Raw genomic sequence first — 111,088 nt, 5'->3', positions numbered from 1 at the left:
GACGTACACGCAGGTGAGCCGCTCGCCGATGGCCTTCTGCACGATCGCCGCGGCGACCGCGGAGTCGACGCCGCCGGAGAGCCCGCAGATGGCGCGGCCGTCCGGGCCGATCTGCTCCCGGATCCGCTCGATCTGCTCGTCGGCGATGTTGCCGATGGTCCAGGACTGGCGGCAGCCGGCGATGTCCCAGAGGAAGTGCTCGAGGACCCGCTGGCCGTGCTCGGAGTGCAGCACCTCCGGGTGCCACTGGACGCCGGCGAGGCGCCGCTCGACGTCCTCGAAGGCGGCGACCGGGGTGACCTGGGTGGAGGCGAGCACCTCGAAGCCGGCGGGGGCGGCGGTCACCGAGTCGCCGTGCGACATCCACACCTGGTGGGCGGTGGGGACGCCACCGAGCAGCGTGCCGGCGTGACCGACCTGCACCCGGGTCCGTCCGTACTCGCGGGCGCCGGTGGCCGACACGGTCCCACCCAGGCCCTTCGCCATCAGCTGGAACCCGTAGCACATTCCGAACACCGGGGTGCCCGTGGTGAAGATGGCGTCGTCGATCCCGGGGGCGCCGTCGGCGTAGACCGACGAGGGGCCGCCGGAGAGGATGATGGCGGACGGCTTCTTGGCCATCATCTCGGCGACCGGCATGGAGTGCGGGACGATCTCGGAGTAGACCCGCGCCTCGCGCACCCGCCGAGCGATCAGCTGGGCGTACTGGGCGCCGAAGTCGACCACCAGGACGAGGTCGTGGTCGTGCTCTGCCTGTTCCTCCGCCGTCATGGGCGAATCGTATCCAGGCCGGCTCCGCGCCCCTGAACCGCGGCGGCCGCGGGGGCGCGGCGGCCGGCCCCCGGCACACCGGCCGGAAAACGCACCAGAGCCCGGCCGGGGAGGGAGAGTGGCCGGGCCCTGATCGTCCACACGGCTGCTGAGCAGCGCCTGGACAGAGCCCGGACTTCGGGAGGGAGCGTGAAGGTCCGGACTCGTTAGCGATCAACGAGCCCGGACAACCCGGGTTACGCCGACGTGTCACAAGATCGGCAAGAGTTTCCGGGGCCCGCTCAACCGACAGCGGCACTCAACCGACGGCGACCCTCAACTGACGCCGACGATCGGCAGACGCAGGGCGGCCGGTGCGTGGGCCGGCACCACCGGGGCCCGCGGCGCGACCGGTTGCAGCCGCCGGTAGTCCTCCCCGAGGGCCGGGCGCGGGTCCGGCTCGCCCCGGTTCGGCCAGTACGCCATCGCCCGCTCCGCCTGCGCGGTGATCGTCAGCGACGGGTTCACCCCGAGGTTGGCCGAGATCGTCGAACCGTCGACCACGTGGAGTCCGTCGTACCCGTAGAGCCGGTGGTAGGGGTCGACCACGCCGGTCTCGGCGCTGTCCCCGATCGTGCACCCGCCGATGAAGTGGGCGGTCAGCGGCATGTCAAACGGCTCCCCGATGGTGCCGCCGGGGGTACCCCGCATGATCTCGGCCATCTTCCGGACGGCCTTGTTGGCGATCGGGATCCAGGTCGGGTTCGGCTCGCCGTGCCCCTGCTCGGAGGTCAGCGCCCAGCCGAAGGGCGTCCGGCGCGGCCGGGTGGTGATGGAGTTGTCGACGGTCTGCATGACCAGCGCGATCACCACCCGCTCCGACCAGTGCCGCAGGTCGTAGAGGTCGCGCACGTTGCGCCGCTGGCGCCACAGCTCCCCAGCCAGGTGCGCCAGCGCGGCCGGTCCCCACCGCCGTCGGTGAGCACGGTCTGCAGCAGCGACATCGCGTTCGACCCCTTGCCGTAGCGCACCGGCTCGATGTGGGTCACCTCGTCGGGGTGCCAGGAGGAGGTGATCGCCACGCCCTCGGTGTAGTCGACGCCGGAGTCCGCCGGTGCGATCGAGCCGAGCAGCGACTCGGAGTTGGTACGGGTCAGCACGCCGAGCCGGTCGGAGACGCCGGGCAGGTCACCGGTCGCCTTCAGCTTGTGCAGCAGCTTCTGCGTGCCCAGCGCCGCCGCCGAGAAGACCACCTGCTCGGCGGTGAAGGTCCGGCTCGCGCTCCCCCGCGACAGCTTCGCCTTGGTCCACCGTGCGTCGACCCGGTAGCCCCCTCCGGCCAACGGCCGCACCCGGGTCACCGTGGTCAACGGGTGCACCACGGCACCGTTGCGCTCGGCGAGGTAGAGGTAGTTCTTGACCAGCGTGTTCTTCGCGTTGTGCCGGCAGCCGGTCATGCACTCGCCGCAGTTGGTGCAGGTCGTACGACGCGGGCCGGCGCCGCCGAAGTAGGGGTCGTCGACCTCGGTGCCCTCGGACTGCTCGGGTCCGCCGAAGAAGACGCCGACCGGCGTGGGGTGGAACGTGTCGCCGACGCCCATCTCCTCGGCGGTGCGGCGCATCACCTCGTCGGCCGGGGTCGTGCCGGGGTACTCGTTGACGCCCAGCATCCGCTCGGCCTGGTCGTAGAACGGCGCGAGCTCGCTGCGCCAGTCGGTGATGTGGGACCAGGACGGATCGGTGTAGAAGGCGTCGAGCGGCTCGTAGAGGGTGTTGGCGTAGACCAGCGACCCACCACCGACGCCCGCGCCGGCCAGGATCAGGCAGTCCCGCACCGCGTCGATCCGCTGGATGCCGTAGCAGCCGGCGGCCGGCGCAAACAGGTAGCGCTTGAGGTCCCAGGAGGTGTCCGCGAAGTCCGCGTCGTCGAACCGGGCGCCGGCCTCCAGCACGCCCACCCGGTAGCCCTTCTCGGTCAGCCGCAGGGCGGTGACCGAGCCCCCGAAGCCGGAGCCGACGACGAGGACGTCGTAGTCGAAGTCGCGGCGCCGCTCGCCCGGCTCCCCCTGATCGGGCTGGTCGGGCTGCTCGGCCGCGCTCATGCGCGGCCCAGCTTCTTCATCAGGCGCAGGTTGAGCGTCATCACCTTCGCGTAGGTCTCCTCCGACATGCCGAGCATCGGGGAGAACCGCAGCAGCCGCTGGGTGGCCACCGACTGGGGCTCGGTGTAGCGCAGGATGCCCTCGCTGCCCTGGCGGCGCCCCATCCCCGACTCCCGCATGCCGCCCATCGGCGCCTCGATGCTGGCGAAGGTCGCCGCGAAGGCCTCGTTGATGTTGACCGTGCCGCACTTGATCTGGCGCGCCATCCGCCGGGCCCGGTCGCCGTCCTGGCTGTAGATCGAGGCGTTCAGCCCGTAGTCGCCGTCGTTGGCGCGCGCGACGGCGTCGGCCTCGTCGTGGAAGCGGTAGACCGACACCACCGGCCCGAAGGTCTCGTTGCCGAAGCAGATCATCTCGGGGCTGACGCCCTCCAGGATGGTCGGCTCGAAGAAGTACGGCGCGAGGTCGGGCCGCGCCCGGCCGCCGGTCCGGACCACGGCGCCCTTGGCGACGGCGTCCTCGACGTGGGCGGTGACGGTCTCCAGCTGACCCTCGGAGATCAGCGTGCCCATGTCGGACTCCCAGGAGAGCGTCGCGCCGAGCGTCAGCGCCTGGGTGCGCGCCACGAACCGCTCCATGAACCGGTCGTAGACCTGGTCGGCCACGAACATCCGCTCGGTCGAGACGCAGAGCTGTCCGGCGTTGGAGAAGCTGGCGCGCACGGCGCCCTCGGCGGCGCGCTCCACGTCGGCGTCGCGCAGCACCAGGATCGGGTTCTTGCCGCCCAGCTCCAGCGAGCAGCCGATCAGCCGCTCGGCGCACTGACCGGCGATCACCTTGCCGGTCGCCGTGGACCCGGTGAAGCAGATGTAGTCGGCACGCTCGATGATCGGTGGGCCGAGCTCGCGGCCGGGACCGGCGACCACCTGCCAGAGGTCCTTGGGGAAGCCGGCCTCCTCGAGCAACCGGGCGCCGAGCAGCGCCGAGAGCATCGTCTGGGCGTCCGGCTTGGCGACCACCGCGTTGCCGGCCAGCAGGGCGGGCAACCCGTCGCACAGCGCCATCGTGAACGGGTAGTTCCAGGGCGAGATGATGCCGACCACGCCCTTGGGGACCCGGTTGACCTCGACCCGGGTCAGGCCCGGCACCACCCCGGAGAGGCGCCGGGTCTCCAGGTGCTGGCGGGCGGTGCGGGCGTAGTAGCGGGCGGTGAGCGCGATGTGCAGCGGCTCGTCGAAGGCGTGCTTGCGCGCCTTGCCGGACTCGAGCTGGATCAGGTCGAGGATCTCGTCCTGCCGGTCCAGCACGATGTCGTGCAGCCGCAGCAGGGCCGCGGAACGGTCCTCCAGCGAGGTGCGGGCCCAGGCCGCCTGGGCGGCCCGGGCCCGGCGATAGGCCTCGGCCACGTCCTCGGCGCTGGACTGCGGGATGTGCGCGAGCGGCGACCCGTCGATCGGCGAGTGCACGGCAGCGGTGCGCCCGGTCGTCGAGAGCACCCGCCCGGTCAGCCGGTCCACCTGATCGGGCTCGAGGGCGTACGACGCCCGCGGGTCGTGCTCGGGGTCGTGGGGACCGTCGACGAGCGGGCCGGGGGCGGGGTTGGACGAACTCATGCCCACGAGCCTAGTGAGCCGGATCACCAGACGCTACCGATGGGTAACGGATGTGCGGTTTTACACACTGCCGCTCGATGTCAATCGCGCGCCACACCCGCCGGCCCACCTCACATCGCGGGAGCCGAGAGGTAGACGGACTTCAGCTCGGTGTACTGCGCCAGACCCTCGGGGCCGAACTCCCGCCCGAGGCCCGAGGCCTTGAAGCCGCCGAACGGCGCCGCGAAGTCCATCGTGTAGGTGTTCACGCCGTAGGTGCCGGCCCGGACCCGCCGAGCCACGTCGACACCGGCGTCGGAGTCCGCGGTCCACACCGTGCCCGCGAGCCCGTAGTCGGAGTCGTTCGCGATCCGGATCGCGTCGTCGACGTCGGTGTAGGGGATCACCGAGACGACCGGCCCGAAGATCTCCTCCTGGGCGATCCGCATCCGGTTGTCGACGCCCGCGAAGACCGTCGGACGCACGTACCACCCGCTCCCGAGGCCGTCGGGGCGGCCGGTGCCGCCGGTGAGCAGCGTGGCTCCCTCGGACCGGCCGATCTCGATGTAGCCGTTGACCCGCTCCTGCTGGCGACGGGCCACCATCGGCCCGATCTCCGAGGCCGGGTCGGCGGGGTCGCCGACCCGCATCGCGCCGATCCCCTCGGCCAGTGCGGCGGCAACCTCGTCGTGCCGGTCCCGGCTGACCAGGACGCGGGTCTGCGCGACGCACGCCTGACCGGAGTTCATCACCGCGAGGAACTTCATCCCCTCCACGACGGAGCCGAGGTCGGCGTCGTCGAGCACGATCGCCGCCGACTTGCCGCCCAGCTCGAGCGAGACCCGCTTGAGCTGCTCGCCGCAGATCGCGCCGATCCTGCGGCCCGCCGCCGTCGAGCCGGTGAACGCCACCTTGTCGACCCCGGGGTGACGGACCAGGTGCTCGCCGACCTCACGGCCACCGGCGACGATGCTCACCACACCCTCCGGCACGCCGGCCTCGGTGATCATCTCGGCGAGCAGGTAGCAGTCCAGCGGGCTCTCCGGAGCGGGCTTGACCACGACCGTGCAGCCGGCCAGCAGCGCCGGCACCACCTTCGAGATCACGGTGAACTGCGGGACGTTCCACGGCGGGATCGCGGCGACCACCCCGACCGGCTCGTGGCGGACCAGCACGTCCCCGCCCAGCGCTCCCGGCCGGGTCGCCTCCCAGGGGAACTCCCGGGCGATGCCGAGGAACGACTCGATCTGCATCCACGGCGCCGGCGCCTGGGCGAGGCTGGAGAACGAGATCGGCGACCCCATCTCGGTGGTGATCACCGAGGCCATCTCCTCCAACCGGGCCGCGTAGAGGCCGGAGAGGTTCTGCACGATCGCGATCCGTTCGGCCGGGCTCATCCGGGGCCACGGACCCTCGTCGAACGCGGTGCGCGCGGCCGCCACCGCCGCATCGATGTCGGCCACCGAACCCTCCGGCACCCGCGCGACGACCTCCTCGCTGTGCGGGGAGACCACCTCCAGCACGGCGTCGGTGGCGGGCTTGGTCCAGGCGCCGCCGATGAAGAGGGCGTCGCGGTCCAGCGTGGTCATGTGTCTCCTCGAAGGGATCAGGGGGCGAGGGTGAACCAGTCGGCGAAGCCGCTGGGGTCGTGACGACCGAGGGCACCGTGCTCGAAGAGCCCGTGTCCCTCGGCGGTGGCGGACGTCGTACCGAGTCCGGGGCCGGAGGCGACGGCGTGGCCGACGTGGTCGATCACGCCGAACATCACCCGGCCGGCGACGGCCGGGTCGGCCAGGTCGTAGGTGCGTCGCTCGGTGAACTCCGGCCCCTTCCACATGCCGTGCGTCCAGTCCGAGTCACCGCCGTAGCCGCCGCCGACGTGGATCGGTACGGCGAGCTTGGAGGTCACCTCGAGGACCAGCTCCTCGCCGGACGGGGTGGTGCACACGATGGTGGCGCCGGTCGGCACCCGGGTCCCCGAGGCGTAGCGGATCTCCACCCGCGGCCAGCCGAGCTGCTCGACCCGGCCGTCGGCCCAGGTGCGGGTGCAGTCGTTGAGGGTGCGGTAGCCGTCGGGGGTCTCCTGGATGATCAGCACCACGCAGAACTCCTCGAACCGCATCGGCACGTAGAGCCACCACATCCCTCGAACGCCGGGTCCGAGGGCTTGCCGGCGGGCGCGGCCTCGCCGACCGGGCGGACCCCCAGGAGCGGTCCCGGGTGCCGAGCCACACGTCGGGGGTGACCGCGATGTCGGAGCCGTCCACGCTGATCACGCCCTCCCAGGTGCCGACCTGGGCGAAGCGCTGCGCGTCGAGTGTCGTACCGGAGCCCTGACGCATCACGTGCGGCAGCTCCTGGACGACGTCGAACGAGCCCTCCCAGGTCAGGTCGAGCCCGATCCCCTCGGTCTCCTCCATCACCAGGCGCAGCCGGCGCAGCGGCTCGAGCACCTCGATCCGGTAGGCACCGACCTGCTGCGCCATCCGGTCGCCACCACGCGGGTCGGCAGCGTCGCTGAGGTGCACCGCGGTCTGCTCGCTGCGGCCGTCCAGCTCCCGCCGCAGCAGCACGAAGGCGTCCTTGGTGCCGAGGTTCGGGTAGAAGCCGAGACCGGTGATCAGGAACAGGTCGCCGGTGCGGTCGTGGCAGTTGAGGTAGCAGCGGTCGTAGAAGTTCCGGTCGCTGCTGCCGGCCCAGGCGACCGGCCGCGGCAGCTGGTGGATCGGGAACTCGTCCAGCGGCCCGAGGCCGACGTACTCCCCGTGCAGGCCGTGGTCGTTGTGTGCGGACGTCATGCGCCCACCTCCTCGAGCAGCCGCTCGAAGAGCGGGCGATGGTGGAACACTGCCTCCGGGTCGTCCGGACACTCGATCTCGCCGAAGTGGATCTGGCGGGCGCTGGTGCGCAGGAAGACGCAGCCCCAGCTGACCGCGGCGTGCACCTGGTACCAGGTCAGGTCGCCGGGCTCCACGCCGCTGAGCTCGGCGTAGGTGGCCGCCACGTCCTCGGCGGTCAGGAAGTCGGGCATGCCCGGCAGGTCCAGCATCGCCGCGATCTCCTGGAAGACGCGGTGCGCGAACACCATCCACGCCAGGTCCAGCTCGCGCGGCCCGAGGGTGGCCATCTCCCAGTCGAGCACCGCCACCGGGGTGAAGTCGCGATACATGATGTTGCCGATTCGGGAGTCACCCCAGACCAGCACCGCCTCCTCGGTCGGCGGGAGGTTCGCCTCGAGCCAGGCCAGGCCCCGCTCGATCAGCGGCGAGCGCGGCGAACCCTCCGGGGCGTTCGACGCGAAGTCGTACCAGGCGCGGGTCCTGGCCAGGTTGCGTGCCAGTGCGGTCCGACCGGGGTGGCCGGTGACGGCCGGGTCGAGGAAGCCGAACGTCGTGGTCGGGTCCGGGATCCGGTGCAGCCGGGCGAGCACCTCGACACTGCCCCGCAGGAGCCGCTGCTGCTCGGCCGGGTCGGCGTCGTAGAGCCAGTTGTCCCCGAACGTGTAGGGCAGCACGTCCGGCGGCACCGCCCCGTCCAGCCGCTCCATCAGGAAGAACGGCGTGCCCAGCACCTCCCCGGTCGGCTCGTTCAGACCCACCGGCGGCACCGGCACCCCGGCCAGCTGTCCGGAGAGCCGCATCGCGTCGTACTGGTCGGTGAGCCGGTACTCCGGGAACACCGGCAGGTCCTCGGCGGCGGGCGCCACGCGGGCGACGTACTCCCGGGTGCGGCGCTGGCCGCTCTCGCCGCTGGTGATGGCGAGCAGCACGGTCTCGCTGGACATGCCGTTGGTCTGCACGCCGTCGTGGACCACCACCTCGGGATCGGCCCCCGGCGGCAGCACGCTCGCCAGCCAGGTGGTGAGCGCTCGCTGCATGCCGACGGGGTCCCGGCTCGACCGCTGGAGTGTCATGTCGGCCGGTGGCGGTGACTGGGTCACGTTCCCTCCTAGGTCCCGTGTGACGTGGGTCTCAGCATGGGTGGAACGTGTTCTAGGTGTCAACGAGTGGAGGGGTTTGATTTGACGCGTGTCAGCGGCGCGGGTGCGGGTTTCACCGGCTGACCGGGGAAACCCGCACGACACGCCGTGAAGCACCGGCGTGTCGTGCGGGTTTCGGCCGACAAGTTCACCGCCCTCGCGCCAGATCGCCCCAGATCGGCCCCGACACCGTGCACAGCGGCCCCGAACGCCCGGCCATCCACAGGGCGCCGCGGGCCCCGGTTCGCCGCTCGCCCCTCGGTGAGGCCAACTGCATGACACTCTTCTCGACCATCGACCTGCGCCACGACCACCTCCTGATGACCCACGAGCTCATCGCCTCCGGCTACGACGACCGCGCCATCCGTCGCCTCGTTGACCGTCGCGTGCTACGCCGCATCGGCCACGGCGCCTACCTGCCGACCGACCACTGGGACGGCCTATCCGAACCCGGCCGCCGGCGCGCTCAGGCCCTCGCGGCCCTACGCCGGGCGAAGCAGCACGTCGTACTCGCCGGACCGAGCGCCGCCGACCAGTACGACGTCCCGGTGTGGGACATGGGCTCGAAGGTGCACCTTGCGCGGGTCGATCGGCGGGCGGGGCGCAGCTCCGAGGCGATGACGCAGCATCGCCCGGCGTTCGTCGCCGAGGACATCACTGTCCGCAACGGCATCCCGCTGACGAGCGGCACGCGGACGGCACTCGACATGATCGCCCTCGCCGACGTACCTCACGCGCTGGTCACGGTGAACGGCCTGCTCCATGCCGGCGAGACCACGATGGAGGACCTCGAGCGGCGGGTTCGGGGCATGCGGCACGATCCGCACACCCTGGCGACGCCCGTGGTGCTGGCGCTCGCCGACAGGCGTTGCGAGTCCGCCGGGGAGTCGCTGGCGCTGCACCTGTGCTGGACCGGCCACCTGCCGAGGCCCGAGCTGCAGTACGAGGTGCGCGACCGGCACGGCCGGATCGTCGCGCGGCTGGACTTCGCCTGGCCCGAGCTCGGCCTGTTCATGGAGTTCGACGGCCGCGCCAAGTACGAACGTCACCGGCGCGACGGGGAGTCGGTGGCTGACGCCGTACTGCGGGAGAAGGCGCGCGAGGACCTGGTGCGCGAGCTCACCGGATGGCGCTGCATCCGGATCGTCTGGGCCGACCTGTTCCGGCCGACGGCGACGGTCGGCCGCATCCACCGGGCGATGGCAGCGGGACGGCGAGCCGCCTGAGTGGGGAACCTGTCAGCCGAAACCCGCACGACACGCCGATGGCGCACGGCGTGTCGTGCGGGTTTCACCGGCTGACCGGGGAAACCCGCACCTTCAGGCCGTGACGACCTCGACCCGCTGGAACTCCTTGAGCTCGGTGTAGCCCGTGGTGGCCATCGAGCGCCGCAGCGCACCGACCAGGTTCATCGTGCCGTCGGCGACCCGCGAGGGTCCGAAGAGGATCTCCTCGATGGTGCCGACCTGGTCGAACTGGACCCGCTTGCCGCGGGGCAGGTCGGCGTGGTGCGCTTCGGCGCCCCAGTGGAAGCCGTGGCCGGGGGCGTCGGTGGCGCGGGCGAAGGGCGAGCCGACCATCACGGCGTCGGCGCCGCAGGCGATCGCCTTGGCCACGTCGCCCGACGTGCCGATCGAGCCGTCGGCGATGACGTGGACGTAGCGGCCACCGGACTCGTCGAGGTAGTCGCGGCGTGCGGCGGCCACGTCGGCGACCGCGGACGCCATCGGCACCGCCACGCCGAGCACGGTGCGGGTGGTGTGCGCGGCGCCGCCGCCGAACCCGACCAGCACCCCGGCCGCGCCGGTTCGCATCAGGTGCAGCGCCGCAGTGTGGGTGGCGCAGCCGCCGACGATCACCGGCACGTCGAGCTCGTAGATGAACTCCTTGAGGTTCAGCGGCTCGGACTGGCTGGAGACGTGCTCTGCGGAGACGGTGGTGCCGCGGATGACGAACATGTCGACGCCGGCGTCCACGACCGCCTTCGCGAACTCCTTGGTCCGCTGCGGGGACAGCGATCCGGCCACGGTCACCCCGGCCTCACGGATCTGGCGGACCCGTTCGGTGATCAGCTCGGCCCGGATCGGCGCGGTGTAGATCTCCTGCAGTCGCCGGGTACCGGCGACGCCATCCAGTCCGGCGACCTCGGCCAGCAGCGGCTCCGGGTCCTCGTAGCGGGTCCAGAGGCCCTCGAGGTTCAGTACGCCGAGCCCGCCGTACCGGCCGATCGCGATCGCCGTGTCGGGCGACATCACCGAGTCCATCGGCGCCGCCACGATCGGCAGCGAGAAACGGTAGGCGTCGATCTGCCAGTCGGTGCTGACTTCCTCCGGGTCGCGGGTGCGCCGCGAGGGGACGATCGCGATGTCGTCGAAGGAGTACGCCCGGCGGGCGCGCTTGGCACGGCCGATCTCGAAGTCCGTCACCGGGCCATTCTCCCACCCGTCGCGGACCGGTGTCGAAAGGGCTCGCGCAGGGTCAGCGACCGGCGTAGTTCGGGGCTTCGACCGTCATCTCGATGTCGTGCGGGTGGCTCTCCTTCAGCGACGCCGAGGTGATCCGGACGAACCTGCCCTTGGCCTGCAGCTCGGGGACGGTCCGGGCGCCGACGTAGAACATCGACTGCGAGAGGCCGCCGATGAGCTGGTGCGCGACACCGGCCAGCGGCCCCTTGTAGGCGACCTGGCCCTCGATGCCCTCGGGCACGATCTTGTCGTCGCTGGCCACCTCGGCCTGGAAGTAGCGGTCCTTGGAGTAGGACTTCTTGCCCCGGCTGGACATCGCGCCCATCGAGCCCATCCCCCGGTAGGACTTGTACTGCTTGCCGTGGTGGAAGACGACCTCGCCGGGCGACTCCTCGCAGCCGGCCAACATCGACCCGATCATCACCGACTCCGCGCCGGCGACGATCGCCTTGGCGATGTCGCCCGACTGCTGCAGTCCGCCGTCGGCGATCACCGGCACGCCCGCGGGACCGGCGGCCAGCGAGGCCTCGTAGACGGCCGTCACCTGCGGTACGCCGCAACCGGTGACGACCCGGGTGGTGCAGATCGACCCGGGGCCGAAGCCGACCTTGACGGCGTCGGCGCCGGCGTCCACGAACGCCTGGGCGCCCTCCCGGGTGGCGACGTTGCCGCCGATCACCTGGACGTGGCGCGTGGCCGGGTCGGTCTTGAGCCGGCGGACCATGTCCAGCAGCAGCGTGACGTGGCCGTGAGCGGTGTCCGCCACCAGTACGTCGACCCCGGCGTCGATCAGCGTGGTCGCCCGGTCCCAGGCGTCGCCGAAGTAGCCGATCGCGGCCCCGACGAGCAGCCGCCCGCTGCCGTCCTTGGAGGCGTGCGGGAACTGCTCGGACTTCACGAAGTCCTTCACCGTGATCAGCCCGCCGAGACGCCCGTCGGCGTCGACCAGCGGCAGCCGCTCGCGCTTGTGCTTGCGCAGCAGCGTGGTCGCCTCGTCCCGGCTGATCCCGACCTGCCCGGTGATCAGCGGCATCGGCGTCATCACCTCGTCGACCTTCGTGGTCGACCACTCCGCGACCGGGGTGAAGCGGAGGTCGCGGTTGGTGCAGATGCCGAGCAGCCGGTTGTCGTCGTCGACGACGGGCAGGCCGGAGACGCGGTACTCACCGCAGATCCGGTCCAGCTCCTCCAGGGTGGCGTCCGGACCGATGGTGATCGGGTTGGAGATGATCCCGGTCTGGGTCCGCTTGACCAGGTCGACCTGGTAGGCCTGCTCCTCGGTGGAGAGGTTGCGGTGCAGGATGCCGATGCCGCCCTGGCGGGCCATCGCGATCGCCATCCGCGACTCGGTGACGGTGTCCATCGCCGCGCTGACCAGTGGCGCGCGCAGCGAGATCTCCCGGGTCAGCCGGGAGGTCGTGTCGATGTCGTCCGGCACCAGGTCGGAATGACCCGGCAGCAGCAGGACGTCGTCGTAGGTAAGACCGAGCGATGCGAACTTCTCCGGGACCTCCACCCCTCCAGTCTAGGGCCGCGCTTGACGAGTCCGACACGCTGGTGGGGTGAGCACTCCACCAGCCGCCACTCCTCCGCTCGACCGCCCCGGACCAGGCCTCCCCGGACGCCGCTGCACCGCGCTCCGCTGCACCGCGCTCCGCTCCGCCGCGCACCAGCACGGTGACCTCCGATGAGCTCGGACCTCTCACCGCACGTCCTGGTCCTCTTCGGGGCCACCGGCGACCTGGCCGCCCGCAAGCTGTTCCCCGGTCTGTACCGGCTGGCCGCAGCAGGCCGGCTCCCCGACCACTTCGCGGTGATCGGCACCGGCCGCCACTCCCCCGGCTCCGACGAGGAGTTCCGGGCCCAGGTCCGCGAGGGGTTGGACGAGTTCGTCGGGGACCTCGACGACGACGTCGCCACCGCGCTGCTGGACCAGGTCTCCTTCGTCACCTCCTCCGCCGAGGACGGAGCGGAGCTGGGTGAGGCGGTGCGCGACGCCGAGGACCGGCTGCTGGAGCGCGGCTCCTGCCTGCTCGGCGACGTACGACGCCTGCTCTACCTCTCGGTCCCGCCGGGCGCAGTGGAGGGGATGGTCGGGATGCTGGAGCGCGAGGACCTGGTCGCCCGGTCCCGGCTGGTGGCGGAGAAGCCGTTCGGTACGGACCTGGCCACCGCCCGCGAGCTGAACGCGACCGTGGCCAGCGTCTTCCCCGACGCCCAGGTCTTCCGGATCGACCACTTCCTCGGCAAGGAGGGCGTGCAGAACATCCTGGCGCTCCGGTTCGCCAACGGTCTCTTCGAGCCGGCCTGGAACCGGCACACCATCTCCTCGGTCCAGATCGACGTGCCCGAGACCCTCACCGTCGAGGGCCGCGGCAGCTTCTACGAGTCCACCGGCTGCCTGCGCGACATGGTCACCACCCACCTGTGCCAGCTGCTCGGCTTCGTCGCACTGGAGGACCCGCACGCCTACCGCGAGTCCGCGCTGCGCGCCGCCAAGGCCGCGGTGTTCAGCGCGGTCCGCCCCCTCGACCCCGGCCGCGTCGTCTTCGGCCAGTACGACGGCTACCGCGACGAGCCCGACGTGGCAGAGGACTCCACCGTGGAGACGTTCGCCGCGATCGAGATGTGGATCGACAACGACCGCTGGCGCGGCGTGCCGTTCTACCTGCGCACCGGCAAGGCGCTGGCCGAGGGCCGCCGCACCATCACGGTGCGGTTCCACGACCCGCGGCACCGCTGGCTCAAGCCGGAGGACGGCGGCCAGCCGGCCCCCAACGAGCTGGTCATCGAGCTCGCCGACCAGCCCCGGATCGAGATCGACATCCGGGCCAAGCGGCCCGGGCCGGACATGGCGCTGGTCGAGGGTGTCTTCCGGCTCGACCTGGTCGGCGACGTACCCGATGCGGACCCGTTGGAGGCCTACGAGCGGCTGCTGCTGGAGGTGATGCGCGGCGACCGCACCCTGTTCATCTCCGCCGACGAGGTGGAGCGGCTGTGGGAGATCTGCCAGCCGGTCCTGGACCGGCGACCGCCCGCGCTCTCCTACCCGGCCGGCTCGTGGGGGCCGCAGGAGGCCGTCGACCTGCCCTCGGACGGTTGGCATCTCGGTGACCACGTGGGCGGGCACGCCGGCGCCCACCCGGCGGGCCGCTGACCCGGCCGGGCCGCGTCGCCGGCGGTCAGACGCGCAGGTCGGTCACCGCGATCCGGACGGTGAGGGTCTCCCCGGCCATCCGGATCCGGCCGCGCATCCCGGCCGCGAGCACCATCGGGAGCACGGCCTGGGTGTCCGAGGGGGCCGAGAGGACGATCTCCTCGGCGCCGCGCGACCGGGCCAGCCGGGCGACGTCGGCGAGCAACCGGGTGCCGATGCCGCGGCGGTGCCAGGACGGGTCGACCCACAGGTCCACCGGCCACGGCTCCTCGCCCTCACGCACCTCGATGCTGGCCTGGCCCGCGACACGTCCGCCGACCAGGGCGGAGATCCGCGAGTCGGCCCGGACGTACTCGGGCTCCGCCTCACCGGGACGCCCGGCCTGCGCCGGGGTCGGGGCCCTGTGCGCGGCGAGCACCTCGGCGACCAGCTCGGCCAGCGCGGCCGCCCGCTCCCGCTCGACCGGGGTGAACGCCGGGTCACGGCGGATCTGGATGGTGGTGGTCGACCCCAGCACCATCTCGAGCACGTCCTCGTCACCGTCCGAGGGCGCCACGTCGGCGTCGAAGAGGTGTGCGGCCACGTCGGGGAAGCTGGCCGGGTTGGCGAGGACCTCGCGAACCGCCTGCACGTAGCGCGTGGGCTGGTCCTCCAGAGCCGCGGGCCCGGAGCGGATCACGGAGACCGCGTCTCCGCCGGCGCTGCCGAACAGCTCCTCGATCCGGTCGGCCTCCCAGTCCTCGGGCGTGTCGATCACGAACTCGTCGGTGACGTGGTCGGTGTCGGGGAAGATCCGCACCCGCTTGATGTCGACGCCGGCGTCTCCGCACGCGGCGGCCAGCCCGGCGAGGGTGCCCGGGCGGTCCGGCAGGTCGGCACGCACTCTCCACAGCATGTCCTCACTATGCCGGACAGGCGTGACGTCCCGCGATCCCCCAGGTAACAGCCGGTCGCCCCGCGGCGACGGCACGCGACGGCGGAACGTCCGGGTCGGCGCGAGCAAGTTGATCTGCCGATCGTGGAACCGAACCGCACCTCGCCTGCGACAGTGAGAGTGTGTCGGATCACACCTCGCCGGACCTCGCGGACTCGGAGCTGCTCCATGCAGCGGCCGACGGCGACCTGGGTGCGATGCGCGAGCTCTACGAGCGGCACGCCCCGTGGCTCACCGCGCGGCTGATACGACGCTGCAACGACCGGGAGGTGGTCCTCGACGTCGTCCAGGACACCTTCGTGGCGATGTGGCGCGATGCCGCGCGATGGCGCGGGGAGGGCGATCTGGCGGCGTGGTTGTGGGGGATCGCGTTCCGGCGCATGGTGTCCCGGCTGCGTCGCCGCAAGGACGTGGTGCTGGTGCCGGACTGGTCCAGCGCGCCCGCGACCCTGCCGGCGGCGGAGGACGTCGTCCTGCTCGGCGTCGAGTACGGCGACCTGGGCGAGGCGTTGCGGAGGCTCTCGCCGGAGTTCCGGGCCGTGGTCCAGGCGTGCGTGCTGGACGGGCTGACCACCCGGGAGGCCAGCCGCCTCCTCGGCGTCCGGCAGAACACCCTCAAGACCCGCCTGCACCGGGCCAAGGCCCAGATGCGCGCGTCGTTGGCTGATCTGCGACTGGAGGAGCTGGGATGACCACGACCACCGGTTGGCACGCGTCTCCGGGACTGCTGTCGGCCTACGTCGACGGCGCCCTGGACGCCGTGCTGTCGGCCTCGCTCGAGCGTCACGTCGACCACTGCCCCGAGTGCCGTGCGGCGGCCGGGGTTCTCGTCGACCGGACGCTGCTCGACACCGCGTGGGACCAGGTGCGGTCGACGGCGGAACGACCCCGGCTGCGGCTGCCGGCACGACTGGTCCGAGCACTCGGGCTCTCCGAGCCGACCGCGATCCTGCTCGGCGCCGCGGCCTCCCTGCGAGCGTCGTGGATGTCGAGCGCCGTGGTCGCCCTCGCCTTCGCCACCCTCGCCACGCTCACCACCGACAGCACGACGCTCTGGCCGTTCCTGCTGGTCGCGCCCCTGATCCCGGTCCTGGGGGTCGCCGGCTGCTACCCCGCCACCGAGGAGTCCTTCGACGCACTCGCCGTCAGCACTCCCTACGGACGCACCCGTCTGATCCTGGTGCGGACCGTCGCGGTCCTGGTGAGCGTCCTCCCGGTCACGGTGCTGCTCGGCACGCTGCTGCCCGGGCCGCTGTGGGTCGCCGCTGCGTGGATGGGCCCCGCGCTCGCACTCGTACCGGTGATGATGGCGCTGGCCAGCTTCACCGGCCCGCGCATGGCGGTGGCGGTGGTGGCATTGGCGTGGTCCGCCGTGGTCCTCACCCCGGTCCGCTCCTTGGACGCCACCTGGCCGGTGGAGCTGCAGCAGCAGCTCGGCTACCTCGCGCTGGCCGCGGTCGCCCTCCTCGTCCTCGGTCTGCGCTCCCGCAGCACCGGCCAGATCGGAGCAGCACTGTGACCATCGAACTCGACGGGGTCGGCAAGACCTTCGGCCGGACCGACGCTCTCGCCGAGGTCTCGCTGCGGATCGGAGCGGGGGTGACCGGCCTGTTGGGACCCAACGGCGCCGGCAAGACGACGCTCCTGCGGATCGCGGCCACCAGCATCGCCAGCGACCGGGGACGGGTCGAGCTGGTCGGCCGCGATCCGTACGCCAGTCATGCCGACCTGATCGCGGTGCGACGCGAGCTGGGCTACCTCCCGCAGGAGCTCGGCTACCCCAGCGACATGACCGCCTTCGGCTTCGTCGAGTACGTCGCGGTCCTCAAGGAGTGGAACGACCGGCGCGCCCGGCACCGGGAGGTCCGCCGGGTGCTCGAGCTGACCGGCCTGGCCGACTTGGCCGGCAAGCGGGTCGCCCGGCTCTCCGGAGGTCAGCGACGAAGGGTGGGCTTGGCCCAGGCGCTGCTCGGCCGGCCGCGGCTGCTGCTCCTGGACGAGCCGACGACCGGCCTCGACCCGACCCAGCGGGCCCAGCTGCGTCGTACCCTCTCGGTGCTGGGCAGTGAGGCGACGGTGGTGCTGTCCACCCACCAGACCGAGGACGTGGCCGCCCTCTGCGAGCGGGTGATCGTGCTCGCCGACGGACGGGTTCGCTTCGACGGCTCGGTCACCGACCTGGTCGGCACTGCCGCGGGGCGCGTCTGGCTGACCGACCGCGAGGTCCCGGACGCGGTCGTCTCCTGGCGGACCGGGACCGGCCGCCACCGCGTCGTCGGGGACCTCGGCCCGACCTGGCGGAGGCCGCTGAGCCGACGCTGGAGGACGCCTACCTGCTCATGCTCGGGCCCGGGGCCTCGGCCCAGGCCGTCTGACCGTTCCCTCACCACCTGGAGACAACCGTGGCCACCACCCTGCCCGCGACCGGACGTGGCACCCTCCGCGACATGGTCGCGATCGAGGCCAAGCGCTTCGCCCGACACCCGCTCTTCATCGTCGGTGTGCTGATCGCCTACGGCCTCACACTCGCGATCCACCTGACCAACGACAAGGACTTCACCGACGCCCTGATGGCGTTCACCATCATCCCCGCGTTCTTCATCGGGTTGCCCAGCCTGGTGGTGGCCGCCCGGCTGACCCGCTCGACCGAGGTGGCCGTCGAGGCGATGGTGACCGCTCCGCAGGGCGAGGCTCGCCGTACGCTCGCCGTCATCGGCAGCTGCTCGGTGCCGTTCGCCGCCGGGATGCTGTGGATCGCCGAGGTGTTCGCCATCCTCGCGGTGAGGCCGGCGCACCCCGACGAGCTCTGGTTCGGCACGATGCGCGACATCGACGTGTGGAGCATCATGCTCGCCGGCGCACCTGTGGCCTGCCTCGGCGCCGCGTTGCTCGGCGTGCTGTCCGGTCGCTGGCTGCGCTTCCCCGGCGCGCCGACCGTCACCGTCGTCGCCGTCGTCGCCGTCGTCTACCTGCTCGGCGGCGCACTGCAGTACGGCGAGCACAACGAGTTCCGACTCTTCGCGCCGTGGGCGATGTTCCACACCGGGACGATGACCGAGGACGCCTATCAGGGCATCCCGCACTATGCGCAGGCGATCATGGCCGGCAACCCGGTCTGGTACCTGCTCTACCTGGTCACCCTCTGCGGCCTGGCCGCCGGCGGCGCCGTGTGGCACGACCGTGCGGCACGCACCGCCCGCCTGCGGTGGTCGCTGCTGGGGCTCCTCGGTCTGGCCGCAGTGTTCGTCACCCTGGCGATCATGACCGGGGTGGACCACCTGATGATCTCCGAACCACTGCCCTACCCGTCCTCGGAGTGAGCGGTGGCGGCCTGGTATCTGCTCCGGGCGGTCCACTGGCGCGCCGTGATCGCCCTGCTCGCGATGGGTGGACTGGTGGCCGCGATGGTGCACAGGTGGGCGGAGACCGCCACGCTCGGTCTCCCGCTGGTCGCTCTGCTTGCGGCAGCCTCCGCTGGCCTCCTGGTGGACGAACCGGCGGCCGCGGTGGTCGACGTGACACCGCGCGGCGGACGCTGGGCGGGTTCGGCCCGGGTGCTGGCGGCCGGGCTACCGCTCGGAGCCGGCTTGATCCTGGTGAGCGCCGTCTCGGTCGACACCGTCGGAGATGCCGACGCCACGAAGGACTGGCTCGTCGTCCTCGGGGCCCTCGGGGCCACGGTGCTGGCGAGCGGACTCGCGCTGCGGCGCCGTGTGCCACAGCCGGGAGGCGCAGTGGCCTCCGCGGTGGTGCTGTCCGGGATCGCGCCGACGGTGGTGACCATGTTCATCGACGCCCGGTCACCGCTCCCCCCGCCGGCGCTCTCCGAGGACCTCGTCATCTTCTGGAGCACGCTCGCCGGCGTCGGCCTGCTCGCCATCCTGCTGCTGCTCGGACCCCTCGAACGCGGCCGCCGGGCCCGGTCGTCGGCGGGCCCGGGCGGCCGGAGCGTCAGCCCTTCCGGGAGGGCGACGTCGCGGCAGGGCCGTTCGCGGCAGCGGTCCGGGTCGCGCTGACGGCGTCGCCCTGACGAGGTGTCGCGGTGACGAGGTGTCGCGGTGAACCCTCCGGCACGCTCCACCGAGCGACGCTGACCTCCGGTGCGATCGGGCGAACCTGTCGGCCGAAACCCGCACGACACGCCGGTGCGCCTCGGCGTGTCGTGCGGGTTTCACCGGCCAGCCGGTGAAACCCGCACCCCCGAACGCACCGCGGCCCCGCTCCAACCGGAGCGGGGCCGCAGTGGTGATGCGAGTGAGGAAAGACCTCAGTGGCCGTGACCGTGACCGTGACCGGCCGCGGCGGACTCGTCCTCCTCCTCGGGCTTGTCCACCACGAGGGTCTCGGTGGTGAGCAGCATCGCCGCGATGGAGGTGGCGTTGACCAGCGCGGAGCGGGTCACCTTGACCGGGTCCAGGACGCCCTGGGCGACCAGGTCGCCGTACTCCTCGGTGGCGGCGTTGTAGCCGTTGCCGACGCCGAGCTCGCGGACCTTGGTGGTCACCACGTAGCCGTTGACGCCGCCGTTCTCGGCGATCCAGCGCAGCGGCTCGTCCGCGGACTTGCGCACGATCCGGACGCCGACGGCCTCGTCGCCGGAGAGGTCGAGGTCGTTGTCCAGCGCGGAGACCGCGTGGATCAGCGCGGAACCACCGCCGGGCACGATGCCCTCCTCGATCGCGGCGCGGGTCGCGGAGACAGCGTCCTCGATGCGGTGCTTCTTCTCCTTCAGCTCCACCTCGGTGGCGGCGCCGACCTTGATCACGCACACGCCGCCGGCCAGCTTCGCGAGGCGCTCCTGGAGCTTCTCGCGGTCCCAGTCGGAGTCGGTGGACTCGATCTCGGCCTTGATCTGGTTGACCCGGCCCTCGACCTGCGCGGAGTCACCGGCGCCGTCGACGATGGTGGTGTTGTCCTTGGTGATCACCACGCGCCGGGCCTGGCCCAGCACCTCGAGACCGACCTGGTCGAGCTTGAGACCGACCTCGGGGGCCACGACCTGGCCACCGGTGAGGACCGCGATGTCCTGCATCATCGCCTTGCGGCGGTCACCGAAGGCGGGGCTCTTCACCGCGACGGCGTTGAAGGTGCCGCGGATCTTGTTGACCACCAGGGTGGAGAGCGCCTCGCCCTCGACGTCCTCGGCGAGGATGAAGAGCGGCTTGCCGGCGGCGATGACCTTCTCCAGCAGCGGCAGCAGCTCCTGGATCGAGGAGATCTTCCCCTGGTGCAGCAGGATGTAGGGGTCGTCGAGGACGGCCTCCATGCGCTCCTGGTCGGTCACGAAGTAGGCCGAGAGGTAGCCCTTGTCGAACTGCATGCCCTCGGTGAACTCGAGCTCGGTGCCCAGGGTGTTGGACTCCTCGACCGTGATCACGCCGTCCTTGCCGACCTTGTCGAAGGACTCGGCGAGCAGGTCGCCGATGTGGCTGTCGCGGCTCGAGATCGTCGCCACCGAGGCCATGTCCTCGCGGGACTCGACCTCACGGGCGGACTTGAGGAGCGCCTCGGAGACCGCGGCCGCGGCCGCGTCCATGCCGCGCTTGATGCCCATCGGGTTGGCGCCGGCGGCGACCGCGCGCAGTCCCTCGTGCACCATCGCCTGGGCGAGGACGGTCGCGGTCGTCGTACCGTCGCCGGCGACGTCGTTGGTCTTGGTCGCGACCTCCTTGGTGAGCTGGGCACCGAGGTTCTCGAACGGGTCGTCCAGCTCGACGTCGCGGGCGACGGTGACACCGTCGTTGGTGATCGTGGGGGCGCCCCACTTCTTGTCGAGGACGACGTAGCGGCCCTTGGGGCCGAGCGTCACCTTGACCGCGTTCGCGAGCGCGTCGACACCGCGCTCCAGCGAGCGCCGTGCGTCCTCGTCGAACTCCAGGATCTTCGGCATTACTACTCCTTCGAAGGAAGCGAAACGGGTCGTGTGCCCGAGACACCGCTAACGCGACGACTCAGACACACGACCCGGAACGGAAATCAGGAAATGACCGCGAGCACGTCACGCGCGCTCAGGATGAGGTACTCCTGGCCCGAGTACTTGACCTCGGTGCCGCCGTACTTGCTGTAGATGACCTTGTCGCCCACGGCGACGTCGACGGGGATGCGCTCGTCGCCGTCCTCGTTCCAGCGGCCGGCGCCGACAGCGAGGACCTCGCCCTCCTGCGGCTTCTCCTTGGCGGTGTCCGGGATGACCAGGCCGGAGGCCGTGGTCTGCTCGGCGTCGAGGGGCTTGACGACGATGCGGTCCTCGAGGGGCTTGATGTTGATCGACACGGGATCGACCTCTTTCTCTGCTGAGAACTTGTCTGACTTGTTCTGGAGAGCAGGGCCGCCCTCCCACGTTGGGGCTTGGGATGGGGTACGCCGTCGCGGGGGTCGCACTCCGTCACAAGCACTGGCACACTCGGTCCGAGAGTGCCAAGACGAAACTAGCACTCACCGTCAACGAGTGCCAGAGAGGGGCCGCTTCTCCGGCGGCTGGCAGGATGACCGCGTGGACCTCGAGGCGTTCGAATGGCTGCTCACCGACGACGGCCAGCGGGTCATCGACCAGGCGCGGACAGCCCTCCTCGCCGGCGAGGCCGAGCTGCGGGTGAGCACGCTGCTGCGCCGGACCACCACACCCGAGCGCGCCGCCGCGGCCCTCACCCAGGTGTCGCTCCGTGCGGCTGCGACCGCCAAGTTCGGGGAGCTCGCCGAACGGATGTACTTCACCCCGGACGCTCTCGAGCAGGCCACCCGGTCGGCGGTGGCCGAGCACCGTGCGGCGCGGTTCGCCGCCTTCGGAGCGAGGACCGTGATCGACCTCGGCTGCGGCATCGGCGGCGACCTGATCGCCGCCGCCCGGGCCGGCCTGATCTGCGCCGGGGTGGACCAGGACCCCGTCCGAGTGGCCGTGGCCCGCGCCAACCTGGCCGCGCTCGACCTGCCCGGCGCCGTCCAGGTCGCCGACGCCACCGAGGTGGACCACACTCCCTTCGACCTCGCCTTCGCCGACCCGGCCCGCCGCAGCGGGGCCGGACGCACGTTCCGGGCCGAGGACTGGACCCCGCCGTGGAGCTGGGTGGAGGGCCTGCTGCAGCGCGACGCCTGCGTGAAGGTGGCGCCCGGCATCCCCCACGACCTGGTGCCCGACGGCGTCGAGGCCGAGTGGGTCAGCGACCACGGCGAGGTGAAGGAGGCGGCGCTGTGGTCCGGACGCACCGCGACCGTCCGGCGTCGCGCCACCCTCATCGGCGCGGGCGGGCTGGCCTCGATCACCGACGAGGACGACCCGGGGCCGGCCGAGGTCGGCGCCGGTCCGGTCGACAGCTATCTCTACGAGCCGGACGGTGCGGTGATCCGGGCCGGGCTGGTCACTGCGGTCGCCGTCGGGGTGCTCGGGCGGCTGGTCGACCCGAAGATCGCCTACGTGACCTCGGCCGCCGCCTTCCACACCCCCTTCGCCCGCGGCTACCGGGTGCTCGAGGAGCTGCCCTACCGGGAGAAGCAGCTCAAGGCGGCGCTGCGCGAGCGCGGGATCGGCTCGCTGACCATCAAGAAGCGCGGCGTCGACGTCGTCCCCGAGCAGCTCCGCCAGCGCCTCGCGCTGCGCGGTGACACCCCGGCCACCCTGGTGCTGACCCGGGTGGCCGGGGCGGGTACGGCGTTGCTGGTCGAGCCGATCTGAGCAGCCGACCGGGCTCAGCTCAGCCCAGGTGCCCGCGCACCGACGCGTGGCCGGCGAGCAGGTTGCGGGCGATGGTGCGGCGCTGGATCTCGTCGGTGCCCTCGTAGATCCGCAGCAGCCGCAGCTCGCGGTACCAGCGCTCCAGCGGGAGCTCGCGGGTGTACCCCATCCCGCCGTGCACTTGGAGCATCCGGTCCACGATCTCGTTGGCCCGGACGCCACCGAACAGCTTGGCCATCGACTGCAGCTGGCGCGAGTCGTTGCCCGCGTCGACCTGCCAGGCGGCACCGAGCACCAGCCAGCGCAACGCCTCGATGTCGGTGGCGGAGTCGGCGATCATCCACTGGATCGCCTGACGCTCGGCGATCGGCTTGCCGAAGGTGACCCGGTTGCGGGCGTGGTCCATGGCCATCTCGACCAGTCGCTCGCAGGCACCGAGCGCGCGGGCGGGCAGCAGGTAGCGGCCCTTCCCGATCCAGCGCATCGCCATCGCGAAGCCCTTGCCCTCCTCGCCGAGGATGGCGCTGTGCGGCACCCGCACGTCCTCGAAGACCAGGGAGGCCGGCCCCCACTCACCCATCGTGTCGATGTACTCCGAGCGCCAGCCCTGGTCGCGGTCGACCAGGAAGCAGGTGACCGACTCGCCGGTCTGGCCGGCCTTGTGCTTCTCGGGGTCGGTGACCGCGAAGACCATGGTGAAGTCGGCCTCGTTGCCGCGGGTGATGAAGGTCTTCTCTCCGTTGATCACCCACTCGTCGCCGTCCCGGACCGCACTGGTGCGGATCGCGCGGGCGTCCGAGCCGGCGCCGGGCTCGGTGATCGCGAAGCAGGAGCGACGGTCCCCCTCGATGGTCGGCACCAGGTAGCGCTCGCGCTGCTCGTCGTTGGCGTCGAAGAGGATGTTGTCGGCCTCGCCGGCGAACCGGAACGGGATGAACGACCGTCCCAGCTCCACCTCGATCAGGGCGGTCATCACGGCGCCGAGCCCCATGCCGCCGTACTCCTCGGGCGTCTGGACGCCGAAGAAGCCGGCCGCCCGGGCCTTGTCCTGGAGGGCGCGCATCTCCGCCTCGGTGACCCCGGGCTCGTGGCGCCGTTCCCGGGCCAGCGCCTCGGGCTCCAGCGGCAGGATCTCCTTGGTGACGAACGAGCGCACCCACTGGCGGATCTCTCGCTCTTCCTGGTTCAGCTGCAGGTCCATGCGTGTGTTCTTCTCCTCGGTGGGCGTGCGGGGCACGCCGCGGACGGTGGTGCGGGGGTCGGTCAGGACTGGACGGCCGGGGTGAACCGGGCCCGGAGCTCGCGCTTGAGCACCTTGTGCGAGGGCCCGAGCGGGAGCTCGTCGACCACCTCGACCAGGCGGGGGTACTTGTGCCGCCCCAGGCGCTCCTGGGCCCAGGCGCGCAGCTCGTCGGCCTCGACCACCGCACCCGGGCTCGGTACGACGACGGCACAGACCTCCTCGCCGTGGACCGGGTCCGGCACGCCGATCACAGCCACCTGCGCGACGGCCGGGTGGCGGGCGAGCGCCTCCTCGACCTCGCGGGGTAGACGTTGTAGCCGCCGCGGATCACCAGGTCCTTCAGCCGGTCCACGATGCTGACGAAGCCCTCGGGGTCCTTGACGCCGATGTCACCGGTGCGGAACCAGCCGTCGACCAGCACCGCGGCCGAGGCGGTCGGGTCGTCGAGGTAGCCGGCGAAGACGTTGTGGCCACGGACCACGACCTCCCCGCTCTCCCCCGGCCCGAGCAGCACGATCCGGTCCTGGACGTCGGCCTCGGCGATCTCGACCTCGACGCCCCACAGGGGGTGTCCGACGGTGCCGGGGCGGGCGCCGTAGACACGCTGGTTGACGGTGGCCGACGGCGAGGTCTCCGAGAGCCCGTAGCCCTCGAAGATCCGGGTGGCGAAGACGCTCTCGAAGCGCTCCAGCACCGCCACCGGCAGCGAGGCGCCACCGGAGACGCAGTCGCGCAACGCCGGGAGCGCTGGCGCCTGGGCGGCGGCCTCGAGCAGGTGGATGTACATGGTCGGCACGCCGAAGAAGATGGTGGCCCGCTCGGCGACCATGATCTCCAGCGCCCGGACCGGGTCGAAGCGCGGCTGCAGCACGAGCGTGGCGCCGACCCGGAAGGTGGTGTTCATCGACACCGACTGCCCGAAGGTGTGGAACAGGGGCAGGCAGCCCATCACCACGTCGTCACCGAGCAGCGGGTTGGCGTCGACGGCGTTGACGGTCGCGTTGAGGACCAGGTTGAGGTGGGTGAGCACGGCGCCCTTGGGCCGCCCGGTGGTGCCGCTGGTGTAGAAGATCACCGCCGGGTCCTCCGGCCTCCGGGTGACGTACGACGCCAGCGGCTCGGCGCCCGCCCCGAATCCCGCGACGTCGTGGGTCTCGATCCCCACCGCCGCCGCGGCCGGCTCGGCCACCGCGGCGGTGGCCTGGTGGTGCAGCAGCAGCTCGGCCCCGGAGTGGCGCAGCAGGTAGTCGGCCTCCTCGGCGTTGAGCAGGGTCGGGATCGGCACCACCACCCCGCCCGCCGCGATGATGCCGTAGTAGGCGCGGACGAAGTCGGTCACGTTCGGCGCGAGCAGGGCCACCCGGCTGCCGGGCCGCACCCCGCGCCGGGTCAGCGCGGTGGCGAAGCTCCGGGCCTCTCTCCAGAGGTCGGCGTAGCCGGTGCGGGTCTCGCCCTCCACCACGGCGGTGTGGTCGGGGCGGCGGCGGGCCGGCTCGGCGAGGACCGAGGCCAGGGACAGCGTGCTCATGGTTCTCCTTCGCTGGAGGTTGCGGGACGGTGCGGGATGTCCGTGCGGGCCGGGAGGGCCCGCACGGACGTCGGTGGCCGGGCCGGCCCGGGCGCAGGCCCGGGCCGGACGGCTCAGTCGACGGCGTCGACCTCGGGGATGCCGCTCTCCGGCGGCGCGTCACCGGCGGCGGAGTCGTCCTCCTCGATCGCGGCGTCGCCCAGGTCGGTGACCAGGACCGGGGTCAGCGGCTCGCCGGCTCCGCCCTTGAGCTCGACCACCTGCAGGCCGGAGAGGCCGAGGTGACTGTCGGCGGAGTAGCGGAACGGACCGAAGCCGGGTCCCTCGAACTCGGCGCCAGCCTCTTCGAGGGCCTCGACGATGCCGTCGCGGGTGAGGTCCTCGCCCGCGGCCTGGAGTGCCTGGACGAAGGTGTACGCCTCGGCCATGCCGTAGATCCGGTAGTTGGTCAGCTCGCCGTCCTTGCCGTGCTCGTCCCAGACCTTCTGCCACAGCTGGGTCCACGGGTCGTCCGGAGCGTCCGCGCCGGGCATGTACTCGGTGGTGATCACCCCGTCGAGCAGTCCGGCACCGCCGTCGACGGCGCCCTCGGAGAAGTTGGCGAGCAGCGAGCCGACCAGGTTCGGGTCGGAGCCGACGTTGCTGTAGATCCACTGCGGGGCGAAGCCGGTCTTCAGCGCGACCAGCTGCGACAGCGCGGTGTAGGAGGGCACGTTGAAGCCGACCACGAGGTCGACGCCGGCGGCCTGGAGCTTGGCGATCTGCGGCGCGACGTCGGTGTTGCCCGGCGTGTAGGAGACGGTCTCGACGATCTGGTCGTCGATGAACTGGCGCACCCCGCTCTCGCCGTCGGCACCGAGGTCGTCGTCCTGCAGGAAGAGACCGACCTTCGCCTTGGGCAGGTTCTCGGCGATGTACTGGCCGATCACCTTGCCCTCGATCACGTAGTCGGGCTGCCACCCGAAGGTGTAGGGATACTCCTCGGGCGTCTCGCCCCACTGGCGCGAACCGGAGGAGACGAACAGGTCGGGCACCTGCTCGTCGTTGAGGAAGTCGATCACGGCCCCGTGCGTCGGTGTGCCCAGGCCGCCGACCATGCCGAAGATCTCGTCCTGCAGCACCAGCTCGTTGGTCACGCTGCTGGTGTTGGTCGGGTTGTAGGCGTCGTCCTTGACCACGAACTCGATCTGACGACCGTTGACCCCGCCGTTGGCGTTGACGTAGTCGAAGTAGGCCTGGTGGCCGGTCGGGATCTCGCTGTAGCCGGGGGCCGCGACACCGGTGAGTGGGAAGTGGCCGCCGATCTTGATCGTGTCGTCGGTGACGCCGACCGCGTTGCGGGCCTCGTCGGCGGAGTCCTCGCGGTCCTCGCCGGCTCCGCACGCGGAGAGCGCGGCGCAGGCGGCGAGGACGGTGGCGGCGACGGCCGCCGTCGGACGGCGGCGGAGCTTGTCGGGAAGGGTTGACCTCATCAGTGTGCGCCTCTCGGTGTCGGTTGGGTTGAGGTGGACGAAGACGGTTCGGGACTGGTCTCGGTGGCCTCTGACGGCGTCGCCCTCTCCCCTGCCGCCGCGGCGGCGCGACGGCCCGCCCGCTGCAGCCGCCACCGCTGCAGCGACCCGACCAGTCCGGCCGGGGCGAGCAGCACGACGAGCACCATCACCACGCCGTAGACCAGCGGGGCGAGCTGTGCGGACTGGACGTCGTCGAGTCCGAGGTCTCCACCGAGCTGGGTGACGACCTGGGGCAGGAAGGTGAGCAGGGCGGCGCCGATCAGGGCGCCGGAGAGGCTGCCGAGGCCACCGAGCACGATGGCGGCGACGAGGGTCAGCGAGAGCGTGATCGTGAAGCCGCTGGGGGCGGTGATCCGCACCGCGAGCGCCATCACCGCGCCGCCGAGCCCGGCGCAGGCCGCGCTGACCACGAAGGCGAGCACCCGGTTGCGGGCGAGGTCGATGCCGGCCAGCTGGGCGGCGATCTCGTCGTCGCGCACCGCCCGCCACAGCCGCCCGGTGCGGCTGCGGGACAGGTTGGCCAGCACCAGCAGCACCAGGACCAGCACCAGCCAGGCCACGTAGGTGACGTAGCGGCCGCGGGAGGGGTCGGTGCCGGTGAGGAAGAAGACCTGGTCGGCGAACCAGGCCGGCACCTCCGGCACCGCGACCGAGAGCCCCTGCTCCCCTCCGAGCGTGCCGCCGAAGTAGATCGCGAGCCCGGGGACGGCGACGGCCAGCGCGAGGGTGGCACCGGCCAGGTAGGGACCGTGCAGGCGGGCCGCGGCGACGCCGACCAGCGCACCGACCAGGACGGTGACCGCGGTGGCGAGGAGCAGCACCACCGGCAGCGGCACCGCCGCATCGGCGTCCGGCAGCAGCAGCGCGGCGGTGTAGGCGCCGATCGCCATGAAGGCGCCGTGGCCCAGCGAGAGCTGTCCGTTGAGCCCGGTGAGCACGGTCAGGCCGGCCGCGGCGATGCCGAGGTAGGCCATCGACGCCAGCTGGGTGGCCCGGAACTCGCCGACCAGCCCGATCACGGCGAACGCCGCGACCAGCCCGACCAGCGCGATCAGCAGCCGGCCGGTGGCGCCGGCGGGGCTCAGGTACCGCTTCAACGTCGCCATCAGACCCTCCGCTCCGCGATGCCGCCGAAGATGCCGCCGGGGCGCACCAGCAGCACGCCCATCAGCACCACCAGGGCCGCCAGTGCCACCAGCTCCGAGCCGAGGTAGCCGCTGACGAAGCTGAGGCTCAGGCCGAGCAGCAGGCCTCCGAGCACCGCCCCGGCCGGGCTGTCCAGGCCGCCGAGCACGGCGGCCACGAACCCGTAGACGACCACGGGGTCCATGTAGGAGGGGTGGACCAGGCCGCCGCCGGCGATGAGCAGGCCGGCCAGGGAGCCGAGGACGGCCGCGAGCGCCCAGCCGAGGCTGAGCATCCGGCCGACCCGCACTCCGAGCAGCCGGGAGACCTCCGGGTTGAAGGCGGAGGCCCGCATCCGCAGTCCGACGTCGGTGAACCGGAAGAGCAGCACCAGGGCGCCGAGAGCGACCAGGACCGCGACGATGGTGAACACGCCGAAGCCGGTCAGCGCGATGGTCACGTCACCGACCTCGAACCCGCGTACCCCGAACGGAGCCGGGAAGGAGCGGAACCGCGACCCGAAGACCAGTGCGGCCAGCGAGTGGAAGACGATGAAGAGTCCGAGGGTCAGGATCACCGGGTTGATCGGGTTGCTCGCGTCGACCCGGCGGATCACCAGCCACTCCACCAGGGCGCCGAGCGCGAAGCCGGCCAGCAGCGCGGCGGCGAACCCGATCCAGTAGGAGTAGCCGGCGTCGATCAGGACCAGCGCCACGTAGGCGGTGATCATCGCCATCGGCGCCTGGGCGAAGTTCACGATCCGGGTGGATCGCCAGATCATCACCAGCGCCAGCGCGAACGCGGCGTAGACGAACCCGAGCGTCAGTCCGCTCAAGGTGGTGGTCAACAGCTGTTGCACGGGGTGTGTCCTCCAGTCGGATGAGCGCGTCGTCTCAGGCGCCGAGGTAGGCGTGTCGGAGCCGGTCGTCGCCGGCGAGGGTGGCGGCCGGCTCGTCGACGACGACGCGGCCCAGGCCGAGGACCAGCGCGCGGTCGGCGATCGACAGCGCGCTGCGGGCGTTCTGCTCGGCGAGCAGCACGGTGAGGCCGTCCTGGTCGACGAGGTCGCGGATCAGCGCGAAGATCTGCGCCACCACGCGCGGTGCGAGGCCGAGGGAGGGCTCGTCGAGGAGCAGGATGGACGGCTCGGCGAGCAGCGCCCGGCCGACCACCAGCATCTGTCGCTCGCCACCGGAGAGGGTGTGCGCGGTCTGACCGGCCCGCTCCCCCAGCACCGGGAAGAGGTCGTAGACCCGCGCCAGGTCGAACCGGCGGTCCGCGCCGCGCCGGGCGGCCCGAGCGCCCAGCGCACCGAGGTGCAGGTTCTCCGCGACGGTGAGCTCGGCGATCACGCCGCGTCCCTCGGGACGTGGGCCAGCCCCACCCGGGTCATCTCCTCGGCGGGGGTGCGCAGCAGGTCGATGTCGTCGAGGCGCGCGGTCCCGGCGGTGGGGGCGACCAGGCCGGAGAGGGTGCGCAGCAGCGTCGTCTTCCCCGCGCCGTTCGCGCCGAGCACGGCGGTGATCCCGCCGGGCACCTCGAAGCCGACGCCGTCCAGGGCGCGGACCGGGCCGTAGCTGACGCCGAGTCCGTGCACGGTCAGGCTGGTCATCGGCCCGCCTCCCCCGTCGTACCGTGCCGGTCGTGGTCGACCTCGACGCCGAGGTAGGCGGCGAGCACCGCCGGGTCGTCGCGCACCTCGTCGGGCCGACCGCGGGCGATCACCCGGCCGAAGTCCAGGACCACCAGGGAGTCGCAGACACTCATCACCAGGTCCATGTGGTGCTCGACGAGCATCACCGACATCCGGCCGCGCAGGCCGGCGATCAGCTCGCCGAGGTCGGCCATCTCGGCCTCGGAGAGCCCGCTGGCCGGCTCGTCCAGCATCAAGAGGTCCGGTTCGGCGACCAGGGCCCGGGCCAGCGCCACCCGCTTGCGCAGGCCATAGGGCATCGAGCCCGGGTAGCGGGCGGCGTGCTCGGCGATGCCGAGCTCGGAGAGCGCATCCATCGCCCGCTCGCGCAGGGCACGCTCGTCCCGGCCGCTGCGGGGCAGCGCCAGGAGGTCGGCCCAGAAGCCGCTGGAGGCCCACCGGTCGGCCCCGGCGACGACGTTGTCCAGCACGTTCATGTGGTCGAACAGGCCCAGGCCCTGCAGCGTGCGGGCGATCCCGAGCGAGGCGAGGCGGTGCGGCCGCAGCCGGCCGACGTCCTGGCCCCGCCAGCTGATCGCGCCGGCGTCGGGACGGATGAAGCCGCAGGCGACGTTGAAGAGCGTGGTCTTGCCGGCGCCGTTGGGGCCGATCACGCCGAGGACCTGTCCGGGCTCGACGTCGAGGTCGACGTCGGCGAGCGCGGTCAGACCGCCGAAGGTCACGGTGACGCCGTGCATCCCGAACAGCGGGGTGCTCGTCGCAGTGGTGGACACGGGATCTCCTGGTGGGCTGGCGCAGCGGGGCGCGTGCAGTGGAGGTGGACGGGAGGCGCAGCGGATCGGCGGATCGGCGGATCGGGGACCGCCGGCCGATCGGCCGGCGACGCTGCTTCCAGCGGGGACGACCTCCGGGTCCGGGTGAGAACCGTTCGGCGGTCGTGATGTGGCGTCCCTCACTCTGGACGATCTGCACAAACCAGGGGTATGGACGAACTGCCCAAAGTGAGTGGTGCGAACCGCCGCGAACCGCGGGAGCCCTCTTGGCGGCACTGTGCATTCGGTGCAACGCTGTGGCGCATGTCACGCACCGGGATCGTGGGGCCCCGCCCCGCTCCCCTGCCCGCACCGGCCACCGTCGACGCCGAGCTGGAGGCCCGGTTGCAGCGCGCCTGGGCGACGCTGATCCCCCGCGCCGACGAGATCGCGGACTCGATCACCGCGATGCTCGAGCACAACGACCCGGTCTGGTTCGAGCGGGCCGATCCGGCGCTCAAGGCCGACGTCGTGCACAACACCCGCGAGCACGTACGACGCGGCCTGCGCACCCTGGCCGACCAGGACGACCCCGAGCACCGGCCGGCCGACGTGTGGCGGGAGACCGGGCGGCGGCGGGCCCGGCAGGGCATCTCGATGGAGCTGGTCCTCAACGCCTACACGCTGGGCACCCGGGTGATGTGGGAGGCGCTGCTCGACCTGGACCGGGACGAGCTGGGCCTGGACGACCACGTGCTGCTGATCGCGGGCCAACGTCTCTGGCACGCCCTGGACGTGCAGAACGCCGTGCTCATCGACTCCCACCGCCGGGAGAGCGCGCGACTGGCGCGCCGGGACCTGCAGCGGCAGCAGGGCCTGCTGGACCGTCTGGTGGACGGTCACGCCCAGCCGGAGCTCATCGACGAGGCAGCCGCCGCGCTGGGCATCGCACCCGGCGAGCCGGTGGCCTGCGTGGTGGCGCCGTTCGACTCCCTGGAGGAGCCGCTGCGCTCGCCGGAGGACCGGCTGGAGCGGGCCGGCCGGGTCTCGTTCTGGCACGTGCGAGGCGGCGCACAGTTCGCACTCGTGCCGATGGAGGGCTGCACCGGCGAGGAGCTCGCCGCGCTGCTGGCCCCGGCGGCCGCGGGCCGCGTCGCGATCGCGCTCGCCGCCGACGGCGTCGCCGGGTTCGCCGGCGTCTACCAGCTGGCCGCCCGCACCGCGCAGACGCTGCCGCGGGCCGGGTGGAGGTGGTGCAGGTGACCGAGCGACTGCCCGAGCTGCTGCTCAGCGCCAGCCCCGAGGTCAGCACGCTGCTGGTCGAGGAGACGGTGGCACCGCTCCTGGGCCTGGGACGGCACCAGTCCGAGGTGCTGCTCGCCACGCTCGCCACGCTGGTCCGCTGCAACGGATCACCGACCAAGGCCGCCGAGGAGCTCTACTGCCACCGCAACACGGTGCTGTACCGGCTCAAGCAGATCGAGGGGCTGACCGGGCGCGACCTCCGTGACCCGCGGGACCGGCTGCTGCTCGCGCTCGGCCTGCTCGCCATCGGGCACACCGAGGGCGGCCGGTAGCGCGAGCCACCGGCCGCCCTGACTGACCCGGGGAGGGAGGGAGGGTGGGTCAGCCCGCGGTCGGGCCCGGCAGTCGGGCCAGGTCCGCCACGATCACATGGTGCTGCTCGGGCGAGCCGAGAGCGATCTGGTCCGACTTGGCGCGCTTCAGCGCCAGGTGGGCCGGGTGCTCCCAGGTCATCGCGATGCCGGCGTGCAGCTGCACGGTCTCCTCGGCCGCGTGCACCGCGACCCGGCTGCAGTACGACGCAGCGACCGCCGACGCCAGCCGTGCCTCGTCCGGACCGGCGTCCGGGCCGGCGCCCTCGGCCGCCGTCGCGGCCGCCCAGGTCGCCGCCGCCGTGGCCTGCTCGGCCTCCACGTAGAGGTCGGCGAGCCGGTGCTTGAGCGCCTGGAACCCGCCGACCACCCGGCCGAACTGCCGCCGCTCCTTCAGGTAGGCCACGGTGGTGGTGACGCACCAGCGGATGATCCCGGCCTGCTCGGAGGCCAGCAGGGCGGCGCCCAGCGTCAGCGCGTCGGTGAGTGCCGCGTCCGCATCGGCGACCACCACCGGGGCCGCGGCGAGGGCCTCGGCGCTCACCCGGACGTCGGCGAGCTGTCGCGTCATGTCCAGCGACGGCACCCCGGTCACCTCGGCCGCGGCCACCGGGACCGCCCGCACCTCGGTGCCGCCGGCCGCGGCGACCGGCACCAGCAGCACGTCGGCCTCGACGGCGCCGGCGACGCTGCGCACCGCTCCGCCGTCGCTGCCCAGCAGCGGCACGTCGCCGGGCCCGGTGGACCACGGCACCACCAGGGTCGCCACCTGCTCACCCGCGGCCAGCGCGGTGAGGACCTCGGCGGCCGCGTCGGTGGCGGTCGGCGAGGCGAGGAGCCCGGTGGCGAGCACGCTGCTGGTCAGGAACGGCACCGGGGCCACGGCCGCGCCGAGCTCCTCGAGCACCACGGCGGCGTCGCGCGCGGTGGCGCCGTGGCCGCCGTGCTCCTCGGGCACCAGCAGGCCGGCGAGGCCGAGGTCGACCGCGAGGGCACGCCACAGCGGCGCCACCACCGAGCGGTCGCCGTCGTAGCAGGCGATCACCGCGGTGGGGTCGCACTGGGCCGCGAGCACCGAGCGGACCGCGGCCCGCAGGTCCTCACCGTCCTGGGTGGGCAGCAGGTCGACGTCGGCGGGAGTGGCCAGGACGTTCGTGCTCATCGCGGGATCTCCTTCCACGGCACGTCCTTGTCCACCCGGTGCTCACCGGGGAGGCCGAGGACGCGTTCGGCGATGACGTTGCGCAGGATCTCCGAGGTGCCGCCCTCGATGGAGTTCCCCTTCGCGCGCAGGTAGCGGTAACCGGCGTCGCGGCCGGTGAAGTCGACCCGGTCGGGTCGGACCATGGTCCAGTCGGAGTAGCGCAGGCCGTCCTCGGCGAGCAGCTCGAGCTCCAAGCCGGAGAGCCGTTGGGCGAGACCGGCGAAGACCAGCTTCATCGCCGACCCCTCCGGACCGGGTTGTCCCTGGGCGAGCTTCTGGCGCAGGCGCACGCCGGTGACCCGGGCCACCTCGGCGTCGACCCACGACTCGACCAGCTGCTGGTGCACGCCCGTGGTGCGCAGCTCGGGCCGCTCGCGCCAGGTCCGGGCGACCTTCCCGATCATCCCGGCCTCCCGCGGCGCTGCCGCGCCACCGATCGCCACCCGCTCGTTGTCCAGGGTGGCGGCGGCCACCAGCCACCCCTGCCCGACCTCGCCGAGCCGCTGGCTGTCGGGGATCCGCACGTCGTTGAGGAAGACCTCGTTGAACTCGGCCTCGCCGGTGATCTGGCGCAGCGGACGCACCTCGACCCCGGGGTCGGTCATGTCGCAGAGGAAGTAGGTCAGCCCCCGGTGCTTCGGCGCGTCCGGGTCGGTGCGGGCGACCAGGATCGCGAGCTGGGCGTTGTGCGCCCCCGAGGTCCACACCTTCTGCCCGTTGACCACCCACCCGTCGCCGTCCGGCACGGCCCGGGTGGCCAGCCCGGCCAGGTCCGATCCGGCGCCGGGCTCGGAGAAGAGCTGGCACCAGATCTCCTCGCCGGTCCACAGCGGTCGCAGGAAGCGCTTCTTCTGCTCCTCGGTGCCGAACCGCAGGATGGTCGGGGCGGCCATGCCCAGGCCGATCCCGTTGCGCTCGGGGTGGTTGCCGGGGGCGCCGGCCTCCGCCAGCAGCGCGTCGACGGGGCCCTGGTCGCCGCGGGCGAGCCCGAGTCCGCCGAGGCCCTCGGGGAACCACACCCAGGCCAGCCCGGCGTCGTACCGGGCGCGGAGGAAGTCGAGACGGTCGGTGGTGGCGGGGTCGTGCTCGGCGAGCAGCCGCTCGACCCGCTCACGGAGATCGGCGGCGGTCATCGGGCCGCCCCTGCCTGCTCGCGGAGACCGGCCTGCCGGCGCAGCTCGTGGCGGGCCAGCGCCTGCTTGTGGACCTCGTCGGGGCCGTCGGCGAACCGCAGGGTGCGGATCCCGGCGATGGCCGGCGCCAGTGGGAAGTCCTGGGAGAGGCCGCCGGCGCCGTGCGTCTGGATCGCCTTGTCCAGGATCCACTCCACGGTCGCCGGGGTGGCGATCTTGATCGCCTGGATCTCGGTGTGGGCGCCCTTGTTGCCCTTGGTGTCCATCAGCCAGGCCGCCTTGAGGCAGAGCAGCCGCAGTTGCTCGATCTTCACCCGCGACTCGGCGATCCAGTCGCGGACCACTCCCTGGTCGGAGAGCTTGCGGCCGAACGCGACCCGCTCGTCGGCGCGGGCGCACATCAGCTCCACGGCCCGCTCGGCCAGCCCGAGGGCGCGCATGCAGTGGTGGATCCGGCCCGGTCCGAGGCGGGCCTGGGCGATCGCGAAGCCCTGCCCCTCCTCGCCGATCAGGTTGGCCGCCGGGACCCGTACGTCGTGGAAGACCAGCTCGGCGTGACCGCCGTGGTCGTGGTCGTCGTACCCGTAGACCTCCATGCCGCGGACGATCTCCAGGCCGGGGGTGTCCCGGGGGACGAGGATCATCGACTGCTGGCGGTGCCGGTCGGCGTCGGGATCGGTCTTGCCCATCACGATCAGGATCTCGGCGTCGGGGTTCATCGCGCCGGTGATCCACCACTTCCGCCCGCTGACCACGTACTCGTCACCGTCCCGGGTGATCCGGGTGGAGATGTTGGTGGCGTCGGAGGAGGCGACGTCGGGCTCGGTCATCGCGAAGGCCGAGCGGATCTCGGCGCGCAGCAGCGGGTGCAGCCAGCGCTCCTTCTGCTCCGGGGTGCCGAACATGGAGAGCACCTCCATGTTGCCGGTGTCCGGGGCCGAGCAGTTCATCGCCGGCGGCGCGAGCTTGGACCGGCCGCTGAGCTCGGCGATCGGTGCGTACTGCAGGTTGGTCAGGCCGGCGCCCTCCACGCCCGCGTGCTCGCCCGGCAGGAAGAGGTTCCACAGCCCCTGCTCGCGGGCGGTGGTGCGCAGGTCGGCGAGCACCGGCACGCGTGACCACGCCCACCGGTCTCCGGAGTCGGCGAGCTGGGCGTCGAACACCGCCTCGGCGGGGAGCACGTGCTCCTCCATGAAGGCGCGCATCCGGCCCTGCATTTCCTCGGTGCGTGAGTCGTGGGCGAAGTCCATCGGGTCCTCTCCTCGGTGAGTGGCGATCGGTGAAGTCGGGTGGGCGGGTGAACGGGTGATGTGTCGGGTGGGGGTCGGTCGGGCCGGTCGCGCCGGTCACGCCCGCCGGGCGGAGAGCGCGTCGAGCCCGGCCAGCAGGAGCGGCTCGACGACCTCACCCACCCGGTCGAACCCGGCACCGACCGTCTGTCCGTGAAGGTAGCGGTAGTGGATGCCTTCGAGGATGGCAGCGAGCTTGTACGACGCCAGCCCGAGGTGGAAGCCGAGCCCGGCCAGGTCGCGGCCGGTGGCCGTGGCGTAGCGCTCCAGGATCTCCTCCTCGCCCGGGAAGCCGGGCGCCGACGCCGCGTCGGCCACCAGCCCGGGGGCCAGCGTCGCGAGGCGGTTGTAGAGCACCAGCAGGGCGACGTCGGTGAGGGTGTCCCCCAGGGTCGCCATCTCCCAGTCCAGGACCGCCGCGACCTCGTCGCGGGCGTCGACCAGCAGGTTGTCCAGCCGGTAGTCGCCGTGCACGATGCCGGCCGACCCCAGGGCCGCCGCCGCGTCGGCTCCCGCTGCGAGCCGGTCGGCCAGCTCCCGGGCCGCCGGGAGGTCCCGGGTCCGGGAGGACTCCATCTGCTGACGCCAGCGGCGCACCTGGCGGGGCAGGAACCCCTCGACCCGTCCGAAGTCGTCGAGGCCGACCGAGGCCGGGTCCACCCGGTGCAGGTCGGCGAGGACGTCGACCATGCGGTCGGCGATGGCCCGGGTCCGCCCGGCGCCGAGCGCGCCGAGCTCGGCGGCGGTCCGGTAGGGCGTGCCCTCCACGTCGGCCATCACGTAGAACGTCGCGCCCAGCACCGAGGTGTCCTCGCACAGGGCGTAGGTCGCCGGCACCGGCACCGGGGTCGGCGCGAGCGCGCTCATCACCCGGTGTTCGCGCCCCATGTCGTGCGCCGTGGCCAGCACGTGGCCCAGCGGCGGGCGGCGCACCACCCAGGTGCGGGAGCCGTCGCCGACCCGGTAGGTCAGGTTCGACTTGCCGCCGGCGATCAGCGAGGCCCGCAGCCCTCCGGCCAGCGCGGTGGCGGGCTCGCCGCCGAGGTGGTCGCGCCACCAACGGGTCAGGACGGCGGGCGCCAGTCCGGGCGTGCTGTTCACGGGACCAGCACGCTCAGGACCTCGGCGACGCAGCCCGGCTTGTCCTGCCCGCCGATCTCGACGGTGACCCGGACGCGGGCGAGGCGGCCCATCGGGATCGGGTCGAGCGCCAGCAGCTCGACGCCGGCGCGCACCCGGGAGCCGACCGGCACCGGCGCGGGGAACCGCACCTTGTCGGTGCCGTAGTTGATGCCCATCGACAGCCCGTCCACCCGGTAGACCTCACCGGCCAGCAGCGGGACCAGCGAGAGCGTGAGGTAGCCGTGCGCGATGGTGGTGCCGAACGGCCCGGCCGCGGCACGCTCGGGGTCGACGTGGATCCACTGGTGGTCCCCGGTGGCGTCGGCGAAGGTGTCGATCCGCTCCTGCTCGACCGTCAACCAGGAGGAGTGGCCGAGGTGGGTGCCGACCGCGGCGGCCAGCTCCTCGATGCCGGTGAAGATCTTCATGGTGGTCCTCTCAGCTCGGGTCAGTTGCGGGGTCCGCCGGCGACGTAGAGCACCTGGCCGGAGACGTAGCCGGCGCCTTCGCTGGCGAAGAAGGAGACCGCGTGGGCGATGTCGTCGGGTCGGCCCGTCCGCGCCACCGGGATCTGTGCCGCGGCCGCCTTCTTGAAGTCCTCGAAGTCCATCCCGACCCGCTCCGCGGTCGCCGCGGTCATGTCGGTCTCGATGAAGCCCGGCGCGATCGCGTTCGCGGTCACCCCGAACCGGCCCAGCTCGAACGCGACGGTCTTGGTGAAGCCCTGGACACCGGCCTTGGCGGCGGCGTAGTTGGCCTGCCCCCGGTTGCCCAGGGCGCTGGTGCTGGACAGGTTGACCACCCGCCCGAACTCGGCGGCCACCATGTGCTGCTGGACCGCCTTGGTCATCAGGAAGGCACCACGCAGGTGGACCGCGGTCACCGCGTCGAAGTCCTCGACGCTCATCTTGAACATCAGGTTGTCGCGGATGATGCCGGCGTTGTTCACCAGCACCGTCGGCGCGCCGAGGTCGGCGGCGATCCGCTCCACCGCGGCGGTGACCGATCCGGGATCGGCGACGTCGCAGCCGACGGCGAGGGCGTCGCCACCGGCGGCGCGGATCTCGGCGACCACGCCGGCACAGGCGGACTCGTCCAGGTCGAGGACGGCGACCGCCATCCCGTCGGCGGCCAGCCGGCGGGCCACCGCGGCGCCGATGCCGCGGGCGGCACCGGTGACCACCGCGGTCCGTCGTACGGGATCGGGGGTGTGGGTGTCGAGGTCGTCGAGCGTGGCAGGGGAGGTCATCGATCGGCCTTTCAGGAGTGGGTGGGGAGGTCAGGCGACGTGGACGACGCGGCCGACCGTGGTGCCCTCGCCGAGGCGCTGCACGCCGTCGGCGACGTCGGCGAGCGCGAGTCGTTCGGAGACCAGGGGCGGATGTGGCCGGCGTCGGCCAGCCGGACCAGGTCGTCGTGGCAGGCACGGACGGCGGCCGGGTCGCGCTGGTTGTAGAGCCCCCAGTGCAGGCCCACGATGCTGTAGTTCTTCACCAGCGCGTGGTTGAGCGCGGCGGACTGGATCTCGCCGCCGGCGAAGCCGACGACCACGATCCGGCCCTCGAAGGCGATGCACTTGGTGGAGCGCCGGTAGGTGTCGCCGCCGACCGGGTCGTAGACAACGTCGGCACCGCGGCCACCGGTCTCGGCCTTGACCACCTCGACGAAGTCCTGGGTGTAGCGGTCGACCACCACGTCGGCGCCCAGGGCACGGGCCACCTCCGCCTTCGCCTCGCCGCCGACGACCCCGATCACCCGGGCGCCCGCGGCCTTGCCGAGCTGGATCGCGGCGCTGCCGACGCCTCCGGCGGCCGCGTGCACGAGCAGGGTCTCGCCCTGCTGCAGGTGGGCGCGGCGGTGCAGGCCGAACCAGCCGGTCTGGTAGCCGATGAAGAGCGAGGCCGCCTGCGCGTCGTCGAGGGAGTCCGGTGCCCCGAACGCCGCTGCCGCCTCCAGGACGGCGTACTCCGCGAAGCCGCCGTGCGGCAGCACCGGGGAGCCGATCACCCGGTCGCCGACCGCGAGGCCGGTGACACCGTCGCCGAGCAGGGCGACCTCGCCACACACCTCGACCCCCGGGGTGAACGGGAGGTCGGGCTTGACCTGGTACTCCCCGCGGCACATCAGCACGTCGGGGAAGTTGGCCGGCGTCGCCAGCACCCGCACCACGATCTGGCCGGGGCCGGGCTCCGGGTCGGGGATCTCGTTGAGGGTCATCGCGACCCTCGGCTCGCCGAGCTGTCGGACCTGCCACGCCTTCATGCCTGTGCTCCTGTCTGGTGCTCGTCGAGTCGCTGCTGGAGGCGGTTCATCCCGCTGAGCCAGCGGTCCGTGTCGGTGGCCCGGGCGGCGTAGTAGCCGCCGACCTCGGGATGGGGCAGCACCAGGAACTCCTCGTGGCCGAGCGCTGCCCAGGCCCGGTCGGCCACCTCCTCCGGCGCCAGGGCCGTGTCGTGGCTGAGCAGCTCCTGCAGCGGCCCGGACCGGTCCAGCATCGCGGTCCGCACTCCCTGCGGGCAGATCGCCTGGACCACCACGCCGCGGTGCCGGTAGGTCGCCGAGAGCCACTCCGCGAACGCCACGGCGCCGTGCTTGGTGACCGAGTAGACCGGGCTGCCGAGCATGGTGAGCAGGCCGGCGGCCGACGCGGTGACGACGTAGCGTCCCGCCCCGCGCTCGAGCCAGTGCGGCACCAGCAGGCGGGCCGCGCGGACGTGGGCCATCACGTTCACCTCCTGGGCGAGCGCCCAGGCCTCGTCCGGCGCGTCCAGCCCCTGACCCGCGTCGACGCCGGCGTTGCCGAACCAGACGTCGATCCCACCGAGCTCGGCGAGGGCGGCGGCGACCAGTGCCGCCGCGCCGTCCTCGCTCGCCGCGTCCCCGGGGACCGGGTGGGCGCCGATCTCGTCGGCGACCTCGGCGAGCGCGCTGGCGTCGAGGTCGTTGACCACGACGCGCACGCCCTCGGCGGCCAGGCGGGTGGCCAGGGCGCGACCGATCCCGGACGCGGCCCCGGTCACCACGGCCGTGCGCGGCGCGGACATCACGCGCCACCTCCCAACAGCACGCCGCCGTCGACCACCAGGGTCTGGCCGGTCATCCAGCCGGCGTCGGCGGAGAGCAGGAAGGCGACAACGGAGCCGACGTCGTCGGGCACACCGAGCCGCTTCAGCGGATAGGCGGCGGCGACCTCCTCCTCCCGCCCCTCGTAGAGAGCGGTGGCGAACTTCGTCTTCACCACCGCCGGGGCGACGGCGTTGACCCGGATGTCCGGCCCGAGCTCGACGGCCAGCTCCTCGGTCAGGTGGGAGAGCATGGCCTTGGATGCGCCGTACATGGCGATGCCGGGCGCGGGCCGCAGGCCGCCGATCGAGGAGACGTTGACGATCGACCCCCCGTGCTCGGCCATCCAGGACCGGTGCGCACCCTGCACCCAGGCCAGCGCGGAGAGGACGTTGACCTCGACGATCTTGCGGGCCACCGCGAGATCGATCTCCATCAGTGGTCCGTAGGTGGGGTTGATCCCGGTGTTGTTCACCAGCAGGTCCAGGCTGCCGAAGGCCTCCAACGCCCGCGCGATCGCCTCGTCGCGGTGGTCGGGGTCGTCGGCGTGGCCGGCGACCGCCACGGCGTGCTCGGGGCCGCCGAGGGTGGCCACGGCCTCCTCGAGCGCCTCGGCCTTGCGAGCGGTGACCACCACGCGGCCGCCCTCGGCGACGATGCGCTCGGCGATGGCCAGCCCGATCCCGCGGCTGGCGCCGGTGACGATCGCGGTCTGACCGGCGAGGCGGCCCCCGATGGCGCCGGACCGGTCCGCGGTGGTGCTCGGGGCGCTCACGAGAGCCGCTCCACGATCATCGCCATGCCCTGGCCGCCGCCGACGCACATGGTCTCCAACCCGATCTGCTTGTCGTGCCAGGCGAGCGAGTTGAGCAGGGTCGAGGTGATCCGGGCGCCGGTCATCCCGAACGGGTGGCCGATCGCGATCGCTCCTCCGTTGACGTTGACCTTCTCCTCGGCCAGGCCGAGCTCACGCGCCGATCCGAGCACCTGCACCGCGAACGCCTCGTTGATCTCGGCGAGGTCGATGTCGTCGATGGTCATCCCGGCCCGGGCCAGCGCCTGCCGGGTGGCTTCGACCGGACCGAGGCCCATGATCTCCGGGGAGAGCCCGGAGACACCGGTGGAGATGATCCGGGCGAGCGGGGTCAGCCCCAGCTCGGCGGCCTTGGTGTCGGACATGACGACCACGGCGGCAGCGCCGTCGTTGAGCGGGCAGCAGTTGCCCGCGGTGACCGTGCCGTCGGGGCGGAAGACCGGCTTGAGTCCGGAGACGGCCTCGTAGGTGACGCCGGCGCGGGGCCCGTCGTCCGCACTCACCACGGAGCCGTCCGGGCGGGTCACCGGGGTGATGTCGCGGGCCCAGAAGCCGTCCGCGATGGCCCGCTCGGCGAGGTTCTGGCTGCGCACCCCGAACCGGTCCTGCTCCTCGCGGGTGATCCCGGTGAGCGAGGCGACGTTCTCCGCGGTCTGCCCCATCGCGATGTAGACGTCGGGGAGTGTGTCGTCCTGCCGAGGGTCGTGCCAGGCCCCGGCACCGCCGGTGGCGGTCTCGGCGGTGCGCGCGATGGCCGGGTCGAAGACCGGGTTGGTCGTGCCGGGCAGGCCGTCGGCGGTGCCCTTGCCGTAGCGGCTGACCGTCTCGACGCCGACGGAGAGGAACGCGTCACCCTCGCCCGCCCTGATCGCGTGGAACGCCATCCGGGTGGTCTGCAGCGAGGAGGAGCAGTAGCGGTTGACCGTGGTGCCGGGCAGGTGGTCCATCCCGGCGAGCACCGAGACGATCCGGCCCAGGTTGTGCCCACCCTCGCCGGCGGGCTGGCCGATGCCGAGCATCAGGTCGTCGATCTCGCGGCGGTCGAGGGCGGGCACCGCAGCCAGTGCGGCGTCGACCATCTGGACGGCGAGGTCATCGGGTCGCAGGTCGACCAGCGACCCCTTCCCGGCTCGCCCGATCGGCGATCGGGCGGTGGCGACGATGACTGCTTCGGGCATGGAGGCTCCTAGGTGACTAAGCGCTTGCTTAGTGACAGACTCGGGCATCGAGGTCGGTAAGGTCAACCCCCGCATGCGAAGGAGAGCGCCGATGAGCGACACAGCACCGGCGGCCGCCGGCCGGGCCGATGCGACCCGGGAGCGGCTGTTCACCGCCGCCATCGAGGCGTTCGCCGCGAAGGGCTTCCACGGCACCACCACCCGGGACATCGCCGCGGCGGCGGGGATGAGTCCCGCCGCGCTCTACGTGCACCACCGCTCCAAGGAGGAGCTGCTCCACCTGATCTCCCAGCGCGGCCACGAGCGGACGCTGGAGCTGATCCGAGCCGCCCGCGCCTCGGCCGCCGAGCCGGTGGGTCAGCTGCGCGCGGTCGCCGCGGCGTTCGCCGAGCACCACGCCCGCGCCCACACCACCGCGCGGATCATCAACTACGAGCTCGCCGCGCTCGACGACGAGCACGCGGCCGAGATCGCCGGCCTGCGGCACCGGATCGATGTCGAGCTGCGCGACCTGGTCGGGTCCGGGGTCGCCGACGGCACCTTCGACTGCCCCGACCCCCGGCTCGCCGCCGCGGCCCTGCTCTCGCTGGGCATCGACATCGCCCGGTGGTACCACGAGGACCTCGCCTGGACCCCGGAGCAGATCGCCGAGGCCTACGGCACCTTCGCCCTGCGGATCGTCGGCGCCCGCGCCGACTGAGCCCTCGGAGGACTCGACTCAGGCCGCCGGCAGCCGCATGGTCGCCCGACCGCGCTCGACGACGGTGCGCTCGGTGCGGATCACCAGGTGGTGCAGGTCGGCGTTGTCACCGATCCGGATCCGGTCCGGTACGACGCGCTGCGAGGCCCGCACCGCAGTGGTCACGCTTCGCCAGGCCACCTCGTGGGCGGGGGTCCAGCGCAGCCCGAAGAGGTGGCGCACCGCGGGCGGCAGCATGCCGGTGACGGTCAGGTTGGTCAGCTTGATCCCGGGGGTCATCGGCCACGGGACCGGCATGTCGGTGGCGATCGCACGACCGACCACCCGGGCCTCCTCGGTCAGGTGCATCCGGCCGCCGTCGTACCAGTCCCGCATCCACTGCTCGGTCGCCCCCGCCGAGGCGGGCGACCGACTCCGGCATCCCGAAGAGCGCCCCGAACCTGACCCAGTCGGCCCACAGGTCCTCGCGCTCCCCCGTGGTCAGCGGCCGCACCAGCGTCTCGAAGGCGACCCGCGAGGAGTCCGCGAGCATCGCCATCGCCCACAGCATCAACGCCGGGTCGAAGGCGTCGTACGGCGTGCCGCGGGGATATCTCCCCTCGTCCCGGTCGAGCGCGCCGCGGTGCGACTGGACGTGGCGCAGCATCGAGCCTTCGGGGAAGTAGCCCTCACTCACCGTTCGACGCTAACCCGCCGCGACCAGTGGTGCGAGCCCGTGGTCGCATCGACTCCGGTCCGTCGTCTGCAGCCTAAAGTCGGTGTCGCGGGGCGGGTCGCTGCCACTAACGTCAGTCACCGTGTTCAGGTCTCTCGGTCGCTTCATCGCCCACCATCCCTGGTACGTCATCGGCACCTGGTTGGTGCTCGCCGTCCTGGTCGCGGCCTTCGCGCCTGCCCTGCAGACGACGTCGGAGGAGTCGGAGTTCCTGCCCGACCACTACGAGTCGGTCCAGGCCATCGAGCTGCAGGCCGAGAAGTTCCCCGGCGCCACCTCTCCGGCCGCGATCCTGGTCTTCGAGCGCGAGGACGGCGAGGCGCTCACCGAGGACGACCAGGCCGAGGTCACCCGGATCGCCGAGGAGCTCGGGCCCGAGCTGGGCGCCGAGACCTTCGTCCAGCAGGTCGTCACCACCGACCCCCAGGGGAACCCCAACGTCTCCGAGGACGGCCAGGTCCAGCTGGGCATCGTCGGGCTGGCCGAGGGAGCGACCGGTTTCGACCCGCAGGCCTTCGAGGACGCCGAGGACCTGAGGTCGGACCTGGACGACCTCGTCGAGGGCACCGACCTGAGCGTGCAGAGCACCGGGTCGGTGCCGCAGGGACTCGACTCGCAGGAGTCCAGCGAGCAGACCCTGGCCATCGTCGCCATCGCCACGATCGTGCTGATCGTCGGCCTGCTCGCACTGATCTTCCGCAGCGTGGTCATCTGCCTGATGCCGGTGGTGCTGGTCGGTCTGGTCTCGGTGGTGGCCAACGGCCTGATCAGCTGGGCGAACGAGATCTTCGGACTCCAGGCGGACAGCTCGATCGAGGCGATCCTGGTGGTGGTGCTCTACGGCATCGGCACCGACTACATCCTCTTCTTCCTCTTCCGCTACCGCGAGCGCCTGCGCCACCTGGTCGCGGAGCAGGGCGACTCGGCGATGTCCGACCCGGTGACCCGCCGCGCGATCGTCAAGAACGGCGTCGAGTACGCGATCGAGCGGGCCGGTGAGGCGATCGCCTCGGCCGGCGGCGCGGTGATCGTGGCCTTCCTGGCGCTGCTGCTGAGCTCGCTGAGCATCTTCAAGGCGATCGGCCCCGCCCTGGCGATCGCCGTCGGTGTCACCCTGGTCGCGGCGCTCACCCTGGTGCCGGCGACGGTGCGGGTGCTCGGCCGGGCCGTGTTCTGGCCGTCGAAGAGCTGGCGCAGGGAGCCCGAGGCAGCCCGCTTCGGTGCCCTCGGCCGTCGCCTGGGCAAGCGGCCGGCGGTGCACGCGCTCGCCTCCGGCCTGGTGATGGCGGCTCTCGCCGTCTTCGCGCTCGGCTTCAACCCGTCCTTCGACTTCTCCTCCAGCCTGCCGAAGGACGTGGAGTCCACCGAGGCGCTGGAGACCTTCCAGGAGCACTTCGCGGCCGGTCAGACCGAGCCGGTGCCGGTGATCGTGGAGTCCGACGGTGGCACGTTGGACCAGCAGGAGCTGGAGACCTACGCCGCCGCCCTCGCCGAGGCCGAGGGCGTCAGTCAGGTCTATCCTCCGCAGATCTCCGAGGACGGCTCGGCCGCCCAGATCTCACTGGTCCTCGACAGCGACCCGGTCTCCGACCAGGCGCTCCAGGACGTCAAGGGCCCGATCCGCGACGTCGCCCACGAGGCTGCACCCGAGGGCACCGAGGCGTTCGTCGGCGGCACGCCGTCGGTCTTCGCGGACCTGCAGGACGCGATGGAGCGCGACTACTCGGTGGTCTTCCCGGCGGCAGCGATCGTGATCATGATCATCCTGGCGCTGCTGCTGCGCAGCCTGGTGGCTCCCTGGTACCTGATGGCCGCGGTCGGGCTCGGCTTCGCCGCGACGCTGGGTGCCTCGGTGATCGTGTTCCAGCACATCCAGGGTGAGGCGGGGCTGATCTTCATGCTGCCGATCTACATCTACCTGTTCGTCACAGCGCTCGGCACGGACTACAACATCCTGATGATCGCCCGGCTCCGCGAGGAGGCACGCGAAGGGCGGGAGCCGCGCGAGGCGGCCGCGGAGGCGGTCAAGCACGCCGGACCGACGATCGCGGCGGCCGGGGTGATCCTGGCCGGGACCTTCGCCTCCCTGATGCTCGGCGGCAACGCGCTGTTCGAGTCGATGGGCTTCGCGCTCTCCGTCGGCATCCTGATCGCGGCCTTCGTGATGGCGATGTTCTTCACCCCGGCCCTGACCGCACTGATCGGGCACGCGGCCTGGTGGCCCGGGCACGGGGACGAGAAGAAGCAGGAGGTGCCGGAGCCGCTGGAGCACTGAGCGCGAGCGCCCCGGACGCACTGAGCGCGAGCGACCCGGACGCACTGAGCGCGAGCGACCCGGACGCACCGAGCGGCCAGGACCCGACATCGGGTCCTGGCCGCTCGCTCTTGCGTCGAAGTGTCGGGAGGTCAGCGGCCGAGCGCCGCCGCCTCGGCTCCGATGGTGGTGTCGTCCCCGTGCCCGGTGTGCACCACGGTCTCCTCCGGCAGCCCGAACAGGCTCGCCCGGATCGATGCCTCCAGCGTGGGCCGGTCCGAGAACGACCGGCCGGTCGCGCCGGGGCCACCGTTGAACAACGTGTCGCCGGTGAACAACACACCCAGGTCCGGCACGTAGAGGCAGACCGCTCCCGGCGCGTGTCCCGGCGTGTGGATCACCCGGACCTGCGCCCCGGCCACCTCGAGGACCTGCCCGTCGGCGAGGTCGACGTCCCACAGCGTGGCATCCGGGTCCTCCGCACCACCGTGGGTCAGCTCCCACAGCGGCCGGTCCTCGGGGTGCAGCAGGATCGGCGCCCCGGACCCGCCGTTCACCGCCTCCCGCAGCGCGGGCGCCTGTCGGCAGTGGTCGTCGTGGGCATGGGTGAGCACGATCGCCTTCACCGTGCGCTCCCCCACCACCGCGAGGATGTCCTCGACCGAGTGCGGAGCGTCGATCACCACGCACTCGGTGTCGTCCCCGAGCACCCAGATGTTGTTGTCGACCTGGTGGGTCTCCCCGTCCAGGCTGAACGTGCCCGAGGTGACCGCATGGTCCACCCGCAGGCTCCCAGCCCCAGCCGTGTCCCCGGCCATCAGAGGACCACCACCGAGCGGAGTACGTCGCCGTGGTGCATCTTCTCGAACGCGGCCTCGATGTCACCGATCCCGATCTCCTCGGTCACGAACGCATCCAGATCCAACCGACCCTGACGATAGAGATCCACCAGCATCGGGAAGTCACGAGAGGGCAGGCAGTCGCCGTACCAACTCGACTTCAACGCCCCACCACGACCGAAGACATCGATCAACGGCAGCTCCGGCACCTTCATCTCCGGAGTCGGCACACCGACCAGCACCACCGTCCCGGCCAGGTCACGGGCGTAGAAGGCCTGCTTCCACGTCTCCGGACGCCCCACCGCCTCGACCACCACGTCGGCACCCTCGGCACCCTCATAGGTCTCGGCACAGATCCGCTTGATCTCCTCGACCGGATCCAGGCCGGACCCGGCAGAGGAATCCACCGTGTGCGTGGCACCCATCCGCTTCGCGGCCGCGAGCTTGTTGGCGTCGATGTCCACGGCAATGATCGGCGAAGCACCCGCCAACGCCGACCCCGCGATCGCGGCCACACCCACCCCGCCACAACCGATCACGGCCACCGACCTACCCCGAGTGACCCCACCGGTGTTGATCGCCGCGCCGATCCCGGCCATCACACCACAACCGAGCAGACCGACCGCGGCCGCACGCGCCTGCGGGTCGACCTTGGTGCACTGACCCGCAGCGACCAGCGTCTTCTCCGCGAACGCACCGATCCCCAACGCCGGCGACAACTCGGTCCCGGCATCGGGCCCCTCGGCCAACGTCATCTTCTGGGTCGCGTTGTGCGTGGCGAAGCAGTACTTCGGCTCCCCCCGCTTACACGCCCGGCACTCCCCACACACCGCACGCCAGTTCAACACCACGAAATCGCCCGGCGCCACATCGGTGACCCCCTCACCCACCGCCTCGACCACGCCCGCGGCCTCATGACCCAACAGGAACGGGAACTCGTCGTTGATCCCACCCTCGCGATAATGCAGATCGGTGTGGCACACCCCGCACGCCTGGACCTTCACCACCGCCTCCCCCGGCCCTGGGTCCGGGACATTGATCGTGGTGAGCTCGACCGGTGCGCCCTTGGCGCGGGCCACAACGGCCCTGACCTGCTGCATGGTTCCTCCTCGTCGACGGGTGCGCGCTGCAGGATCAACGTAGCGGGGAGCCGTCGTGGGCGGGTCAGGGCGCCCGGTGTCGACCGCGCTCAGCGCCACGCGACGGTGGCGAGCACCGACTCGATCATCTGGCGGGCCTCGGCTGTCTCCTTCGGGAACGAGAAGACCAGCTCGTGGGAGTTGTCCGCGTCGCGGACGGTGCCGAGGCGGTACTCGAAGCCGCGCTCGCGGTCCTTCGCCTCGATCACGTACCAGTCGCTCCCGGCGACCGTGCGGTCCGCGGTCCGCTCGATCTCGGCCGACCGCGGCCAGTCGTAGAGACCGAGCGCGAGGTTCGCCAGCCGGGTCAGGCTGACGTCCCCGTAGGCGAGGGCTCCGTGGCTGATCGCGGTCTGCCCGAACCGGTCGTAGCGGGTCGCCAGCTCGGTGCCGCCACCGACCCACCTGCCCTCCGGGAGGCGGTAGGTGAGGCCCGGCTCGGATACTCCGTCGGCGATCACCCGCCTGCCGGTGGCCGGCGGGACGGCGGGAGTCTCGGGATCGGCGGTGGCCACGGTCCCCTCGCCGCCGGCCGACGAGGTGGCATCGGCGGGGAGATCCGCCGCGGGCGTACTGCTCCCACCGCCGCAGCCGGCGAGCAGGAGCACGACGATCGCCGTCAGCGCGATGGTCCGAGAGCGCACGCGATTAGCCTAGAGGCAGCGTTTGTAGGCGGATCGCGTCGGGTAAGTGGCCGGACGTCGCGCCGTTCGGCATCCACCCGGGCGTCGCCATCCCATCGATCCACGCACTCGGGGAGCAGAGAGCCGTGTCAGTCAATCCATACCTGGACGACCTGATGTCGTTCATCACCCAAGCCAAGACCCCGCAGCGGGTCCTCTCCGACATCGAGATCGTCGACGAGGAGATCCGCGGCGTGATCAGCCAGGTCCAGGAGGAGCTGGAGCAGAACGAGCGTCAGACGTTCCGGCGGGAGGGCGAGATCAGCGAGACCTCCTTCGGTGGCGGCGACTACGCCTCCAGCCTCGGCATCCACCACACCCGGGCCTACCAGGTCGTCGACGAGACCCTCGGCGGGGTCGAGACCGACCTGCAGGACTTCGTCGCCGCCTGCCAGCAGGCCCGCGACATCCTCACCGAGAGCGACGCCCAGGCCGCCGAGGACTTCACGCTGGTCACCGAGTTCATCTCGGCGATCGACAGCGGCACCCACGGCAGCAACACCCAGCATGCGAACGAGAACGCCCAGCAGCACCCCGGAGGCGACCTCTGATGCCCGGCCAGAACATCGACCACCTGCGGCGTTCGGTGACGGGCATGCACCCCACCGACGTCGAGAAGTCCGCGCGGGCCTGGCTCAACGCGGCCAACGCCTTGCAGCGCACCGAGAACTCGGTCACGAAGGCCAAGGACGGCATCCGTCGCGGGTTCGGCGAGGACTCCGAGGTGACCCGGATGGCGCTGGCCAAGCTCCGCCGCATCGAGAAGGTGCTGCACGACCAGCGCGTCCTGATGGTCGAGGCGAACGAGGCGCTGACCGACGTCGCCTCCCAGATGCGCACCTCCCGCGCGGTCAACGACGGCATGCCCGACAGCCCGGGGCCGGCGCCGACGCCCGGGCCGATGACCGACGAGCAGGACGAGGTGCAGGTCCTCAAGGTGTTCGCCAACAAGATGCGGCACCACCAGCAGCAGGTCAGCGCCTACGGCGACGCCGACGAGCGGGCCCGGCAGAAGGTGGTCGCCCTCAACACCTCCTACCAGGAGGCGATCGTGGTGCTCGCCAAGATCCACGGCGAGCCGACCGATGACACCGAGGACCCCGGCGGACGCGGACCGGGCACCGTCCCGCCGGTCGGAGCGCGGCCCCCGATCCGCCCGTACCCGACGGATCCGGACGTCCGCCACCCCGACGTGCGCGACCCCGACGTGCGCGACCCCGATGTCCGCGACCCCGACGTGCGCGACCCCGATGTGCGCGACCCCGATGTCCGCGACCCCGATGTCCGCGACCCCGACGTCCGCGACCCGGACGTCGGCGGTCCCGATGTCCGCGACCCGTCGACTCCGATCGGGGTGCAGCCGGTCGACCCCGGCGGTCCCGGTGGCGTCGGCGGACCCGGTGGTGTCGGCGGACCGGCCCAGGTCGGTGCCGGTGTCGGCGCGGGCGTCCTCGGCGGGATCGGCGCGCGGGCCGCGGCGAACGCAGCCGTGGCACGGCCGGTCGCGGTCCCCGGGCAGGCGACCGCGCGACCCATCGGCGGGGTGTCCCCGCGGGCGGGTAGCGGTGTGCTGGGCGGTCGCGGCGGAGCCGGCGTACCGGGTCAGGCGGTCGGGCGCGGTGCGGCCGGGCGCGGTGCTGGTGCGGCCGGGCGTGGTGCGGGTGCCGCCGGACGTGGCGGGGCTGGTCGCGGCGGCACGGGTGTCGGCAGCGCCGGCGGCCGCGGTCGCAAGCAGGACGACCGAGACCGCGAGGCGCAGACCTACGAGGCCGACGAGGACTGGACCGAGGACGACGGGCAGTATCCGGGCGTCATCGACTGACCGTCCTCAGCACGAATGCACGCCAGGGCCGGCCACGGACGTGGCCGGCCCTCGGTGTCGTCGGGCGGCTCAGCCTGGAGTCACCGATTCTCGGCTACTGCGCGCCCCCATCGGGGAACCTGACTCAGCCGGCCAGGACGTCGGTGACCGGAAGGCTCGAGTCGGCGGGCAGGTCCATCGGCGAGGCGTGGCGTCCGCGCGCCACCATCGTCGAGCCGAGTGCCGCCACCATCGCGCCGTTGTCGGTGCACAGGCCCGGTCGGGGCACCCGCACCCGGACGCCGAGACGCGCCGCCCGCTCCTCGGCCATCGCGCGCAGCCGCGAGTTGGCGGCGACCCCGCCACCGATCATCAGGTCCTCGATCCCCTCGCTGGCCGCGGCGTCCAACGCCTTGCGGACCAGTACGTCGCACACGGCCTCCTGGAACGACGCGGCCACATCGGCCACGGGGACGGTCTCGCCGGCGCGCTCTTTCGCCTCCACCCACCGGGCGACCGCGGTCTTCAGGCCCGAGAAGGAGAAGTCGAACCGGTGCCGCTCGAGGTCGCGGCGGCTGGTCAGCCCGCGCGGGAAGTCGATCGCCACGCTGTCGCCCTCCCGGGCCACCCGGTCGATGTGCGGGCCGCCGGGGAACGGCAGGCCGAGCAGCCGGGCGACCTTGTCGAACGCCTCACCCGCCGCGTCGTCGATCGTGGAGCCCATCGGGTCCACGCCGGCACCCTCACCGTGGTCCCCGGTGATGTCGGTGACCCGCAGCAGGCTGGAGTGTCCGCCGGAGACCAGCAGCGCCAGGCACGGCTCGGGCAGCGGGCCGTGCTCGAGCTGGTCGACCGCGACGTGGGAGGCGAGGTGGTTCACCCCGTAGAGCGGCTTCCCGAGCCCGAGCGCGAGCGCCTTGGCGCTGGCGACGCCGACCAGCAGTGCTCCGGCGAGACCGGGGCCGTGGGTGACCGCGATCGCGTCGACGTCGCCGAGGGCGACACCCGCGGTGTCACAGGCGCGCTGGATGGTCGGCACCATCGCCTCCAGGTGCGCCCGGCTCGCGACCTCCGGGACCACGCCGCCGAACCGTGCATGCTGCTCCACGCTCGAGGCGACCGCGTCGGCGAGCAGCGTCTGGCCGCGGACGATGCCGACGCCGGTCTCGTCGCAGGACGTCTCGATGCCGAGGACCAGGGGTTCGTCGCGCATGCTCACGCCTCCATTGTGACGTCGATGGGATGCTCCAGGATCACGGCGGTGGTGCCGTCGCGGTAGTAGCGGGGTCGCCGCCCGATCTCGGCGAACCCCTCGCCGGCGTAGAGGGCGAGCGCGGCGGCGTTGTCCGCTCGCACCTCGAGCAGCAGCCGGGTGGCGCCGGCCCGCCGTACCCGGTCCCGGCCGGCGGCCAGCAGGGCCCCGGCGACACCGCGGCGCCGGGCGGCCGGCAGGACGGCGATCCGCTGCAGCTCGGCGTCCTCGCCGACCGCGCTGAGCACGGCATAGCCGAGGAGGCCGCCGTCCGCGGCGACGGCCAGCACCAGCTCGCCACGGGCGAGGTCGGCGTCGACCAGGTCCCGCAGCAGGGTCGCGGACCAGGCGTCGGCCCCGAAGGCCTCCGCGTCGACCCGCGCCACCGCGGCGACGTCGTCCGGAACGGCCGGCCGCAGCCGCACCGCAGGGATCACGAGACCGGCTTCGGAGCCCGCGGGATCTCGGCGTCGGGGCGCCGCAGGTAGAGCGGCTCCGGGGCCAGGACCTCGGCGCGCCCTTCGTGCACCGCGACCGCGATCCAGGCCGCCGCGGGACGCAGCGGCTCGCGGGGGTCGCCGAAGGCGTCCGGGTAGAGCGCCGCGCCCTCCCCCACCACCGGCAGGTCGGTGCCCACCGCGGCGGGCCGTTCCACGACCGGCCCGGCGCTGCGACGTCCGGACCCGTCGTAGGCGGCCAGGTAGACCTCCTTGCGGCGGGCGTCGGTGGCGACCTGGAAGGCTCCCTCGACGGTGCCGGTGGCGACGGCATGCACCGCGAGCGCGTCCAGGGAGCAGACGCCGTGCACCGGGATGCCGAGCACGTGCCCGAGGGTGCGCGCGGTCACCAGTCCCACCCGCAGCCCGGTGAAGGGTCCGGGGCCGACCCCGACCGCGATGGCGGTCAGGCCGGCCGGGGTGGTGCCGGCCTCGGCCAGCGCCTGCTCGATGAGCGGGGCGAGCTGCTCACCGTGCCGCATGGTCTGCTCACTGGTGCGCTCGGCGATCACTCGGGCGCCGTCGTGGACGGCCACGGTCACCGTCGGGGACGCGGTGTCGAAGGCGAGCAGCACGAGTCGAGCCTAGCCTCGACGCGCGCGGCGAGGAGTGACCGGCACCCCGTCGGGGCTCCCGCCTCAGGGCAGCCGGACCCCGGCCCACCGGGGGCCGTGGCGGAGCACGGTCACGCGGCGCGGGTCGTCGTCGGGGTCCGCGTCGGGGGCGGCGACGGCCCGGTCGATGCGCACCTGCAGGGGCGAGTCGCTGAGCGCCTCGGCCAGGCCCTCGCCCCACTCCACCACGGTGACCGCACGGTCCAGGTCCGCATCGAGGTCGAGGTCGTCCAGCTCGGGAGCCCCGTCCAGGCGGTAGGCGTCGACGTGCACCAGCGCCGGGCCGGCGGTCAGCGACGGGTGCACCCGGGCGATCACGAAGGTCGGGGAGGTGACCCCGCCGCGGACGCCCAGGCCCTCCCCCAGCCCCTGGGTGAACGTCGTCTTGCCAGCCCCCAGCTCACCGGTCAGCACCAGGACGTCGCCCGGAGCCAGCACCGCAGCGAGCCGACGCGCCAGGTCCCGCATGTCCTCGGCCGCCGGTACGTCGTAGCAGCGGGGCAGCGCGCGGGCCAGCTCGCGGTAGGGCGCGTGCTCGGCGACCTCGGTGAAGCCGTTGTCGCGCCAGAAGGCGATGGTGCGGGGCAGCTCCTCCCGGGCCAGCACCACCAGCCGGTCCGCGGCGGGGCACCGGCGGGCCACGACCTCGGCCGCGGCGGCGACCAGACGGCGCGCCACGCCGTGACCGCGGGCGGCGGGCGCCACCCCGAAGCGGCGCAGGTAGACGGCGTCGTCGACCGGGTCGAGGACCACTGCGCCGACGGGTTCGCCGTCCAGGTCGACCACCAGCCCGCCGAGGGCGTCGAGCTTGGCGGCCAGGCTCTCGACGGTCTCGGTCAGGGCGTCGGTGGGCGGGTCCAGCGGCGGCCGGTCGCCGAACGCGGCCCGCACCACGGCCAGGACCTCGGCGGCCGCCTCGGGACCGACCTCACGGATCGTGGGTCCGCGGTCCGGATCGGGCTGCGGATCGGGGGCGGCGGTCATCGGCTGGGCACCGCCGCGGCCGCGGAGACCAGCTGGTCGAGCTCGGCGTTGACCAGGTCGTGGCACTCCATGATCACCATGTGCCCGGCGCCCTCGCACTCCAGCAGGCGGGAGCCGTCGATCCGGCTGTGCAGCTTGCGGGCGTGACCGATCGAGGTCAGCCGGTCCTTGGTGCCGCAGATGATCGAGGTGGGCACCTGGCCGAACAGCTCGATCAGGTCGAACTTGTCGAGGCCGGCGAAGTGGGGGAAGAAGTCCGCGATCACCTCGAAGGAGGTCTGCGAGAGCATGTCGTCGACGAACTCGACGTAGCCACGAGGGACCTCGCGACCGAAGGCGATCCGGTCCACGGCGACCGTGGCCACGGCCTGCCCGAGGCGGCGGAGCCGGTCCACCCCGCGGTGCCCGCGCTGCAGGGTGCTGACCGCGCGGTGGCTGAACGGGGCGCTCAGCCGGGCCGGGACCATCGGCAGGAACATCCGACCCGGGTCCAGTCCGCCGGCGGTGGTGGAGATGAGGCCGATGCCGACCACCTGGTCCCCGATCAGTTCGGGGAACTGCTCGGCGAGCGCGATGATCGACATGCCGCCCATCGAGTGGCCGACCAGCACCACCGGGCCGTCCGGCACGGTCGCCTCGATCACCGCGCGGAGGTCGCGGCCGAGTTGCTCGAAGTTCGCGTTCTCCCGCGAGGAGCGGCCCGAGCGACCGTGCGAACGCTGGTCGTAGTAGACGGTCCGGACCAGGTCGCGGTAGGCGGCCCGTTGGAAGTGCCAGCAGTCCATCTGCAGGCAGTAGCCGTGCACGAAGATCACCGTCACCGGGGCGGTCCGAGAGCTGCGGTGGCGGCGGAAGAAGCCGCCGGCGGAGTCGGCGGCGACCTCGTCCACCTCGACGTGCAGCGGTACGCCGTCGTCGGCGACGACCGTGATCGGCTCCGAGCGCAGGCTGCCGAACGGGATCTCGGAACCGGCGCGGCGGCTGATCTCGCGCTGCTGGCGGGCGATCCCGACGGCCGTGCCGGCGGCGGCCACCCCGAGCACGCCGGCCAGTGAGCCGAGCACCCGGCCGCGCACGCCCATCAGCGGGCCCCCTCGTCGACGTAGGTCCGGGACATGCGTCCTCCGATCCTGGTGACGATCTCGTAGTTGATGGTGCCGCACGCCTCGGCCCAGTCCTGGGCGGTCGGCTCGCCACGGTCACCGGGCCCGAACAGCACGGCCCCGGTGCCCACCTCGGGCCGGTCGCCGAAGAGGTCCACGACGAACTGGTCCATGCAGATCCGGCCGCGGATCGGGCGGCGACGCCCCTCGACCAGCACCTCGGCGCCGGGGCGCACCGGGTCCGCCGATGCGTGCCGCGGGATGCCGTCGCCGTAGCCGAGCGGCACCAGTCCGACGGTGGTCGGTCCGTCGGCGGTCCACAGGTGCCCGTAGGAGACGCCGGCGCCGGGGGCCACGTCCTTGACCATCACCACCGGCGCCCGCACCGTCATCGCGGGACGCAGGCCGATCGCGGGCGTCTCGCCCGGCGCCGGGTCCAGCCCGTAGAGCGCGATGCCGCAGCGCACCGCGTCGAACCGGGCCGAGGGCCGCAGGATCGCCGCCGCCGAGTTGGCCAGGTGCGCGATGTCGGGCCGCAGGCCGGCCGCGCGGGCCAGGTCGAGCGCCTCGGTGAAGACCTTCTCCTGGGCGTCGTTGGCCGGATGGTCGGGCTCGTCGGAGCAGGCGAAGTGCGACCAGATCCCGGTGATCCGCCACGCCCCGTCGTCCTCCCCCGCCCGGGCCCGGGCGAAGACGGCGTCCCACGCGGCGCGCGGCGCACCGCCACGGTTGAGGCCGGTGTCCACCTTGAGCTGGACCCGGGCACCGCGCGCACCCGCGCCGGCGATGGCGTCGAGCTCGGCGACGGAGTAGGCGGTGATGTCCAGGTCGGCCGCCAGGCAGGCGGCGTAGTCGGTCTCCGGCGTGGTCAGCCAGCACAGGATCGGCACGTCCGGCTCGGTCCGGCGCAGCTCCAGCGCCTCCTCCGGGGTGGCCACCGCGAGCCAGGCGGCGCCGCCCTCGACCGCGGCGCGGGCCACCCGCGCCATCCCGTGGCCGTACCCGTCGGCCTTGACCACGGCGATCAGGTCGACCCCGGCGTGGGCGGCCAGGAGGCGGGCGTTGGCCCGGACGGCACCCAGATCCACGATGATCTCGGGGCTCCCCGGGCTCGTGGTCATGGTCCCGATTGTCCCATCACCGTGGCCAGCGTCGCGGGCAGGGCGCGCGCGACGTCTCCGGCAACGATCGGGCCGTCCCGCCGGGCCAGGGTCGCCGCGCCGCCGTGCACCCACGATCCGAGGGCCGCGGCGTCGAACGGATCGAGGCCGGCGGCCAGCAGCGCGCCGATCACCCCGCCGAGCACGTCACCAGCGCCGGCGGTGGCCAGCCACGGCGTGCCGGTGGTGGTCACCGCGACGCGCCCGTCCGGCGCCGCCACCAGGGTGTGGCGCCCCTTCAGCAGCACCACCGCCTGCCACCGGGCCGCGGCCCGGCGGGCGTGGTGCAGCCCTCGCGCCTCGATCGCGGCACGGTCCTCGTCCAGCATCCGGGCCAGCTCCCCGGCATGCGGGGTCAGCACGGCGCCGCGTCCGGCGACGACCTCCACCGCGGCCAGGGCATCGGCGTCCACCAGCACCGGCACGTCGTCGGCCACCGCCTCGCGCAGCGCCGTCTCCGCCCCTGCGTCGCTGCCCGACCCGACCACCCAGGCCTGCACCCGACCCGGCCCGACCACCTCGGGATGGTCGGCGCGCACCGCGGCAGCCGCCTCGTCGGGCCCGACGTAGCGGACCATCCCGGCCAGGCCGCAGGAGGCGCCGGCCACGCTGAGCCGGGCCGCGCCGGGGTAGGTCGCGGAACCGGCGCGGACGCCGACCACCCCACGGGTGTACTTGTGGGCGTCGGACCGTGGCCGCGGCAGCAGGGCGGCCACGTCCTCGGGCCGCAGCGCGGTGACCGCGGCCGGCTCCAGGTGGGGGTCCAGACCGATGTCGACCAGGTGCAGCGCGCCCACGGCACCGGCCGCCGGGTCGACCAGGTGGGCGACCTTGTGGGTGCCGAAGGTGACGGTCAGGTCGGCGCGCACGTGCGGCCCGTCGACCTCACCGGTGTCGACGTCGACACCCGAGGGCACGTCGACCGCGACCACCGGGACACCGGCCAGCGCGTCGAGGGCGGCGACCGCCGCCGGCCGCAGCCCCGGGCGCCCGCCGATCCCGACGATCCCGTCGACGACGACGTCGGGCCGGCGTCGTACCGGAGGCGGGGAGGAGGTCGCGACCGTCACCCGGCCGCCGGCCGTCCGGAGCGCCTCGACGCCGCCACGGTGGGCCCGTTCGCTGAGCAGCCACGCCTCGACGGCTGCGCCGCGGCGCGCCAGCTGGGCTCCGGCGTACAGCGCGTCCCCGCCGTTGTCGCCCGCTCCGACCAGGAGCACCGCGGTGCGGCCGTAGACCGAGCCCAGGTAGTCCGCGACCGCGTGCGCCAGCCCGGTCGCGGCGCGCTGCATCAGCGTGCCGTCGGGCAGCGTCCGGATCAGCGCGTGCTCGGCGGAGCGGACCTGCTCCACGGTGTGTGCTCGGATCATCCGGCCTCCAGCACCACCATCGCCGAGGCGATCCCGGCGTCGTGGCTCAACGAGAGGTGGCTGCGGCCGACACCGAGCCGCTCGGCGGCGGCGGCGACGGTGCCGCGCAGCACCAGGGCGGGCCGGCCGGACTCCTCGCGGACCACCTCGGCGTCGTGCCAGGACAGGTCCCCGGGAGCCCCGAGCGCCTTGGCCAACGCCTCCTTGGCGGCGAAGCGTGCCGCGAGGGAGGCGACCGGGAGCGCGCGCTCGGCCTCCACGAAGAGGCGTTCGGCCAGCATCGGGGTGCGCTCCAGCGCGGCGGCGAACCGGTCGATGGCGCAGACGTCCACACCGATCCCGACGATCCCAGCCATGGCGCCACCCTACGGCGCCATGGCTGGGATCGTCGGGGGTCCGGCTCGCGGTCCCACTCTGGGAGGCGCCGGCCCGTCGGCGCGGTATCACTGCAACAATCGCGGCCATGGCGACCGGCGAGACCGGAGGCGGGCACCGGACCCCGCACCCGGAGGCAGCGCGTGAGGCGTCGCCGTACGTGGAGCTGGAACGGGCCACCTGGGCCGCGCTGGCCTCGGAGACCAAGAGCCCGGTCACCACCGAGGAGATCAACCGGTTGCGCGGTCTCGGCGACGCCCTCGACCTGCGCGAGATCATCGAGGTCTACCTCCCGCTGTCGCGGCTGCTGAGCCTCTACGTGGAGTCGGCCGGTCAGCTCTACCGCGCCCAGGACGACTTCCTGCACGGCCGGAGCCGGCCGCGCACCCCGTTCGTGATCGGCCTCGCCGGCTCGGTGGCGGTCGGCAAGTCCACCACCGCGCGGGTGCTGCAGCAGATGCTGGCCCGCTGGCCCGCGCACCCGAACGTGGCGCTGGTGACCACCGACGGCTTCCTCTACCCCAACGCCGAGCTGGAACGCCGCGGACTGCTGCAGCGCAAGGGCTTCCCGGAGTCCTACGACCGCCGGGCGCTGATGAAGTTCGTCGTCGACATCAAGTCCGGCAAGGAGGACGTCGAGGCGCCCGTCTACTCCCACCTGGTCTACGACCGGGTCCCGGACGAGAAGGTCGTGGTGCAGTCCCCCGACATCCTGATCGTGGAGGGGCTCAACGTGCTCCAGCCGGCACGGGTCCGCGCCGACGGCCGCGCCGGTCTCGGCCTCTCCGACTTCTTCGACTTCTCGATCTTCGTCGACGCCGCCGTCGGCCACATCCGGGAGTGGTACGTCGACCGCTTCCTGCGGTTGCGTGAGACGGCGTTCCGCGACCCCAGCTCCTACTTCGCCCGCTACGCGGCGCTCACCCACGACACCGCAGTCGACGAGGCCCGCCGGATCTGGGACAGCATCAACGGCCCCAACCTGGAGCAGAACGTGCTGCCGACCCGGTCCCGCGCCACCCTGGTGCTGCGCAAGGACAAGGACCACTCGGTCCGCTACGTCCGGCTCCGCAAGATCTGACCCGCCCGCTGCCGCCGTCGCGGGGGTCGGCTTTGTGGTCGTGCACAGGAGCCGGGGATACTCGCCGTATGAGTGCCCGCTCCTCCGTCGTCGGCGCCACCGCCCTGCTGCTCGCCGTGCTGACCCTGACGGCCTGCGGGGACGGCGGCTCCGAGGAGCCCGCCCCGGCCGAGCCGAGCAGTGACGCGACCGAGGCGACCGACGCCACCACCGCGACCAGCGAGCCGACCGACGGCCTCCCCGAGGACGCCACCCCTCCGGGCGCCGAGCTGGCGCTGGGCCGGCCCGCCACCGTCCCGGCCGGACCCGAGGACGCCACCGCTGTGGTCGAGATCGTGGTCGACACGATCCGCAAGGGCACCGCCGCCGACCTGCGCGCGCTCGACCTCGGCGAGCAGGCGAAGGGATACCTGCCCTACTACATCGGCTACACCGTCACCGCCGTCCGCGACGGCAAGGCGCTGCGCAACACCTCGGTGGACGAGGCGATCGTGGGGATCCTGCCGAACGGCTCCGGCGCGCAGGCGCTGCGGGTGATCGGCGACTGGGCGCCGTGCGACGGGGTCTCCGCGCCACGGGGCTTCGCCGACGGCGACTCCTACTCCAGCTGCGTCCCCTACCTGGCGAAGAGGTCGACCGAGGTCGATGGCGCCGTCTACGCGCCCGCGTCCGGCCCCTACAACTCCGTCGACGGCGCGCCGGTCGTCTGGCGGTGAGCGCGGCGCGCCGCCTCCTGCCGCCGAGGTCGGGTGGGCCGAGGTCGGTTCATCCGATGTCGCGCCGCAGCGTGGTCAGACGGCCCAGCACCGCGAAGCCGACCGCGTAGCCGAGGAGCACCAGCGCGGCCGCCCAGCGCGGCAGCAGGTCGCCGCCGCCCATGTCGGCGAAGAGACTGGCGCCGATCAGCGAGTCCGCCGCTCCGCCGGGCAGCAGGTAGGCCAGCCGCTCCAGCGCGTCCACCTGACCCAGCCCGAGGCGCGCGATCGGCTCGACGAACTGGGTGAAGGCGAGGATCACCACGATCGCGGCGACCTGGTTGGGTACCAGGGAGCCGAACCCGACTCCGATCATCGCCCACAGCGCGATCGCCAGGACTCCGAGTGCCAGCCCGGTCAGCACGTCGGGGTCGCCGAGATAGGCGCCGTCACCCTGCAGCGCGAGCAGCGGCGCCCCGCCGAGGACGACCGCGGCGACGCCGACCACCCCGGCGACCAGGCCGACCGGGACCACCGAGAGCACCTTGGCCACCAGGAAACGGGTCCGGTCGGGCTCCACCAGCAGGCTCTGGGTGATCGTCCGGTGGCGGAACTCGGTGGTCATCGCGAGGCTGCCGATGACCAGCGGGAAGACGTAGCCGATGCTGTTCACCAGCGAGTACGTCGTCGCCGCCGCCGACTCCCCCGCCGGGACCCCCGCCTCCCCGCTCGGGGCGAGCGCGAACGAGGCGGACATCACCGCCGCGATGAACACCAGGTAGCCCGCCATCGCGAGCAGCAGCAACCACCAGACGCGGGTGGTGACCAGCTTGCGGTACTCGGCGAGAAGCGCGCTCCTCATCGGCCACCGCCCAGCGACGGCCCCGGCGTTGCGGACCGGGTCAGACCGAGGAACAGGTCCTCCAGGCCGACGTCGCGGCGGGCGAGCTCGTGCAGCTCGACGCCGGCCCGGTGGGCGGCGGCGCCGATCTCCGCAGCGGCGACGTCCTGTACGACGAGCCCGTCCTGCTCCGGTCGGGTGACCCAGCCGTTGACCCGGGCCAGCTCGGCGAGGGCTGCCCGGTCCGGGGCGACGACGTACGTCGCCGGGCTGGTCCGGTCACGCAACTGGGCCAGCGAGGAGGCGTGACGCAGCCTGCCCTGGGCGATGATCACCACGTCGTCGACGCTGGCCTCGACCTCGCGGAGTAGGTGGCTGGACACCAGCACGGTGCGCCCCTCGGCCGCGAACTGCCGCAGCAGGCCACGCATCCAGGTGATGCCCTCGGGATCCAGGCCGTTGGTCGGCTCGTCGAGCACGATCACCGGCGGGTCGGCGAGCAGCGCGGTGGCCAGCCCTAGGCGCTGCCGCATCCCCATCGAGTAGCCGCCGACCCGCTGGTCGGCCGCGTGCGCCAGGCCCACCGCCTCCAGCACAGCGCGGCACCTGGCGCGGGAGACCCCTGTCTGCGGGGCGAACACCTCCAGGTGGCCCCGTCCGGTGCGCCCCGGGTGGAAGCTCGACGCCTCCAGCGCCGCCCCGACCACCCGGCCGGGGTGGGCATGGTCGGCGTAGGGACGGTCGCCGACCAGCGTGCGGCCGGAGGTGGGGCGGGTCAGCCCGAGCAGCATCCGCAGGGTCGTCGTCTTCCCGGCCCCGTTCGGTCCGAGGAATCCGGTCACCGCGCCCGGCCGGACGGTGAAGGACAGGTCGTCGACGGCTCGGATCGGGCCGAACTGCTTGGTCAGACCCTCCACCACCAGGGGTGAACTCATGGCGGCGAGTCTGTCAGGCGATGCCCGCCGGGCCAGATCCCACCCGACCGGGGGCGATCCCGCCCTGCCCAGGGCTCAGAGCGCGAGGCGCTCCCGGACCACGTCGGCCAGCGAGGCGGCGACCGCGCTGGCCTTCTCCGAGGTCGGCGCCTCGACCATCACCCGCACCAGCGCCTCCGTGCCCGACGGTCGCAGCAGCACCCGGCCGGAGCCGGCCAGGTCCTCCTCCGCGGCGGCGACGGCGGAGAGCAGGGCCGGGTCGCTGCCGGCCCGCCCCTTGTCCACGTCGGCGACGTTGACCAGCACCTGCGGCAACCGGGTCACCACGGAGGCCAGCTCGGCCAGCGACCGTCCGGAGGCGGCCATCCGCTGCATCACGTGCAGTGCGGTGAGCACGCCGTCACCGGTGGTGGCGTGGTCGCGCAGGATCACGTGACCGGACTGCTCGCCGCCGAGGTTGAACCCGCCGGCGCGCATCTCTTCCAGGACGTAGCGGTCACCGACCGCGGCCTGCCTCACCGCGACGCCCGCCCGGTCCAGCGCCTGGATCAGGCCGAGGTTGCTCATCACCGTGGCGACCAGGGTGTCGGCCACCAGCCGTCCGCGCTCCTGCAGGGCGAGGGCCAGGATCGCCATGATCTGGTCCCCGTCGACGTCCTCGCCGGCATGATCGACGGCCAGGCAGCGGTCGGCGTCCCCGTCCAGGGCGAAGCCGGCATCCGCACCGTGCTCCACCACGGCGGCGCGGAGGTGGTCCAGGTGCGTGGAGCCGACACCGGCGTTGATGTTGAGCCCGTCCGGCGCGGCACCGATCGCGATCACCTCGGCCCCGGCGTCGGCGAGCGCCTTCGGGCCGACCACGCTGGCCGCGCCGTGGGCACAGTCGAGCACCACGCGCAGGCCGGCGAGCGGACGCTCCCCGTCCAGGGTGCCGACCAGGTGGGCGGCGTACTCCTCCACCGGGGGTCCGTAGGGGGTGACCCGGCCGACACCGGCGCCGGTGGGCCGGTCCCACTGCTCGCCGAGGCGGGCCTCGATCTCGTCCTCGAGCGCGTCGTCGAGCTTGACCCCGCCGCGGGCGAGGAACTTGATGCCGTTGTCGGGCATCGGGTTGTGCGAGGCGCTGATCATCACGCCCAGGTCGGCGCGGAGCCGGTCGGTCAGGAAGGCGACGCCCGGCGTCGGCAGCACCCGGAGACGGAGTACGTCGACCCCGGCGGAGGCCAGTCCCGCGACGATGGCGTGCTCGAGGAACTGCCCGGAGACGCGGGTGTCGCGGCCGACCACGGCGAGCGGACGGGTCCGCCCGGCCGGCGTCGGTCGCTCGTCGGTGTGGGCCACCAGCACCCGGGCGGCGGCGACGCCGAGTCCGAGCGCGAGGTCGGCGGTCAGCTGGCCGTTGGCCAGGCCACGGACTCCGTCGGTGCCGAAGATGCTCACGTGACTCCCTGGTTTCGCGGACGGTCGGGTCCGACGGTCGGGTCGGACGCGTCGGTCGGGTGGAACGCAGAACGGGACCACGACCGCGAGGCGGTGCGTGGTCCCGTTGCTGACGCCGGAGTGGCGTGCTGCGTTCCGTGCCGGGGTGCGTCGCAAGGCGACGGGCCCGACACGGAGCGCAGGATCAGCGCTTGGAGTACTGGGGCGCCTTGCGGGCCTTCTTGAGACCGGCCTTCTTGCGCTCGATGACCCGCGCGTCGCGGGTGAGCAGACCGGCCTTCTTCAGCGCCGGGCGGTTGGCGTCGATGTCGACCGCGTTCAGCGCGCGGGCGACACCCAGGCGCAGCGCGCCGGCCTGGCCGGTGATGCCGCCGCCGTGGATCCGGGCGATGACGTCGAAGCGGCCCTCGAGGCCGATGGCCACGAACGGCTCGTTGACGACCTGCTGGTGCAGCTTGTTCGGGAAGTACGAGTCGAGGGTGCGACCGTTGACGGTCCACTGGCCGGTGCCCGGCACGATGCGGACGCGGGCCACGGCCTCCTTGCGACGGCCGGTGGCAGCCGCGGGGGCGATCGTCGCGGGACGAGCGTCGACATCGGCCGACGCGGCGCTCTCGCTGGTGAAGGCGACGCCCTGCTCGTTGACGTCGTAGGTCTCCTCGACCTCGGTGTTGGTGGTTTCAGCCACGATGAGTCCTTTGTTCCTAGCTTCGGTCAACGAGTCACTGGGAGATCTTGGTGATCTCGTACGGAACGGCCTTCTGGGCCTGGTGGGGGTGGGCCGGGCCGTTGTAGACCTTCAGCTTCTTGATCATCTGGCGACCGAGGCGGTTCTTGGGGAGCATGCCCCAGACGGCCTTCTCGATGGCCTTGCGCGCGTCCTTGTCGAGGATCTCACCGATCGGGGTGGTGGTCAGACCGCCCGGGAAGCCCGAGTGGCGGTAGACCATCTTGTCGGTGCGCTTGGTGCCGCTCAGCGCCACCTTGTCGGCGTTGACCACGATCACGTAGTCGCCGGTGTCGGTGTTGGGCGCGAAGATCGGCTTGTGCTTGCCGCGCAGCAGGTTGGCGGTGGTGGTGGCCAGCCGGCCGAGCACGACGTCGGTCGCGTCGATCACGAGCCAGGCGCGCTCGATGTCGCCGGGCTTGGGAGCGTAGGTACGCATGCTGCGTTCACTCTCTGTTCGTTCGTGGCCCGTACGGGGATTCCCGTGCGGGGTCCTCCCGGCCGGATCTCACGATCCCGACCGTTCGGGCGACGTCCTCTGACGAACGCGGCCCGGCCCACCGCACCACGCCTCTCGACGTTGTGACCGGCGATCCGGGACTGCCCCGTGATCGAGCACGGGACGGCAGAGGACGCGACCACCAAGAGTACGGTTCGCCGCGTCGACGGGTCAAAACGGTGACCGCGCCCCGTGCCGAGCGCCCGGCCGCCGGGCCCACGGGGCGACCGCGCGCCCCTCACCCACCGGCCTCGACCCGGTTGCGGCCGTCCCGCTTCGCCCGGTAGAGCCGCCGGTCGGCCTCGACCAGCAGGGTCGAGAGCGACGGCGGCCCGTCCGGTCCGGCGAGCGCCACCCCGATGCTCGCGGTCACCGCACCCGCCGGCCCCGCGTCGATGCCGCGCAGCGCGTCGAGCACCCGGTGCGCCAGCTGGTCCGCCCGGGCGGCCCGCGCCCCGCTGACCAAAACCGCGAACTCCTCACCGCCCAGCCGGCCGACCAGGTCCTCGGAGGTGGTGACGTCGGCCAGGGCGACGCCGACGCTGCGCAGCAGGGCGTCGCCGGCATCGTGGCCGAACCGGTCGTTGACCGCCTTGAACTCGTCGAGGTCGACCATCAGCAGCGCCGCCGGGAGACCCTCGGCGTGAGCGGCGGCGAGGGCGACCTCGGCCGTGCTGACGAAGCCACGCCGGTTGCGCACCCCGGTCAGCTCGTCGTGCTCGGCGAGCACCCGGATGCTGCGCAGCAGGTCCTCGCGGGCCCGCGTCGCGGCCGCCACCATCAGGGGGCCCATCGAGGTCAGCGCCACCCCGAGCTGCAGCGAGACCTTCGCCGTGGTCCCGGCCGAGCCCATCCCCACGTCGAGCAGGCCGCTGCTCAACGCCATCAGGTTCCACTCGGTGGTCAGCAGGATCAGCACGGACGTCACGAAGACATCGCCGCGCAACGCACTCCACAGCAGCACCGGGACGCTGAACGCCAACGCTCCCGGACCGCCGACCGCGATGCCGGCGGCGAGCACCGGCACCAGGACCAGCACCGGCCCGAAGAGCGCTCCCCATCCCGAGCGTCCGCCCCGGCCCGGGGCGGAGGACACGTCGCCGGCCGGGACGGTGAGCACGACCGGGAGGATCGCCAGGTAGGTGGCGAACTCGGCGGAGAACCAGGTCTGCACGGCCGACCAGGGCGACAGGTCGAGCAGCAGCACCCCCACCGAGGCCCCGACCACCGCCGCCGCCAGCGCCGCGGCGGCGCAGACCACGATCAGCTCCAGCACCGCGCGGGGGTGCTCGAGCCGACGGGTCGACGGCGACCAGCGCCGGACCAACAGCACGCCGGCGACCACGCCGGCGAGGTTCGCGGCGCTCAGCCCCAGGGTGAGCAGCAGCCCCGACCCGGTGAGCAGGTCGGCGACGAGCAGCCCGGCCGCCGCCCCCACCCACACCGAGGTGACCCGCAGCCCGGGCCAGCGCACCAGGGCACCGAGCAGCAGCGCGTTCGCCGGCCAGAACGAGGCCAGCGAGTCCGAGGCCCGGGTCCAGATGCCGAAGAGGGCGGCCGCGAGGACCAGGACCAGCCCCACAGCGAGGCCGACGAGCTCTCGTCGCCCGCGGGGCGCCGTACGGACGGGCGGTGGGGGTGCAGCACCCGACGTCGTCCCGCTCCGCTGTCCCATCACGCACCTCTGTCCCGCGCGTCGCCACGCGTCTCCGCACGCCCCAGGCAGGGGTCCCCATACCCCTCGTGCGGGTCAGCGAGTCTAACCGCTGCACCGCGCCGCGCCCCCGTTCTGGTCGCGGAACGGGACACCACCTTCACGCTCGTGCAGGCGGAGGTCTACGGTGAAAGGCGTGACTGACTCTCTCACCGTTCGCGACAACCGCACCGGCACGGAGTACGAGATCCCGATCACCGACGGCACCATCCGTGCGGCTGACCTGGGGCAGATCAAGACGGCCGACGACCTCCCCGGCCTCGCGACGTACGACCCCGGTTTCGTCAACACCGCCTCCTGCCGCAGCTCCGTCACCTTCATCGACGGGGAGAAGGGCATCCTGGAGTACCGGGGGTACCCGATCGAGCAGCTGGCGGAGAGCTCGAACTTCCTCGAGGTCGCCTACCTGCTGATCCACGGCTCGCTGCCGAGCAAGGCGGAGTACGACGCGTGGGTGCACGAGATCACGTACCACACGTTCGTCCACGAGAACGTGAAGACCTTCATGCAGGGCTTCCGCTACGACGCCCACCCGATGGGGATGCTGATGGCCTCCGTCGGCGCGCTGTCGACCTTCTACCCCGAGTCGGGCCGGATCGACGACGCCGACAACCGGCACCTGCAGATGGTCCGGATGATCGCGAAGATGCCGACCCTGGGCGCCTGGTCGTTCCGCCACGCGCAGGGCAAGCCGTACGTCTACCCGGACAACGACCTCTCCTACGCGGAGAACTTCCTGTCCATGCTGTTCAAGATGAGCGAGGTCAAGTACGACCCCGACCCGCGCATCGCCAAGGCGCTGGACACGCTCTTCATCCTGCACGCCGACCACGAGCAGAACTGCTCGACCAACGCGGTGCGCTCGGTCGGCTCCTCCCAGGTCGACCCGTACTCGGCGGTCGCGGCCGGCATCGGCGCCCTCTACGGCCCGCTGCACGGCGGCGCGAACGAGGCGGTGCTGCGGATGCTGCGCCGGATCGGCAACAAGTCCGAGATCCCGGCCTTCATCGAGGGCGTCAAGAACGGCAACGAGCGCCTGATGGGCTTCGGCCACCGGGTGTACAAGAACTACGACCCGCGCGCCCGGATCATCAAGAAGGCCTGCGACGACGTCTTCGAGGTCACCGGGGTCAACCCGCTGCTCGAGGTCGCCCAGGAGCTGGAGAAGATCGCGCTCGAGGACGAGTACTTCGTCAAGCGCAAGCTCTACCCCAACGTGGACTTCTACTCGGGCCTGATCTACGAGGCGCTGCAGTTCCCGCCGGAGATGTTCACCGTCCTCTTCGCGATCGGCCGGACCCCGGGCTGGCTGGCCCAGTGGCTGGAGCTGGTCCAGGACAAGGAGCAGAAGATCGCCCGCCCGAAGCAGATCTACACCGGCGAGCGCACCCTGGACTTCGTCCCCCGCGAGCAGCGGTGGGCCTGAGCCAGAGCCCCACGCCCGCCACGACCCCGGCCACCCTCGCGGTGACCGGGGTCGTGTGGGATCTGGGCAACGTCCTCATCGACTGGGACCCGCTCGCCCCGGTCGCCGACGGTGTGGGTGAGGAGGAGGCGCGCCGCTTCTTCGCCGAGTTCGACTTCGGGCCGTGGAACCTGGCCTGCGACGCCGGGCGCCCCTGGTCCGACGCCCTCGAGGAGGTACGACGGACCGCCCCCCGGTGGCACGCCGCCGCCTCCGCGTACCACCGCAACTTCGCCCGCGCGCTGTCACCGAAGGAGGACTCGGCCGAGCTGGTCGCCGACCTGGCCGCCGCCGGGGTCCACCAGATCGGGCTGACCAACTTCTCCGCGGAGACCTTCCGCGCCCACGCGGACGGTCGCTTCCCGGTGCTGGCACACCTGCGCGACGTGGTCGTCTCCGGCGAGGAGGGCATCACCAAGCCCGACCCGCGGATCTATCGGCTCGCCGCGCAGCGCGCGGGGCTCACCCCGGACTCGCTGGTCTTCCTCGACGACGTCGAGCACAACGTGGAGGGGGCGCGAGCGGTCGGGATGGCCGGGGTGCGGTTCACCGACGCCGGGTCCGCCCGCCGCGCGCTGCGCGACCTCGGCCTCCCGGTCTGAGCCAGAAGCAACTGTCACAGCCCGGAGCCACCGGCACCGGGCACCAGCGGACCCCGCGGACCCCGTCCAGCGATCGGCACACCTGTCCGATTCGCTTGTGCCGGCGTGTGACCTCCACCACAATCACCGGGGTGACCTCCACGAGCGACCCCATCGCCCACGCCCCTGCCGATGCCTGGCCCCCCAGCACTCCCCCGGAGCCGACGTACGTCGACGACCGGCTGAACCACTGGGCGGCGGCCGACCCCGACGGCGAGGCGATGACCTACCTCGACCGGAGCTGGACCTGGCGCGAGTGGCACGAGCGCGTGCACCGCGCGGCGGGGGCCTGCGCGACCTCGGCATCGCCCGCGGCGACGTGGTCTCGTTCCTGGACAAGAACCACCCCGCCTGCGTGGAGATCTCCCTCGCCGCGGGGTCGATCGGCGCGGCGAACGCGATCATCAACTGGCGCTCGGCCGGCGACGAGATCGACTACGCGGTCAACGACTCCGGGGCGCGGGTGCTCTTCGTCGGCGCCGAGCTGATGCCGACCATCGAGGCGATCCGGGACCGGCTGCCCAAGGTGGAGCGGATCATCTCGGTGACCCCGGACGGCGCACCGGGCGACGAGTACGAGCAGTTCCTGGCCGACGCGCCGGTCGTCGAGGACGGGCCGGACGTCCTCGAGGACGACGTCTGCCTGATCATGTATTCCTCGGGCACCACCGGACGCCCCAAGGGCGTCATGCTGACCCACCGCAACATGGTCAGCCACACCGTCAACGCCCACGACGGCTGGGGTTTCGACGAGGGCGACAAGTCGATGGTGGCGATGCCGCTCTTCCACGTGGGCGGCTCCTCCTACGTCCTCTTCGGCATCCACGACGGCGTGCCCAGCGTGATGACCCGCGAGCCCGATGCCGCCTCGCTCGCCGGCGCGATCCTGGCCGGCGCCAACCGGACCTTCCTGGTGCCGGCGGTGCTCGCCCAGGTGCTCCAGGCGGGCCCGGACGCGGTCAAGCTCTTCGGGGCGCTGAAGACCTACACCTACGGGGCGGCGCCGATGCCGCCGCCGCTGCTGCGGGCCGCGATGGAGGCCTGGCCGGACACCGACTTCATCCAGGTCTACGGCCTCACCGAGGTCGCCGGCGTGGCCACCCACCTGATGCCCGAGGACCACCGCAACGCGGAGGCCGACGGCCACCCCGAGCGGCTCCTCTCCGCCGGCAAGGCGATCCCGGAGGTCGAGGTGCGGATCGTGGACCCCGCCACCGGCGAGGACCAGCCGACCGGCGAGCACGGCGAGATCTGGCTGCGCACGCCGCAGCTGATGACCGGCTTCCTCAACAAGCCGGAGGAGACCGCGAAGGTGGTCACCGACGACGGCTGGTTCAGGACCGGGGACATGGGTCACGTGGACGCCGGCGGCTACGTCTTCGTCTCCGACCGGCTCAAGGACATGATCATCACCGGCGGTGAGAACGTCTACTCCCCCGAGGTCGAGCGGGTGCTCTCCGAGCACCCCTCCGTCCTGGAGGTGGCCGTGATCGGCGTGCCCGACGAGCGTTGGGGCGAGGCCGTGAAGGCGGTGGTGGCGCTGAAGGAGGAGGGCGCCGTCACCGGCGACGAGCTGGTCGCGTGGACCCGGGAGCGGCTGGCGCACTTCAAGGCGCCGAAGTCCGTCGACATCATCGAGGCGCTGCCCCGCAACCCCACCGGCAAGATCCTCAAACGCGACCTGCGCCAGCCGTACTGGGACGGCCAGGCGCGCCAGGTCTGAGGAACCCGAGCCGGCGCCCGCGCCGCCGACCCGAGAAGCGCGGCACGTCGCCCCCGGGAGCACCTGCTCCCGGGGGCGACCGCGTCCCGGCGCAACCTTGAACCAACACTCACCACGATCTCAGCCCACTCACAGACGGGGTCGGCACAGTGGTGGACATGAGTCAGGCAGCACCCCCGCCACTGCTTCCCCCGCCGCCCCCGCCGCAGTCCTCCCCGGCCGGGCGACCGGGACGTCTTCGGAAATCAGGGTTCGCCGCCGCCGTGCTCGGCGGTGCCCTGGTGGTCGGGGGTGCCGCCGGACTCGGTGGTGCCGCCGCGTGGTCGGCGATCGACGACGACGCCGCCACCGGCGGTCACCAGAGCGCGAGCTCGTCGCTCAACGTCAGCGACACCGGCGACCGGCCGGCCGCCGACGGGAGTGTCGAGTCGGTCGCCGCGGCAGTGCTGCCCTCGGTGGTCAAGCTCGACGTGAGCGCAGGCGGCTCGGACGGCTCCGGCCAGGCCGGCAGCGGCTCCGGCGTCGTGCTCAACGGCGACGGCCTGATCCTGACCAACGACCACGTGGTCAGCCTGGCCGGAGCGGTCGACCCGGAACAGACCACGATCACCGCCTCGTTCAACGACGGCACCCGGACCAAGGCGACCGTGGTCGGCACCGACCCGCTCACCGACACCGCCCTGGTGCGGGTCGACGACGTGGACGGCCTCACCCCGATCACCATCGGCAAGTCGGCCAACCTGGACGTGGGCGAGCAGGTCGTCGCCATCGGCTCCCCGTTCGGCCTGGACTCCACGGTCACCAGCGGCATCGTGAGTGCCCTGGACCGCCCGGTCGGGGTGGGCCAGGACGAGGCCGGCAACACCACCGCCTACCCGGCGATCCAGACCGACGCCGCGATCAACCCCGGCAACTCCGGCGGTGCCCTGGTCGACATGGACGGCAACCTGGTCGGGATCAACGCCTCGATCCGGACCGCCGGCAGCACCACCGGCGGCGAGTCCGGGTCGATCGGGCTCGGCTTCGCGATCCCCGTCGACGAGATCGTCCCGATCGTCGACGAGCTCGAGTCCGGCCAGCCGGCCACCCACGCCCGGCTCGGCATCGAGGTCACCGACGCCGCCGCCCAGGGCGGCGCGACCGTCAGCGAGGGAGCGGTGATCCGCAACGTCAGCGACGACTCCGCCGCGGACGACGCCGGGCTCGCCGACGGCGATGTGATCACCGGCGTGGACGACCACCAGATCGCCGGCGCCGACGCCCTGGTCGCCACGGTGCGGGCCTACCGCCCCGGCGACACCGTCAGCGTGACGTTCCAGCGCGGCGACCAGGAGCGGACCACCGATCTCGAGCTCGGCTCGGACGCCACCAGCTCCTGACCACAGGACCGGGCGTCGCGCCACACGACGCCCGCCGAGGGCCTGCCGCTGCGAGTCCGCAGCGACAGGCCCTCGGTCGCATCCGCGGGCCGCGGGCTCTCAGGCCCCGCCGCCCCCGGCCTTGCGCCGGTGCATCTTGGGCGCCCCGCCGACGACCTCCGAGCCGTGCGCCTTCTCGTGCACCGGGCCGTCCTCGTGGACGCCCTGCTCCTGATCGTTCTTCCTGTCCAGCGCTTCGCGCATCTTCGCCTTGAGGTCTTCGTTGGTCATGGCGTCCTGCCTTCCGCTCGGAACCTGGGCTCCACCGTCGCATCTCAGCGCCGTGATGGGAACCGGTTTGTCTCCCGCGGCGCCGTCCCGAACCGGTCCACGTCCGGGCGTCATCGCGTCCGGGCGACCCGTCCCTCGTCCCAGACCGGGTCGTGCGACTCGTAGACCGAGCCCTCCGCACCGAACACGCAGTAGCGGTCGAAGCCGCGAGCGAACCAGCGGTCGTGGGTCACCGCGACCACGGTCCCCTCGAAGGACTCCAACCCGGTCTCCAACGCCTCGGCGGACTGCACGTCGAGGTTGTCGGTGGGCTCGTCGAGGAGCAGCAGGGTGGCGCCGGAGAGCTCGAGCAGCAGGATCTGGAACCGCGCCTGCTGGCCGCCGCTGAGCGCCTCGAACGGCTGCTCGGCGGCGCCGGCGAGCTCGTAACGGTCCAGCACCCGGCTCGCGGCCTCCCGACCCATGCCCTGGCGACCGTCCGTCGTGCCGTCGCCGCGGTGCAGGATCTCCAGCAGCGTGCGACCGCTCAGCTCGGGGTGCTCATGGGTCTGCACGAACCACCCCGGCCGCACCCGGGCACCGAGTCGGGCGCGCCCGCGGTGCGCCACCGGCGCGACGGCGACCTCCCCGACCGGGCGCTGGCCGACGTCCGGGTCGGTCCCGCCGGCGGCCAGCAGCCGGAGGAAGTGGGACTTGCCCGACCCGTTGGAGCCGAGCACGGCCACGCGCTCGCCGTACCAGATCTCGAGGTCGAACGGCTTCATCAGGCCGGTCAGCTCCAGGTCCTCGCAGACCACCGCGCGCTTGCCGGTGCGGCCGCCGCGCAGCCGCATCGTCAGGTCCTGCTCCCGGGGCTGCTCGGTCGGCGGCCCCGCCTCCTCGAACTTGCGCAGCCGCGTCTGGGCGGCCTGGTAGCGCGAGGCCATGTCGGCGTTGTAGGCGGCCTTCTGCTTGTACATCAGCATCTGGGCGCGCAGCTTGGCGTGCTCCTCGTCCCAGCGCTTGCGCAGCTCGGCGAAGCGGGCGAAGCGGTCCGTGCGCGCCTGGTGGTACGACGCGAAGCCGCCCGGGTGCGTCCAGACCCGGTTGCCGCCGCCCCCGGCACCGAGCTCCACGGTGACCACCCGGGTCGCCGCGTTGGCGAGCAGCTCGCGGTCGTGGCTGATGAACAGGATGGTCTTCTCCGAGGCGGCGATCCGCTCCTCCAGCCAGATCTTGCCCGGCACGTCGAGGAAGTTGTCCGGCTCGTCGAGCAGCAGCACCTGCTCCGGCCCGGCCAGCAGGTACTCCAGCACCACCCGCTTCTGCTCCCCGCCCGACAGCGTGCGCAGCTCACGGTGGCGCGCCCGGTCGAAGGGCACGCCGAGGGCACGCACGGTGCACACGTCCCAGACCACCTCGATGTCGTAGCCACCCGCGTCGGCGTAGTCGGCGAGCGCCGCGGCGTAGGCGATCTGGGTGGCCTCGTCGTCGGTGTCCATGAGCAGCAGCTCGTGGCGGTCGACCTCGGCCGCGGCGCGGCGTACCGGGTCGGGGGCGAGGTCGAGCAGCAGGTCGGCGACGGTGGGCGGATGGCCGTCGCGGCCCGGGACCCGGTCGACCATCTGGCGCATCACGCCGAGGCCTCCGCTGCGCACCACCGTCCCGGCGTGCGGGGCCAGCTCTCCGGTGATCAGCCGCAGCAGGGTGGTCTTGCCGGCGCCGTTCGCGCCGACCAGCGCGACCTTCGCCCCGTCGCCGACACGGAAGGAGACCTCGTCGAGCAGCACCCGCCCGTCGGGCAGCTCGTAGCGCACTCCGCCGACGTCGACATGACCCACGTCGGCCGATTCTCCCCGGTCATCGCCCGCACCGCACCTGAGATTCGTCCCGGATGCTGCAAGGATCGACGCATGCCCGACGTACCGGAGTGGACCGACCTGCTCGACGCGGCGATCGACGACTTCGTCGAGGTCGTCGCCGCCGCCCCCGACCTCGCGATCCCGGTGCCCGCCTGTCCCGAGTGGACCCTGGCCGGCCTGGTGGAGCACGTCCGCGAGGTGCACTGGTGGGGGCGCACGCGATCACCGAGCGCAACCCCGACGGCGTCGTACCACCGGTCGGACTCGACCGGGACGCGCTGGTCTCCGCCTACGTCTCCGCCGCCGAGCACCTGCTCGACGTGTTGCGGGACGCCGAGCCGCATGCGGAGGCGTGGACCTTCGGCAGCGACCGGACGGTCGGGTTCTGGCGGCGGCGGCAGGTGCACGAGGTCACGCTGCACCTGCGCGACGCCCTGGGTGCCCTGGGACGCGAGGCGGAGTGGCACATCGACCCCGAGCTCGCCTGGGACGGCGTCGCCGAGGTGGCGACGATGTTCTATCCGCGCCAGGTCCGCCTGGGCCGCACCGAGCCCCTGGCCGGCACCCTGCGGCTGGAGGCGACCGATCTCGACGAGACCCTTGACCTCGGCACCGGCGAGCCGTACGGCGTCGTGGCCGGCCCCGCCGCGGACGTGCTGCTGACACTGTGGGGGCGCCGGGCGCCGCAGGACCCGGCCGCCGCCGACCTGCTGGGAGCCGCCGCGATCACCCCGTGAGGCGCACGGCCGATCACCCAGCGGCCGCCGAGGCTCAGCGCCCCGGTGCGACCACCGCCCGGGCGCTGAGCTCGCCCGCCTCGAGCCGACGGTAGGCCTCGAGCGCGTCGTCGAGCCCGAAGATCTCCACCTCGGGCACGATCCGTCCGGCGCGGTAGAGCGCGACGACCTCGTGCAGCTCCTCGATCGTGCCCCAGTAGGTGCTGGTCAGCTCGACCTCGTAGGGCACCCCGTAGAAGTTCCAGGAGTAGCTGCCGTTGCCGATCCCGACGACGGTCACCCGGCCGCGCAACCCGACCGTCTCCATGGCGAGCTTGATCGTCGGGTCGATGCCGACGAAGTCGAAGACCGCGTCCACGCCGCGCCCACCGGTCAGGTCGCGGATCGCGGTGGCCTGGTCCGGACCACCCGGCACCGTCACGGCTCCGGCCTCCTCCGCCCGCTGCATCGCCTCCGGCTTCATGTCGGTGGCGATCACCGTCGCCCCGGTGAGCGCGGTGAGGATCTGGACCCCCAGCTGACCGAGCCCGCCCAGGCCGATCACCAGCGCGTGCTTGCCGCCTCCGGCCAGCGCCGGCAGCGACTTCTTGATCGCGTGGTACGGCGTCAGGCCGGCGTCCGACAGCGGCGCGGCCGCCACCGGGTCGGCGTCACCCAGCGGCACCAGGTTGCGCGCGGGGACGGTGAGGTACTCGGCCATCCCGCCGTCCCGGCCCAGGCCGGCGGCGAGGTAGGGCATCGTCGCCGCGTTCGCGCAGTAGGTGTCCTGGCCCCGCGAGCAGGCGGCGCAGTGGCCGCACCCGATCGGCCCGTAGACGAGGAAGGCATCGCCGGTGTCGATCCCGCTGACCCCCTCGCCGAGCTCCTCGACCCACCCGGAGTTCTCGTGGCCGAGCACGAACGAGGGCTTGAGCTGGGGCGGTCCGAAGTCCGCGGAGAACTCGCGGAAGACGGCGACGTCGGAGTGGCAGGCGCCGGCGCCGGCGACCTTCAGCAACACCTCCCCGGGGCCCGGGGTCGGCTTCGCGACCTCCTTCAGGACGGGGTCCGACTGGTACTGGTCGAAGACGACGGCGCGCACGGGCTGACCTTTCGCAGATGGATCGGTCCGTTCAGCGTGCCACGCCGCCACGGCCGGTGGAAGGCTGGAGCTGGCTCCGGAGGGCTCAGCCGGTGGTGAACCGGGCCTCGACGTCGGCGCGCACCTTGACGTCGGCAGGCACCAGGTCGGGGTCGCTCCCGCCCGCTCCGGCTGCGGCGCCGCGCGCGAAGGCGACCGGCCCCTCCCCCGGCCCGGTGCCGGTGCCGAGCATGCCGGTGTCCGCCAGCGCCACCGGCCGGAGCGGTCCGAGCTCCAGCGCGTCGGCGTAGTGCTGGGCGCGGGTCCGCGCATCCCGTACGGCGCGGGTGCGGGCGTCCTGCTCCAGCTCGACCCGGCGCGCCTCGGTCAGCGCCCACACCACCCGGCCGAGCGTGAAGCCCTCGGTGCCCTCGACGTGCCCGCTGAGCCAGCGCGACAGCACGGCGAAGTCGCGGAACTTCACCTCCAGCCCGACCGACGCGTGGTGCACCAGCGGCAGACGCTTGCCGTCCTTGTTCCACGGGCGGTTCGCCCAGGTGCGGATCTCCTGGGTGTTCCACCAGGTCACCGGCCCCTGCCCGGGGTCGTGCAGCGGCTGCACCGTCGACCGGACCAGGTCGAGGGCCCGGACGGTCCGTTCGAAGACGGGCTGGATCGCCGGCCCCTCGAAGGACACCGTCGCGTGCACGGTGCCGCGCTCGGGGGCGCAGAAGTGCTCGAAGGAACCGCGCACGGTGATCTCGGTGGTCATGGTCCCAGTCTGGCCGATCGCTGGATCCGGTGGCCCCGGGCCGCCCCGGGCCGCCCCGGGCCGCCCGGCCTACTCCTGCCGGTCGACCTCGAGCACCCGGAAGCCCTTCGCGCTGGCCAGCCGCCGGGTCGGGTGGCCCTGCTCGCCCAGCCAGCGCTGCAGCGAGTCGGCACCGAGGTTCTTGCCGACCACCAGCACCGCGCGACCCTCCGGCGCCAGCCGGGGCAGCCAGCGCAGCAACAGCTCGTGCAGCGCCTGCTTGCCGATCCGGATCGGCGGGTTGGACCAGATCTCGTCGAAGACCGCGTCGGCGGGGACCTGGTCGGGCTCCACCGCCCGGTAGCGGTCGGCCACGCCGAGTCGCTCCGCGTTCTCGGCGGCCAGCAGCAACGCGCGTCGGTTCACGTCGACCGCCGTCACCCGCGTCGTCGGCCGGGCCAGCGCGCAGGCCAGGCCGATCACTCCGTAGCCGCAGCCGAGGTCGAGGATCCGTGGGCCGGCCGGCGGCTCGGTCTCCCGGAAGAGGACCGCGGTGCCGACGTCGAGCCGCCCCTGGGCGAAGACCCCGGAGCCGCTCACCAGGTCCAGGTCGAGGTCCCAGACCCGGGCCCGGACCGGTGCCCGCTGGAACGGCGCGCTCGGGTCGGCGGAGAAGTAGTGGTCCTCACTCATCGGGTCCCCTCCCGGTCCTCGGGCTCGGCCAGCAACGGATCGCTACGACGTGCCGAGGTCTGTCCGACCCGCTCGGCCAGCTGCGCGGCCGGTGGATAGCCCACCTGCTCCAGCGTCAGCCCGTGCGCGGCGACCACGACCACCCCCGGGTCACGGCGCCGTCCGGCGAGGATCTCGCCCGCCCATGCCGGGTCCTTGCGTCCCTCACCGACCGCGATCGAGCAGCCGACCAGGGCGCGCACCATCGAGTGGCAGAACGCATCGGCCCGGACGTGGCCCAGCACGGTGCCGTCCGGCTCACGGGTCCAGCCGAACTCCTGGAGCGTGCGGATCGTGGTCGCGCCCTCCCGCTGCTTGCAGAAGGCAGCGAAGTCGTGGAGTCCGAGCAGTCGGCCGGCGGCGGCATCCATCGCCTCGACGTCGAGCGTCCGCGGCCAGGTCAGCACGTGCCGTCGGCGCAGCGGGTCCACCCGGGCCGGATCGTCCACGATCCGGTAGGCGTAGCGCCGCCACAGGGCGGCGAAACGGGCGTCGAAACCGGCCGGCGCGACCTCGACCCGCCGCAGCCGCAGGTCCGGGTCGAGCACCCCGTTGACCCGGCGCAGCAGCAGGTCCGGTCGTTCCGCGACCCGTTCGCGCAGGCCGGACGGCTGGTCGGGCAGGTCGCAGTGGGCGACCTGCCCGCGGGCGTGGACGCCGGAGTCGGTCCGCCCCGCGCAGGTCACCTGCAACGTGCCCGGCTCGAGACGCAGCACGGTGTGCAGCGCCGCGGTCAGCTCGCCCTGGACGGTGCGCAGACCGGGTTGGGTCGCCCACCCCTTGAACTCGGTGCCGTCGTAGGCGAGGTCGATCCGGATCCGCACCCGCCGAAGCCTATGCCCGCTCCGCCGCCCGCACGGACGCCCCTCGGGCAGGAGGCTCTACGGTGGGCGCGTGGAGACGGGCAGCGACCGGGACGGGCCGGGGACGGTCGTGGGCGTGGGGGGCGACGCGGTCCTGGTCGTCGGCGGGGCCAACATGGACGTCAAGGCCCGGTCGGCCGCCCCGTTGGTCGCCGCCACCAGCAACCCCGGCCGCACCCACCTCAGCCCCGGCGGGGTGGGGCGCAACATCGCCGAGAACCTCGCCCGGCTGGGCCGGACCACCCGGCTGGTCACCGTGGTCGGCACCGACCACCTCGGCGACGACCTGCTCGCCCGCACCGCCGCCAGCGGCGTCGACGTCCGGGCGGTACGGCGCACCCCGGACCACCCGACCGGCACCTACACCGCGGTCCTGGACGACGCCGGCGAGCTCGCCGTCGCGGTCTCCTCGATGGCGGCGGTGGAGACCCTCACCCCGGTCGACCTCCCCGCCGACCTGGTCGCCGGCGCCGGGCTGGTCGTGGTCGACGGGAACGTGTCGGCGGCCGTGGTCGCGCACGTGGTGACGACCGCGTCGGCCTGCCGGGTGCCGGTGGTGCTCGACCCGGTCAGCGTGGCGAAGGCGGCCCGGGTGGCGTCGTACCTGGGTGGGTTGGCGATGGTCACCCCGAACACCGACGAGCTCACCGCCCTGGCCGGCACCGGTGACCGCGATGCCGCCCTGGCCGCGCTGCACGCGCGCGGCGTCGGCACCGTCTGGCTCCGCTCGGGTCGCGACGGCTCCCGGTTGAGCACCCCGGACGGCACCGCCGTGCTGGCCTCGGTCCCGGCCCGCGCGGTCGACGTGACCGGGGCCGGTGACGCGATGCTGGCCGCCTACTGCCATGCCCTGCTCGACGGCGCCGACCCGGTCGACGCCGCCCGCTACGGCCACGCGGCCGCCGCCCTCACCGTCGCCACCACGGCGACGGTGCACCCCGACCTGTCCGACGACCTGGTGAGGAGCCTGTTGTGAGCCACCCGATGCTGCAGATGACCGAGGAGGTCGCCACCGCGCTCGCCGACGGCGCGCCGGTGGTGGCGCTGGAGTCGACCATCATCAGTCACGGCATGCCCTACCCGCGCAACGTCGCGATGGCGCGCGAGGTCGAGGAGATCGTCCGCGGCGAGGGCGCTGTGCCGGCCACCATCGCGGTGCTCGACGGCGTCCCCCGGATCGGGCTCGGCGACGAGGACCTGGAGCTGCTCGGCTCGCACCCGGACGTGGTCAAGGTCAGCATCCGGGACCTGCCCTACGTGGTGGGCCGCGGCCTGCACGGCGCCACCACGGTGGCGGCCACCATGCGGCTGGCCGCGCTCGCCGGGATCCGGGTCTTCGTCACCGGCGGGCTGGGCGGTGTGCACCGGGGCGCGAGCGCCACGTTCGACGAGTCGGCCGACCTGGTCGAGCTGGCGACCAGCGACGTGGCCGTGGTCAGCGCCGGGATCAAGTCGATCCTGGACATCGGGCTCACGCTGGAGCGGCTGGAGACCCTGGGGGTGCCGGTGGTGGTCCACGGCAACGACGAGTACCCGTCGTTCTACTCCCGCTCGTCGGGCCACGCGGCACCGATGCGGGTCGACACCGCCGCCGAGGTGGCGTCGATGATGCGGGCCAAGTGGGGGTTGGGGCTCTCCGGCGGGATGGTGGTCGCCGACCCGATCCCGGTCGCGGACGAGATCCCCGCCGACGAGATCGCCACGGTGATCGACCGCGCGCTGGCCGAGGCGGACGAGCGGGGCATCCGCGGCAAGGAGATCACCCCGTTCCTGCTCGGCCGGATCGTGGAGCTCACCGATGGGGCGTCACTGACCGCCAACATCGCGCTGGTCCGCAACAACGCACGCACCGGAGCGGCGATCGCCCGGGCCTACGCCGCGTTCTGACCGACTCCTCGGCTCACGGACAGCCGTTCTCGTAGACCTCGAACCAGGAGCTCCGCGGGCCGGTGGTGCCGTCCGTGCCTCCTTCCACCACGCACACGTAGTCCCCCTCGGGCTCCTCGTCGCCGACGGCGTCCTCACCCACCACCGGCCGGTAGGTGGGCTCCCCGGCGTCCTCGCCGGCCCCGTCGTCGACGTCGACCGGCACGAAGCTGACGTCGCGCCCGACCTCGTCAGTGACCAGGACTGCCAGGTCAGCGGTGGAGACCGACACCTGCCGGCTCCCGATCTCGATCGCGGCGCGCCGGGTGGCGTCGTAGAGCTCACCGTCGGTGACCAGGATCCGATCGGCCGTGGCGAACGACGCCAGCACGACGAGACAGACCGTGATCCATCGGATCCACCGGATCAGCAGCCGGGTGGTCGGCGGCGCCGTCCCCTGGTCCTCCGGCGGTGCCGCACCGGGCCCGTCGCCGTCGGGTGCCGGAGCGCCCGCCGCGGCGGCGTCGGCCCGGGCCCAGCGTCGCGCCGACGCCCGCAGCTCGGCCGCTTCACGCAGGTCGTGCAGGAATCCGTTGCCGACCAGGGTCAGCACGACGGCGACCCCGGTCAGGATCCACCACAGGCTCAGAGGCATGCCCCCAACCTCCCCCGTGGTCCGTGGCGGAAACGCGGCACCCGGCCGTGCGTGGATGGGTCGGGTGGAGCGCATAGTCTCGCCCCGTGGCCCTGGAGACCTCCCCGGAGAAGCCGGCACCGGTCCGGCAGATCGCGAACGCGATCTCCGGGTGGGTGGACCGGCTCGGTGTGGTGTGGGTCGAGGGCCAGGTCGCCCAGCTCAACCGCCGCCCCGGGATGGGCACGGTCTTCCTCACCCTGCGCGACGCCGTGGCCGACGTGTCGGTGACGGTCACCTGCTCGCGGGTGCTGTTCGACAGCCTGGAGACGCCGGTGACCGAAGGCGCCAGCATCCTGATCCAGGCCAAGCCGTCCTACTACGCCAACCGCGGCACGCTGTCGCTGCAGGCGCGCGACCTCCGTCTGGTCGGGCTCGGCGAGCTCCTCGCCCGGTTGGAGCAGCGTCGCCAGCTGCTCGCCGCCGAGGGTCTCTTCGCCCGTGAGCGCAAGCGTCCCCTGCCGTTCCTGCCCGGGTCCGTCGGCCTGGTCACCGCGCCCGGCTCCGCGGCGGAGCGCGACGTGCTCGAGAACGCCACCCGCCGCTGGCCCGGCGTCCGGTTCACCACCGCCTACGCCACCATGCAGGGCACCCGGTCCGCCGCCGAGGTCATCGAGGCCGTACGACGCCTCGACGCCGACCCGGCGGTGGACGTGATCGTGGTGGCCCGCGGAGGCGGCTCCGTGGAGGACCTGCTGCCGTTCTCCGACGAGGGGCTGGTCCGGGTGGTGTCGGCGCTGCGCACCCCGGTGGTCTCCGCGATCGGTCACGAGCCGGACACGCCGCTGCTCGACCTGGTCGCCGACGTCCGCGCCTCGACGCCGACGGACGCGGCCAAGCTGATCGTCCCCGACATGGCCACCGAGTCGGTCGGGCTGACCCACGCCCGGGAGCGGCTGCGGCGCGCGATGGGCGGATGGCTGGAGCGCGAGCAGACGCTCGTCGACACCATCCGCGCCCGACCCGCGATGGCCGACCCGCACGTGCTGCTCGACGACCGCACCGGCGAGCTCACCGCCTTCCGGGAGCGGATGCGACGCAGCCTCGGCCACCGGCTGGACCGGGCCGCGGACGACATCGGTCACCACCGGGCCCGTGCCCGCGCGCTCTCCCCGCTGGCCACCCTGCAGCGCGGCTACGCGGTCCTGCAGGACGGCGACGGGCACGTCGTCACCAGCACCGCCGGGCTCGCCCCGGACGCTGCGCTCAGCGTCCGGGTGGCCGACGGCCGGATCCACGTCACCACCACCGCGATCGAGGAGATCGATGAGCACTGAGACCCCCACCCCGCCGACCGACGCGGACGAGCCGGCGCCGTCGTACGAGGAGGCTCGGGCCGAGCTGGTCGAGGTGGTGCAGAAGTTGGAGACCGGCGGCACCACGCTCGAGGAGTCGCTGGCGCTCTGGGAGCGCGGCGAGGCGCTGGCCACGATCTGCCAGGAGTGGCTTGACGGCGCCCGCGAGCGGCTGGACGCGGTGATCGGGGCCGACGCGGGCGAGGACTCCGGCGACGAGGACTGAGCGCGGCGGGTGCGCCCGGCGTTTCCGGGTGTCCCTCGCGGGCTCCTCGGGTCCACAATGACGGCATGGCCACGCAGTCGAGCAGTACCCCGGAGAAGTCTCGCGGCGCGTTCTCCTCGCGGCGGGTGTTCATCCTGGCCGCGATCGGGTCGGCGGTCGGACTGGGCAACATCTGGCGGTTCCCCTACGTCGCCTACGAGAACGGCGGCGGCGCGTTCATCCTCCCCTACATCGTCGCCCTGCTGACCGCGGGCATCCCGTTCCTCTTCCTGGACTACGCGCTGGGTCACCGGTTCCGCGGCTCGGCGCCGCTCTCCTTCGCCCGGCTGCGCCGCGGCGCCGAGGGGCTGGGCTGGTGGCAGGTGGGGATCTGCTTCGTGATCGCCGTCTACTACGCGGTGATCATCGCCTGGGCGCTGCGCTACACGTTCTTCTCGGTCGACAAGGCTTGGGGCGACGACCCGAACGGGTTCTTCTTCGGCGACTTCCTCGAGGCCGGGGACCCCGGTGTCACGGTGGACATCGTGCCGGGGGTGCTGGTCCCGCTGCTGCTGGTGTGGCTGGTGCTGATCGTGGTCCTGGTCCTCGGTGTGCAGAAGGGCATCGGGGCCACGGCGGCGATCTTCATCCCGGTCCTGATCCTGGCCTTCGGCGCGCTGGTGGTGCGCGCCCTCTTCCTCCCCGGCGCCGGCGCCGGACTGGACACGCTCTTCACGCCGAGCTGGGCCGCACTCGCCGAGCCGAGCGTGTGGGTCGCCGCCTTCGGGCAGATCTTCTTCTCGCTCTCGATCGGCTTCGGCATCATGATCACCTACGCCTCCTACGTCGACCGGGACACCGACATGGTCGGCTCGGGCCTGGTGGTCGGCTTCGCCAACTCCGGCTTCGAGCTGCTCGCGGGCATCGGTGTCTTCGCCGCGCTGGGCTTCATGGCGCAGGCCAGCGGGAAGGCGGTGGACGAGGTGGCCAGCGGCGGCATCGGACTGGCCTTCGTCGCGTTCCCGGCGATCATCAGCGAGGCTCCCGCCGGCGCCCTGATCGGGGTGCTCTTCTTCGGCTCCCTGGTCATCGCCGGGCTGACCTCCCTGATCTCGGTGATCGAGGTCGTCGTCTCCGCCGTCCGGGACAAGTTCGCCCTGAGCCGGGTCGCCGCCACGATGGTGGTCGCGCTGCCGGCGGCCCTGGTCAGCCTCGTCCTCTTCTCCACCACCAGCGGGGTGTACGTCCTCGACATCGCCGACCACTTCATCAACCAGTTCGGCATCCTGCTGGTCGCCGTGGTGTCGATGGTCGTCGTCGCCTGGGTCCTGCGGGCGCTGCCCCTGCTGGCCGACCACCTCAACCTGACCGGGTCGGTCCACCTCGGCACCTGGTGGCGGGCGCTGGTCATGGTGATCACGCCGGTGGCACTGGCCATCGTTCTGGTCGACGCGTTCCGCACCGACGTCCAGACGCCGTACGGCGATCCGTCGGCGCCGTTCCCGGCGTGGATGCTCGGCGTGTTCGGCTGGGGCACCGCCGCCGCCGTGCTGGTCTTCGGATTCCTGGCGGCGATGGTGCCGTGGGCCCGCCACGATGCGTTGGCCGACCCGGATCCATCGCCGAGCGGGCGGCACGTCGAGAAGGGAGCGGAAGCATGAGCGGCGCAGCGATCGCGATGATGCTGCTGGCGATGCTGGTGATCTGGGGCGGACTGATCGCCGCGATCATCAACCTCAACCGCGGCGGGTCGGCCGGCGAGGTCACCCAGGACGCCGGCAAGCACCGCGACCTCTGAGACCGGTCGCGGTGGGGCCGGCCGCTCGGTGCGGGCCGGTCAGCCCTCCACGGGCGCCCGGGTGAGCAGGTCCACGACCTGCTGCAGGTCCTCGGGCGGCGCCGAGCCGTAGACCAGCACGGTCACCTTGCCCAGGTCGGCGACGTAGCCGGTGTCGCCGCCCTCGTCCTCGTAGCCGGCCCACTGGACGGCCACCGGGTCGCTGACGGAGTCGGGGACGAGGTAGTCGTCGGTCTCGGTGGCGTCCGGGTCGACCCACTCGGTGACCAGCCCGGTGACCGAGCCCTCCTCCTGCTGGATCCCGACGAACCGGTCGTCGTCGGTGAGCAGCCGCAGGCCGAAGGTGGTGGTGTCCGCGGGGTCGAGGTCGACGCCGGTGGCGGTCCACCCGTCGGGGAGCTCGGCCGGGTAGACGGCCTTGACCCCGGAGTCCTGGGCGGCCGCGACGGAGGCCAGGTAGTCGATGTCCTCCGGCTCGAACTCGGTCGTCTCCCGGAACAGGCCGGTGAAGGCGTAGAGCGCGCCGAGGGCGACCACCACCACGACCACCGACACCACGAGGCCACCGAACGAACGCTGATAACGACCCGGCTTCTCCGGCGGGCTCGACGGGGTCGTGGTCTCGGTGCTCATCCCCTTCATTCTCGCCGACACCCGGGCGACCGGCGAATCCGGTGGCATCGGACGTCCCGTCGCGCGGCGGCTGCCCGCTCGCGACGCGCGCCCTCCACGGGTCCCCCGCAACGACTCGTGTCGCACTTGCGGCGGAATGCTGGCCAATACAGCCGCAGATGCGGCACACTCGGCGGGTGACGACGTACCGAGTTGCGGAAGCGGCCGAGATCCTCGGTGTCAGCAATGACACCGTTCGCCGCTGGATCGAGGCCGACCGGGTCCCCGCGGTGACGGCCGGGGGGCGCACGGAGATCGAGGGCGCGGCGCTCGCCGAGCTCGCCACCTCGCTGCAGGACGACGCCGCGCGGGACCGCACCGCCGGACCGTCGGTCAGCGCGCGCAACCGGATGGCCGGGATCGTCACCCGGGTCACCCGGGACACCGTGATGGCGCAGGTCGAGATGGCGTGCGGCCCCTACCGGATCGTCTCGCTGATGAGCGCCGAGGCGGCGACCGAGCTCGGCCTCGAGCCCGGCGTCCGCGCGATCGCCTCGGTGAAGTCCACCAGCGTCGTCGTCGAACGACTCCGCTGATCCCACCCCTGGATCGGAAAACCCCCGATGACCGCCTCCCCCGTCCGCCGACTGGCGGCACCGCTCGGCCTCGTTCTCCTCGCCGCCGCCACCCTCACCGGGTGCGGCGAGGACGGTGCCGACGACGCCACGCTGCAGGTGCTGGCCGCCGCCTCGCTGACCGACGTCTTCGCCGACCTCGCCGACGACTTCGAGGAGGACCACGACGGGGTCGAGGTGGAGCTCTCCTTCGGGTCCAGCACCGATCTCGCCGAGCAGGCGGCCGACGGCGCACCCGGCGACGTGCTGGCGACGGCCGACGAGGCCTCGATGACGATCGCCACCGACGCCGGGGCCGCCGCGGCGCCCACCACCTTCGCGACCAACGTGCTGGTGATCGTCACCCCGCCCGACAACCCCGCCGGGATCGAGTCGCTGGCCGACCTGGACGGCGCCACCTGGGTCCGGTGCGCCGACGAGGCGCCCTGCGGCAAGGTCGCCGCCGCGGTGCTGGCCGACAACGACGTCACCGCGGAGCCGGCGAGCCTCGAGGAGGACGTGCGCGCCACGCTGGACAAGGTGACCTCGGGCGAGGCGGACGCCGGCCTGGTCTACGCCACCGACGCGGTCGCCGCCGGGGACGACGTCACCACCATCGCGATCGACGGCGCCGAGGAGCAGCTCACCTCCTACTCCGTCGCGGCCCTCGACCAGTCCTCCGACGCCGAGCTCGCCGACGAGTGGGTCGACCTGGTCACCGGCCCCGACGGACAGGCGGTGCTCACCGAGGCGGGCTTCACCCTGCCATGACCGCCAGCCCCACGACCGCAGCGCCGGCCACCGACCGGGCCGCGGCCACGGACCCGCTGGGACGGGCGCCGCTCGCACTGCTGCTGCCGGCGATCGCGGCAGTCGTGCTGCTCGTGGTCCCACTGGTCGCCATGGTCGCCTCGGCCGATCCGACAGCCCTCTGGGACGCACTCGGGTCGCCGATGCTGCAGGAGGCACTGTGGCTCTCGGTGCTGACCTCCACGCTGGCGATGATGGTCTGCCTGCTGCTCGGCCTGCCGCTGGCCTGGGTCCTCGCCCGCGTCGACTTCCGCGGACGCCGGCTCGTCCGCGCCCTGGTGACCGTGCCGATGGTGCTGCCACCGGTCGTCGCGGGCATCGCGTTGCGCTCCGCGTTCGGGCGCTCCGGGATCGTCGGCGAGCCACTCCTCGACGCCACCGGCTTCGCCTTCCCCTACACGGTGTGGGGCGTCGTGCTCGCCCACGTCTTCGTGTCGCTGCCGTTCGTGGTGATCAGCATGGAGGGCGGCCTGCGCTCCGCCGGCACCCGGTACGACGCCGCCGCCGCGGTGCTCGGCGCCTCCCGCTGGACGACGTTCCGCCGGGTCACCGTGCCGCTGGCGCTCCCGGGCATCGCCGCCGGGATGCTGCTCGGCTGGGCCCGCTCGCTCGGCGAGTTCGGGGCGACCATCACCTTCAACGGCAACTACCCCGGCACCACCCAGACGATGCCGACCCTGATCTACGTGGCCCGGCAGTCCGACACCGACGCCGCGCTGGCGCTGAGCCTGGTGATGCTGGCGTTCTCGGTCGCCGTGCTCGTGGTGCTCCGCGACCGCTGGCTGGTGACCGCATGAGCGGACCCTGGGAGCTGCGGGTGCGGGTGCCCGGCCGCGTCGAGGTGCACAGCACGGTCCCGCACGGCTCGGTGGTGGCGGTGGTCGGACCGAACGGCGCCGGCAAGTCCAGCCTGGTGCACGCCCTGGCCGGGCTGGTGCCGAGCGAGGGCCGGCTGGTGCGTGAGGGCACCGACCTGTTCGCCGTACCGGTGCAGCGGCGGGGGGTGGGCCTGGTCTTCCAGGACCGCCGCCTCTTCCCCCACCTGAGCGCGGTGGAGAACGTGGCGTTCGGGCCGCGGGCGCGCGGGGTGGCCGCCGCCGAGGCGCGTCACGCCGCCCAGGAGCTGCTGGAGCTGCTCGGCATCGGCGACCTCGCCGGCCGGCGGCCCGCCGAGCTGTCCGGCGGTCAGGCGCAACGGGTCGCGATCGCCCGGGCGCTGGTCGGCGCTCCGGAGCTGCTGCTCCTCGACGAGCCCTTCACCGGCCTCGACGTCGGGGTCGCAGCCGCGCTGCGGATCGAGCTCGGCCGACACCTCACCGACTTCGGCGGCACCACCTTCCTGGTCACCCACGACGCCATCGACGCGCTGACGCTGGCCGACCGGGTCATCGTCCTGGACGGCGGGCGGGTGGTCCAGGAGGGCACCCCTACCGAGGTGGCCGCCCGGCCGAGGTCGGAGCACGCGGCCCGCCTGGTCGGGCTCAACGTCGTCCCCGACGGCGCGACGCTGCGCGCCTTCCCGCCCTCCGCGGTCGTCGTCTCCCCCACCCCGCCGCACGGGTCGGCCCGCCACCGCTGGCACGGCCGGGTCGGCAGCGCAGCACCGCACGGGGACGCGATCCGGGTCCAGGTCGAGATCGACCAGGACGCCGGGGACGCACGGAGCGGCGAGGCGGGCGGTCCGGCCTCCCTGATCGCCGACGTCACGCCGGCCGCGACCCGGGAGCTGGACCTGGTCGCGGGCCGATCGGTGTGGCTGACGGTCAAGGAGACCGCGGTGACCACCTACCCGGCCGCCACCTCGGACGGCGCCCGGGCGTGAGCAGCCCCACCGCGCCCGGTCGGTGAGGACCGCGCGGCCCGGTGGCGGGTGCCGATAGGATTCGCGGCATGGACGAAGCCCTCGCTGTCGAGCCGCCCGCCCCCGACCGCAACCTGGCCCTGGAGCTCGTCCGGGTCACCGAGGCGGCAGCGATGGCCGCCGGCCGCTGGGTCGGCCGCGGTGACAAGAACGGCGCCGACGGCGTCGCCGTCCAGGCGATGCGGGTGATGATCTCCACGATCGGGATGAACGGCACCGTGGTGATCGGCGAGGGCGAGAAGGACAACGCCCCGATGCTCTACAACGGCGAGAGCGTCGGCGACGGCACCGGGCCCGAGTGCGACGTCGCGGTCGACCCGATCGACGGCACCACCCTGACCGCCAAGGGGATGACCAACGCGGTCTCCGTGCTCGCCGTGTCGCCGCGCGGCTCGATGTACGACCCCTCCGCGGTCTTCTACATGGAGAAGCTGGTCACCGGCCCCGAGGCCGCCGACGTGGTCGACATCCGTTATCCGGTGGCCGAGAACATCCACCAGGTCGCGAAGGCCAAGGGCTCGAACCCCTCCGACGTGACCGTGGTCCTGCTGGACCGTCCGCGGCACGGCACGCTGGTCGACGAGATCCGCGCGACCGGCGCCCGGATCAAGTTCATCAGCGACGGCGACGTGGCCGGCGCGATCATGGCGGGCCGACCCGACACCGGCATCGACCTGCTGATGGGCATCGGCGGCACCCCCGAGGGGATCATCACCGCCTGCGCCATGAAGTGCATCGGCGGCGTGATCCAGGGCCGGCTGTGGCCCGCCGACGACGACGAGCGCCAGCGCGCCATCGACGCCGGACACAACCTCGACCCGGAGCACGTGCTCACCACCGACGACCTGGTCACCGGGGACGACTGCTTCTTCGTCGCCACCGGCATCACCGACGGCGAGCTGCTCAAGGGCGTGCGCTACCGGGCCGGCGGCGCGCAGACCCAGTCGCTGGTGATGCGGTCCCGCAGCGGCACCATCCGCACCATCACCTCCGACCACCAGCTGCAGAAGCTGCGGAGCTTCTCCTCCATCGACTTCGACTGAGCCGGCTGGCCTGCTGGCCGGCCGGCGCCGCGGCCCAGGTCCCGTCGCCGGACCACGGCGGTCAGGCGGTGGCGGAGCCCGCCACGTGCAGGGCCGCCGGTGCGACCGAGGCCTGCAGGGCGAGGGCCTCCAGCACGCGCCCGGTGACCCGCGGGTCGACCACCAGTCCGATGTGGGAGCCCTTGACCTGCACCGCACGCCCCTCGGGGTCGATGCAGGCGCGCCAGTCGACGATTCCGTCGCCCTTGGAGTAGATGTTCGTCATCAGCACGCCTTCGGGCGGCAGCTGGCTCTCGGTGAAGGCCGCCTCGGCGCAGGCTCCGGCCACGCACTCACTCGACATCAGCCCCGGCGTGCCGAGGTCGCTGAGCCGGCCCAGCGTCCGCACCCCGCCGCTGAGCAGGGCGTGGTGCGCAGCCGGCGCCTTCATCGGCGAGCCGAGCGTGACGATGCCGGCGACCAGGTCCGGCCGCCGGACCGCGATGCCGCGGGCGATCATGCCGCCGAGGCTGTGCCCGACGATCTGCACCTTGGCGTCCCGGCGCGCCGCGATGTGCTCGAGCCGGGCCTCGACCAGCGCTGCGGCGTCCAGCACGCACCCGACGTTGGCGTGGATCCCGGACCGGTAGGTGCGGTAGCCCTGGTCGCGCAGGCTGCGCGCGAGCGCGGCCATGGTCCAGTCACCGGCGAGGAACCCGGGCACCAGCAGCACCGGGTCGGTACGACGTGCGACCGCCCGCTGCGTGTAGGAGCTGCGACGTCGCGCGCGACGCCCCGCCGACCGGTGCACGGCCAGCCTGCCCGCCTCCCCGACCAGCGTGCCCTCCTTGAGCAGCGCGGCCAGGGGCGGACGCCCGTAGCCGTCCGGCATCAGGAACGACGCCATGATCTGAGTCACATCAGTCATGTTACGTCGTTGAAACGCGACGCAAACCCCATTCGGCACACTGGGACGCATGACGATCGAGGTGAGCGCCTCCGAGGAGCTCTTCGCGCCCCTGCGCAACGGCATCGAGCTCTGCTACCAGACCTTCGGCGACCCCGACGACGACCCACTCCTGCTGGTGATGGGCCTCGGCGGACCGATGATCTGGTGGGACGAGCAGCTGTGCCGGCGGCTGGCGGCCGCGGGCTTCTTCGTGATCCGCTACGACAACCGCGACATCGGGCGCTCCACCACGCGCGGGCCGGCGCTGGGCATGGGCACGCTCGCGCGTGGCTTTCTGACCGGCCGCGCGCCCACGCCGTACCGGATCGCGGACCTGACCCAGGACGCGTTCGGTCTGCTCGATCACCTCGGCATCCCGGCCGCCCATGTCGCCGGGGCGTCGATGGGCGGGATGATCGCGCAGAGCATGGCGATCGCCGCGCCGGAGCGGGTGCTCAGCCTGACCAGCATCATGTCGACCACGGGTCGGCGCAGCGTCGGCCACCAGCACCCGCAGCTGCTGCCGATGCTCTTCCGTCGCCGCCGCGACACCCGGGAGGCCTACGTGGAGTCCAGCCTGCGGCTGTGGAAGGTGATCGGCTCCCCCGCCTACCCCGGCGACGACGCGGCGCTGAGCCGGCGGGCCGGGGACACCTTCGACCGTGGGGTGGACCCGGCCGGCGTGCTGCGGCAGATGGCCGCGATCACCACCCAGCCCGACCGCACCAAGGCGCTGGGGTCGCTCACCATGCCGGTGCTGGTGCTGCACGGGACGGCCGACAAGATGGTCGACGTCTCCGGTGGACGGGCCACCGCCGCGGCCGCGCACGGCGCCGAGCTGGTGCTGATCACGGGGATGGGGCACGACCTGCCGGCCGCCCTGTACGACACCTTCACCGCCGCGATCCGACGCAACGCGGACCGCACCTTCGGCACCCGGCCTCCGGTCAGCTGAAGCCGGGCCCTCGAACCCCTGAGGCCCGGTGCCCGGCGCCGTGAGACCCGTGCGGAGCCGAGCCTCAGCCCGCGGCCGTCGCCTCCACCTCGGCCCCGGGATCCGGCCCGCGCGCTCACGGTCCACGGTCAGGTTCTCGCCCGTGGCGGGGTCGAACAGGTGCATCCGGCGTCCGTCCACCCAGATCTCGGCCTCCTCCCCCTCCGCGATCCGGCTCGCGCCGTCCAGCGACACCACCAGCTGGGTCCGAAGCGCCTCGCCGTCGAGGTCCTGCTCGAGCTGCTGGAGCTGCTTCGTGACCTCGCCCGGCGACTCGAACGGGAGGTAGGCGTAGGTCTCGTTGCCCAGCCACTCCACCACGTCCACCGGGGCCCGGAACGTCGAGCCGGCGCGGCCCTCCTCCGAGGCCAGCGTGGCGTCCTCGAAGTGCTCGGGCCGGATCCCGGCGATGAGCAGCCCCTTCCCGGCGGCCTTCTCCGCCTTCTCCGGGGGGATCTCGACCTTGCCGAAGGGCAAGTCGACGGTGGTGCCCTCCACGGTGGCCGGCAGGAAGTTCATCGGCGGTGAGCCGATGAAGCCGGCCACGAACAGGTTGCCCGGGTTCTCGTAGAGCTCCCGCGGCGTGGCGAGCTGCTGCAGCAGGCCTCGCTTGAGCACCGCGACCCGGTCCCCGAGGGTCATCGCCTCGGTCTGGTCGTGGGTGACGTAGACCGTGGTGATGCCGAGCCGCTTCTGCAGCCGGGAGATCTCGGTGCGCATCTGGCCGCGCAGCTTGGCGTCGAGGTTGGAGAGCGGCTCGTCGAAGAGGAACGCGTCCGCCTGCCGGACGATCGCCCGCCCCATCGCGACCCGCTGCCGCTGGCCACCGGAGAGGTTGCCGGGCTTGCGCTCCAGGTGCTCGTCGAGCTCCAGGGTCGCCGACGCCTCGCGCACCAGCTTGTCCACCTCCTCGTCGGAGGTCTTGGCCAGCCGGAGCGGGAACGCGATGTTCTCGTAGACCGTGAGGTGCGGGTAGAGCGCGTAGTTCTGGAACACCATCGCCAGGTTGCGCTCGCGGGGAGGCAGGTCGTTGACCCGGCGCTCGCCGATCAGCATGTCGCCGGAGGTGATGTCCTCCAGTCCCACGATCATCCGGAGCAGGGTCGACTTGCCGCAGCCCGAGGGCCCGACGAGGATCATGAACTCGCCGTCGGCCACGTCGATCGAGACGTCGTTCACGGCCGGGAAGCCGTCGCCGTACTGCTTGACGATGTTGCGCATCGTGATAGCGGCCATCATTGCCTCGCTTCGGGTGTGGTGGGGTGCTGGTCGGTGTCGGGGTGCACGGTCCTCATCCCTTCACGGCGCCGGAGGTCAGGCCGGCGACGATCTTGCGCTGGAAGATCAGCACGATGACGATGATCGGGATCGTCGCGATGACGGCTCCGGCGGCCAGGAGCGAGGCCGGTCGGTTGAAGGGGTCGGCCCCGACGAAGAAGGACAGCGATGCCGGGATCGGGCGGGCGTTCTCGGTGGAGGTCAGCGAGATCCCGAAGACGAAGTCGTTCCAGGCGAAGAAGAAGGTCAGGATCGCCGCGGTGAACACGCCGGGCGCCGCCAGCGGCACGATCACCTTGCGGAACGCCTGCCACGAGGTGGCGCCGTCCACCTGCGCCGCCTGCTCCATCTCCCACGGGATCTCGCGGAAGAACGCCGAGAGGGTCCAGATCGCCAGCGGCAGGGTGAAGGACATGTACGGGATGATCAGGCCGGGCCAGGTGTCGTAGAGCCCGATCGCGCGCCACATGTCGAACAGCGGACCGACCAGCGAGACCACCGGGAACATCGCGATCGCCAGCGAGAGCGAGAGCACCGCCTTCTTGCCGGTGAACTCCAGCCGGGCGATCGCGTACGCCGCCAGCGTCGCCACGATGACCGAGAGCACGGTGGCGATCAGGCTGATCCCGATCGAGTTGAAGATCGCCCTCCGGAACTGTTCGTTGTCCCAGACCGCCTGGTAGTTGTCCCAGCCGGCGAAGCCGCCCTCGGCCGGCAGGAAGCCCGGGCTGCCGTTGGTGATGGACTCCTCGGACTTGAAGGACAGCGAGATGATCCATGCCACCGGCAGCAGGCACCAGATCATGATCAGGACGCAGCCGACGACGATGCCGATCTTGTTGCGCATGTCAGGACTCCTGCCTTGCCTGGGCCAGGTCGACGCGGAAGAGCTTGACGATCAGGTAGGCCACCAGCAGCACCGAGAGGAACAGCAGCACCGAGAGGGCCGAGCCCATCCCGAGCTGGAACTGCTCGATCGTCTGGCGGTAGGTGAGGAAGCTGATCGACTCGGTCTTCTGCGCTCCCGCGGTCATCACGAAGATGTTGTCGAAGATCCGGTAGGCGTCCAGGGCCCGGAACAGGACCGCGACCATGATCGCGGCGCGCATGTTCGGCAGGATCACCTTGGTCAGCCGCTGCCACCAGGTCGCCCCGTCGACCTTGGCCGCCTCCACCATGTCCTCCGACACCTGCGCCAGTCCGGCGAGCAGGAGCAGGGACATGAACGGCGTCGTCTTCCAGATCTCGGAGACCATGATCGCGATCACCGCGGGCGTGGTCTCGCCGAACCAGTTGAAGTCGTCGCCCACGAACGGCAGCCAGCCGTTGATGAAGCCGTTCTGGAACGAGAACGCGAACTGCCAGGTGAACCCGGAGACCACGGTGATGATGCCGTAGGGGATCAGGATCGAGGTGCGGATGAGGCCGCGCGCGAAGATCACCCGGTGCATCACCATCGCGAAGATGAAGCCGATCACCAGCTCCACCGCGACGGTGACCACCATGTAGAGCACCGTCATCCCGGTGGTCTGCCAGAACAGCGGATCGGTCAGCGCCGTCAGGTAATTGCTGAGGCCGAGGAACTCGCGGTCCTCCGGGGCGGTCAGCGCGTAGTCGAAGGTGGAGAGGTAGATCGCGCGCAGCATCGGGAACGCGGTCACCAGCAGCATCAGGATGATCGCCGGCGCGACCAGCCGCTGACCCAACCGGGTCTCGGCCTTCGCCCGGTCGCTGGCCACCGGCTTCTTGCCGGCCTGGCGCTTGCCCTGCGTCGGGGCCGTCACGGCGCTCACAGCAGTGCCTTCCCTTCGAGCACGTCCTTGAGATAGTCCGCGGACTCCTCCGGCGTGCTGTCCGGGTCGACGGAGGTCGGCGAGTGCCATCGCGCCTGGACGGCGCTGGAGATCATCGCGTAGAACGCGCTCTTCGGCCGGGGCCCGCCCTCGTCGACGCTGGTGCGGTACAGGTCGAGCAGGTCCTCGGGATAGTCCCCGCTGGCCGCGACCTCGTCGTAGGCCGAGTTGGTCGAGGGCATCAGCCCGTCGGTGAGCGCGAGCTCGACCTGGGCCTCCTTGGAGGTGATGCACTCGGCCGCCTCGGCCGCCCAGTCCGGGTTGTCGGTGTAGGCGCCGATGCCGATGTCGATGCCGCCGACCGGGGGCATCGACTCCTCCCCCTCCACGGTCTGCGGGTAGCGCGCCCACCCGAGGTCCTTGAAGGCCGCTTCGTCGGCCGGCCCACCGGGCTGTCCGATCCCGCCCTCGTAGTTCTTGTAGACGAAGGTCCAGTTGACCATGAACTCACCGGCACCGGAGGTGGGGTACATCTGGCCGAGGCTGGTGCCTTCGTTGGAGACGGTCAGGTCGGGCTGGGCCGCGTCGGAGTCGGCGAGCTTCTCGATGATCTCGGCCGCCTTGCGACCGGCGTCGGAGTCGATGTCCACCGACGCGTCCTTGCCGGCCTCGGTGTCGGAGACGATGTCACCACCGGCACCCTGGATCATCGCGTTGATCCACACCACGTAGGCCTCGTACTTGTTCGCCTGGACGCCGACGGTGCCGTCGTTGTCCGCCGCGGCCTGGATCACCTGGTCCCAGGTGACCGGCTGGGACATGTCCAGACCGGCGGCCTCGGCCAGGGACTTGCGGTACCAGAGCACCTGGGTATTGGCCCACAGCGGGATCGCGTAGACCTTGTCCTCCCAGGTCACCGTCTCCGCTGCGCCGGCCAGGTAGTCACCGTCGCCCTCGAGGCTGGCGTTGACCTCGTCGGCGGTGTCCCCCTCGATCTCCTGGAGCCATCCCGCGTTGGCGAACTCCGCGACGAAGACCGGGTCGAGGTTCATCAGGTCGGTGGAGGAGTCCTCGGCCGCGAGCCGGCGAGCCAGCTGCGTGCGCTGGTCCGTGGCCGAGCTGGGCAGCTCCTGGACGGCGATGTCGTAGTCGTCGGTGCTGCACTGCTCGGCGTACTTCTTGAAGGTGTCGACGCCGTCCGGGTTGACGTACCAGTTCAAGACCGGCGCGTCCGATCCGCAGGCGCTCAGAGCCCCGGTCGCCATCACCGCGATGGCGGCGAGCGCAACGGCCCGCGTCCCCCTGCGCGACGCCGCGCGCACCGGTCGCCGTCTCGGACGACCTGGTTCCTTGCCTGCACTGGACGTCATTGACCAGTTCACCCCTTCCGAGGGATCGGGCTCGTTCCCCAGTCCTACCCCGAGAGCCAAGCGTTGTCCACGACGCCGTCCGGCGTGGGCCGCTCGGACCGCGATGCGGCGACCACCGGGCGCGCAGGGCGTAGGTTGCCCCCATGGCGCTCCACGTCGTCAGCGCGCGCACCGATCCCGCGCTGCTCGCCATGCCGTGGTCCCGCGCGCTCGCCGAGTGGGACGACTGGTACGTGATCTCCCTGCCGCTGGGCCTCTCCCGGCACGTGGTCCGGGTCATCCAGGTCAACAAGCAGTTCCTCGCCGTCAAGGAGACCGAGGAGGCGATCGCCCTGCGCGAGTACCACCTGCTGCGGGACCTGCAGCGCGCCGACCTGCCGGCGGTCACTCCCCGGGGCGTGGTGACCGGCCGCACCGACGTCGACGAGGACCCGCTGCCCGCGGCACTCCTCACCGAGCACCTGCACTACTCGCTGTCCTACCGCACGGTCTTCGCCAACGGGCTGCGCGGCGACCAGGTGGCCGCCCTCGTCGACGCGCTCGTGGTGCTGCTGGTCCGGCTGCACCTGAGCGGCTTCTACTGGGGGGACGTCTCCCTCTCCAACGTGCTGTTCCGCCGGAGCGCCGGGGGGTTCGCGGCCTTCCTGGTCGACGCCGAGACCGGCGAGCTGCACGAGCGTCTCTCCGACACCCGCCGCGAGCACGACCTCACCCTGGCCCGGGAGAACATCTTCGCCGAGCTGATGGACCTGCGCGCCAGCGGCGCCACCGAGATCGACATCGACGGCTTCGCGGTCGTCGACCTGCTCGTCGAGCGCTACCACGCGCTCTGGGACGAGCTCACCGAGGCGGAGGAGTTCAGCACCGACGAGTGGTACCGGGTCGAGCAGCGGATCGCGCGGCTCAACGACCTCGGTTTCGACGTGGACGAGCTCGACATCCACACCGACGCCGACCGCGTCCGGATCCAGCCGAAGGTGGTCGAGGCCGGCCACCACCGCCGCGAGCTGCGCGACCTGACCGGCCTGCTGGTCGAGGACGCGCAGGCCCGCAAGCTGCTCAACGACCTGGCCGCGTTCACCGCGGCGAACGACCTCGGCGACCAGCCGCCCGCCCAGGTCGCCCGTCACTGGCTGACCACGATCTACTCACCGATCGTCGACCTCCTGCCCACCGGTGTGCGCCGCGAGCTCGCACCCGCCGAGTACTTCCACGAGGTGATGGAGCACCGCTGGGCCCTCTCCGAACGTGCCGGACACGAGGTGGACATCTTCGACGCGGCGGCCGACTACATCGAGAAGGTCCTCCCCCAGCGTCCCTCGGACACGGCCATGGACACCCGGTCGGCGTCCGGGTCGGAGACCCGGCGCGCAGACTGACCCCGGGTCACCCGCGCCGGAACCAGACCGCGACGTCGCGCGGGAGCAACCCCGACGCCGGCAGTACGTCGGTCGCGACCAGCACCTCCGCCCCCGCCGGTACGACGACGGCGCGGTCGCCGAGGTTGGCGAGCACGCCGATCGTGCTCCCCGCGGGCGTGGTCAGATCGAAGCCGAGGAGGGTCTCGGAGTCGTCATCGGTCCACACGAGCCGGCCCCGCCCCAGGCCCAGCTCCCGGCGCAGCCGCAGCAGCGCACGGTAGAGCTCGAGGGTGGAGCCGGGCACCCCGCGCTGACGGTCGGGGGCGAGGTCGCCGTACCCGGGAGGCTGCGGGAGCCAGGTGCGCCCGCTCGGGCCGAAGCCGAACCCGGGTGCGTCGCTGCGCCACGGCACCGGCACCCGGCAGCCGTCGCGGCCGGGCAGCCCGCCGCCGGTGCGGTGGAAGGTGGGGTCCTGCCGGACGTCGTCGGGCAGCTCGGTGGCCTCGGGGAGGCCCAGCTCCTCGCCCTGGTAGAGGTAGGCGGAGCCCGGCAGCGCCAGCATCACCGCGGTCGCGGCGCGGGCGCGGCGCAGTCCCAGCTCGGCATCCGGCTGCGGGTCGCGGGGCCCGATCCCGGGCAGTGCGCCGCTCCCGGCGTCCTGGGGGTAGCCGAGCCGGCTGGCGTGGCGCACCACGTCGTGGTTGGAGAGCACCCAGGTGGCCGGAGCTCCGACGGCCGCCATCTGCTCCAGCGAGCGCGTGATCGTGGCGCGCTGCGCGGACGCCACCCACGGTGTCATCAGGTAGTCGAAGTTGAAGGTCTGGTGCAGCTCGTCGGGGCGGACGTAGCGGGCGAGACGGTCCAGCGGGCTCACCCAGGCCTCGCCGCACAGCACCCGGTCCCCGGGGTGCTCCGTGACGACCCTCCGCCACCGGCGGTAGATGTCGTGCACCGGATCCTGGTCCCACATCGGCATCGGGGAGCCCGGGTCGGCGGGCACCGGGTCCTGGTCCGGCAGCCCCGGTGCCTTGACCAGACCGTGAGCCACGTCGATCCGGAATCCGTCCACGCCGCGGTCCAGCCAGAACCGGAGCACGGACTCCATCTCGTCGCCCACCGCGGGGTCGGTCCAGTCGAAGTCCGGCTGGCTGCGGTCGAAGAGGTGCAGGTACCACTGCCCGGGCGTGCCGTCGGGCTCGGCGATCCGCTCCCAGGCCGGCCCACCGAAGAGGCTCTGCCAGTTGTTCGGCGGCTCCGCACCGTCGGCGCCCCTGCCGTCCCGGAAGAGGTAGCGGCCGCGCTCCGGGCTGCCGGGCGCGGCGGCCAGTGCCGCCCGGAACCACGGGTGCTCGGAGGAGGAGTGGTTGGGCACGATGTCGACGATGACCCTGAGCCCGAACTCGTGGGCACGGGCGATCAGCGCGTCGGCGGCGGCCAGGTCCCCGAAGAGCGGGTCGACGTCGCGGTAGTCGGCCACGTCGTAGCCGGCGTCGTGCTGCGGGGAGGTGTAGAAGGGCGACAGCCAGACCGCGTCCACGCCCAGGTCCGCGAGATGGTCCAGGTGGGCGGTGATGCCGGGGAGGTCGCCGACGCCGTCGCCGTCGGCGTCGGCCCAGCTGCGCGGGTAGATCTGGTAGATCACCGCGTCCCGCCACCAGGGTGCCCGTCCGGTCGTCTCGGTCATGGGCGCCACCCTGGCACGCCGAGCCCCGCGAGCATCGACGACCTCACCCCCGCGCGCGAACGGTGTCGGATCAGAGCCCGCCCCGTCGGTCGAACCCCTCCCGGATCCCCGCGGCGCTGCGCGTCCCGCCCGCGAGCAGCGTCCACAGCAACAGCCGCGCCTTGACCGGGGGGAGCCAACCGGCCCCGTGCGCGCCGCGGCCCAGCAGGTCGACCTCCGAGCCGGGGTAGCCGTAGAGCGCCCGGCCGGTGGGGCCGGCGCCGGTCCGGGTGGCGAAGACGATCGGCACCGCGGACACCGCGCGGCCGACCGCCTCGGCCATCGCCGCCGACACGTGGCCGGCCCCGAAGCCGGCGATCACCACCCCGTCCGCACCGGCGGCGACGAGCGCGTCCAGCGCCCGGCCGTCGTCGCCGAGGTAGGTGGTCAGCAGGGGGACCCAGGGGCCGGGGGTGCGGGCCGGGACCGGCAGGGCCGGGGCCGGGACGTCGGGAGGGCCGACCAGGAACGCGACCTCGGACTCGACGTACCGCCCGACCGGGCCGGTCGCCGGGGAGCGGAAGGCTCCGGGGGCCACCGAGTCGGTCTTGGCGACCCAGCGCGCGGCGTGCACCTCGTCGGCGAGGACGACCAGCACCCCGCGCCCGCGAGCGGCGGGAGCGATCGCGCAGGAGATCGCGGCGACCAGGTTGGCCGGGCCGTCGGCACCGGGCGCCTGCGCCGAGCGCATCGCCCCGGTCACCACCAGGGGCTCGGGCAGGTCCCAGAGGAGGTCGAGCAGGTAGGCCGACTCCTCCAGGGTGTCGGTGCCCTGCGTCAGTACGACGCCGGCGGCCCCGTCCGCGACCTCGGCCCGCGCCCAGGTCAGCGCTCGCAGCACGGTCGCCTCGTCCAAGGACGGGCTGGGCAGCATCGCCAGCGTCTCGGCCCGCAGGGTGGCCAGGTCGGCGAGCCCGGGCACCGCCGCGGCGAGGTCGTCCGCGGAGAGGGTCGGTGTCACCGCGTGGCCGTCGCCGGCGGCGGAGGTGGAGGCGATGGTGCCGCCGAGGGCGCCGACCGAGACCCGGGGCCGCGCGGTCGACGCGGTCCCCGGGCTCGGGTCGTGGTTCGGTGCTGCTGGGGTCAGGGGGTCGTCTCCTCCGGAAGGATCGTGAGCACGTTGCTCTGGCTGAGCTGGCACTTGGCGCTGCGCGGCACGAAGGTGGTCAATCGGAAGGGCTCGGGGGCAGGCTCTCCAAGTCGTAGGTCAGGACGCCCTTGGCGTTGGTCTTGGCGATCAGGGCACCGGCGCTGCCGGGCGTGCCGACCATCGGCGAGAGGACCACGATCCTACGGCTCCGCTCGCACACCGGGCGGGAGGAGTCGACCTTCACGCGGAGCTTGGTGCCGGTGATGCTCAGCGTCGTCGAGACGCTCGCCTTCTTGACCCGCTTCGGCTTGGCCGCGGCGCGGGCGGGGATCGCCAGCGTGTAGGTGTTGCTCTGCACCGGCAGGCAGGCCTTCGTGCGCGGGGTGTAGGCGGTCAACCGGATCGAGTCGGCGGCGACGCCGCGCGCGCTCGCCGGCGGGTAGACGAAGACGCCCTTGGCGTCGGTGCGCCCGGACACGGTGAACCCGAACTCCTGGGGTGCGGACTCGATGACGGCGACGACCACGCGGTTCTTGATGCAGGCGGCGCGCTTCGAGGAGAGCTTCACCTTCAACGAGCCCTCCGCGGACGGGTCGAAGGTGAGCTTGGAGGTGGCGGCAGCCTTCTTCGGCGCCTTGTGGGGCGCTGCGTCCGCGGGCGCGAGACCGGCGGAGAGGACGAGGGCGGAGGCCGCGAGCAGGGAGGCGGCACCGGCGACGCGGCGCCGGAGGATCGATGTCATGCGCCGGAGTCTGGCAGCGTGGCGGGCCTGTCGTCCCCAGAATCGGTGAACACGTCGGGGTCGAGGTAGACGGTGCCGCCGAGCTCGAGGTATTGGCGGGACTTCCGCTCCATGCCGAGCATCGCCTCCTGCCCGGAGCCGAACCTCTCCCGCACGTCCTGGCTGATCCGCATCGAGCAGAACTTGGGTCCGCACATCGAGCAGAAGTGGGCGGTCTTGGCGCTCTCGGCCGGCAGGGTCTCGTCGTGGAAGTCCTGGGCGGTGACCGGATCCAGGGAGAGGGCGAACTGATCGTGCCAGCGGAACTCGAACCGGGCGCGGGAGAGCGCATCGTCCCAGTCCCGGGCTCCCGGATGCCCCTTGGCCACGTCGGCAGCGTGCGCGGCCAGCTTGTAGGTGATGACGCCGGTCTTGACGTCGTCACGGTCGGGCAGGCCGAGGTGCTCCTTCGGGGTGACGTAGCAGAGCATCGCGGTGCCGTGCATCGCGATCGTCGCCGCGCCGATCGCGGAGGTGATGTGGTCGTAGCCCGGCGCGACGTCGGTGGCCAGCGGTCCGAGGGTGTAGAAGGGCGCGCCGTGGCACCACTCCTGCTGCAGCCGGACGTTCTCCTCGACGAGGTGCAGCGGCACGTGCCCGGGGCCCTCCACCATCACCTGGACGTCGTGCTCCCACGCGCGGGCGGTGAGCTCGGCCAGTGTGCGGAGCTCGGCGAGCTGGGCTTCGTCGTTCGCGTCCGCGGTGCTGCCCGGGCGCAGGCCGTCGCCGAGGGAGAAGGCGACGTCGTAGGCGGCGAAGATCGCGCAGAGCTCGTCGAAGTGGGTGTAGAGGAAGTTCTCCTCGTGGTGCGCCAGGCACCAGCCGGCCATGATCGACCCGCCCCGCGACACGATGCCGGTGACCCGGTCCGCCGTGAGCGGGACGTAGCGCAGCAGCACGCCGGCATGGATGGTCATGTAGTCCACGCCCTGCTCGCACTGCTCGATCACGGTGTCCCGGAAGACCTCCCAGGTCAGCCGATCCGCCTCGCCGCCGACCTTCTCCAGCGCCTGGTAGATCGGAACGGTGCCGATCGGCACGGGCGCGTTGCGCAGGATCCACTCCCGGGTGGTGTGGATGTCGTCGCCGGTGGAGAGGTCCATCACCGTGTCGGCGCCCCAGGTGACCGCGTGGGTCAGCTTGTCGACCTCCTCGGCGATCGAGCTGGTCACCGCCGAGTTGCCGATGTTGGCGTTGATCTTCACCAGGAACCGACGCCCGATGATCATCGGCTCGGACTCGGGGTGGTTGACGTTGACCGGGATGATCGCGCGCCCGGCCGCCACCTCGCTGCGCACCAGCTCGACGTCGCAGCCCTCGCGGTGGGCGACGAACCGCATCTCCTCGGTGACCACACCGGCTCGCGCGTAGGCCATCTGGGTGACGGTGCGGCCGGTGCGTGCGCGCACCGGGTCACGACGCTCCCCCTGCCACTCCTCGCGGGCGCTGCCGCGGCGCAGCGCGCCCTTGCCGTTGTCGACCAGCCGGGTGGCGCGTCCGGGATAGGTCTCGGTGTCGCCGCGGGCCGCGATCCAGGTCGCCCGCCGCGGGGGCAGGCCCTCCTCGGGGACGCTGCCGGGGCCGGCGGTGCAGTAGCGGTCGAAGCTCTCGCCGTTGCTCAGGGCGACCCGCGTGGACGGCACGGCGAGGTCGCCCTGCTCGATCCGGGTGTGGGCGGGGTGGACGGGCTGGCTCGCGGGGCTGATCGGGCTCATCGGGGTCCTCCTGGGGTGGTGACGGGTGCGGTCGGTGGGGTGGTCGGTGGGGTGGTCGGTGTGCGGGACGGCGGTGTAGCCGGTCGTGCGCTCGGGACCAGGTGGGCGACCGGGCCGCGGCCGCGGCCGAGCGTCCAGGTCCTGCCGACGCGGAGTCGGTCGACGACGAAGTCGGCGGCGCGGGCGGCGGCGTCCGGCAGCTCCAGGCCGTGGGCCAGGTGGGCCGCGAGCGCGGCGGCGTAGGTGCAGCCGGTGCCGTGGTCGTTGCGGGTCTCCACCACCGGGTGCGCCAGTGACAGCGGTACGACGCCGGGCCGGTGCAGCACGTCTCCCCCGGCGCCACCGGTGCGGATCACCGCGGTGGCGTGGGCGCGGCCGAGCAGGTCGTCCTCGTCCGCGTTGGGTGTGGAGACCGTGGCGACCGGCAGCAGGTGGGTGCGGTAGGCGTCCAGGGTGGCCTCGTCGGCGAGGACCGCGCCGGAGGTAGCCACCACGACAGGGTCCACGACCAGGATCCGGTCGGCGCAGCGCTCGGCGACGAGCCGGACGACGGCGGGGTCGGCCAGCATCCCGGTCTTCACCGCGACCGGGTCGAGGTCGTCGAGGACGGCGTCGAGCTGGGCGGCGACCACCTCGACCGGGATCGGGTGCACCGCCCGGACGCCGAGGGTGTCCTGGGCGGTGACGGCGGTGATCACGCAGGCGCCGTGCACCCCCAGGGCGGCGAAGGTGGTCAGGTCGGCGGCGGTCCCGGCCGCGCCGCCGGAGTCCGTGCCGGCGATGCTGAGCACGACGGGCGGGTTCATCGACGCCCCTCCCCGCCGGCCCGGGTCGCCGCGAGCGCATCGTGGAGCCGGGCGACGGTGCTGGCCGGATCGGCGGCGCGCATCACCGCGCCCATCACCGCGACGCCGTCGGCGCCCGCCCGCACGGCGTCCAGCGCGTTGTCCGCGTCGATGCCGCCGAGCGCGAGCACCGGCACCGGGTGCGGCCCGGCGAGGGCGTCCGGGGCGAGCGCCGGGCCGCGCCCCGGCTTGCTGGCGCTCGCCGCGAACGGTGAGAGCGTGACCCAGCGGGCCCCCTCCGCGGCCGCCGCGGCGACCGCGGTGACGGTGTGGCAGGAACGGCCGAACGGCAGGCCCCCGGCCGCGGTCACCGGCTGGTGCGCCGCCAGGTGGACACCGACGCAGCCGGGCAGCGGCCCGCGGGCGGCGATCACCCGGGCGCCGCTGGCGGTGAGGTCCGCCGACAGTGCGGCACGGACCGCCGGGCGCAGGTCGAGCTCGCGGAGCAGCACGTCGGCGGCGCCGGCGGTGACCGCAGCGGTGACCGTGGCCCGCAGGCTGCGCCCCAGCGGGAGCTGGGAGCGATCGGTGAGCAGCAGCAGTCGCGGGGTCATCCGCGCTCCCGGTGCTCGCCGACCTCGGCCATCGGATCGCCGGTGACCGTGCTGAGCTGCCCAGTGCCCATGTGACCGGTGCCGACGTGCCCCGTGCCGACGTGACCAGTGCCGACGTGACCAGTGCCGACGAGCCCCGCCGTCGGGGAGGATGCGCGGGCGGCCCGCTGCCGCGGGATCCTCCCCGCCCGGCGGGCCAGGTCGCCGGCCCGGACCGCCGCGGCGAGCGCGGCGGCCATCAGCACCGGGTCGTCGGCCCGGGTGATCGCGGTCGCGGCGAGCACGGCGTCGCAGCCGAGCTCGATGGCCAGGGCGGCGTCGCTCGCGGTGCCCACGCCGGCGTCCAGCACGACGGGGACCTCGACGGCCGCCCGCACGGTCTCGATCGCGAACGGGTTCAGCAGACCCAGCCCCGACCCGATCGGCGAGCCCAGCGGCATCACCGCGGCGCACCCGACGTCGACCAGCCGGCGGGCCACCACCGGGTCGTCGGTGGTGTAGGGCAGCACCGTGAACCCGCGCTCGACGAGCCGCTCGGCGGCGTCCACGAGCTCGATCACGTCGGGCATCAGGGACCGCTCGTCGCCGATCACCTCCAGCTTGACCCAGTCCGTCTCCAGCGCCTCCCGGCCGAGCTCGGCGGTGAGCACCGCCTCCGCCGCACTGAGGCACCCTGCCGTGTTCGGCAGCAGCGGCAGGTCGTGGGCGCGCAGCGCGGCGAGCAGACCACCCTCCGCCAGCGACGAGGTACGCCGGACCGAGACGGTCACGAGTCCGGGCTCGGCGGCGGCGAGCACCGGGTCGAGCAGGTCCAGCCGGGGCAGGCCGCCGGTCCCGAGCAGCAGGCGCGAGGCGAGACGCCGCCCGGCGACCACCGGTCCGGTGGTGGACGCGGCCTCGTGGGGCCGTGGCGTCGTCGCGGCGCTCATCCGCCCTGCACCGCCGTCACGACCTCGACCGCCGCGCCGTCCTCGATCCGGTGGGTCGGCCACTCCCCCGCGGCACCACCGCGTCGCCCACCGCGACCGCGACCCCCGGGGCGTCGGCCCCAGGTCGAGGTGACGCAGCAGGTCGGCGACACTCAGGCCGGCCGGGCACTCCCGCGGTGCCCCGTTGATCGTGATCGTCATGATCCCTCCGTCTCCTGTCGAGTTGGGGTTTCGGACCGGTCGAGTTGGGGTTTCGGGCCCCTCGAGTGGGTCGTCCGGGCCCGTCGGGTCGGACCGGCGGACCGGCGGATGGGTCGGCGGAGGGGTCGGCGGATGGGTCGGCAGGTCGGCCGGCGGGCGGACCTGCGCCTGGGCCGTGCTCCCGGCACGGCGCGGCGCCGCCGACCGACTCCCGTCGAGCGGGAACCGACGCGGGTCCAGCCCCGGCTCGGCCAGCGGCGCGGCCGGATGCTCGAGGTGCTCGGCGAGCAGCACCGCCGTCAGCGGCGCCAGCAGCACCCCGTGCCGGTGGTGCCCGGCGGCCAGCACCACGCCGGGACGGTCCGAGGGACCGACCAGCGGAAGGCCGTCCGGCGTCGCGGGCCGGTCCCGGGCCGTGGTCTCGACCAGCTCGGCACGGTCCAGCGCCGGCCAGAGCGTCCGGGCGGCCGCGAGCAGCCGCAGCACGCCGCCGGCGGTGACCACCGGGGCGCCGGCGTGCTCCTCGCTGGTCGCCCCGACGACGAGCCCGCCGTCGCGGCGTGGCACGAGGTAGACCGGCTCCCCGCCGACCCACCCGCGCAGGGTGCGGGTGGGCAGGTCCGCCGAGCGCGCCACGCGCAGCCGCAGGATCTCGCCACGCACCCCCCGCACCAGGTGCCGGTACGGCGCCGGCAACCGCGCCCCGGTCGCGATCACCGTCACCTCCGGCGCGGGCCCACCCGGCGTCTCCGGTACGACGCACAGCCGATCCCGCAGCGCCACGCAGACCTCCCGCGGGTCCACGCTCGCCTCCTCGGCGATCACCGCTGCCGCGGCGACCCGGCCCAGACCCGGCTCGGCGGCGGCCGCCTCGCGCCGGGAGAGCAACGCCGCGGGGTGGCCGTGGCGGGCCAGCAGGCCGGCCTGGCGCCGTACCTGGTCGCGGTCGCCGGCGTCGTGGCCGACCAGCAGGGTGCCGGTGCGGCGCAGCTCGACCCCGAGGTCGGCGGCGAGCGCCGGCCACCGGGCCAGGGAGGCGAGCCCGAGCCGCAGGATCTCCTCCTCGCCGGGCCACAGCTCGGCCGCCGGCGCCAGCATCCCGGCCGCGGCGTGGGACGCGCCCGCGGCGGGCCTCCGGTCGACCACGGTCACCCGGTGCCCCCGGGTCTGCAGCTCGTGGGCGAGGGTGAGGCCGACGATGCCGCCGCCGCGCACCTCGACCCGCATCAGCCGACCGCCGCGACGAGCTCCTTCGCTGCCTGGACGGGGTCGGGTTGTCGCCAGATGCCCCCGATCACGGCGACGCCGTGGGCGCCGGCCGCGCGGGCGTGGGCGGCCTCGGCGGCGGTGATCCCGCCGATCGCGACCAGGGCAGGACGGGGCTGGCCGCGCGGACCGCGCCCCACCCGAGCGGCGCCGGCAGCCCGGACTTGCTGGCGGTGGCGTGCACCGGCCCGAAGCCGGCGTAGTCCGCACCCTCGGCACGCGCACGGGCCACGCCGGACCGGTCCCGGCAGGTCGCGCCCAGCAGGAGGTCCGGACCGAGGCGCCGGGCCACCGGCATCGGCAGGTCGCCGCTGCCGAGGTGGGCACCGTCGGCACCGGCCGCGATCGCGACGTCGACCCGGTCGTTGACGAGCACCCGGGCCCCGGTGCCCTCGACGGCCTCGAGCACCCGGTCGGTGAGCGCGATCAGCGACCGGGTGTCGGCGCCGGGGGCACGGACCTGGAACCCGTCGACGCCGGCGGCGGCCAGCGCCGGGAGCAGGTCGAGGTCGTCGTGGTCGGCGACCAGGCAGGTGACGCGGGGACGGGGATCCCGGGGAGGTCGGGACGAGGGGTACGCACGGCGTTCGCTCCTTCGCTTCCTTCGCCGGTGTGAGCCGGATCAGGTTCGACGGTCGGAGCGGCTGCAGCTCCCTCTCAGCCCGCTGCCGCGGACTCCCGTGGGTGGATGCGTCGACAGTAGCGCGCGCCCGTGGCCGGCCCGAACCGGTGTCCACCAACCGAGCTCGGCAGCACGTCCTGGTCCGACGCGACAGCGCGCGGACACGGTCCCCGACGCCGATCAACGCCCGGTGGGCGCTCAGCGTTCGGCCGGGCTCCCGAACCTCGCGACGTGGTGCCAGACCTTCTTCAGGTCCTGGGGATCCTCGGCTCCGGCGAGAGCCGCCCGACCGACCGTGGCCGCATCGAGCAGTCCGTCGCGGGCGACGCGGTGGCCGACGTCGACGATGTGGCGGCCTCGGAAGTCGGGATGGGCAGCCAGGGTCGCCACCGTGAGGACCCGCCCCTCGTGCCACTCCAGGGGCAGCGCGAGCGACCTGGCCTGCTCCTCGACGGGGGTCCCGCGAAACGACGGATCGAGGACGAGGGCCTCGACGTCGGCGGCCAACGCGACCGTGCCGTGCACGTGTGCCTCGATGTAGTCGTCCAGCAGCCCGCCCTCGGTGGCCTCGAGGGCGTCGGAGCGTTCGCGGGCATCGAACGTCTCGACCAGAGGGAACAGGTCGAACCGAGCTGCGGTTCCCATCGCGGTCGGCTCGAACACCGAGTCGGGGAAGCAGAAGGTGCTGCGGTCGAGCACCGCCTCGCGCAGCCGAAGGTGTGCCGACCCGAACCGGGGTGCCGCGCCGATCCGACGGCGGCGGTGGTTCAGCGCCCCGTACTTCGGCCGCTGCGCCACCGGGGCCTCGTCGTAGGCATGCGCGAAGATGCGTTGCTCCCACCGCCACCGCGCCCCTTCCGGGTATGCGGTGAGCCCCCCGTTGCTGGTGCCGGTCTCGAACTGCGACCGGTAGACCCCGTCGTGGGCGAGCTGCTCCAGGACGGTGCGGCCTGCCGCCACGCGGTCCGGGTGGAAGTTCAGCGTGACCCGCAGCGAGCGGTCGAGCGGACGGCCGGTCGCGGTGCGGGTCAGGTGCTCCACCGCTCGCTCCGCCCAGGGGCTCATGCCGCTTCCCATGGGGAGGATGGTGCCAAGCGCATCGCGGCCGGCACTCCAACCGTGGGCGACACGCCGAGCAGCGACAGCGGAGCGACTCAGCGTGATCCCGGGTCGAGCTCCCGGACCCGCAGCAGCAGGCGTCCGAGCTCGTCGGCCGACAGCGCCACCTCGAGCCGGTCCAGCCAACCGGTGAGCTCCCCCGGCGCCAGCGCCCGGTGCTCGGTGGGCTCACCGGCTCGCCGCACGGTCACCGCGTCGTGGCGCAGCACGACGTGCCGGTCCTCGACGTAGCGCGCGACCATCAGCCCGGACCGGAAGTGCGAGGACGGGAAGGTGCTGGTGTAGTGGTGGCCGGCGACGATGTCGACCGGCTCCACCGGAGGGCGTCGAGGGTGTGCAGGTGCTGCCACTCACCGTCGCGCCGACGCAGCAGCGACCAGCCGATCCCGTCGGCGGCGACCACCTTGCTGCCCCACCCGTAGTGGTCGGCCTCGACGCCGTCGGCGAGCCGGATCGGGCGGATCAGGCTCATCCCGAAGCCGGGGTCGCACAGCCACCACCGGTCGGCCACGCGGACCGCGACGGTCATGTGCGTCCGCGCCTGGAGGGTGCCGTCGGCGGCGGGCACCCGGCCGAGGTGGCGGCGTACCGGATAGCCGAGGCGCTCCAGCGCCGCCGCGAACAGCGTGGCGTGCTCGAAGCAGTAGCCGCCGCGTCCGCGGCCGACGAACTTCTCCTGGATCGCGCTCAGGCCGACGCCGGGGTGCTGCTCGAGCAGCACGTCGATGTTGTCGAAGGTGAACCGGCGCACGTGCGCCTCGTGCAGCTCCCCGAGCGCGGGCAGGCTCGGCTCGGCCGCAGCCACCCCGAGACGCTCGAGATAGCCGTCGAGGTCCAGGTCGGCGGTGTGCCAGGGATCCGCGTGCGGTACGTCGGCCACGCCCGGCAGCGTAGTGGCGATCGAGGACCCCGGAGGGTCGACGTCCACGCCACCGCGCGGTTGACTGGCGCCATGGGCGAGACCACGGACGGCACCCCGAGCGCGGACGCCGGGACGAGCGACGGGACGAGCGGCGGCACCGGGGAGCAGCGGGTGGTGTCGGCCGAACGCGAGGTCGCGGCGCCCGCGGCGACCGTCTTCGAGCTGATCGCCGACCCCGCGCGGCAGCCCTCCTGGGACGGCAACGACAACCTCGCCGAGCTGGTGCGCGGTGACCGGCTCACCGGGGTCGGGCAGGTCTTCGCGATGCGGCTGACCAGCGATGCGGTGCGGGACAACCACGTCGTCGCCTTCACCGAGGGCCGGCTGGTCGCGTGGCGTCCCAGCGTCGAGGGTGAGGCACCGATCGGCCACGAGTGGCGCTGGCAGGTCGAGCCGATCGACGAGGCGCACAGCCGGGTGCGGCACACCTACGACTGGACCGACCTGACCGACGAGACCCGGATCCCGCGGGCCCGGGCCACCGGCGAGCCGCAGCTGCGCGCCTCCCTCGACCGGCTCGCCGCGGCCGCCGAGACCGCCGCGGCCGCCGAGACTTCCGAGGGCTGAACGGGCGAGGTCAGCCGGCGGCCTCGAGCGGATCGGCCAGCTGGCGCCGCACCGCCAGCGCCGCCGCGCGTCCGGCGCGGTTGCCACCGATGGTGGACGCCGAGGGCCCGTAGCCGACGAGCTGCACCCGCGGGTCCGCGGTCGCGGTGACGGCGGTCTGCACGTCCTCGCCGGTGGCGAGCAGCCGGATCCCGCCGTGCTCGCTGGTCAGGTGCAACGGGGCGAGGTGCCCGACGGCCGGGCGGAAGCCGGTCGCCCAGAGGATCACGTCCACCGGCTCGAACGTGCCGTCGGCCCAGCGCACCCCGTCCGCCTCGATCCGCGCGAACATCGGCCGGCGACGGTAGGCGCCGAGCTCGGCCGCGTGCTGCTCCTGGGGGCGCAGGCGCAGGCCGGTGACGCTGGCCACGGAGGCCGGGGGCAGCCCGCGTCGTACCCGGTCCTGGACGCGGCGGATCACCTCCCGGCCGTCCAGCCGGTCCGCCTCGCCGAGCCACTCGGGCTCGCGCCGGGTGACCCACACGGTGGTGGCGACGGGCGCGATCTCCCCAGGAACTGCACCGCGCTGGCCCCGCCGCCCACCACCAGCACGCGCCGGCCGCGCAGCCGGTCGAGCCCGGGATAGTCGGAGGTGTGGAACTGCTCGCCGGCGAAGTCGCCGATGCCCGGATAGTGCGGCACGAACGGCCGGCTCCAGGTCCCGGTGGCGTTGACCAGGGTGCGGGTGCGCCAGCTCTGGTCGCCCGCCTCGACGACGAGCAGCTCGCCGGCCGAGCGCACCGCATCCACCCGCACCGGGCGCAGCACCGGCAGGTCGTGCCTGCGCTCGTAGTCGGCGAACCACCGCGGGATCACGTCGTTGGCCCGCTCCCGGCCACGGCCGGGGGCCGGGTCGTCGGGCAGGTCGGCCACTCCGTGCACGTCGTCCATGGTCAGCGAGTCCCACCGGTGCTGCCAGGCGCCCCCGGGTCGCCGGTCGGCGTCGAGCACCAGGTGGTCCAGGCCCAGCCGTCCGAGGTGGTACGACGCCGACAGGCCGGCCTGCCCCGCACCGATCACCACGCTGTCGAGGACCCGCGAGACGTCCGGGGTCCGGGTGCCGTCGCCGCCTCCGTCGTCCACCGTGTCGTCCACCGTCACCCCCACCCAACACCGTCCGCGACGCGAACATGCCCGTCGCGGCTGTGCCGTCGGACGCTTGCGTCGGACGCTTGCACAGACGACGCACAGGTTCTCCCCGTGGGCGACACAGCACGTCGACGCTGAATGGTGGGGACAACCCCTGCGCCCGTCCTGGAGGAGCACCCCGTGAAGTCCCCGATCCGCCGCACCACCACCGCCGCCGTCGCCGCCGTCGCCCTGATCTCGCTCTCCGCGTGCGGGCGGGCTCCGACGGGAGCGACGCCGAGACCACCGCCGCCTCCATCGGCACCGCGCAGGAGGTGGCCCGGGGAAGCAGCAACTACGTCACCGGGCTCGACGACACGCACGCCGATGCCGACGACGCCGACGACGACGTCGACGGAGCCACGACCATCCACCTGGCGGACGGCGCGACCACGATCGACGGCGACGGAGCCGCGGCCGACGGCGACGTGGTCACCATCTCCGACGCCGGCACCTACCTGGTCTCCGGCACCCTCTCCGACGGGCAGCTGGTGGTGGACTCCGCCGTCGACGGGAAGGTCCGGCTCGTGCTGGACGGCGCCGACATCACCTCCACCAGCACCTCGCCGCTGGTGGTCACCGCGGCCGACGAGGTCGTCGTGGTGCTCGCCGACGGCTCCACCAACACCCTCAGCGACGGCCAGCGATCCGGAGCCGACGACGAGGAGGACGACGCCCCCAACGCGACCCTCTACTCGATGGCCGACCTCACCATCGGTGGCAACGGTGCACTCCGGGTCGACGGCGTCAGCGCCGACGGCATCACCAGCAAGGACGGCCTCGTCGTGCTGTCCGGTGAGATCACCGTCGACGCCGCCGACGACGCCATCCGGGGCAAGGACTACCTCGTCGTCGAGGACGGCACCCTCGACGTCACCGCGGACGACGACGGGTTGAAGGCCGACAACGACGGTGAGGGCGAGCTCGGCTCCCTGCTGGTCGACGGCGGCTCGCTCACCGTGGACGCCGGCGACGACGCCGTGAAGGCCGAGGGCGCGATGACGATCAACGGCGGCAGCATCGAGGTGGTCGCCTCCGTCGAAGGCCTCGAGGCGGCCGACCTGCGGATCGCCGGCGGCGACATCGACGTCACCTCCTCCGACGACGGGATCAACGTGGCCGGACCGGACGCCGTGGTCGAGGCCCTCGAGGCCGCGCAGCCCGACGACGGGGAGGATCCCCAGGGCGGCCGGCCTCCTCAGGGCGGTCAGCCGCCCGCCGACGGCGAGAGGCCCGAGCCGCCCGCCGACGGCGAGATGCCCGCGATGCCGGAGGACGGTGAGAGGCCCGAGCCGCCCGCCGACGGCCAGATGCCCGGCGGAGGTCAGGGCGGTCAGGGCGGTCAGGGCGGTCAGGGCGAGGCGACCAGCGGCTCCGAGGTCGACACCGGCGGCCTCCTGGCCATCGAGGGCGGCACGGTGACCGTCGACGCCGGCGGCGACGGATTGGACTCCAACGGCTCGCTGGAGATCACCGGCGGCACCGTCACCGTGGCCGGCGACGGCGAGGGCCCCGACCCGTCCGTGGACACCAACGGCGAGCTCGTCGTCGACGGTGGCGAGCTCTACGGCGCCGGCAGCGCGCAGATGCTCGCCGTCCCGCGGACTCCTCGGCGCAGGGGTGGCTGATCGCGACCTTCGACGACGCGATCGCCGACGGGAGGACGATCACCGTGCTGGACGCGGAGGGCACCGAGGTGGCGTCGTACCGGACGGTCAAGGAGGCGGGTGCGCTGCTGCTGTCGGTCTCCGACCTGGTCGACGGGGAGGTCTACACCCTCGAGGTCGGCGGGACGCAGGTCGCGACCGCGACCGCCGGTGAGTACGACGGCGGCGACTTCGCCGGCCCCCCGCGCTGATCGCCGAAGGGTCCCCCGCACCACGCCGAGGGGTCACACGCACCACCCCGAAGGGTCGCCCGCACCGCACCGAGAGGGCGCCGAATGCCTCAGCTGCGAGGGCGCTTCGTGCCCTCACCCGGCATCGGCTTGCGGGTGACCCCGACCCCGCCCATCAGGGCGAGACCCTTGATCCGCACCAGCGGGGAGTCGGCGTCGTACGCCGCCGTCACCTTCGGCCGGCTCTCCCCGAAGCCACCCATGATCCCGATCCCGTCGACCAGGACCTGGGTGCGCTCGTTGACCACGATCTCCACCCCGCCCATCACCACGAAGGCGTTGATCACGGTCTCCCGGGAGGCGAAGACCGCCTCGCGCAGGTCGAGGTTGGCGCCGCCCATCACCGACACCACGGTGTGGGACGGCGCGATCTCCCAGGTGCCACGACGATCGACACCGCTGAGG

At 72.8% G+C, this 111,088-nt stretch carries 113 protein-coding genes and 2 pseudogenes (2 of these 115 only partly in view); 37 read left to right on the top strand and 78 right to left on the bottom strand.

All coding sequences use genetic code 11. The annotated features are described in order from the left end of the window. From guaA to FIV43_RS00810, 8 genes are all read right to left on the bottom strand, one after another. On the bottom strand, positions 1-771 hold the start of the coding sequence (gene guaA / locus FIV43_RS00835) for a glutamine-hydrolyzing GMP synthase (RefSeq protein WP_141012599.1). Its footprint begins 816 nt before the window's first position; only the first 771 of its 1,587 coding nucleotides appear in the window; the start codon lies at positions 769-771; its stop codon lies beyond the left edge, outside the window. A 315-nt stretch (positions 772-1,086) separates the two neighbouring features. Further along, entirely contained in the window at positions 1,087-1,662 is a 576-nt protein-coding gene (locus tag FIV43_RS24010) for a GMC oxidoreductase (RefSeq protein ID WP_456237750.1), read from the bottom strand. After that, positions 1,617-2,852: a GMC family oxidoreductase N-terminal domain-containing protein gene (locus tag FIV43_RS00830; RefSeq protein ID WP_456237749.1), complete on the bottom strand. Its 1,236-nt coding sequence runs from the start codon at positions 2,850-2,852 to the stop codon at positions 1,617-1,619. The genes FIV43_RS24010 and FIV43_RS00830 overlap by 46 nt, the downstream gene beginning before the upstream one ends. Then, positions 2,849-4,465: a succinic semialdehyde dehydrogenase gene (locus FIV43_RS00825; RefSeq protein ID WP_141012598.1), complete on the bottom strand. Its 1,617-nt coding sequence runs from the start codon at positions 4,463-4,465 to the stop codon at positions 2,849-2,851. Before FIV43_RS00825 ends, FIV43_RS00830 begins: the two co-directional genes overlap by 4 nt. A 110-nt stretch (positions 4,466-4,575) precedes the next feature. Beyond that, positions 4,576-6,033, bottom strand: a complete 1,458-nt coding sequence (locus FIV43_RS00820; protein WP_141012597.1) for an aldehyde dehydrogenase — start codon at positions 6,031-6,033, stop codon at positions 4,576-4,578. 17 nt (positions 6,034-6,050) lie between these two features. After that, complete coding sequence (locus tag FIV43_RS21795; protein WP_231123590.1) at positions 6,051-6,353, bottom strand: hypothetical protein; 303 nt, start codon at positions 6,351-6,353, stop codon at positions 6,051-6,053. Continuing rightward, positions 6,301-7,242, bottom strand: a complete 942-nt coding sequence (locus FIV43_RS00815; RefSeq protein WP_231123589.1) for a hypothetical protein — start codon at positions 7,240-7,242, stop codon at positions 6,301-6,303. The genes FIV43_RS21795 and FIV43_RS00815 overlap by 53 nt, the downstream gene beginning before the upstream one ends. Then, complete coding sequence (locus tag FIV43_RS00810; protein ID WP_196780929.1) at positions 7,239-8,384, bottom strand: phosphotransferase family protein; 1,146 nt, start codon at positions 8,382-8,384, stop codon at positions 7,239-7,241. Before FIV43_RS00810 ends, FIV43_RS00815 begins: the two co-directional genes overlap by 4 nt. A gap of 314 nt (positions 8,385-8,698) precedes the next feature. Between FIV43_RS00810 and FIV43_RS00805 the strand changes: the two genes are divergently transcribed. Beyond that, positions 8,699-9,649: a type IV toxin-antitoxin system AbiEi family antitoxin domain-containing protein gene (locus FIV43_RS00805; RefSeq protein WP_141012596.1), complete on the top strand. Its 951-nt coding sequence runs from the start codon at positions 8,699-8,701 to the stop codon at positions 9,647-9,649. 93 nt (positions 9,650-9,742) lie between these two features. On the opposite strand, the gene FIV43_RS00800 is transcribed toward FIV43_RS00805, so the two are convergent. Both FIV43_RS00800 and guaB read right to left on the bottom strand, forming a co-directional pair. Next, the gene (locus FIV43_RS00800) at positions 9,743-10,849 is read right to left on the bottom strand and encodes a GuaB3 family IMP dehydrogenase-related protein (RefSeq protein ID WP_141012595.1); all 1,107 of its coding nucleotides are present in this window, start codon (positions 10,847-10,849) and stop codon (positions 9,743-9,745) included. A gap of 52 nt (positions 10,850-10,901) precedes the next feature. Next, on the bottom strand, positions 10,902-12,404 hold the full coding sequence (gene guaB / locus FIV43_RS00795) for an IMP dehydrogenase (protein ID WP_141012594.1): 1,503 nt from the start codon (positions 12,402-12,404) through the stop codon (positions 10,902-10,904). Positions 12,405-12,575: 171 nt separating this feature from the next. Between guaB and zwf the strand changes: the two genes are divergently transcribed. Then, entirely contained in the window at positions 12,576-14,045 is a 1,470-nt protein-coding gene (gene zwf, locus FIV43_RS00790; RefSeq protein ID WP_141012593.1) for a glucose-6-phosphate dehydrogenase, read from the top strand. A 25-nt stretch (positions 14,046-14,070) separates the two neighbouring features. Here the strand turns inward: zwf and FIV43_RS00785 are convergent, their stop codons facing one another. Next, on the bottom strand, positions 14,071-14,940 hold the full coding sequence (locus tag FIV43_RS00785) for a GNAT family N-acetyltransferase (RefSeq protein WP_141012592.1): 870 nt from the start codon (positions 14,938-14,940) through the stop codon (positions 14,071-14,073). A 161-nt stretch (positions 14,941-15,101) separates the two neighbouring features. Between FIV43_RS00785 and FIV43_RS00780 the strand changes: the two genes are divergently transcribed. Genes FIV43_RS00780 through FIV43_RS00760 form a run of 5 tightly spaced genes read left to right on the top strand, consistent with a single transcriptional unit; the run spans position 15,102 to position 18,995 of the window. Then, positions 15,102-15,671, top strand: a complete 570-nt coding sequence (locus tag FIV43_RS00780) for an RNA polymerase sigma factor (RefSeq protein WP_196780928.1) — start codon at positions 15,102-15,104, stop codon at positions 15,669-15,671. Continuing rightward, positions 15,668-16,498: a zf-HC2 domain-containing protein gene (locus tag FIV43_RS00775; RefSeq protein ID WP_141012591.1), complete on the top strand. Its 831-nt coding sequence runs from the start codon at positions 15,668-15,670 to the stop codon at positions 16,496-16,498. The genes FIV43_RS00780 and FIV43_RS00775 overlap by 4 nt, the downstream gene beginning before the upstream one ends. Then, positions 16,495-17,487: an ATP-binding cassette domain-containing protein gene (locus tag FIV43_RS00770; protein ID WP_196780927.1), complete on the top strand. Its 993-nt coding sequence runs from the start codon at positions 16,495-16,497 to the stop codon at positions 17,485-17,487. The genes FIV43_RS00775 and FIV43_RS00770 overlap by 4 nt, the downstream gene beginning before the upstream one ends. Beyond that, the gene (locus FIV43_RS00765) at positions 17,427-18,299 is read left to right on the top strand and encodes a hypothetical protein (protein ID WP_196780926.1); all 873 of its coding nucleotides are present in this window, start codon (positions 17,427-17,429) and stop codon (positions 18,297-18,299) included. Before FIV43_RS00770 ends, FIV43_RS00765 begins: the two co-directional genes overlap by 61 nt. Before the next feature lie 3 nt (positions 18,300-18,302). Further along, the gene (locus FIV43_RS00760) at positions 18,303-18,995 is read left to right on the top strand and encodes a hypothetical protein (RefSeq protein WP_141012589.1); all 693 of its coding nucleotides are present in this window, start codon (positions 18,303-18,305) and stop codon (positions 18,993-18,995) included. A 251-nt stretch (positions 18,996-19,246) separates the two neighbouring features. On the opposite strand, the gene groL is transcribed toward FIV43_RS00760, so the two are convergent. Then, a complete protein-coding gene (gene groL / locus FIV43_RS00755; RefSeq protein WP_141012588.1) occupies positions 19,247-20,869 on the bottom strand; it encodes a chaperonin GroEL in 1,623 nt (540 codons plus the stop codon). Positions 20,870-20,955: 86 nt separating this feature from the next. Further along, a complete protein-coding gene (gene groES / locus FIV43_RS00750) occupies positions 20,956-21,252 on the bottom strand; it encodes a co-chaperone GroES (RefSeq protein WP_141012587.1) in 297 nt (98 codons plus the stop codon). 220 nt (positions 21,253-21,472) lie between these two features. On the opposite strand from groES, the gene FIV43_RS00745 reads away from it, so the two are divergent. Then, a complete protein-coding gene (locus FIV43_RS00745) occupies positions 21,473-22,648 on the top strand; it encodes a class I SAM-dependent methyltransferase (RefSeq protein ID WP_141012586.1) in 1,176 nt (391 codons plus the stop codon). A 19-nt stretch (positions 22,649-22,667) separates the two neighbouring features. Here FIV43_RS00745 and FIV43_RS00740 read toward each other — a convergent pair whose 3' ends face one another. From FIV43_RS00740 to FIV43_RS00710, 9 genes are all read right to left on the bottom strand, one after another. Continuing rightward, positions 22,668-23,885 (bottom strand): acyl-CoA dehydrogenase family protein, encoded by a 1,218-nt coding sequence (locus FIV43_RS00740; RefSeq protein WP_231123588.1) that lies wholly within the window; start codon positions 23,883-23,885, stop codon positions 22,668-22,670. A gap of 26 nt (positions 23,886-23,911) precedes the next feature. After that, entirely contained in the window at positions 23,912-24,148 is a 237-nt protein-coding gene (locus FIV43_RS21290; RefSeq protein WP_196781039.1) for an AMP-binding enzyme, read from the bottom strand. Further along, on the bottom strand, positions 24,139-25,419 hold the full coding sequence (locus tag FIV43_RS00735; RefSeq protein WP_196780925.1) for an AMP-binding protein: 1,281 nt from the start codon (positions 25,417-25,419) through the stop codon (positions 24,139-24,141). The genes FIV43_RS21290 and FIV43_RS00735 overlap by 10 nt, the downstream gene beginning before the upstream one ends. 113 nt (positions 25,420-25,532) lie before the next feature. Then, complete coding sequence (locus FIV43_RS00730; protein ID WP_141012585.1) at positions 25,533-26,891, bottom strand: ABC transporter substrate-binding protein; 1,359 nt, start codon at positions 26,889-26,891, stop codon at positions 25,533-25,535. Beyond that, complete coding sequence (locus tag FIV43_RS00725; protein WP_141012584.1) at positions 26,891-28,039, bottom strand: branched-chain amino acid ABC transporter permease; 1,149 nt, start codon at positions 28,037-28,039, stop codon at positions 26,891-26,893. The genes FIV43_RS00730 and FIV43_RS00725 overlap by 1 nt, the downstream gene beginning before the upstream one ends. Then, positions 28,039-28,917: a branched-chain amino acid ABC transporter permease gene (locus tag FIV43_RS00720; RefSeq protein WP_141012583.1), complete on the bottom strand. Its 879-nt coding sequence runs from the start codon at positions 28,915-28,917 to the stop codon at positions 28,039-28,041. The genes FIV43_RS00725 and FIV43_RS00720 overlap by 1 nt, the downstream gene beginning before the upstream one ends. 34 nt (positions 28,918-28,951) lie before the next feature. Further along, the gene (locus FIV43_RS23005) at positions 28,952-29,410 is read right to left on the bottom strand and encodes an ATP-binding cassette domain-containing protein (protein WP_269204051.1); all 459 of its coding nucleotides are present in this window, start codon (positions 29,408-29,410) and stop codon (positions 28,952-28,954) included. Continuing rightward, positions 29,407-29,670, bottom strand: coding sequence for an ATP-binding cassette domain-containing protein (locus tag FIV43_RS23000; RefSeq protein ID WP_269204050.1), 264 nt, complete (start codon positions 29,668-29,670; stop codon positions 29,407-29,409). The genes FIV43_RS23005 and FIV43_RS23000 overlap by 4 nt, the downstream gene beginning before the upstream one ends. Next, complete coding sequence (locus FIV43_RS00710) at positions 29,667-30,485, bottom strand: ABC transporter ATP-binding protein (RefSeq protein ID WP_231123587.1); 819 nt, start codon at positions 30,483-30,485, stop codon at positions 29,667-29,669. The genes FIV43_RS23000 and FIV43_RS00710 overlap by 4 nt, the downstream gene beginning before the upstream one ends. 303 nt (positions 30,486-30,788) lie before the next feature. Here FIV43_RS00710 and FIV43_RS00705 point away from each other — a divergent pair, with 303 nt between their 5' ends. Together FIV43_RS00705 and FIV43_RS00700 are read left to right on the top strand one after the other, a co-directional pair. Continuing rightward, on the top strand, positions 30,789-31,727 hold the full coding sequence (locus FIV43_RS00705) for a hypothetical protein (protein WP_141012582.1): 939 nt from the start codon (positions 30,789-30,791) through the stop codon (positions 31,725-31,727). Beyond that, the gene (locus FIV43_RS00700; protein ID WP_181407635.1) at positions 31,724-32,041 is read left to right on the top strand and encodes a PucR family transcriptional regulator; all 318 of its coding nucleotides are present in this window, start codon (positions 31,724-31,726) and stop codon (positions 32,039-32,041) included. The genes FIV43_RS00705 and FIV43_RS00700 overlap by 4 nt, the downstream gene beginning before the upstream one ends. 49 nt (positions 32,042-32,090) lie before the next feature. Here the strand turns inward: FIV43_RS00700 and FIV43_RS00695 are convergent, their stop codons facing one another. The 10 genes from FIV43_RS00695 to FIV43_RS00650 all read right to left on the bottom strand — a co-directional run bounded on the left by FIV43_RS00695 (position 32,091) and on the right by FIV43_RS00650 (position 41,883). Next, positions 32,091-33,242, bottom strand: a complete 1,152-nt coding sequence (locus FIV43_RS00695; RefSeq protein WP_141012580.1) for an acyl-CoA dehydrogenase family protein — start codon at positions 33,240-33,242, stop codon at positions 32,091-32,093. Further along, positions 33,239-34,417 (bottom strand): acyl-CoA dehydrogenase family protein, encoded by a 1,179-nt coding sequence (locus FIV43_RS00690; RefSeq protein ID WP_141012579.1) that lies wholly within the window; start codon positions 34,415-34,417, stop codon positions 33,239-33,241. Before FIV43_RS00690 ends, FIV43_RS00695 begins: the two co-directional genes overlap by 4 nt. Continuing rightward, entirely contained in the window at positions 34,414-35,667 is a 1,254-nt protein-coding gene (locus tag FIV43_RS00685) for an acyl-CoA dehydrogenase family protein (RefSeq protein WP_141012578.1), read from the bottom strand. The genes FIV43_RS00690 and FIV43_RS00685 overlap by 4 nt, the downstream gene beginning before the upstream one ends. 96 nt (positions 35,668-35,763) lie before the next feature. Then, the gene (locus FIV43_RS00680) at positions 35,764-36,807 is read right to left on the bottom strand and encodes a phosphotransferase family protein (RefSeq protein WP_231123586.1); all 1,044 of its coding nucleotides are present in this window, start codon (positions 36,805-36,807) and stop codon (positions 35,764-35,766) included. Continuing rightward, positions 36,804-37,256, bottom strand: a complete 453-nt coding sequence (locus FIV43_RS00675; RefSeq protein WP_141012577.1) for a MaoC family dehydratase — start codon at positions 37,254-37,256, stop codon at positions 36,804-36,806. Before FIV43_RS00675 ends, FIV43_RS00680 begins: the two co-directional genes overlap by 4 nt. Before the next feature lie 20 nt (positions 37,257-37,276). Beyond that, positions 37,277-38,077 (bottom strand): SDR family oxidoreductase, encoded by an 801-nt coding sequence (locus FIV43_RS00670; protein WP_141012576.1) that lies wholly within the window; start codon positions 38,075-38,077, stop codon positions 37,277-37,279. Positions 38,078-38,088: 11 nt separating this feature from the next. Then, positions 38,089-39,090 (bottom strand): NADPH:quinone oxidoreductase family protein, encoded by a 1,002-nt coding sequence (locus FIV43_RS00665; RefSeq protein ID WP_231123585.1) that lies wholly within the window; start codon positions 39,088-39,090, stop codon positions 38,089-38,091. Next, positions 39,087-39,872, bottom strand: coding sequence for an SDR family oxidoreductase (locus tag FIV43_RS00660; RefSeq protein ID WP_141012575.1), 786 nt, complete (start codon positions 39,870-39,872; stop codon positions 39,087-39,089). Before FIV43_RS00660 ends, FIV43_RS00665 begins: the two co-directional genes overlap by 4 nt. Then, positions 39,872-40,666, bottom strand: a complete 795-nt coding sequence (locus FIV43_RS00655; RefSeq protein WP_231123584.1) for an SDR family oxidoreductase — start codon at positions 40,664-40,666, stop codon at positions 39,872-39,874. Before FIV43_RS00655 ends, FIV43_RS00660 begins: the two co-directional genes overlap by 1 nt. Next, positions 40,663-41,883 carry an acetyl-CoA C-acetyltransferase gene (locus tag FIV43_RS00650; protein ID WP_141012574.1) on the bottom strand — a complete coding sequence of 407 codons (1,221 nt, stop codon included), beginning with the start codon at positions 41,881-41,883 and terminating at the stop codon, positions 40,663-40,665. Before FIV43_RS00650 ends, FIV43_RS00655 begins: the two co-directional genes overlap by 4 nt. 91 nt (positions 41,884-41,974) lie before the next feature. Here FIV43_RS00650 and FIV43_RS00645 point away from each other — a divergent pair, with 91 nt between their 5' ends. Next, entirely contained in the window at positions 41,975-42,583 is a 609-nt protein-coding gene (locus tag FIV43_RS00645) for a TetR/AcrR family transcriptional regulator (protein ID WP_141012573.1), read from the top strand. A gap of 18 nt (positions 42,584-42,601) precedes the next feature. Here FIV43_RS00645 and FIV43_RS20730 read toward each other — a convergent pair whose 3' ends face one another. Together FIV43_RS20730 and FIV43_RS23625 are read right to left on the bottom strand one after the other, a co-directional pair. Then, positions 42,602-42,958, bottom strand: coding sequence for an oxygenase MpaB family protein (locus tag FIV43_RS20730; RefSeq protein ID WP_141012572.1), 357 nt, complete (start codon positions 42,956-42,958; stop codon positions 42,602-42,604). 97 nt (positions 42,959-43,055) lie between these two features. Further along, positions 43,056-43,121 (bottom strand): annotated as a pseudogene (locus FIV43_RS23625) (hypothetical protein); the annotation flags it as partial. 259 nt (positions 43,122-43,380) lie between these two features. Between FIV43_RS23625 and FIV43_RS00630 the strand changes: the two are divergent. Beyond that, positions 43,381-45,573 carry an MMPL family transporter gene (locus FIV43_RS00630; RefSeq protein WP_141012571.1) on the top strand — a complete coding sequence of 731 codons (2,193 nt, stop codon included), beginning with the start codon at positions 43,381-43,383 and terminating at the stop codon, positions 45,571-45,573. Between the two features lie 131 nt (positions 45,574-45,704). On the opposite strand, the gene FIV43_RS00625 is transcribed toward FIV43_RS00630, so the two are convergent. The 3 genes from FIV43_RS00625 to FIV43_RS00615 all read right to left on the bottom strand — a co-directional run bounded on the left by FIV43_RS00625 (position 45,705) and on the right by FIV43_RS00615 (position 48,174). Continuing rightward, the gene (locus tag FIV43_RS00625) at positions 45,705-46,334 is read right to left on the bottom strand and encodes an MBL fold metallo-hydrolase (RefSeq protein WP_456237748.1); all 630 of its coding nucleotides are present in this window, start codon (positions 46,332-46,334) and stop codon (positions 45,705-45,707) included. A gap of 35 nt (positions 46,335-46,369) precedes the next feature. Further along, positions 46,370-47,491 (bottom strand): S-(hydroxymethyl)mycothiol dehydrogenase, encoded by a 1,122-nt coding sequence (locus tag FIV43_RS00620; RefSeq protein WP_141012569.1) that lies wholly within the window; start codon positions 47,489-47,491, stop codon positions 46,370-46,372. 89 nt (positions 47,492-47,580) lie between these two features. After that, on the bottom strand, positions 47,581-48,174 hold the full coding sequence (locus FIV43_RS00615; RefSeq protein ID WP_141012568.1) for a hypothetical protein: 594 nt from the start codon (positions 48,172-48,174) through the stop codon (positions 47,581-47,583). 125 nt (positions 48,175-48,299) lie between these two features. Here FIV43_RS00615 and FIV43_RS00610 point away from each other — a divergent pair, with 125 nt between their 5' ends. Continuing rightward, a complete protein-coding gene (locus FIV43_RS00610) occupies positions 48,300-48,764 on the top strand; it encodes a hypothetical protein (protein ID WP_141012567.1) in 465 nt (154 codons plus the stop codon). Further along, positions 48,764-50,035 (top strand): hypothetical protein, encoded by a 1,272-nt coding sequence (locus FIV43_RS00605; RefSeq protein WP_141012566.1) that lies wholly within the window; start codon positions 48,764-48,766, stop codon positions 50,033-50,035. The genes FIV43_RS00610 and FIV43_RS00605 overlap by 1 nt, the downstream gene beginning before the upstream one ends. A gap of 124 nt (positions 50,036-50,159) precedes the next feature. Here the strand turns inward: FIV43_RS00605 and tsaD are convergent, their stop codons facing one another. From tsaD to FIV43_RS00565, 8 genes are all read right to left on the bottom strand, one after another. After that, the gene (gene tsaD, locus FIV43_RS00600) at positions 50,160-51,227 is read right to left on the bottom strand and encodes a tRNA (adenosine(37)-N6)-threonylcarbamoyltransferase complex transferase subunit TsaD (protein WP_141012565.1); all 1,068 of its coding nucleotides are present in this window, start codon (positions 51,225-51,227) and stop codon (positions 50,160-50,162) included. Positions 51,228-51,229: 2 nt separating this feature from the next. Further along, entirely contained in the window at positions 51,230-51,691 is a 462-nt protein-coding gene (gene rimI / locus FIV43_RS00595; RefSeq protein WP_141015653.1) for a ribosomal protein S18-alanine N-acetyltransferase, read from the bottom strand. Between the two features lie 8 nt (positions 51,692-51,699). After that, positions 51,700-52,338, bottom strand: coding sequence for a tRNA (adenosine(37)-N6)-threonylcarbamoyltransferase complex dimerization subunit type 1 TsaB (gene tsaB / locus FIV43_RS00590; protein ID WP_141012564.1), 639 nt, complete (start codon positions 52,336-52,338; stop codon positions 51,700-51,702). Between the two features lie 63 nt (positions 52,339-52,401). Further along, positions 52,402-53,361: a tRNA (adenosine(37)-N6)-threonylcarbamoyltransferase complex ATPase subunit type 1 TsaE gene (gene tsaE / locus FIV43_RS00585; RefSeq protein ID WP_141012563.1), complete on the bottom strand. Its 960-nt coding sequence runs from the start codon at positions 53,359-53,361 to the stop codon at positions 52,402-52,404. After that, the gene (locus FIV43_RS00580) at positions 53,358-54,443 is read right to left on the bottom strand and encodes an alpha/beta fold hydrolase (protein ID WP_141012562.1); all 1,086 of its coding nucleotides are present in this window, start codon (positions 54,441-54,443) and stop codon (positions 53,358-53,360) included. The genes tsaE and FIV43_RS00580 overlap by 4 nt, the downstream gene beginning before the upstream one ends. Next, positions 54,443-55,585 carry an alanine racemase gene (gene alr / locus FIV43_RS00575; RefSeq protein ID WP_141012561.1) on the bottom strand — a complete coding sequence of 381 codons (1,143 nt, stop codon included), beginning with the start codon at positions 55,583-55,585 and terminating at the stop codon, positions 54,443-54,445. The genes FIV43_RS00580 and alr overlap by 1 nt, the downstream gene beginning before the upstream one ends. After that, positions 55,582-56,994: an NAD(P)H-hydrate epimerase gene (locus tag FIV43_RS00570; RefSeq protein WP_141012560.1), complete on the bottom strand. Its 1,413-nt coding sequence runs from the start codon at positions 56,992-56,994 to the stop codon at positions 55,582-55,584. Before FIV43_RS00570 ends, alr begins: the two co-directional genes overlap by 4 nt. Then, complete coding sequence (locus tag FIV43_RS00565) at positions 56,991-57,350, bottom strand: holo-ACP synthase (RefSeq protein ID WP_141012559.1); 360 nt, start codon at positions 57,348-57,350, stop codon at positions 56,991-56,993. The genes FIV43_RS00570 and FIV43_RS00565 overlap by 4 nt, the downstream gene beginning before the upstream one ends. Positions 57,351-57,457: 107 nt before the next feature. Here FIV43_RS00565 and coaA point away from each other — a divergent pair, with 107 nt between their 5' ends. Both coaA and FIV43_RS00555 read left to right on the top strand, forming a co-directional pair. Then, positions 57,458-58,450 carry a type I pantothenate kinase gene (gene coaA, locus FIV43_RS00560; RefSeq protein WP_141012558.1) on the top strand — a complete coding sequence of 331 codons (993 nt, stop codon included), beginning with the start codon at positions 57,458-57,460 and terminating at the stop codon, positions 58,448-58,450. A gap of 68 nt (positions 58,451-58,518) precedes the next feature. Continuing rightward, on the top strand, positions 58,519-59,166 hold the full coding sequence (locus FIV43_RS00555) for a hypothetical protein (RefSeq protein WP_141012557.1): 648 nt from the start codon (positions 58,519-58,521) through the stop codon (positions 59,164-59,166). A 49-nt stretch (positions 59,167-59,215) separates the two neighbouring features. On the opposite strand, the gene FIV43_RS00550 is transcribed toward FIV43_RS00555, so the two are convergent. The 6 genes from FIV43_RS00550 to FIV43_RS00525 form a co-directional block, all read right to left on the bottom strand. Beyond that, positions 59,216-60,007 carry an ABC transporter permease subunit gene (locus tag FIV43_RS00550; protein WP_141012556.1) on the bottom strand — a complete coding sequence of 264 codons (792 nt, stop codon included), beginning with the start codon at positions 60,005-60,007 and terminating at the stop codon, positions 59,216-59,218. Beyond that, complete coding sequence (locus FIV43_RS00545) at positions 60,004-60,921, bottom strand: ABC transporter ATP-binding protein (RefSeq protein WP_141012555.1); 918 nt, start codon at positions 60,919-60,921, stop codon at positions 60,004-60,006. Before FIV43_RS00545 ends, FIV43_RS00550 begins: the two co-directional genes overlap by 4 nt. 75 nt (positions 60,922-60,996) lie before the next feature. Continuing rightward, positions 60,997-62,361: a phosphoglucosamine mutase gene (gene glmM, locus FIV43_RS00540; protein WP_141012554.1), complete on the bottom strand. Its 1,365-nt coding sequence runs from the start codon at positions 62,359-62,361 to the stop codon at positions 60,997-60,999. Between the two features lie 184 nt (positions 62,362-62,545). Next, on the bottom strand, positions 62,546-63,049 hold the full coding sequence (gene rpsI / locus FIV43_RS00535) for a 30S ribosomal protein S9 (protein ID WP_141012553.1): 504 nt from the start codon (positions 63,047-63,049) through the stop codon (positions 62,546-62,548). Between the two features lie 34 nt (positions 63,050-63,083). After that, complete coding sequence (gene rplM / locus FIV43_RS00530; RefSeq protein WP_141012552.1) at positions 63,084-63,527, bottom strand: 50S ribosomal protein L13; 444 nt, start codon at positions 63,525-63,527, stop codon at positions 63,084-63,086. A 298-nt stretch (positions 63,528-63,825) separates the two neighbouring features. Then, positions 63,826-65,169, bottom strand: coding sequence for a GGDEF domain-containing protein (locus FIV43_RS00525; RefSeq protein ID WP_181407632.1), 1,344 nt, complete (start codon positions 65,167-65,169; stop codon positions 63,826-63,828). A 268-nt stretch (positions 65,170-65,437) separates the two neighbouring features. Between FIV43_RS00525 and FIV43_RS00520 the strand changes: the two genes are divergently transcribed. The 4 genes from FIV43_RS00520 (at position 65,438) to FIV43_RS00505 (ending at position 70,509) form a co-directional block, all read left to right on the top strand. Further along, positions 65,438-66,727: a citrate synthase gene (locus tag FIV43_RS00520; protein WP_141012550.1), complete on the top strand. Its 1,290-nt coding sequence runs from the start codon at positions 65,438-65,440 to the stop codon at positions 66,725-66,727. A 41-nt stretch (positions 66,728-66,768) separates the two neighbouring features. Then, a complete protein-coding gene (locus tag FIV43_RS00515; RefSeq protein WP_141012549.1) occupies positions 66,769-67,368 on the top strand; it encodes an HAD family hydrolase in 600 nt (199 codons plus the stop codon). 295 nt (positions 67,369-67,663) lie between these two features. Next, complete coding sequence (locus tag FIV43_RS00510) at positions 67,664-69,130, top strand: long-chain-fatty-acid--CoA ligase (RefSeq protein ID WP_196780924.1); 1,467 nt, start codon at positions 67,664-67,666, stop codon at positions 69,128-69,130. A gap of 158 nt (positions 69,131-69,288) precedes the next feature. After that, on the top strand, positions 69,289-70,509 hold the full coding sequence (locus FIV43_RS00505) for a S1C family serine protease (protein ID WP_141012548.1): 1,221 nt from the start codon (positions 69,289-69,291) through the stop codon (positions 70,507-70,509). A 99-nt stretch (positions 70,510-70,608) separates the two neighbouring features. Here the strand turns inward: FIV43_RS00505 and FIV43_RS20725 are convergent, their stop codons facing one another. Next, positions 70,609-70,779 (bottom strand): DUF5302 domain-containing protein, encoded by a 171-nt coding sequence (locus tag FIV43_RS20725; protein WP_181407631.1) that lies wholly within the window; start codon positions 70,777-70,779, stop codon positions 70,609-70,611. A gap of 110 nt (positions 70,780-70,889) precedes the next feature. Further along, positions 70,890-72,599 (bottom strand): ABC-F family ATP-binding cassette domain-containing protein, encoded by a 1,710-nt coding sequence (locus tag FIV43_RS00500; RefSeq protein ID WP_141012547.1) that lies wholly within the window; start codon positions 72,597-72,599, stop codon positions 70,890-70,892. 227 nt (positions 72,600-72,826) lie between these two features. Between FIV43_RS00500 and FIV43_RS00495 the strand changes: the two genes are divergently transcribed. Further along, complete coding sequence (locus FIV43_RS00495) at positions 72,827-73,357, top strand: maleylpyruvate isomerase N-terminal domain-containing protein (RefSeq protein WP_141012546.1); 531 nt, start codon at positions 72,827-72,829, stop codon at positions 73,355-73,357. A gap of 34 nt (positions 73,358-73,391) precedes the next feature. Here the strand turns inward: FIV43_RS00495 and FIV43_RS00490 are convergent, their stop codons facing one another. From FIV43_RS00490 to truA, 4 genes are all read right to left on the bottom strand, one after another. Next, a complete protein-coding gene (locus FIV43_RS00490; protein WP_141012545.1) occupies positions 73,392-74,438 on the bottom strand; it encodes an NAD(P)-dependent alcohol dehydrogenase in 1,047 nt (348 codons plus the stop codon). Between the two features lie 85 nt (positions 74,439-74,523). Then, positions 74,524-75,189 (bottom strand): SIMPL domain-containing protein, encoded by a 666-nt coding sequence (locus tag FIV43_RS00485; RefSeq protein ID WP_141012544.1) that lies wholly within the window; start codon positions 75,187-75,189, stop codon positions 74,524-74,526. A 69-nt stretch (positions 75,190-75,258) separates the two neighbouring features. Beyond that, positions 75,259-75,861, bottom strand: a complete 603-nt coding sequence (locus tag FIV43_RS00480; protein ID WP_141012543.1) for a class I SAM-dependent methyltransferase — start codon at positions 75,859-75,861, stop codon at positions 75,259-75,261. After that, positions 75,858-76,724, bottom strand: a complete 867-nt coding sequence (truA, locus tag FIV43_RS00475) for a tRNA pseudouridine(38-40) synthase TruA (RefSeq protein ID WP_141012542.1) — start codon at positions 76,722-76,724, stop codon at positions 75,858-75,860. The genes FIV43_RS00480 and truA overlap by 4 nt, the downstream gene beginning before the upstream one ends. Before the next feature lie 70 nt (positions 76,725-76,794). Here truA and FIV43_RS00470 point away from each other — a divergent pair, with 70 nt between their 5' ends. After that, on the top strand, positions 76,795-77,739 hold the full coding sequence (locus tag FIV43_RS00470; RefSeq protein WP_231123583.1) for a carbohydrate kinase family protein: 945 nt from the start codon (positions 76,795-76,797) through the stop codon (positions 77,737-77,739). Next, positions 77,736-78,650, top strand: coding sequence for a pseudouridine-5'-phosphate glycosidase (locus FIV43_RS00465; protein WP_269204049.1), 915 nt, complete (start codon positions 77,736-77,738; stop codon positions 78,648-78,650). The genes FIV43_RS00470 and FIV43_RS00465 overlap by 4 nt, the downstream gene beginning before the upstream one ends. 13 nt (positions 78,651-78,663) lie before the next feature. Here FIV43_RS00465 and FIV43_RS00460 read toward each other — a convergent pair whose 3' ends face one another. After that, positions 78,664-79,284, bottom strand: a complete 621-nt coding sequence (locus FIV43_RS00460) for a hypothetical protein (RefSeq protein WP_141012541.1) — start codon at positions 79,282-79,284, stop codon at positions 78,664-78,666. Between the two features lie 86 nt (positions 79,285-79,370). Here FIV43_RS00460 and xseA point away from each other — a divergent pair, with 86 nt between their 5' ends. The 4 genes from xseA (at position 79,371) to FIV43_RS00440 (ending at position 82,621) form a co-directional block, all read left to right on the top strand. Then, entirely contained in the window at positions 79,371-80,600 is a 1,230-nt protein-coding gene (gene xseA, locus FIV43_RS00455) for an exodeoxyribonuclease VII large subunit (protein ID WP_141012540.1), read from the top strand. After that, positions 80,590-80,844: an exodeoxyribonuclease VII small subunit gene (locus FIV43_RS00450; protein WP_141012539.1), complete on the top strand. Its 255-nt coding sequence runs from the start codon at positions 80,590-80,592 to the stop codon at positions 80,842-80,844. The genes xseA and FIV43_RS00450 overlap by 11 nt, the downstream gene beginning before the upstream one ends. A gap of 65 nt (positions 80,845-80,909) precedes the next feature. After that, positions 80,910-82,484 (top strand): sodium-dependent transporter, encoded by a 1,575-nt coding sequence (locus tag FIV43_RS00445; RefSeq protein ID WP_141012538.1) that lies wholly within the window; start codon positions 80,910-80,912, stop codon positions 82,482-82,484. Next, a complete protein-coding gene (locus FIV43_RS00440; protein WP_141012537.1) occupies positions 82,481-82,621 on the top strand; it encodes a methionine/alanine import family NSS transporter small subunit in 141 nt (46 codons plus the stop codon). The genes FIV43_RS00445 and FIV43_RS00440 overlap by 4 nt, the downstream gene beginning before the upstream one ends. Positions 82,622-82,660: 39 nt before the next feature. Here the strand turns inward: FIV43_RS00440 and FIV43_RS00435 are convergent, their stop codons facing one another. Next, complete coding sequence (locus FIV43_RS00435) at positions 82,661-83,254, bottom strand: DUF4245 family protein (RefSeq protein WP_181407630.1); 594 nt, start codon at positions 83,252-83,254, stop codon at positions 82,661-82,663. A gap of 176 nt (positions 83,255-83,430) precedes the next feature. Between FIV43_RS00435 and FIV43_RS00430 the strand changes: the two genes are divergently transcribed. From FIV43_RS00430 to glpX, 5 genes are all read left to right on the top strand, one after another. After that, entirely contained in the window at positions 83,431-83,829 is a 399-nt protein-coding gene (locus tag FIV43_RS00430; RefSeq protein WP_141012535.1) for a TOBE domain-containing protein, read from the top strand. Between the two features lie 27 nt (positions 83,830-83,856). Continuing rightward, on the top strand, positions 83,857-84,618 hold the full coding sequence (gene modA, locus FIV43_RS00425; RefSeq protein WP_141012534.1) for a molybdate ABC transporter substrate-binding protein: 762 nt from the start codon (positions 83,857-83,859) through the stop codon (positions 84,616-84,618). Next, complete coding sequence (locus FIV43_RS00420) at positions 84,615-85,454, top strand: ABC transporter permease (RefSeq protein ID WP_141012533.1); 840 nt, start codon at positions 84,615-84,617, stop codon at positions 85,452-85,454. Before modA ends, FIV43_RS00420 begins: the two co-directional genes overlap by 4 nt. After that, on the top strand, positions 85,451-86,479 hold the full coding sequence (locus FIV43_RS00415; protein WP_141012532.1) for an ABC transporter ATP-binding protein: 1,029 nt from the start codon (positions 85,451-85,453) through the stop codon (positions 86,477-86,479). The genes FIV43_RS00420 and FIV43_RS00415 overlap by 4 nt, the downstream gene beginning before the upstream one ends. Before the next feature lie 68 nt (positions 86,480-86,547). Next, positions 86,548-87,561 (top strand): class II fructose-bisphosphatase, encoded by a 1,014-nt coding sequence (gene glpX / locus FIV43_RS00410; RefSeq protein WP_141012531.1) that lies wholly within the window; start codon positions 86,548-86,550, stop codon positions 87,559-87,561. Between the two features lie 61 nt (positions 87,562-87,622). Here the strand turns inward: glpX and FIV43_RS00405 are convergent, their stop codons facing one another. Then, a complete protein-coding gene (locus tag FIV43_RS00405) occupies positions 87,623-88,468 on the bottom strand; it encodes an esterase/lipase family protein (protein ID WP_181407628.1) in 846 nt (281 codons plus the stop codon). A gap of 49 nt (positions 88,469-88,517) precedes the next feature. Here FIV43_RS00405 and FIV43_RS00400 point away from each other — a divergent pair, with 49 nt between their 5' ends. Further along, the gene (locus tag FIV43_RS00400) at positions 88,518-89,444 is read left to right on the top strand and encodes an alpha/beta fold hydrolase (protein ID WP_141015650.1); all 927 of its coding nucleotides are present in this window, start codon (positions 88,518-88,520) and stop codon (positions 89,442-89,444) included. Positions 89,445-89,636: 192 nt separating this feature from the next. On the opposite strand, the pseudogene FIV43_RS00395 reads toward FIV43_RS00400, so the two are convergent. The 4 genes and pseudogenes from FIV43_RS00395 to FIV43_RS00380 all read right to left on the bottom strand — a co-directional run. Further along, a pseudogene (locus FIV43_RS00395) lies at positions 89,637-90,704 on the bottom strand (ABC transporter ATP-binding protein); the annotation flags it as partial. A 70-nt stretch (positions 90,705-90,774) separates the two neighbouring features. Continuing rightward, complete coding sequence (locus tag FIV43_RS00390; RefSeq protein WP_141012529.1) at positions 90,775-91,608, bottom strand: carbohydrate ABC transporter permease; 834 nt, start codon at positions 91,606-91,608, stop codon at positions 90,775-90,777. A 1-nt stretch (position 91,609) separates the two neighbouring features. Next, positions 91,610-92,554, bottom strand: coding sequence for a carbohydrate ABC transporter permease (locus FIV43_RS00385; protein WP_231123582.1), 945 nt, complete (start codon positions 92,552-92,554; stop codon positions 91,610-91,612). After that, the gene (locus FIV43_RS00380) at positions 92,551-93,819 is read right to left on the bottom strand and encodes an extracellular solute-binding protein (RefSeq protein ID WP_181407627.1); all 1,269 of its coding nucleotides are present in this window, start codon (positions 93,817-93,819) and stop codon (positions 92,551-92,553) included. Before FIV43_RS00380 ends, FIV43_RS00385 begins: the two co-directional genes overlap by 4 nt. A gap of 248 nt (positions 93,820-94,067) precedes the next feature. Between FIV43_RS00380 and FIV43_RS00375 the strand changes: the two genes are divergently transcribed. Further along, complete coding sequence (locus FIV43_RS00375; protein WP_141012526.1) at positions 94,068-95,303, top strand: DUF4032 domain-containing protein; 1,236 nt, start codon at positions 94,068-94,070, stop codon at positions 95,301-95,303. A 7-nt stretch (positions 95,304-95,310) separates the two neighbouring features. Here the strand turns inward: FIV43_RS00375 and FIV43_RS00370 are convergent, their stop codons facing one another. From FIV43_RS00370 to FIV43_RS22990, 11 genes are all read right to left on the bottom strand, one after another. Then, on the bottom strand, positions 95,311-96,969 hold the full coding sequence (locus FIV43_RS00370) for a glycoside hydrolase family 13 protein (protein WP_141012525.1): 1,659 nt from the start codon (positions 96,967-96,969) through the stop codon (positions 95,311-95,313). Positions 96,970-97,039: 70 nt separating this feature from the next. After that, positions 97,040-98,149, bottom strand: coding sequence for an asparaginase (locus FIV43_RS00365; RefSeq protein ID WP_196780923.1), 1,110 nt, complete (start codon positions 98,147-98,149; stop codon positions 97,040-97,042). A gap of 25 nt (positions 98,150-98,174) precedes the next feature. After that, positions 98,175-98,840, bottom strand: coding sequence for a hypothetical protein (locus FIV43_RS00360; RefSeq protein WP_141012524.1), 666 nt, complete (start codon positions 98,838-98,840; stop codon positions 98,175-98,177). Continuing rightward, positions 98,837-100,594: a phosphomethylpyrimidine synthase ThiC gene (gene thiC / locus FIV43_RS00355; protein WP_141012523.1), complete on the bottom strand. Its 1,758-nt coding sequence runs from the start codon at positions 100,592-100,594 to the stop codon at positions 98,837-98,839. Before thiC ends, FIV43_RS00360 begins: the two co-directional genes overlap by 4 nt. Next, positions 100,591-101,400 carry a bifunctional hydroxymethylpyrimidine kinase/phosphomethylpyrimidine kinase gene (gene thiD / locus FIV43_RS00350; protein ID WP_141012522.1) on the bottom strand — a complete coding sequence of 270 codons (810 nt, stop codon included), beginning with the start codon at positions 101,398-101,400 and terminating at the stop codon, positions 100,591-100,593. The genes thiC and thiD overlap by 4 nt, the downstream gene beginning before the upstream one ends. After that, a complete protein-coding gene (locus tag FIV43_RS00345) occupies positions 101,397-101,993 on the bottom strand; it encodes a thiamine phosphate synthase (protein ID WP_141012521.1) in 597 nt (198 codons plus the stop codon). Before FIV43_RS00345 ends, thiD begins: the two co-directional genes overlap by 4 nt. Further along, positions 101,990-104,350 (bottom strand): FAD-dependent oxidoreductase, encoded by a 2,361-nt coding sequence (locus tag FIV43_RS23620; protein WP_196780922.1) that lies wholly within the window; start codon positions 104,348-104,350, stop codon positions 101,990-101,992. Before FIV43_RS23620 ends, FIV43_RS00345 begins: the two co-directional genes overlap by 4 nt. 67 nt (positions 104,351-104,417) lie before the next feature. Next, entirely contained in the window at positions 104,418-104,879 is a 462-nt protein-coding gene (locus FIV43_RS00325) for a thiamine phosphate synthase (protein WP_231123913.1), read from the bottom strand. A gap of 330 nt (positions 104,880-105,209) precedes the next feature. Continuing rightward, positions 105,210-106,076 carry a DUF3626 domain-containing protein gene (locus FIV43_RS00320; protein ID WP_141012518.1) on the bottom strand — a complete coding sequence of 289 codons (867 nt, stop codon included), beginning with the start codon at positions 106,074-106,076 and terminating at the stop codon, positions 105,210-105,212. An 89-nt stretch (positions 106,077-106,165) separates the two neighbouring features. Beyond that, positions 106,166-106,447 (bottom strand): arylamine N-acetyltransferase, encoded by a 282-nt coding sequence (locus tag FIV43_RS22995; RefSeq protein ID WP_196780921.1) that lies wholly within the window; start codon positions 106,445-106,447, stop codon positions 106,166-106,168. Further along, positions 106,372-107,010 carry an arylamine N-acetyltransferase family protein gene (locus tag FIV43_RS22990; protein WP_196780920.1) on the bottom strand — a complete coding sequence of 213 codons (639 nt, stop codon included), beginning with the start codon at positions 107,008-107,010 and terminating at the stop codon, positions 106,372-106,374. The genes FIV43_RS22995 and FIV43_RS22990 overlap by 76 nt, the downstream gene beginning before the upstream one ends. A 72-nt stretch (positions 107,011-107,082) precedes the next feature. On the opposite strand from FIV43_RS22990, the gene FIV43_RS00310 reads away from it, so the two are divergent. Further along, positions 107,083-107,619: an SRPBCC family protein gene (locus FIV43_RS00310; protein WP_141012517.1), complete on the top strand. Its 537-nt coding sequence runs from the start codon at positions 107,083-107,085 to the stop codon at positions 107,617-107,619. A 10-nt stretch (positions 107,620-107,629) separates the two neighbouring features. Here FIV43_RS00310 and FIV43_RS23405 read toward each other — a convergent pair whose 3' ends face one another. Continuing rightward, on the bottom strand, positions 107,630-108,079 hold the full coding sequence (locus FIV43_RS23405; protein WP_331251037.1) for an NAD(P)/FAD-dependent oxidoreductase: 450 nt from the start codon (positions 108,077-108,079) through the stop codon (positions 107,630-107,632). Continuing rightward, entirely contained in the window at positions 108,076-108,753 is a 678-nt protein-coding gene (locus FIV43_RS23400) for an NAD(P)-binding domain-containing protein (RefSeq protein WP_331251035.1), read from the bottom strand. Before FIV43_RS23400 ends, FIV43_RS23405 begins: the two co-directional genes overlap by 4 nt. Before the next feature lie 242 nt (positions 108,754-108,995). On the opposite strand from FIV43_RS23400, the gene FIV43_RS00300 reads away from it, so the two are divergent. Together FIV43_RS00300 and FIV43_RS00295 are read left to right on the top strand one after the other, a co-directional pair. Continuing rightward, positions 108,996-110,414: a carbohydrate-binding domain-containing protein gene (locus FIV43_RS00300; protein ID WP_181407626.1), complete on the top strand. Its 1,419-nt coding sequence runs from the start codon at positions 108,996-108,998 to the stop codon at positions 110,412-110,414. A 44-nt stretch (positions 110,415-110,458) separates the two neighbouring features. After that, complete coding sequence (locus FIV43_RS00295) at positions 110,459-110,644, top strand: hypothetical protein (RefSeq protein ID WP_141012515.1); 186 nt, start codon at positions 110,459-110,461, stop codon at positions 110,642-110,644. Between the two features lie 89 nt (positions 110,645-110,733). Here FIV43_RS00295 and FIV43_RS00290 read toward each other — a convergent pair whose 3' ends face one another. Continuing rightward, on the bottom strand, positions 110,734-111,088 hold the 3' portion of the coding sequence (locus FIV43_RS00290; RefSeq protein WP_141012514.1) for a DUF1707 SHOCT-like domain-containing protein. Its footprint extends 350 nt past the window's final position; the window shows 355 of its 705 coding nt (coding positions 351-705); the start codon falls outside the window, past its right edge; the stop codon is at positions 110,734-110,736.

The sequence above is a fragment of the Nocardioides sambongensis genome (assembly GCF_006494815.1).
Lineage (GTDB): Bacteria > Actinomycetota > Actinomycetes > Propionibacteriales > Nocardioidaceae > Nocardioides > Nocardioides sambongensis.
Note: the sequence above shows the minus strand (reverse complement) of the source record. Positions and strands in the feature narration are given on the sequence as shown.

What these genes read in the sequence shown, in the direction of transcription:
- FIV43_RS00665 (WP_231123585.1), bottom strand. Translation starts at nt 39,090, where the DNA reads ATGAAGGCGTGGCAGGTCCGACAGCTCGGCGAGCCGAGGGTCGCGATG.
- FIV43_RS00725 (WP_141012584.1), bottom strand. Translation starts at nt 28,039, where the DNA reads ATGGCGACGTTGAAGCGGTACCTGAGCCCCGCCGGCGCCACCGGCCGG.
- rplM (WP_141012552.1), bottom strand. Translation starts at nt 63,527, where the DNA reads ATGCGTACCTACGCTCCCAAGCCCGGCGACATCGAGCGCGCCTGGCTC.
- FIV43_RS00505 (WP_141012548.1), top strand. Translation starts at nt 69,289, where the DNA reads ATGAGTCAGGCAGCACCCCCGCCACTGCTTCCCCCGCCGCCCCCGCCG.
- FIV43_RS00605 (WP_141012566.1), top strand. Translation starts at nt 48,764, where the DNA reads ATGCCCGGCCAGAACATCGACCACCTGCGGCGTTCGGTGACGGGCATG.
- FIV43_RS00445 (WP_141012538.1), top strand. Translation starts at nt 80,910, where the DNA reads ATGGCCACGCAGTCGAGCAGTACCCCGGAGAAGTCTCGCGGCGCGTTC.
- FIV43_RS00310 (WP_141012517.1), top strand. Translation starts at nt 107,083, where the DNA reads ATGGGCGAGACCACGGACGGCACCCCGAGCGCGGACGCCGGGACGAGC.
- FIV43_RS00405 (WP_181407628.1), bottom strand. Translation starts at nt 88,468, where the DNA reads ATGACTGATGTGACTCAGATCATGGCGTCGTTCCTGATGCCGGACGGC.
- FIV43_RS00565 (WP_141012559.1), bottom strand. Translation starts at nt 57,350, where the DNA reads ATGGCTGGGATCGTCGGGATCGGTGTGGACGTCTGCGCCATCGACCGG.
- FIV43_RS00400 (WP_141015650.1), top strand. Translation starts at nt 88,518, where the DNA reads ATGACGATCGAGGTGAGCGCCTCCGAGGAGCTCTTCGCGCCCCTGCGC.
- FIV43_RS23620 (WP_196780922.1), bottom strand. Translation starts at nt 104,350, where the DNA reads ATGCGGGTCGAGGTGCGCGGCGGCGGCATCGTCGGCCTCACCCTCGCC.
- FIV43_RS20725 (WP_181407631.1), bottom strand. Translation starts at nt 70,779, where the DNA reads ATGACCAACGAAGACCTCAAGGCGAAGATGCGCGAAGCGCTGGACAGG.
- FIV43_RS00735 (WP_196780925.1), bottom strand. Translation starts at nt 25,419, where the DNA reads ATGAGCACGCTGTCCCTGGCCTCGGTCCTCGCCGAGCCGGCCCGCCGC.
- FIV43_RS00550 (WP_141012556.1), bottom strand. Translation starts at nt 60,007, where the DNA reads ATGAGGAGCGCGCTTCTCGCCGAGTACCGCAAGCTGGTCACCACCCGC.
- FIV43_RS00390 (WP_141012529.1), bottom strand. Translation starts at nt 91,608, where the DNA reads ATGCGCAACAAGATCGGCATCGTCGTCGGCTGCGTCCTGATCATGATC.
- FIV43_RS00415 (WP_141012532.1), top strand. Translation starts at nt 85,451, where the DNA reads ATGAGCGGACCCTGGGAGCTGCGGGTGCGGGTGCCCGGCCGCGTCGAG.
- FIV43_RS00820 (WP_141012597.1), bottom strand. Translation starts at nt 6,033, where the DNA reads ATGACCACGCTGGACCGCGACGCCCTCTTCATCGGCGGCGCCTGGACC.
- FIV43_RS00670 (WP_141012576.1), bottom strand. Translation starts at nt 38,077, where the DNA reads ATGACCTCCCCTGCCACGCTCGACGACCTCGACACCCACACCCCCGAT.
- FIV43_RS00375 (WP_141012526.1), top strand. Translation starts at nt 94,068, where the DNA reads ATGGCGCTCCACGTCGTCAGCGCGCGCACCGATCCCGCGCTGCTCGCC.
- FIV43_RS00765 (WP_196780926.1), top strand. Translation starts at nt 17,427, where the DNA reads ATGGTCGCGATCGAGGCCAAGCGCTTCGCCCGACACCCGCTCTTCATC.
- FIV43_RS00805 (WP_141012596.1), top strand. Translation starts at nt 8,699, where the DNA reads ATGACACTCTTCTCGACCATCGACCTGCGCCACGACCACCTCCTGATG.
- FIV43_RS00420 (WP_141012533.1), top strand. Translation starts at nt 84,615, where the DNA reads ATGACCGCCAGCCCCACGACCGCAGCGCCGGCCACCGACCGGGCCGCG.
- FIV43_RS00345 (WP_141012521.1), bottom strand. Translation starts at nt 101,993, where the DNA reads ATGACCCCGCGACTGCTGCTGCTCACCGATCGCTCCCAGCTCCCGCTG.
- tsaE (WP_141012563.1), bottom strand. Translation starts at nt 53,361, where the DNA reads ATGACCGCCGCCCCCGATCCGCAGCCCGATCCGGACCGCGGACCCACG.
- FIV43_RS00690 (WP_141012579.1), bottom strand. Translation starts at nt 34,417, where the DNA reads ATGACCGCCGCCGATCTCCGTGAGCGGGTCGAGCGGCTGCTCGCCGAG.
- thiC (WP_141012523.1), bottom strand. Translation starts at nt 100,594, where the DNA reads ATGAGCCCGATCAGCCCCGCGAGCCAGCCCGTCCACCCCGCCCACACC.
- FIV43_RS00705 (WP_141012582.1), top strand. Translation starts at nt 30,789, where the DNA reads ATGTCACGCACCGGGATCGTGGGGCCCCGCCCCGCTCCCCTGCCCGCA.
- FIV43_RS00435 (WP_181407630.1), bottom strand. Translation starts at nt 83,254, where the DNA reads ATGAGCACCGAGACCACGACCCCGTCGAGCCCGCCGGAGAAGCCGGGT.
- FIV43_RS00650 (WP_141012574.1), bottom strand. Translation starts at nt 41,883, where the DNA reads ATGCCCGAAGCAGTCATCGTCGCCACCGCCCGATCGCCGATCGGGCGA.
- FIV43_RS00480 (WP_141012543.1), bottom strand. Translation starts at nt 75,861, where the DNA reads ATGAGTGAGGACCACTACTTCTCCGCCGACCCGAGCGCGCCGTTCCAG.
- coaA (WP_141012558.1), top strand. Translation starts at nt 57,458, where the DNA reads ATGGCGACCGGCGAGACCGGAGGCGGGCACCGGACCCCGCACCCGGAG.
- FIV43_RS00570 (WP_141012560.1), bottom strand. Translation starts at nt 56,994, where the DNA reads ATGATCCGAGCACACACCGTGGAGCAGGTCCGCTCCGCCGAGCACGCG.
- FIV43_RS00440 (WP_141012537.1), top strand. Translation starts at nt 82,481, where the DNA reads ATGAGCGGCGCAGCGATCGCGATGATGCTGCTGGCGATGCTGGTGATC.
- FIV43_RS00555 (WP_141012557.1), top strand. Translation starts at nt 58,519, where the DNA reads ATGAGTGCCCGCTCCTCCGTCGTCGGCGCCACCGCCCTGCTGCTCGCC.
- FIV43_RS00360 (WP_141012524.1), bottom strand. Translation starts at nt 98,840, where the DNA reads ATGACATCGATCCTCCGGCGCCGCGTCGCCGGTGCCGCCTCCCTGCTC.
- FIV43_RS00545 (WP_141012555.1), bottom strand. Translation starts at nt 60,921, where the DNA reads ATGAGTTCACCCCTGGTGGTGGAGGGTCTGACCAAGCAGTTCGGCCCG.
- FIV43_RS00660 (WP_141012575.1), bottom strand. Translation starts at nt 39,872, where the DNA reads ATGTCCGCGCCGCGCACGGCCGTGGTGACCGGGGCCGCGTCCGGGATC.
- modA (WP_141012534.1), top strand. Translation starts at nt 83,857, where the DNA reads ATGACCGCCTCCCCCGTCCGCCGACTGGCGGCACCGCTCGGCCTCGTT.
- FIV43_RS00320 (WP_141012518.1), bottom strand. Translation starts at nt 106,076, where the DNA reads ATGAGCCCCTGGGCGGAGCGAGCGGTGGAGCACCTGACCCGCACCGCG.
- FIV43_RS00645 (WP_141012573.1), top strand. Translation starts at nt 41,975, where the DNA reads ATGAGCGACACAGCACCGGCGGCCGCCGGCCGGGCCGATGCGACCCGG.
- alr (WP_141012561.1), bottom strand. Translation starts at nt 55,585, where the DNA reads ATGACCACGAGCCCGGGGAGCCCCGAGATCATCGTGGATCTGGGTGCC.
- FIV43_RS00775 (WP_141012591.1), top strand. Translation starts at nt 15,668, where the DNA reads ATGACCACGACCACCGGTTGGCACGCGTCTCCGGGACTGCTGTCGGCC.
- FIV43_RS00580 (WP_141012562.1), bottom strand. Translation starts at nt 54,443, where the DNA reads ATGGGCGTGCGCGGCCGGGTGCTCGGCTCACTGGCCGGCGTGCTCGGG.
- zwf (WP_141012593.1), top strand. Translation starts at nt 12,576, where the DNA reads ATGAGCTCGGACCTCTCACCGCACGTCCTGGTCCTCTTCGGGGCCACC.
- glpX (WP_141012531.1), top strand. Translation starts at nt 86,548, where the DNA reads ATGGACGAAGCCCTCGCTGTCGAGCCGCCCGCCCCCGACCGCAACCTG.
- FIV43_RS00685 (WP_141012578.1), bottom strand. Translation starts at nt 35,667, where the DNA reads ATGGACTTCGCCCACGACTCACGCACCGAGGAAATGCAGGGCCGGATG.
- FIV43_RS00450 (WP_141012539.1), top strand. Translation starts at nt 80,590, where the DNA reads ATGAGCACTGAGACCCCCACCCCGCCGACCGACGCGGACGAGCCGGCG.
- tsaD (WP_141012565.1), bottom strand. Translation starts at nt 51,227, where the DNA reads ATGCGCGACGAACCCCTGGTCCTCGGCATCGAGACGTCCTGCGACGAG.
- FIV43_RS00485 (WP_141012544.1), bottom strand. Translation starts at nt 75,189, where the DNA reads ATGACCACCGAGATCACCGTGCGCGGTTCCTTCGAGCACTTCTGCGCC.
- FIV43_RS23000 (WP_269204050.1), bottom strand. Translation starts at nt 29,670, where the DNA reads ATGACCAGCCTGACCGTGCACGGACTCGGCGTCAGCTACGGCCCGGTC.
- FIV43_RS00830 (WP_456237749.1), bottom strand. Translation starts at nt 2,852, where the DNA reads ATGAGCGCGGCCGAGCAGCCCGACCAGCCCGATCAGGGGGAGCCGGGC.
- FIV43_RS00370 (WP_141012525.1), bottom strand. Translation starts at nt 96,969, where the DNA reads ATGACCGAGACGACCGGACGGGCACCCTGGTGGCGGGACGCGGTGATC.
- FIV43_RS00620 (WP_141012569.1), bottom strand. Translation starts at nt 47,491, where the DNA reads ATGCAGCAGGTCAGGGCCGTTGTGGCCCGCGCCAAGGGCGCACCGGTC.
- thiD (WP_141012522.1), bottom strand. Translation starts at nt 101,400, where the DNA reads ATGAACCCGCCCGTCGTGCTCAGCATCGCCGGCACGGACTCCGGCGGC.
- FIV43_RS20730 (WP_141012572.1), bottom strand. Translation starts at nt 42,958, where the DNA reads ATGCGGGACTGGTACGACGGCGGCCGGATGCACCTGACCGAGGAGGCC.
- FIV43_RS00695 (WP_141012580.1), bottom strand. Translation starts at nt 33,242, where the DNA reads ATGAGCACGAACGTCCTGGCCACTCCCGCCGACGTCGACCTGCTGCCC.
- groL (WP_141012588.1), bottom strand. Translation starts at nt 20,869, where the DNA reads ATGCCGAAGATCCTGGAGTTCGACGAGGACGCACGGCGCTCGCTGGAG.
- FIV43_RS00675 (WP_141012577.1), bottom strand. Translation starts at nt 37,256, where the DNA reads ATGAAGATCTTCACCGGCATCGAGGAGCTGGCCGCCGCGGTCGGCACC.
- FIV43_RS00825 (WP_141012598.1), bottom strand. Translation starts at nt 4,465, where the DNA reads ATGAGTTCGTCCAACCCCGCCCCCGGCCCGCTCGTCGACGGTCCCCAC.
- FIV43_RS00730 (WP_141012585.1), bottom strand. Translation starts at nt 26,891, where the DNA reads ATGAGGTCAACCCTTCCCGACAAGCTCCGCCGCCGTCCGACGGCGGCC.
- FIV43_RS00815 (WP_231123589.1), bottom strand. Translation starts at nt 7,242, where the DNA reads ATGACGTCCGCACACAACGACCACGGCCTGCACGGGGAGTACGTCGGC.
- FIV43_RS00380 (WP_181407627.1), bottom strand. Translation starts at nt 93,819, where the DNA reads ATGGCGACCGGGGCTCTGAGCGCCTGCGGATCGGACGCGCCGGTCTTG.
- FIV43_RS00785 (WP_141012592.1), bottom strand. Translation starts at nt 14,940, where the DNA reads ATGCTGTGGAGAGTGCGTGCCGACCTGCCGGACCGCCCGGGCACCCTC.
- FIV43_RS00460 (WP_141012541.1), bottom strand. Translation starts at nt 79,284, where the DNA reads ATGCCTCTGAGCCTGTGGTGGATCCTGACCGGGGTCGCCGTCGTGCTG.